The sequence below is a fragment of the Actinomadura sp. NPDC047616 genome (assembly GCF_040642915.1).
Taxonomy (GTDB): Bacteria; Actinomycetota; Actinomycetes; order Streptosporangiales; family Streptosporangiaceae; genus Spirillospora; species Spirillospora miaoliensis.
On the sequence record NZ_JBEYTB010000005.1, the window covers coordinates 1 to 114,066 of the forward strand.

At 74.2% G+C, this 114,066-nt stretch carries 97 protein-coding genes, 3 tRNA genes and 2 rRNA genes (1 of these 102 only partly in view); 68 read left to right on the top strand and 34 right to left on the bottom strand.

Features of this window, described 5'->3' with window-relative positions; genetic code table 11:
• Both ABZ801_RS13565 and rrf read left to right on the top strand, forming a co-directional pair.
• Positions 1-93: ribosomal RNA gene (locus ABZ801_RS13565) — 23S ribosomal RNA — on the top strand; the annotation flags it as partial.
• 133 nt (positions 94-226) lie between these two features.
• Positions 227-343 (top strand): 5S ribosomal RNA (gene rrf / locus ABZ801_RS13570).
• 60 nt (positions 344-403) lie between these two features.
• On the opposite strand, the gene ABZ801_RS13575 is transcribed toward rrf, so the two are convergent.
• Both ABZ801_RS13575 and ABZ801_RS13580 read right to left on the bottom strand, forming a co-directional pair.
• Entirely contained in the window at positions 404-919 is a 516-nt protein-coding gene (locus tag ABZ801_RS13575; RefSeq protein WP_344954255.1) for a GNAT family protein, read from the bottom strand.
• Positions 920-1,035: 116 nt separating this feature from the next.
• Positions 1,036-1,653 carry a TetR/AcrR family transcriptional regulator gene (locus ABZ801_RS13580; RefSeq protein ID WP_344954253.1) on the bottom strand — a complete coding sequence of 206 codons (618 nt, stop codon included), beginning with the start codon at positions 1,651-1,653 and terminating at the stop codon, positions 1,036-1,038.
• Between the two features lie 553 nt (positions 1,654-2,206).
• Between ABZ801_RS13580 and ABZ801_RS13585 the strand changes: the two genes are divergently transcribed.
• From ABZ801_RS13585 to ABZ801_RS13595, 3 genes are read left to right on the top strand one after another with little or no spacing between them, the layout of a single operon-like run.
• Complete coding sequence (locus tag ABZ801_RS13585; protein ID WP_360698164.1) at positions 2,207-3,739, top strand: carboxyl transferase domain-containing protein; 1,533 nt, start codon at positions 2,207-2,209, stop codon at positions 3,737-3,739.
• A 4-nt stretch (positions 3,740-3,743) separates the two neighbouring features.
• On the top strand, positions 3,744-5,831 hold the full coding sequence (locus tag ABZ801_RS13590; protein ID WP_360697157.1) for a biotin carboxylase N-terminal domain-containing protein: 2,088 nt from the start codon (positions 3,744-3,746) through the stop codon (positions 5,829-5,831).
• Positions 5,828-6,982, top strand: coding sequence for an acyl-CoA dehydrogenase (locus ABZ801_RS13595; RefSeq protein WP_360697160.1), 1,155 nt, complete (start codon positions 5,828-5,830; stop codon positions 6,980-6,982). The genes ABZ801_RS13590 and ABZ801_RS13595 overlap by 4 nt, the downstream gene beginning before the upstream one ends.
• A 23-nt stretch (positions 6,983-7,005) precedes the next feature.
• On the opposite strand, the gene ABZ801_RS13600 is transcribed toward ABZ801_RS13595, so the two are convergent.
• The 5 genes from ABZ801_RS13600 to ABZ801_RS13620 form a co-directional block, all read right to left on the bottom strand.
• Positions 7,006-7,590 carry an AAA family ATPase gene (locus ABZ801_RS13600; RefSeq protein ID WP_360697163.1) on the bottom strand — a complete coding sequence of 195 codons (585 nt, stop codon included), beginning with the start codon at positions 7,588-7,590 and terminating at the stop codon, positions 7,006-7,008.
• Positions 7,587-8,651, bottom strand: coding sequence for an enolase C-terminal domain-like protein (locus ABZ801_RS13605; protein ID WP_360697166.1), 1,065 nt, complete (start codon positions 8,649-8,651; stop codon positions 7,587-7,589). Before ABZ801_RS13605 ends, ABZ801_RS13600 begins: the two co-directional genes overlap by 4 nt.
• 97 nt (positions 8,652-8,748) lie before the next feature.
• Positions 8,749-10,257, bottom strand: coding sequence for an LCP family protein (locus ABZ801_RS13610; protein ID WP_360697169.1), 1,509 nt, complete (start codon positions 10,255-10,257; stop codon positions 8,749-8,751).
• A gap of 108 nt (positions 10,258-10,365) precedes the next feature.
• Complete coding sequence (locus ABZ801_RS13615; protein WP_360697172.1) at positions 10,366-11,751, bottom strand: LCP family protein; 1,386 nt, start codon at positions 11,749-11,751, stop codon at positions 10,366-10,368.
• Positions 11,752-11,852: 101 nt separating this feature from the next.
• Positions 11,853-13,289, bottom strand: a complete 1,437-nt coding sequence (locus tag ABZ801_RS13620) for a GuaB1 family IMP dehydrogenase-related protein (protein ID WP_360697175.1) — start codon at positions 13,287-13,289, stop codon at positions 11,853-11,855.
• A 682-nt stretch (positions 13,290-13,971) separates the two neighbouring features.
• On the opposite strand from ABZ801_RS13620, the gene ABZ801_RS13625 reads away from it, so the two are divergent.
• The gene (locus tag ABZ801_RS13625; protein ID WP_360697178.1) at positions 13,972-14,901 is read left to right on the top strand and encodes an Lrp/AsnC family transcriptional regulator; all 930 of its coding nucleotides are present in this window, start codon (positions 13,972-13,974) and stop codon (positions 14,899-14,901) included.
• Positions 14,902-15,048: 147 nt separating this feature from the next.
• On the opposite strand, the gene ABZ801_RS13630 is transcribed toward ABZ801_RS13625, so the two are convergent.
• The 3 genes from ABZ801_RS13630 to ABZ801_RS13640 form a co-directional block, all read right to left on the bottom strand.
• Positions 15,049-15,921, bottom strand: coding sequence for a LysR family transcriptional regulator (locus tag ABZ801_RS13630; RefSeq protein WP_344954237.1), 873 nt, complete (start codon positions 15,919-15,921; stop codon positions 15,049-15,051).
• 93 nt (positions 15,922-16,014) lie between these two features.
• Positions 16,015-17,601: an MFS transporter gene (locus ABZ801_RS13635; RefSeq protein WP_360697182.1), complete on the bottom strand. Its 1,587-nt coding sequence runs from the start codon at positions 17,599-17,601 to the stop codon at positions 16,015-16,017.
• 77 nt (positions 17,602-17,678) lie between these two features.
• Positions 17,679-18,713, bottom strand: coding sequence for a GDP-mannose 4,6-dehydratase (locus tag ABZ801_RS13640; RefSeq protein ID WP_344954263.1), 1,035 nt, complete (start codon positions 18,711-18,713; stop codon positions 17,679-17,681).
• Positions 18,714-19,043: 330 nt separating this feature from the next.
• Here ABZ801_RS13640 and folP point away from each other — a divergent pair, with 330 nt between their 5' ends.
• A complete protein-coding gene (gene folP / locus ABZ801_RS13645; RefSeq protein ID WP_360698168.1) occupies positions 19,044-19,820 on the top strand; it encodes a dihydropteroate synthase in 777 nt (258 codons plus the stop codon).
• A gap of 64 nt (positions 19,821-19,884) precedes the next feature.
• On the opposite strand, the gene ABZ801_RS13650 is transcribed toward folP, so the two are convergent.
• Positions 19,885-20,445: a CGNR zinc finger domain-containing protein gene (locus ABZ801_RS13650; protein ID WP_360697185.1), complete on the bottom strand. Its 561-nt coding sequence runs from the start codon at positions 20,443-20,445 to the stop codon at positions 19,885-19,887.
• A gap of 254 nt (positions 20,446-20,699) precedes the next feature.
• On the opposite strand from ABZ801_RS13650, the gene ABZ801_RS13655 reads away from it, so the two are divergent.
• Positions 20,700-22,283 carry a Na+/H+ antiporter gene (locus tag ABZ801_RS13655; RefSeq protein WP_360697188.1) on the top strand — a complete coding sequence of 528 codons (1,584 nt, stop codon included), beginning with the start codon at positions 20,700-20,702 and terminating at the stop codon, positions 22,281-22,283.
• Positions 22,284-22,338: 55 nt separating this feature from the next.
• Here the strand turns inward: ABZ801_RS13655 and ABZ801_RS13660 are convergent, their stop codons facing one another.
• Positions 22,339-22,911: a hypothetical protein gene (locus ABZ801_RS13660; protein WP_344954230.1), complete on the bottom strand. Its 573-nt coding sequence runs from the start codon at positions 22,909-22,911 to the stop codon at positions 22,339-22,341.
• A 205-nt stretch (positions 22,912-23,116) separates the two neighbouring features.
• Between ABZ801_RS13660 and ABZ801_RS13665 the strand changes: the two genes are divergently transcribed.
• The 4 genes from ABZ801_RS13665 to ABZ801_RS13680 all read left to right on the top strand — a co-directional run bounded on the left by ABZ801_RS13665 (position 23,117) and on the right by ABZ801_RS13680 (position 24,073).
• Positions 23,117-23,632 (top strand): PaaI family thioesterase, encoded by a 516-nt coding sequence (locus tag ABZ801_RS13665; RefSeq protein WP_360697192.1) that lies wholly within the window; start codon positions 23,117-23,119, stop codon positions 23,630-23,632.
• Positions 23,633-23,727: 95 nt separating this feature from the next.
• Positions 23,728-23,802 (top strand) — tRNA-Trp (locus tag ABZ801_RS13670).
• 25 nt (positions 23,803-23,827) lie between these two features.
• A tRNA-Ala gene (locus tag ABZ801_RS13675) sits at positions 23,828-23,898 on the top strand.
• 103 nt (positions 23,899-24,001) lie between these two features.
• Positions 24,002-24,073, top strand: a tRNA-Gly gene (locus ABZ801_RS13680).
• A 15-nt stretch (positions 24,074-24,088) separates the two neighbouring features.
• Here the strand turns inward: ABZ801_RS13680 and ABZ801_RS13685 are convergent.
• Positions 24,089-24,481 carry a nuclear transport factor 2 family protein gene (locus tag ABZ801_RS13685; protein ID WP_360697196.1) on the bottom strand — a complete coding sequence of 131 codons (393 nt, stop codon included), beginning with the start codon at positions 24,479-24,481 and terminating at the stop codon, positions 24,089-24,091.
• 85 nt (positions 24,482-24,566) lie between these two features.
• Positions 24,567-25,508, bottom strand: coding sequence for a LysR family transcriptional regulator (locus ABZ801_RS13690; RefSeq protein WP_360697199.1), 942 nt, complete (start codon positions 25,506-25,508; stop codon positions 24,567-24,569).
• Positions 25,509-25,586: 78 nt separating this feature from the next.
• Here ABZ801_RS13690 and ABZ801_RS13695 point away from each other — a divergent pair, with 78 nt between their 5' ends.
• Positions 25,587-26,291 (top strand): type 1 glutamine amidotransferase domain-containing protein, encoded by a 705-nt coding sequence (locus tag ABZ801_RS13695; protein WP_360697202.1) that lies wholly within the window; start codon positions 25,587-25,589, stop codon positions 26,289-26,291.
• A gap of 46 nt (positions 26,292-26,337) precedes the next feature.
• Here the strand turns inward: ABZ801_RS13695 and ABZ801_RS13700 are convergent, their stop codons facing one another.
• Both ABZ801_RS13700 and ABZ801_RS13705 read right to left on the bottom strand, forming a co-directional pair.
• The gene (locus tag ABZ801_RS13700) at positions 26,338-26,772 is read right to left on the bottom strand and encodes a DoxX family protein (RefSeq protein ID WP_360697205.1); all 435 of its coding nucleotides are present in this window, start codon (positions 26,770-26,772) and stop codon (positions 26,338-26,340) included.
• 188 nt (positions 26,773-26,960) lie between these two features.
• The gene (locus tag ABZ801_RS13705) at positions 26,961-28,205 is read right to left on the bottom strand and encodes a pyridoxal phosphate-dependent aminotransferase (protein WP_344954257.1); all 1,245 of its coding nucleotides are present in this window, start codon (positions 28,203-28,205) and stop codon (positions 26,961-26,963) included.
• A 245-nt stretch (positions 28,206-28,450) separates the two neighbouring features.
• On the opposite strand from ABZ801_RS13705, the gene ABZ801_RS13710 reads away from it, so the two are divergent.
• From ABZ801_RS13710 to ABZ801_RS13730, 5 genes are all read left to right on the top strand, one after another.
• Positions 28,451-29,395 (top strand): LysR family transcriptional regulator, encoded by a 945-nt coding sequence (locus ABZ801_RS13710; protein WP_360697208.1) that lies wholly within the window; start codon positions 28,451-28,453, stop codon positions 29,393-29,395.
• Between the two features lie 238 nt (positions 29,396-29,633).
• The gene (locus ABZ801_RS13715; protein ID WP_360697211.1) at positions 29,634-30,326 is read left to right on the top strand and encodes a VC0807 family protein; all 693 of its coding nucleotides are present in this window, start codon (positions 29,634-29,636) and stop codon (positions 30,324-30,326) included.
• Between the two features lie 208 nt (positions 30,327-30,534).
• Positions 30,535-31,656 carry an Ig-like domain-containing protein gene (locus ABZ801_RS13720; RefSeq protein WP_360697214.1) on the top strand — a complete coding sequence of 374 codons (1,122 nt, stop codon included), beginning with the start codon at positions 30,535-30,537 and terminating at the stop codon, positions 31,654-31,656.
• Between the two features lie 191 nt (positions 31,657-31,847).
• Positions 31,848-33,080, top strand: a complete 1,233-nt coding sequence (locus ABZ801_RS13725; protein ID WP_360697217.1) for an Ig-like domain-containing protein — start codon at positions 31,848-31,850, stop codon at positions 33,078-33,080.
• A gap of 296 nt (positions 33,081-33,376) precedes the next feature.
• Positions 33,377-34,717 (top strand): glycosyltransferase family 4 protein, encoded by a 1,341-nt coding sequence (locus tag ABZ801_RS13730; protein ID WP_360697220.1) that lies wholly within the window; start codon positions 33,377-33,379, stop codon positions 34,715-34,717.
• Positions 34,718-34,739: 22 nt separating this feature from the next.
• Here ABZ801_RS13730 and ABZ801_RS13735 read toward each other — a convergent pair whose 3' ends face one another.
• Positions 34,740-35,576: an SAM-dependent methyltransferase gene (locus ABZ801_RS13735; protein ID WP_360697223.1), complete on the bottom strand. Its 837-nt coding sequence runs from the start codon at positions 35,574-35,576 to the stop codon at positions 34,740-34,742.
• Positions 35,577-36,020: 444 nt separating this feature from the next.
• On the opposite strand from ABZ801_RS13735, the gene ABZ801_RS13740 reads away from it, so the two are divergent.
• Positions 36,021-37,304 (top strand): erythromycin esterase family protein, encoded by a 1,284-nt coding sequence (locus ABZ801_RS13740; protein ID WP_360697226.1) that lies wholly within the window; start codon positions 36,021-36,023, stop codon positions 37,302-37,304.
• Positions 37,305-37,419: 115 nt separating this feature from the next.
• On the top strand, positions 37,420-39,942 hold the full coding sequence (locus ABZ801_RS13745) for an ATP-dependent Clp protease ATP-binding subunit (RefSeq protein ID WP_360697228.1): 2,523 nt from the start codon (positions 37,420-37,422) through the stop codon (positions 39,940-39,942).
• A 42-nt stretch (positions 39,943-39,984) separates the two neighbouring features.
• Here ABZ801_RS13745 and ABZ801_RS13750 read toward each other — a convergent pair whose 3' ends face one another.
• Positions 39,985-41,421 (bottom strand): aldehyde dehydrogenase family protein, encoded by a 1,437-nt coding sequence (locus ABZ801_RS13750; RefSeq protein WP_360697231.1) that lies wholly within the window; start codon positions 41,419-41,421, stop codon positions 39,985-39,987.
• 74 nt (positions 41,422-41,495) lie between these two features.
• Entirely contained in the window at positions 41,496-42,263 is a 768-nt protein-coding gene (locus tag ABZ801_RS13755; RefSeq protein ID WP_360697234.1) for a peptidoglycan recognition family protein, read from the bottom strand.
• Positions 42,264-42,564: 301 nt separating this feature from the next.
• On the opposite strand from ABZ801_RS13755, the gene ABZ801_RS13760 reads away from it, so the two are divergent.
• The 5 genes from ABZ801_RS13760 (at position 42,565) to ABZ801_RS13780 (ending at position 50,498) form a co-directional block, all read left to right on the top strand.
• Positions 42,565-43,416: an SAM-dependent methyltransferase gene (locus ABZ801_RS13760; protein ID WP_360697237.1), complete on the top strand. Its 852-nt coding sequence runs from the start codon at positions 42,565-42,567 to the stop codon at positions 43,414-43,416.
• Positions 43,407-45,065: a thiamine pyrophosphate-binding protein gene (locus tag ABZ801_RS13765; RefSeq protein ID WP_360697240.1), complete on the top strand. Its 1,659-nt coding sequence runs from the start codon at positions 43,407-43,409 to the stop codon at positions 45,063-45,065. The genes ABZ801_RS13760 and ABZ801_RS13765 overlap by 10 nt, the downstream gene beginning before the upstream one ends.
• Positions 45,066-45,276: 211 nt before the next feature.
• Positions 45,277-48,591 (top strand): BTAD domain-containing putative transcriptional regulator, encoded by a 3,315-nt coding sequence (locus tag ABZ801_RS13770; protein WP_360697243.1) that lies wholly within the window; start codon positions 45,277-45,279, stop codon positions 48,589-48,591.
• Between the two features lie 75 nt (positions 48,592-48,666).
• On the top strand, positions 48,667-49,056 hold the full coding sequence (locus ABZ801_RS13775; RefSeq protein WP_360697246.1) for a hypothetical protein: 390 nt from the start codon (positions 48,667-48,669) through the stop codon (positions 49,054-49,056).
• Positions 49,053-50,498: a GMC family oxidoreductase gene (locus ABZ801_RS13780; protein WP_360697249.1), complete on the top strand. Its 1,446-nt coding sequence runs from the start codon at positions 49,053-49,055 to the stop codon at positions 50,496-50,498. Before ABZ801_RS13775 ends, ABZ801_RS13780 begins: the two co-directional genes overlap by 4 nt.
• A gap of 67 nt (positions 50,499-50,565) precedes the next feature.
• Here the strand turns inward: ABZ801_RS13780 and ABZ801_RS13785 are convergent, their stop codons facing one another.
• The gene (locus ABZ801_RS13785) at positions 50,566-54,003 is read right to left on the bottom strand and encodes a phosphodiester glycosidase family protein (protein WP_360697252.1); all 3,438 of its coding nucleotides are present in this window, start codon (positions 54,001-54,003) and stop codon (positions 50,566-50,568) included.
• 252 nt (positions 54,004-54,255) lie between these two features.
• Here ABZ801_RS13785 and ABZ801_RS13790 point away from each other — a divergent pair, with 252 nt between their 5' ends.
• Positions 54,256-55,140, top strand: a complete 885-nt coding sequence (locus ABZ801_RS13790; RefSeq protein ID WP_360697255.1) for a hypothetical protein — start codon at positions 54,256-54,258, stop codon at positions 55,138-55,140.
• Here ABZ801_RS13790 and ABZ801_RS13795 read toward each other — a convergent pair.
• Together ABZ801_RS13795 and ABZ801_RS13800 are read right to left on the bottom strand one after the other, a co-directional pair.
• Positions 55,097-56,533 (bottom strand): gluconate:H+ symporter, encoded by a 1,437-nt coding sequence (locus ABZ801_RS13795; protein WP_360697258.1) that lies wholly within the window; start codon positions 56,531-56,533, stop codon positions 55,097-55,099. The genes ABZ801_RS13790 and ABZ801_RS13795 overlap by 44 nt on opposite strands.
• Positions 56,534-56,599: 66 nt before the next feature.
• A complete protein-coding gene (locus ABZ801_RS13800; RefSeq protein ID WP_344958191.1) occupies positions 56,600-57,142 on the bottom strand; it encodes a gluconokinase in 543 nt (180 codons plus the stop codon).
• A gap of 135 nt (positions 57,143-57,277) precedes the next feature.
• Between ABZ801_RS13800 and ABZ801_RS13805 the strand changes: the two genes are divergently transcribed.
• The 8 genes from ABZ801_RS13805 (at position 57,278) to ABZ801_RS13840 (ending at position 67,144) form a co-directional block, all read left to right on the top strand.
• Complete coding sequence (locus ABZ801_RS13805; RefSeq protein WP_344958190.1) at positions 57,278-58,003, top strand: FadR/GntR family transcriptional regulator; 726 nt, start codon at positions 57,278-57,280, stop codon at positions 58,001-58,003.
• A 291-nt stretch (positions 58,004-58,294) separates the two neighbouring features.
• Entirely contained in the window at positions 58,295-58,510 is a 216-nt protein-coding gene (locus ABZ801_RS13810) for a hypothetical protein (protein ID WP_360697262.1), read from the top strand.
• Between the two features lie 167 nt (positions 58,511-58,677).
• Positions 58,678-59,904, top strand: coding sequence for a carbohydrate kinase family protein (locus ABZ801_RS13815; RefSeq protein ID WP_344958187.1), 1,227 nt, complete (start codon positions 58,678-58,680; stop codon positions 59,902-59,904).
• A complete protein-coding gene (locus ABZ801_RS13820) occupies positions 59,901-61,193 on the top strand; it encodes a glycoside hydrolase family 4 (RefSeq protein WP_344958185.1) in 1,293 nt (430 codons plus the stop codon). The genes ABZ801_RS13815 and ABZ801_RS13820 overlap by 4 nt, the downstream gene beginning before the upstream one ends.
• Before the next feature lie 3 nt (positions 61,194-61,196).
• Entirely contained in the window at positions 61,197-62,582 is a 1,386-nt protein-coding gene (locus ABZ801_RS13825; RefSeq protein ID WP_360697265.1) for an extracellular solute-binding protein, read from the top strand.
• A gap of 54 nt (positions 62,583-62,636) precedes the next feature.
• Complete coding sequence (locus tag ABZ801_RS13830) at positions 62,637-63,620, top strand: sugar ABC transporter permease (protein ID WP_360697268.1); 984 nt, start codon at positions 62,637-62,639, stop codon at positions 63,618-63,620.
• Positions 63,617-64,408, top strand: coding sequence for a carbohydrate ABC transporter permease (locus tag ABZ801_RS13835; protein ID WP_360697271.1), 792 nt, complete (start codon positions 63,617-63,619; stop codon positions 64,406-64,408). The genes ABZ801_RS13830 and ABZ801_RS13835 overlap by 4 nt, the downstream gene beginning before the upstream one ends.
• A 45-nt stretch (positions 64,409-64,453) precedes the next feature.
• Positions 64,454-67,144, top strand: coding sequence for a sugar-binding protein (locus tag ABZ801_RS13840; RefSeq protein WP_360697274.1), 2,691 nt, complete (start codon positions 64,454-64,456; stop codon positions 67,142-67,144).
• A gap of 170 nt (positions 67,145-67,314) precedes the next feature.
• Here ABZ801_RS13840 and ABZ801_RS13845 read toward each other — a convergent pair whose 3' ends face one another.
• Positions 67,315-68,067 carry a GntR family transcriptional regulator gene (locus ABZ801_RS13845; RefSeq protein WP_344958175.1) on the bottom strand — a complete coding sequence of 251 codons (753 nt, stop codon included), beginning with the start codon at positions 68,065-68,067 and terminating at the stop codon, positions 67,315-67,317.
• 218 nt (positions 68,068-68,285) lie between these two features.
• Here ABZ801_RS13845 and ABZ801_RS13850 point away from each other — a divergent pair, with 218 nt between their 5' ends.
• The 6 genes from ABZ801_RS13850 to iolD are packed head-to-tail and all read left to right on the top strand — an operon-like array spanning position 68,286 to position 74,706.
• Positions 68,286-69,284 (top strand): Gfo/Idh/MocA family oxidoreductase, encoded by a 999-nt coding sequence (locus ABZ801_RS13850; protein WP_344958173.1) that lies wholly within the window; start codon positions 68,286-68,288, stop codon positions 69,282-69,284.
• A complete protein-coding gene (locus ABZ801_RS13855; RefSeq protein WP_360697278.1) occupies positions 69,281-70,153 on the top strand; it encodes a TIM barrel protein in 873 nt (290 codons plus the stop codon). The genes ABZ801_RS13850 and ABZ801_RS13855 overlap by 4 nt, the downstream gene beginning before the upstream one ends.
• On the top strand, positions 70,150-71,118 hold the full coding sequence (gene iolC / locus ABZ801_RS13860; RefSeq protein WP_360697281.1) for a 5-dehydro-2-deoxygluconokinase: 969 nt from the start codon (positions 70,150-70,152) through the stop codon (positions 71,116-71,118). Before ABZ801_RS13855 ends, iolC begins: the two co-directional genes overlap by 4 nt.
• Positions 71,115-72,005: an aldolase gene (locus tag ABZ801_RS13865; RefSeq protein WP_344958168.1), complete on the top strand. Its 891-nt coding sequence runs from the start codon at positions 71,115-71,117 to the stop codon at positions 72,003-72,005. The genes iolC and ABZ801_RS13865 overlap by 4 nt, the downstream gene beginning before the upstream one ends.
• Entirely contained in the window at positions 72,002-72,841 is an 840-nt protein-coding gene (iolB, locus tag ABZ801_RS13870) for a 5-deoxy-glucuronate isomerase (protein ID WP_360697285.1), read from the top strand. Before ABZ801_RS13865 ends, iolB begins: the two co-directional genes overlap by 4 nt.
• On the top strand, positions 72,838-74,706 hold the full coding sequence (gene iolD, locus ABZ801_RS13875; protein WP_360697288.1) for a 3D-(3,5/4)-trihydroxycyclohexane-1,2-dione acylhydrolase (decyclizing): 1,869 nt from the start codon (positions 72,838-72,840) through the stop codon (positions 74,704-74,706). Before iolB ends, iolD begins: the two co-directional genes overlap by 4 nt.
• 3 nt (positions 74,707-74,709) lie before the next feature.
• On the opposite strand, the gene ABZ801_RS13880 is transcribed toward iolD, so the two are convergent.
• A complete protein-coding gene (locus ABZ801_RS13880) occupies positions 74,710-75,993 on the bottom strand; it encodes a YibE/F family protein (RefSeq protein WP_360697291.1) in 1,284 nt (427 codons plus the stop codon).
• A 243-nt stretch (positions 75,994-76,236) separates the two neighbouring features.
• Here ABZ801_RS13880 and ABZ801_RS13885 point away from each other — a divergent pair, with 243 nt between their 5' ends.
• Both ABZ801_RS13885 and ABZ801_RS13890 read left to right on the top strand, forming a co-directional pair.
• Positions 76,237-76,557: a hypothetical protein gene (locus ABZ801_RS13885; RefSeq protein WP_344958160.1), complete on the top strand. Its 321-nt coding sequence runs from the start codon at positions 76,237-76,239 to the stop codon at positions 76,555-76,557.
• 70 nt (positions 76,558-76,627) lie between these two features.
• Complete coding sequence (locus ABZ801_RS13890; RefSeq protein ID WP_344958159.1) at positions 76,628-77,116, top strand: hypothetical protein; 489 nt, start codon at positions 76,628-76,630, stop codon at positions 77,114-77,116.
• A gap of 45 nt (positions 77,117-77,161) precedes the next feature.
• On the opposite strand, the gene ABZ801_RS13895 is transcribed toward ABZ801_RS13890, so the two are convergent.
• From ABZ801_RS13895 to ABZ801_RS13905, 3 genes are read right to left on the bottom strand one after another with little or no spacing between them, the layout of a single operon-like run.
• Positions 77,162-77,821: a hypothetical protein gene (locus tag ABZ801_RS13895; protein WP_360697295.1), complete on the bottom strand. Its 660-nt coding sequence runs from the start codon at positions 77,819-77,821 to the stop codon at positions 77,162-77,164.
• The gene (locus ABZ801_RS13900; protein ID WP_360697298.1) at positions 77,818-78,570 is read right to left on the bottom strand and encodes a MerR family transcriptional regulator; all 753 of its coding nucleotides are present in this window, start codon (positions 78,568-78,570) and stop codon (positions 77,818-77,820) included. The genes ABZ801_RS13895 and ABZ801_RS13900 overlap by 4 nt, the downstream gene beginning before the upstream one ends.
• 59 nt (positions 78,571-78,629) lie before the next feature.
• The gene (locus ABZ801_RS13905) at positions 78,630-80,105 is read right to left on the bottom strand and encodes an FGGY family carbohydrate kinase (RefSeq protein WP_360697301.1); all 1,476 of its coding nucleotides are present in this window, start codon (positions 80,103-80,105) and stop codon (positions 78,630-78,632) included.
• A gap of 258 nt (positions 80,106-80,363) precedes the next feature.
• On the opposite strand from ABZ801_RS13905, the gene ABZ801_RS13910 reads away from it, so the two are divergent.
• The 15 genes from ABZ801_RS13910 to ABZ801_RS13980 all read left to right on the top strand — a co-directional run bounded on the left by ABZ801_RS13910 (position 80,364) and on the right by ABZ801_RS13980 (position 96,184).
• Positions 80,364-81,860 carry a sugar ABC transporter substrate-binding protein gene (locus ABZ801_RS13910; RefSeq protein WP_360697304.1) on the top strand — a complete coding sequence of 499 codons (1,497 nt, stop codon included), beginning with the start codon at positions 80,364-80,366 and terminating at the stop codon, positions 81,858-81,860.
• 12 nt (positions 81,861-81,872) lie between these two features.
• On the top strand, positions 81,873-82,850 hold the full coding sequence (locus ABZ801_RS13915; RefSeq protein WP_360697307.1) for a sugar ABC transporter permease: 978 nt from the start codon (positions 81,873-81,875) through the stop codon (positions 82,848-82,850).
• On the top strand, positions 82,847-83,680 hold the full coding sequence (locus ABZ801_RS13920) for a carbohydrate ABC transporter permease (protein ID WP_344958147.1): 834 nt from the start codon (positions 82,847-82,849) through the stop codon (positions 83,678-83,680). The genes ABZ801_RS13915 and ABZ801_RS13920 overlap by 4 nt, the downstream gene beginning before the upstream one ends.
• On the top strand, positions 83,680-84,783 hold the full coding sequence (locus ABZ801_RS13925; protein ID WP_360697311.1) for an ABC transporter ATP-binding protein: 1,104 nt from the start codon (positions 83,680-83,682) through the stop codon (positions 84,781-84,783). Before ABZ801_RS13920 ends, ABZ801_RS13925 begins: the two co-directional genes overlap by 1 nt.
• On the top strand, positions 84,780-85,604 hold the full coding sequence (locus ABZ801_RS13930; RefSeq protein ID WP_360697314.1) for a DeoR/GlpR family DNA-binding transcription regulator: 825 nt from the start codon (positions 84,780-84,782) through the stop codon (positions 85,602-85,604). The genes ABZ801_RS13925 and ABZ801_RS13930 overlap by 4 nt, the downstream gene beginning before the upstream one ends.
• On the top strand, positions 85,601-86,329 hold the full coding sequence (locus ABZ801_RS13935; protein ID WP_344958141.1) for an HAD family phosphatase: 729 nt from the start codon (positions 85,601-85,603) through the stop codon (positions 86,327-86,329). The genes ABZ801_RS13930 and ABZ801_RS13935 overlap by 4 nt, the downstream gene beginning before the upstream one ends.
• The gene (locus ABZ801_RS13940; RefSeq protein ID WP_360697317.1) at positions 86,326-88,092 is read left to right on the top strand and encodes a dihydroxyacetone kinase family protein; all 1,767 of its coding nucleotides are present in this window, start codon (positions 86,326-86,328) and stop codon (positions 88,090-88,092) included. Before ABZ801_RS13935 ends, ABZ801_RS13940 begins: the two co-directional genes overlap by 4 nt.
• Entirely contained in the window at positions 88,085-88,579 is a 495-nt protein-coding gene (locus tag ABZ801_RS13945) for a ribose-5-phosphate isomerase (RefSeq protein ID WP_344944651.1), read from the top strand. The genes ABZ801_RS13940 and ABZ801_RS13945 overlap by 8 nt, the downstream gene beginning before the upstream one ends.
• On the top strand, positions 88,572-89,657 hold the full coding sequence (locus ABZ801_RS13950) for an ABC transporter ATP-binding protein (RefSeq protein ID WP_344944654.1): 1,086 nt from the start codon (positions 88,572-88,574) through the stop codon (positions 89,655-89,657). The genes ABZ801_RS13945 and ABZ801_RS13950 overlap by 8 nt, the downstream gene beginning before the upstream one ends.
• Positions 89,654-90,667: a 2-hydroxyacid dehydrogenase gene (locus ABZ801_RS13955; RefSeq protein ID WP_360697322.1), complete on the top strand. Its 1,014-nt coding sequence runs from the start codon at positions 89,654-89,656 to the stop codon at positions 90,665-90,667. Before ABZ801_RS13950 ends, ABZ801_RS13955 begins: the two co-directional genes overlap by 4 nt.
• 9 nt (positions 90,668-90,676) lie before the next feature.
• The gene (locus ABZ801_RS13960) at positions 90,677-92,095 is read left to right on the top strand and encodes an FGGY-family carbohydrate kinase (protein ID WP_360697326.1); all 1,419 of its coding nucleotides are present in this window, start codon (positions 90,677-90,679) and stop codon (positions 92,093-92,095) included.
• Positions 92,092-93,540, top strand: coding sequence for an FGGY family carbohydrate kinase (locus ABZ801_RS13965; protein WP_360697329.1), 1,449 nt, complete (start codon positions 92,092-92,094; stop codon positions 93,538-93,540). Before ABZ801_RS13960 ends, ABZ801_RS13965 begins: the two co-directional genes overlap by 4 nt.
• Entirely contained in the window at positions 93,537-94,286 is a 750-nt protein-coding gene (locus ABZ801_RS13970) for a class II aldolase/adducin family protein (protein WP_360697332.1), read from the top strand. The genes ABZ801_RS13965 and ABZ801_RS13970 overlap by 4 nt, the downstream gene beginning before the upstream one ends.
• Before the next feature lie 72 nt (positions 94,287-94,358).
• Positions 94,359-95,426, top strand: coding sequence for a glycosyltransferase family 4 protein (locus ABZ801_RS13975; RefSeq protein WP_360697335.1), 1,068 nt, complete (start codon positions 94,359-94,361; stop codon positions 95,424-95,426).
• Positions 95,423-96,184: a histidine phosphatase family protein gene (locus ABZ801_RS13980; RefSeq protein WP_360697338.1), complete on the top strand. Its 762-nt coding sequence runs from the start codon at positions 95,423-95,425 to the stop codon at positions 96,182-96,184. Before ABZ801_RS13975 ends, ABZ801_RS13980 begins: the two co-directional genes overlap by 4 nt.
• A gap of 5 nt (positions 96,185-96,189) precedes the next feature.
• Here ABZ801_RS13980 and ABZ801_RS13985 read toward each other — a convergent pair whose 3' ends face one another.
• Positions 96,190-96,582 (bottom strand): cytochrome P450, encoded by a 393-nt coding sequence (locus ABZ801_RS13985; protein ID WP_360697341.1) that lies wholly within the window; start codon positions 96,580-96,582, stop codon positions 96,190-96,192.
• Between the two features lie 39 nt (positions 96,583-96,621).
• Between ABZ801_RS13985 and ABZ801_RS13990 the strand changes: the two genes are divergently transcribed.
• Both ABZ801_RS13990 and ABZ801_RS13995 read left to right on the top strand, forming a co-directional pair.
• Complete coding sequence (locus ABZ801_RS13990; protein ID WP_360697344.1) at positions 96,622-97,281, top strand: hypothetical protein; 660 nt, start codon at positions 96,622-96,624, stop codon at positions 97,279-97,281.
• Positions 97,282-97,629: 348 nt separating this feature from the next.
• Positions 97,630-98,460, top strand: a complete 831-nt coding sequence (locus ABZ801_RS13995) for a nitroreductase/quinone reductase family protein (RefSeq protein WP_360697347.1) — start codon at positions 97,630-97,632, stop codon at positions 98,458-98,460.
• Between the two features lie 42 nt (positions 98,461-98,502).
• On the opposite strand, the gene ABZ801_RS14000 is transcribed toward ABZ801_RS13995, so the two are convergent.
• Together ABZ801_RS14000 and ABZ801_RS14005 are read right to left on the bottom strand one after the other, a co-directional pair.
• Positions 98,503-99,258 carry an aminotransferase class IV gene (locus ABZ801_RS14000; protein ID WP_360697350.1) on the bottom strand — a complete coding sequence of 252 codons (756 nt, stop codon included), beginning with the start codon at positions 99,256-99,258 and terminating at the stop codon, positions 98,503-98,505.
• Positions 99,259-99,309: 51 nt separating this feature from the next.
• Positions 99,310-101,022, bottom strand: a complete 1,713-nt coding sequence (locus ABZ801_RS14005; RefSeq protein ID WP_360697353.1) for an APC family permease — start codon at positions 101,020-101,022, stop codon at positions 99,310-99,312.
• 105 nt (positions 101,023-101,127) lie between these two features.
• Between ABZ801_RS14005 and ABZ801_RS14010 the strand changes: the two genes are divergently transcribed.
• Together ABZ801_RS14010 and ABZ801_RS14015 are read left to right on the top strand one after the other, a co-directional pair.
• Positions 101,128-101,835 (top strand): carbon-nitrogen hydrolase family protein, encoded by a 708-nt coding sequence (locus ABZ801_RS14010; RefSeq protein ID WP_360697356.1) that lies wholly within the window; start codon positions 101,128-101,130, stop codon positions 101,833-101,835.
• An 11-nt stretch (positions 101,836-101,846) separates the two neighbouring features.
• Positions 101,847-102,485: a 50S ribosomal protein L11 methyltransferase gene (locus ABZ801_RS14015; RefSeq protein WP_360697359.1), complete on the top strand. Its 639-nt coding sequence runs from the start codon at positions 101,847-101,849 to the stop codon at positions 102,483-102,485.
• A 30-nt stretch (positions 102,486-102,515) separates the two neighbouring features.
• Here the strand turns inward: ABZ801_RS14015 and ABZ801_RS14020 are convergent, their stop codons facing one another.
• The 3 genes from ABZ801_RS14020 to ABZ801_RS14030 are packed head-to-tail and all read right to left on the bottom strand — an operon-like array spanning position 102,516 to position 105,606.
• The gene (locus ABZ801_RS14020; protein WP_360697362.1) at positions 102,516-103,370 is read right to left on the bottom strand and encodes a DeoR/GlpR family DNA-binding transcription regulator; all 855 of its coding nucleotides are present in this window, start codon (positions 103,368-103,370) and stop codon (positions 102,516-102,518) included.
• An 8-nt stretch (positions 103,371-103,378) separates the two neighbouring features.
• Positions 103,379-104,365 carry a 4-hydroxythreonine-4-phosphate dehydrogenase PdxA gene (gene pdxA, locus ABZ801_RS14025; protein WP_360697365.1) on the bottom strand — a complete coding sequence of 329 codons (987 nt, stop codon included), beginning with the start codon at positions 104,363-104,365 and terminating at the stop codon, positions 103,379-103,381.
• A complete protein-coding gene (locus ABZ801_RS14030) occupies positions 104,362-105,606 on the bottom strand; it encodes a four-carbon acid sugar kinase family protein (protein ID WP_360697368.1) in 1,245 nt (414 codons plus the stop codon). The genes pdxA and ABZ801_RS14030 overlap by 4 nt, the downstream gene beginning before the upstream one ends.
• A 242-nt stretch (positions 105,607-105,848) precedes the next feature.
• Here ABZ801_RS14030 and ABZ801_RS14035 point away from each other — a divergent pair, with 242 nt between their 5' ends.
• The 4 genes from ABZ801_RS14035 to ABZ801_RS14050 are packed head-to-tail and all read left to right on the top strand — an operon-like array spanning position 105,849 to position 110,049.
• Complete coding sequence (locus ABZ801_RS14035; RefSeq protein WP_360697371.1) at positions 105,849-107,285, top strand: Nramp family divalent metal transporter; 1,437 nt, start codon at positions 105,849-105,851, stop codon at positions 107,283-107,285.
• On the top strand, positions 107,282-108,253 hold the full coding sequence (locus ABZ801_RS14040; RefSeq protein ID WP_360697374.1) for a phosphoglycerate dehydrogenase: 972 nt from the start codon (positions 107,282-107,284) through the stop codon (positions 108,251-108,253). Before ABZ801_RS14035 ends, ABZ801_RS14040 begins: the two co-directional genes overlap by 4 nt.
• A 5-nt stretch (positions 108,254-108,258) precedes the next feature.
• Positions 108,259-109,251, top strand: coding sequence for an aldo/keto reductase (locus ABZ801_RS14045; protein ID WP_360697377.1), 993 nt, complete (start codon positions 108,259-108,261; stop codon positions 109,249-109,251).
• 24 nt (positions 109,252-109,275) lie between these two features.
• The gene (locus tag ABZ801_RS14050; RefSeq protein WP_360697380.1) at positions 109,276-110,049 is read left to right on the top strand and encodes an aldolase/citrate lyase family protein; all 774 of its coding nucleotides are present in this window, start codon (positions 109,276-109,278) and stop codon (positions 110,047-110,049) included.
• A gap of 42 nt (positions 110,050-110,091) precedes the next feature.
• Here ABZ801_RS14050 and ABZ801_RS14055 read toward each other — a convergent pair whose 3' ends face one another.
• Positions 110,092-110,988 carry a sigma-70 family RNA polymerase sigma factor gene (locus ABZ801_RS14055; protein ID WP_360697383.1) on the bottom strand — a complete coding sequence of 299 codons (897 nt, stop codon included), beginning with the start codon at positions 110,986-110,988 and terminating at the stop codon, positions 110,092-110,094.
• A 94-nt stretch (positions 110,989-111,082) separates the two neighbouring features.
• Here ABZ801_RS14055 and ABZ801_RS14060 point away from each other — a divergent pair, with 94 nt between their 5' ends.
• The 3 genes from ABZ801_RS14060 to ABZ801_RS14070 form a co-directional block, all read left to right on the top strand.
• A complete protein-coding gene (locus ABZ801_RS14060) occupies positions 111,083-111,799 on the top strand; it encodes an NAD(P)H-dependent oxidoreductase (RefSeq protein ID WP_360697386.1) in 717 nt (238 codons plus the stop codon).
• A gap of 431 nt (positions 111,800-112,230) precedes the next feature.
• On the top strand, positions 112,231-113,625 hold the full coding sequence (locus tag ABZ801_RS14065) for a DUF1996 domain-containing protein (RefSeq protein ID WP_360697390.1): 1,395 nt from the start codon (positions 112,231-112,233) through the stop codon (positions 113,623-113,625).
• A gap of 194 nt (positions 113,626-113,819) precedes the next feature.
• Positions 113,820-114,066, top strand: the start of a protein-coding gene (locus tag ABZ801_RS14070) for a TIGR03084 family metal-binding protein (RefSeq protein ID WP_360697393.1). 542 nt of this gene lie beyond the right edge of the window; 247 of the gene's 789 nt are visible here — the first part of the coding sequence; its start codon is at positions 113,820-113,822; its stop codon lies off the right edge, out of view.

A 114,066-nucleotide genomic window follows, 5' to 3' on the forward strand; every position in this document is an offset into this window, starting at 1 on the left:
GCCTCCAGTAGACGACTGGGTTGATAGGCCAGGCATGGAAGCATCGTGAGGTGTGGAGTGGACTGGTACTAATAGGCCGAGTGGCTTGACACACATATTCTGGCGAATGTGTCTGCTGTTGTGTGGTGTTCGCGTCCCTGTGCGGTTCCCAGGAAACAAACGGGAACCCGTTGTTGATAACTGGATTTTAGGCTTGCCGGCCCGCTCGTCGGGTTGGTGTTGGTTGTTCGGTGGTTTTGGCGAAGGGGAAACACCCGGTCCCATTCCGAACCCGGTAGTTAAGCTCTTCAGCGCCGATGGTACTGCATGGGAGACTGTGTGGGAGAGTAGGACGCCGCCGGACATTCTCTTCTGGAAGGCCCCCGCCGTGACGGCGGGGGCCTTCCGCATTTCCGGAGCAGATTCAGATCTCGTTGCGGAGGATGCTGTAGACGACGGCGTCGCGCCACTCGCCGTCGCGGAACGCGTAGCTTCGCAAGACGCCCTCGCGCGTGAACCCGGCCTTCTCCAAGGAGCGTTGCTCGGCCACGTTGGAGACCTCCGTGTCGGCCTCGACGCGCATCGCCTGGGTGTGGGCGAACAGATAACGGGCCAGCAGGCGTTGGGCCTGCGCGCCGTAGCCGTGGCCGCGTGCGTCCGGCAGCAGGATGATGCCGATGTTCCAGCAGTACGAGCCAGTGCCGGTCACGATCTTGCGCCAGGCCATGAAGCCGAGGCGTTCGGCGCCGCGCACCACCATGAGACGGCCGCCGTCGTCCCCCAGCAGTCCGTTGTCCGCCCATTGGCGCCGCAGCCGGCCGGGATCGCTCCAGCCGAACCACTGAAACGGGCTGGTGAATTCGGGGTCCAATGCGAATCGGTCGAGCAGCGGCAGATCCATTTCGAAGACCGGACGCAACGCGACTTGATCAACTGTCATGATCAGCAACGGTAGGGCGTCTCCGGTCAGACCGCCAGGAAACAGGTCAAGACTTAAACATCCTGGCAACTCGTACGAGGGGCACCGCGGCGTCAGGCTGACGCTCAACGAGATCTTCAGGCGGTGTGATCCCGCAGAACCAGGTCGAGGGTCGAAGCCCACTGCCGCAGCAGGCGGGAGCGGCGGGCGGAGTCGTCGGTGAGGAGGTCGGCCAGGCCGAGGCCGCGGACCAGGTCGAGCGTGGCCTGAACGGCCTCGCGCACGCCGGGGACGGACTCGTCCGCGCCGAGGGCCTCCACGGTGAGGCGGTGCGCCGCCCGTCCCACACGCGCCTCCAGCGGAACGACCTGGGCGCGCAACTGTTCGTCCGAGCTGGCGGCGACCCACAGTTGCAGGGCCGCGCGGAACAGCGGGCTGGTGTACATCTCCGCGAGCATCGTGAGGACGTCCAGGGTCGGCAGGCGCCGCCCCGCCAAGGCGTTGAGATGCTCGCGCACCCGCTGCAGGCGCACCTCGGTGCCGTACTCGACGGCGGCCGTCACCAGTTCCTCGCGGGTGCGGAAGTGGTGCTGCGCGGCGCCCCGGGACACCCCGGCGCGTTCGGCGACCACGGCGACGGTCGTGCGGCCCCAGCCGAGGGATGACAGGCAGTCGACGGCGGCCTCCAGCAGCCGCTGCCGGGTGGCGCGGCTGCGGTCCTGCCGCGGCTCGCGCACCGCCTGCGCGTTCGACACCCTCGGTTCCATGGCGTTCCAGTCAACCAGACCGTCCGGGCCAAAAACAATCAAGCACGATTGATTTCTTCGCGGCGGAGTGGCAGGGTTCACCCATGACCGAACCGCGGCGATCGCCCGCCGTCGAGTCGTGACGGCGTCCCGGCCCGGGCGTGCTCATGACGCCGTGCTGCCGCGGGCGTCCCGCCGCGAGCTGGGGCGCGGGCGGCCGCCCACCCCACGGCGGCTTCCGTCGTGTCTCACGGAGGCAGGGCGGGAGGAGCGGGGCCATGCTGCACGCGAGGCTGGGCGTCGATGGGATGTCACCTTGGCCTGGGGGCGTGCCGGGGCGGCTCGGGTCGGTCGCCGGCCGCCTCCCGTCGCCGAGCCGCGGTGGGCATCGCGGCGCTGGGCGGGTTGGAATCTACGACGTAAAGGTGGCCGGCTTGCTGATCTCGTGGAGGGGTGAGCGGTGATGGGCACTCGGAGCATGACGGCCGGCCGCGGCACCGCCCGGCCGTTGCGCAGTTCGCTCGACGTGGGCAGTCCCGTCTACCGGGAACGGCGCGCGGCGATGCTCGCGAAGCTGGCCGAGCTGGAGGCCGAGCATGCCAAGGCGCTGGCCGGGGGCGGGGAGAAGTACGTGGCCCGGCATCGTAAACGCGGCAAGCTGCTGGCGCGCGAGCGGATCGAGTTGCTGCTCGACCCGGACTCGCCGTTCCTGGAGCTGAGTCCGCTGGCCGCGTGGGGCACCGACTTTCCCGTCGGCGCGAGTGTGGTCACCGGTATCGGGGTCGTCGAGGGCGTCGAATGCATGATCGTCGCCAATGATCCGACGGTCCGGGGCGGGTCCAGCAATCCGTGGACGGTGCGCAAGAGCTTCCGCGCGTCCGACATCGCGCTGGAGAACCGGCTGCCGGTGATCAACCTGGTGGAGTCGGGCGGCGCCGATCTGCCCTCGCAGAAGGAGATCTTCATTCCGGGCGGGCGGATGTTCCGCGACCTGACCCGGCTGTCGGCGGCGGGGATCCCCACGATCGCGCTGGTGTTCGGCAACTCCACGGCGGGCGGGGCGTACATCCCGGGGATGTGCGACCACGTGGTCATGGTCCGGGAGCGGGCGAAGGTGTTCCTGGGCGGGCCGCCGCTGGTGAAGATGGCCACCGGTGAGGAGGCCGACGACGAGGAGCTGGGCGGCGCCGAGATGCACGCGCGGATGTCCGGGCTGGCCGACTACATGGCCGTGGACGAGCCGGACGCGTTGCGCCTGGGCCGGCAGATCGTGGCGCGGCTCAACCACCGCAGGCTGGGGCCGGCGCCGGGGCCGGTCCGCGAGCCGCTGTACGACGCCGAGGAGCTGGCGGGCATCGTCCCCGAGGATCTGCGGACGCCGTTCGACCCGCGCGAGGTGATCGCGCGGATCGTGGACGGCTCGGAGTTCGACGAGTTCAAGCCGCTCTACGGGGCCAGCCTGGTGACGGGCTGGGCGCGCCTGCACGGGTATCCGGTGGGGATCCTGGCCAACGCGCAGGGCGTGCTGTTCAGCCAGGAGGCGCAGAAGGCCGCGCAGTTCATCCAGCTGGCCAACCAGACGGACACGCCGCTGCTGTTCCTGCACAACACCACCGGCTACATGGTCGGCAAGGAGTACGAGCAGGCGGGCATCATCAAGCACGGCGCGCTGATGATCAACGCGGTGGCCAACAGCCGGGTGCCGCACGTCTCGATCGTCATGGGCGCCTCGTACGGGGCGGGGAACTACGGCATGTGCGGCCGGGCGTACGATCCGCGCTTCCTGTTCACGTGGCCGAGCGCGAAGTCGGCGGTGATGGGGCCGCAGCAGCTGGCCGGGGTGCTGTCGATCGTGGCGCGGCAGGCCGCCGAGGCGCGCGGGCAGGTCTACGACGAGGCGCAGGACCGGGCCATGCGGGAGATGGTCGAGTCGCAGATCGAGGCCGAGTCGCTGCCGTTCTTCCTGTCCGGGCGGCTCTACGACGACGGGGTGATCGACCCGCGCGACACCCGCACCGTTCTCGGCATCTGCCTGTCGGTGATCCACAACGCGCCCGTGGCCGGGGCCGAGGGCTTCGGCGTCTTCCGGATGTGAGGCCATGATCGAGTCTGTGCTGGCGGCCAATCGCGGCGAGATCGCCCGCCGTGTGTTCCGTACCTGCCGCGATCTGGGGATCGGCACGGTGGCGGTGTTCTCCGACGCCGATCACGGTGCCCCGCACGTGGCCGAGGCGGACGCGGCGGTGCGGCTGCCGGGCGTGACGCCCGCCGACACCTACCTGCGCGGCGACCTGATCGTGGCGGCGGCGCGGGCGGCGGGGGCGGACGCGGTGCATCCCGGCTACGGGTTCCTGTCGGAGAACGCCGAGTTCGCCCGTGCGGTGGTGGCGGCGGGGCTGACGTGGATCGGCCCGCCGCCCGAGGCGATCGCGGCGATGGGGTCGAAGATCGAGGCCAAGAAGCTGATGGCCGCGGCGGGCGTGCCGGTGCTGCCGGAGCTGGACCCGGACGCGGTGACGGCCGGCGACCTGCCGATCCTGGTGAAGGCGTCGGCGGGCGGCGGTGGACGCGGCATGCGGGTCGTGCGGGCGCTGGGCGACCTCGCCGACGCCGTCGCGGCGGCCCGGCGGGAGGCGCAGTCGGCGTTCGGCGACCCGGCGGTGTTCTGCGAGCCGCTGCTGGAGCGGGCCCGGCACATCGAGGTGCAGGTGCTGGCCGACCGGCACGGCACGGTGTGGGCGCTGGGCGAGCGGGAGTGCTCGATCCAGCGCCGCCACCAGAAGATCGTGGAGGAGGCGCCGTCGCCGGCAGTCACGCCGGAGCTGCGCGCGCGGCTGTGCGCGGCGGCGGTCGACGCGGCCCGCGCGATCGGCTACGTCGGCGCGGGCACGGTGGAGTTCCTGCTGGCCGGGGACGGGCGGTTCTTCTTCCTGGAGATGAACACGCGGCTGCAGGTGGAGCATCCGGTCACCGAGTGCCTGTACGGGGTGGACCTGGTGCGGCTGCAGATCGAGGTGGCCGAGGGCCGGGTGCTGCCCGCCGAGCCTCCGGCGCCCCGTGCCGGGCACGCGATCGAGGTGCGCCTGTACGCGGAGGATCCCGCCGCGGGGTGGCGGCCGGGCAGCGGGGTCCTGCACACGTTCGACGTTCCGGGGGTGGACGCCGCGTTCGGCGATCCGGGGCGTGGCGGCGCGTACGGGCTGCGGCTGGACGCGGGGGTGCGGGACGGCAGCGAGGTCGGCGTCCACTACGACCCGATGCTCGCCAAGGTCATCGCGTGGGAGGCGACCCGGGGCGGTGCGGCGCGCAGGCTCCGCGCCGCTCTCACGGGGGCGCGCCTGCACGGCGTCACCACCAACCGTGATCTGCTGGCCCGGGTGCTGGCCGAGCCGGCGTTCCTGGCCGGGGACACCGACACCGGGTATCTCGACCGGGTGGGCCTGGACGTGCTGGCCGCGCCGCTGGCCGGCGAGCGCGCCGTGCGGCTGTCGGCGCTGGCGGCGGCGCTGGCCGACGCCGAGCTGAACCGGGCCGCCGCGCCGGTGCAGCGGGGCCTGCCGTCCGGGTGGCGCAACCTGCCTTCGCAGCCGCAGCGCAAGACGTTCGAAGGGCCGGACGGCGCGGTGCTGGAGGTCGCCTACCGGCTGGGACGCGGCGGCCTGTTCGCCGAGGGGCACGATGACGTGGGCCTGGCCGGCGCCGTCGTCACCGGCGAGGCGAGGGGCGAGGTGGCGGTGACGCTGGACGTGGCCGGGGTGCGGCGGGTGTTCCGCGTGCGGGCCGTCGGCGACCGGCTGTTCGTCGACTCGCCGCTGGGGCCGGTGGCGCTGCGGGCGCTGCCGCGCTTCGCCGATCCGGGGGACCTGGTGGCGCCCGGGTCGCTGCTGGCGCCGATGCCCGGCACGGTCGTGCGGGTTGACGCCGAGCCCGGCGCCGCCGTGGCCGAGGGGCGGACGCTGGTCGTGCTGGAGGCGATGAAGATGGAGCACGCCATCGCCGCCCCGGCCGCCGGGATCGTGGCCGAGGTGAACGTGACCGCCGGGCAGCAGGTGGAGGCGGGTGCCGTCCTCGCCGTGATCGCCGAGCCGTCGCCGTCCGATGAGCCGTCGCCGCCCGGCGAGCCGTCGCCGCCCGGCGAGCCGTCGCCGTCCGGTGAGCCGTCATCGTCCGAAGGGAATCCCGAGTGAGTTTCGTGGAGAGTGAGGAGCGGCGGGCCCTGCGCGAGGCCGTGGCCGCCCTGGGTGCTGAGTACGGGCCCGCGTACTACGTCGAGAAGGCGCGCAGCGGGGAGAAGACCAGCGAGCTGTGGGCCGAGGCGGGGCGGCTGGGGTACCTGGGCGTCAACGTGCCCGAGGAGTACGGCGGCGGGGGCGGCGGCATCGGCGACCTGGCGGCGGTGTGCGAGGAGCTGGCCGCGGCGGGCTGCCCGCTGCTGCTCATGGTGGTGTCCCCGGCGATCTGCGCGACGATCATCGCGCGGTCCGGCACGGCCGAGCAGAAGAAGCAGTGGCTGCCGCGGTTCGCCGACGGGTCGGTGACGATGGCGTTCGCGATCACCGAGCCGGACGCGGGGTCCAACTCCCACCGCATCACCACCACCGCGCGCCGCGACGGCGACGGGTGGGTGCTCACCGGGCAGAAGACGTTCATCTCCGGGGTGGACGAGGCCGACGCGGTGATGGTCGTCGGCCGTACCGAGGACCAGAAGGGCACGCTGCGGCCGTCGCTGTTCATCGTGCCGACCGACGCGCCCGGGTTCACCCGGACACCGATCGAGATGGAGATCGTCTCCCCGGAGAAGCAGTTCGTCCTGCACCTGGACGAGGTGCGGCTGCCGTACGAGGCGCTGGTCGGCGACGAGGACGGCGGGCTGCTGCAGTTGTTCGCCGGGCTCAACCCCGAGCGGATCATGGCGGCTGCGATGGGCGCGGGCATCGGCCGGCTGGCGCTCGGGAAGGCCGTCGCCTACGCCAAGGACCGGCAGGTGTTCCGCGCGCCCATCGGGACGCACCAGGGCATCGCGCATCCGCTCGCCCAGGCCAAGATCGAGCTGGAGCTGGCGCGGCTGATGGGGCAGAAGGCGGCCTGGCTGTACGACGAGGGCGACGACGCGGGCGCGGGCGAGGCCGCCAACATGGCCAAGTACGCCGCCGCCGAGGCCGCGGTGCGCTGCGTGGACCAGGCGATCCAGACCCACGGCGGCAACGGGCTGACCACCGAGTACGGCGTCGGCATGCTCGCCGGGGTGGTGCGGCTGATGCGGATCGCGCCGGTCAGCCGCGAGATGATCCTCAACTTCGTGGCCCAGCACTCCCTGGGCCTGCCCAAGTCGTACTAGCAGGTCGTACGTGGACCGGCCCGCTAGGACGCCCCAGCCAGGCGGGCGACCTGCTCGTCCAGGTCCACAGGCGCCGACAGCCGGTTGTCGATCTCGGTGTGAGGGACGGGCGGCGGCTCGTCCGGCCGCATCCGCGCGACGAACGCGTCGAACGCGGCGAGCTTGCCGCGGTCGCGTTCCAGGCCGCGGGCGGTCAGGCGGTGCCGCAGCGTGGCGGCGTCGGTGCGGATCCACACCAGCCGCACCGGCGCCCCGCCGAGCGCGTCCACCCACCCGGCCCACCGCTCGGGGCAGCGGATCTGGCCGGTGAACGGGCCGTTCAGCAGCACCGGGCAGCCGTGGGAGCGGATCTCACGGGCGGTGGCGGTCATCCCGTCGTACTCGTGCCGTTTGACGTGCTCGTCGTACCAGGGGCCCTCGCGTTCGCCCGGGTCGCGTCCGTGCGCCGCCAGGGTGGCGGCGACGAACGGCCCGTACATGGTGTCCTTGTCGAGCAGCGCGGGCACCGGACGCAGGCGTGCCAGCAGCAGCGCCGCCACGGTCGACTTGCCGCCGCCGGGAGCCCCCGCCACGACCCAGACCGTTCCGTGCCGCTCCTGCTCGCTCATGTGGTGGGGATCCGGGTGCGGCGGCGGGCGAGGCGGCCGATGCGCTCCTCGTCGATCTGGTGGCCGAGGCCCGGCTGGGTGAGGGGGACGCCGACCATGCCGCCGGACGAGCGCACCGGCGGCGACACGAACGCCGGGCCGCCCGCCGGGTCGGTGACGTCGCTGGGCAGCGTGCAGCCGGGCAGGGCGGCCAGCGCCACGGCGGCGGCCTGGCCGATGCCGAACGCGCCCGTCCCGGTGCACCACACGTCCCATCCGGCCGCGTAGGCCAGGTCGTGGGCGCTGCGCGCCGCGGTGAGGCCGCCGAGTTCGCAGACGCGCAGGTTGAGCACGCGGCCCGCCTCCATGGACAGGGCGGCCTCCAGGGTGTCGGGGTCGCCGACCTCGGGGGCGACGGCGGTGGCGATCTGGCGTTGCAGGCGGGCGTGCGCGCTCAGGTCGTCGGCGGGGAAGGGGCGTTCGACGGCGAGCAGCCCGTAGGCGTCCAGGGCCTCCAGCACCCGCAGGTGCTCGGGCGACTCGGTGTAGGCGTGGCCGGCGTCGGCGACCATCGCCAGCGCCGGGTAGGCGTGCCGGATGGCGCGCACGGGTTCGATGTCCCAGCCGGGGCGTACCTGGACCGTGACACGGGTGTGCCCGGCGCCGACCGCCTGGTTGACGCGGGTCACCACCGTCTCGAGCATCGGTTCGGGGGTGATGCGCACGCCGGTGACGATGGAGGTGCGGGTGCCGCCGAGGGCGTGCGCGAGCGGCAGGCCCCGCTCCCGGCACCACAGGTCCCAGCAGGCCATGTCGACGGCCGCGGCGGCGCGGTGGGAGCCGAGGTCGGCGACGGCGGACACGTCCTCGGGGCGGTCCCATTCCAGGCCGAGGACCGCCGGGCCCATCCGTTCCTCGATGTCGGCCCAGACGGGGTCGGGGCCGCGGGACCCGTCCGGGACGGCGACCTCGCCCCAGCCGACCGTGCCGCCGCTGTCGGTGAGCCGCACGAGGATGCTTTCGGGTCGCCGTCCGCGCGGCATGGCCACGCGGAAGACGTCACACCCATGGACCTGGGGCACCCGTGTCGTCCTTCCCGGAGGAGAAACTCTCACCCTCCATGATCCCCCCTTCGGGGACCTGTGCCGACACCCAGATGAGCCCGGACGGCGGGAGGCGTCAGGGGCAGGTGGCGTCCAGCGACACCGGCTTGGTCTGCCGGGTGGGCTGCTTGGACGAGGTGGCGCCCGGGGTCCGGCCGGCCTGGGGCGAGGTCGAACGCGACGCGGACGCCGACGGCGACGCCGACGCCGACGGCGACGCCGAGGGGGAGGCGCTCTCGGGCGAGGTGGCCACGGCCTGGGCCGCCAGGCGGCGGATCAGCGCGAAGTCGGGGTTGCCGGTGTAGATCAGCGGCGGCACGAACTGCAGGCTGGTGACCTGGCCGCCGTCGTTGAACCGGTTGGACAGGGTGATGAACGCCGGCAGCAGCTCCTGCGGGATGTCGGTGGCGATCGCGCGCTTGGTGGCGGCGGCCAGCCGGTCGAAGCTGGTCAGCACGGTCCGCGGGTCGGCCTGCCGGGCGATGGCGCGCAGCAGGCACTTCTGCCGTCCCATCCGGGTGTAGTCGTCGCTGTTGGTGCGGGACCGGCCGTACCACAGCGCCTCCTTGCCGGACAGCGTGCGGTCGCCGGGCTGCAGCACGCCGCCCTCCAGGCCGTAGGAGATCGGCTGGGTGATCTTGATCTTGACGCCGCCGATGGCGTCGATGATGTCGGCGAAGCCGAACATGTCGACCAGCACGTAGTAGTCGACGGGGATGCCGAGGATGCCGCTGATGGTGGCCTTGAGCAGCTCGGGGCCGCGCTCGTTCTTGCGGGCGCCGGGGACGACGTCGGGGTGGTCCTCGGCGTACTGGTAGACCTCGTTGAGCAGGCCCGGGGTGGCGGGGCCGTCGCCGGTGAAGCCGTAGGGGAAGCGGTCGCGGGCCGGGCCCTGCGGCATCGGCACCCGCTCCAGGTTGCGCGGCAGGCTGAGCAGGACGGTGTCGCCGGTCTTGGTGTCGATGCTGGCCACCGTCATGCTGTCGGTGCGCACGCCCTCGCGGTTGGCGGCCGCGTCGCCGCCCAGCAGCAGCACGTTGACGCGGCGCTGCCCGTTCCACGGGTCCTTGATGTTGATGGGGCGGCCGTGGCTGTCGCCGGTGCGGAAGATGCTGGTCAGCGCGTCCCGGTAGAGGTAGGTGCTGTATCCGGCCCAGGCGGTCGGCAGCGCGACCGCGAAGCACAGCAGGATGACCCCCGCCACGCCCGCGCTGCGCGCGCCCAGCGACATCGTCTCGGGCCGCACGATCTGGTACGAGCGGATCACCACGGTGATCCACAGCAGGCCCAGCGTGAGGATTCCGGCGGCCAGGCCCGTCAGCCAGTCCGGGCGCACGGCCAGCTGCAGCAGGTCGGAGCGGAAGAACAGCCCGGCGACCGTGCCGGCGGAGGCCAGCGCCAGGAACAGGGCCAGCAGCAGCGCCCCCGCCCAGCGGCGGCCCACCCGCAGGTGCGCCACGCCCCACACCAGAGTGGACGCCAGGGTCAGCCCGAGCGCGCGCAGGAGCCCGCGGGTTCTGGGGGCGGTGCCCTCTGCGTCCTCTTCCTCCTCAGAGGCGGGACGCGCCGCCGACCGACTCGCCATGTACGCTCCGATCCCCACGCACGCTGAAAACAGGCTCCCGCCTACATTATGGACGCGCGAAACCGTCTCAGGGTTGCGGAGCCGTGGGCCGTAGCCCTCCGCGACATGTTAGGCGCAGCTTTTACCGAGCATATGCAAGCCGGCGGCGTTGGCGCTTCCGTTCTGGGACGCCGCGACCGCCCTGGCGGTCATCCGCCGGATGGCGCGGTAGTCGGGGTCGCCGGTGCGGATCAGCGGCGGCACGAACTGCAGCCCGGCGACCTCGGCGCCGCGCACCCGCCCGGCCAGCCGCACCAGCTCGGGCAGCATGCCGCGCGGCAGGTCGGTGCTGACCGAGCGGGTGACGGTCCGCGACAGCCGCTGGAAGCCGCGCAGCACCGGCAGCGGGCGGGCCTGCCGGGCGATCGCCCACATCAGGCACTTCTGCCGGGCCATCCGGTCGTAGTCGTCGGAGCCGGTGCGCGACCGCCCGTACCAGAGGGCCTCGCGTCCGCTCAGCCGCTGGCAGCCGCGTTTCAGCCGTCCCCGGGGGATCTGCTCGCGCGGCACGGGCACGGGCCGGCCGACGCACACCCGCACGCCGCCCATCGCGTCGACGAGCTCCCGGAAGCTGCGCATGTCGACCATGGCGTAGTAGGGCACCGGACGGCCCAGGATGTGACCGGCGGTCCGCTTCAGCAGCTCGGCGCCGGGATCGCGGACGCGGCGGCCGTCGCCGCCCGCCAGGACGCCCGGACGGGCGTTGCCGAGCGCGTACACGGCGTTGAGCAGCTCCTCCGGGGGGAAGGGGACGTGCCCGCGGCCCGACCACACCGGCACGCGCTGCAGGTTGCGCGGCAGGCCCAGCAGCAGCGTGCGGCCGGTGCGGGTGTCGATGCTGGCGACGGTCATGCTGTCGGTGCGCAGCCCCGGACGGGTGACGTCGGCGTCGGCGCCGATCAGCAGCACGTCCAGGCGGGGCGGCAACGCCGGCGGCTCCTCGGCGGCGGGCGGCGCCGTGGGGGGCGGCGGGGCGGCGCCGGGGCTGGTGGACGGCAGCGCGGCCGGGGCGGGGGCGCGTCCGGGGAAGACGCGGTCGAGCAGGTCGCGTTGCAGCGTGCCGTAGTGCGCCACGGTCAGCGGCGGAAGAGCGGCCAGCGCGCAGATCACCGCGACGGCGGCGCCGCCGACGAACCGCAGCGACCACGCCAGCCCGCCGGGGCGCAGCACGACGTAGGAGTGGACGATCAGCAGCGTCCACAGCCCGGCCAGCGCCACGCAGCCGAGGACCAGCCCGGCCAGGCGATCCGGGCGGACGGCCGCGTCCACGAGCGCCGACCACAACCGGCCGGCGGCCAGCACCAGGCCGCTCAGCGCCAGCGTGTAGGACAGCAGCAGCGCCGTGCCCGTACGGACCCGTCCCGCGCGCAGGTGCGCCATGCCGGGAAGCACCGCCGACACCGCCGTGACCAGCAGCGTCTCCCCGAGCCCGCGCCACGGCGCGTCGCCGTCCATGTCGCCTCTCCCTCCGAACCGTCTCGGGGGGACAGGGTCGAACGGCCGTCACCGTCCATGCCATCGCGGACGCGGCCGGTTGTGGTTTTCGGACCCGCCGTCTACCAGCTCGTGGCCAGCGGCATTCCCTCGGCGTAGCCGGAGGCGCTCTGCACGCCGACGACCGCGCGCTCGTGGAACTCCTCCAGCGTGCGGGCGCCCGCGTAGGTGCAGGCGCTGCGCAGCCCGGCCACGATCGAGTCGAGCAGGTCCTCCACGCCGGGACGCTGGGGGTCCAGGTACATGCGGGAGGTGGAGATGCCCTCCTCGAACAGGGCCTTGCGGGCCCGGTCGAAGGGGGAGTCCTCGGAGGTGCGCAGCCGCACCGCGCGCGCCGAGGCCATGCCGAAGCTCTCCTTGTAGAGCCGTCCGTCGGCGGCGCGCTGCAGGTCGCCCGGCGACTCGTAGGTCCCGGCGAACCAGGAGCCGATCATCACGTTGGCGGCGCCGGCGGCCAGGGCCAGCGCCACGTCGCGCGGGTGCCGGACGCCGCCGTCGGCCCACACGTGCCGGCCCAGGCGGCGCGCCTCGGCGGCGCACTCCAGCACCGCGGAGAACTGCGGGCGGCCCACCCCGGTCATCATCCGCGTGGTGCACATCGCGCCCGGCCCGACGCCGACCTTGACGATGTCGGCGCCCGCCTCCACCAGGTCGCGCACGCCCTCGGCGGTGACCACGTTGCCCGCCACGACCGGCACGGACGGGTCCAGCCCGCGCACCGCCCGCAGGGCGCTGATCATCTTGTCCTGGTGGCCGTGCGCGGTGTCCACGACCAGCAGGTCCGCGCCCGCCTCCAGCAGCGCCTTGGCCTTGCCCGCCACGTCCCCGTTCACGCCGACGGCCGCGGCGACGCGCAGCCGCCCGGCGGCGTCCACGGCGGGCGTGTACAGGGTGGCGCGCAGCGCGCCGGTGCGGGTGAGGACGCCGGCCAGGCGGCCGTGCTCGTCGACGACCGGGGCGAGCCGGTGCCCGCGCCCGTGCAGCCGGTCGAACGCCTCGTGCGGGTCGACGCCGTCGGGCAGCGTCACCAGGTCGCGGGACATGATGTCGCGAAGCTGGGCGAAGCGGTCCACGCCCTGGCAGTCGGCCTCGGTGACCACCCCGACGGGACGGTCGTCCTCGACGACGATCACGGCGCCGTGGGCGCGCTTGTGCAGCAGCGCCAGCGCCTCGCCCGCGGTCGAGTGCGGGTCCAGGCGGATCGCGGTGTCGTACACCAGATGGCGGCGCTTGACCCACCCGATCACCTCGGAGACCACCTCGACGGGGATGTCCTGGGGGATCACCGCGACGCCGCCGCGGCGGGCGATCGTCTCGGCCATCCGCCGGCCGGACACGGCCGTCATGTTGGCGACCACGATCGGCACGGTGGTCCCGCTGGCGTCGGCGGTGGACAGGTCCACCTCCAGCCGTGACCCGACCGGGGAACGCCGGGGGACCATGAAAACGTCGTTATACGTGAGGTCGTGAGCGAGGTGCTCACCGTTCAGCAGGCGCACGGCTCTACTACACACCAATCGCGGTCAAACTGGCTGGATCACCGTACATTGTGATCCATACCCCCGGGTGCTTCCGCCAAGCCGGGCATCTCCGGCGCCGCCCGCGCATCCCGCGGGGTCGGTGTGCGTACTACCTGAGGGTGACGGCGAGGTGGCTTCGAGGCCCCTGCCAGCGCATTCTCGCGTGGCCGGTGTGTTGGGGCGGGCAAGAGTCGATATGTGGGCAACGTGAGGTTTCGCTCTCTGTAAAGTTACCTCTTGACGATCCTGTCGGCTCGTTGCAGTTTTCTTACATGTGCCTCACGCGGACGGCTGCTTCCCGTAGGAGGCGTCACAGCAGAACACCGGGAGAAGCGCATGCATGTCACGCTGGCGACCCCGGTGTGCCGCGTCCGCCCGCGCGGGGGTCCGTCCCGTCCGGCAGGTGATCGTCGCAATGTCGTCCGGTGCCGCGCCGTCGCCCAGCGTCACCGTCCGCGCACGATGATCCGACCGGCGTTGCGCTGTCGTACCGGTTTACGCGGCACCCGATCGTCGCCGCCGCGACCGGACGCCGACGCATCGACGGTCGCCGGGCAGGACGAACACGAGCAAGATCAATATTTGACGTCAGACCGTCCCCGAATGGAATGATCTTGCAGTCATTGGCAAATCGATTCATTGCGTGTCGAGGAGGAGAGCCGTGCTGGATGCGGTCGACGCCGTGCTCGTCCGCGAGCTCCAGCGGGATGGCAGGGCGACGTTCCAGGCGCTCGCCGACCGCGTCGGGCTGTCCCGCACGGCCGTGCGGGCGCGGGTGCAGCACCTTCTCGAGTCCGAGGTGGTGCGCGTCGTCGGCATCGTGCACGCCGCGGTGGTCGGCGCGGAGGCGATCGGGCACGTCTCGGTCACCGTCGACGGCTCGGCCCGGGAGGTCGCCGGGATCATCGCCGCCAGGCCCGCGGTCAGCTTCGCCGCGCTGACGGCCGGCCCGCACGACCTGGTCGCCCAGGTGCGCACCCGCGACGACGCGGCCCTGGCCGCCGAGGTGGACCACATCCGCTCGGTGCCGGGCGTGCGCGCCGCGGAGGTGTTCCGCTCGGTGACCACGGTCCGCGACACCCACTCGGTGGTGCGCGAGCTGGGCGAGGTCAGCCTCGACGACATCGACTGGCGGCTGCTGCAGGAGCTGCAGCGCGACGGCCGCGCCCCCTACACCCGGCTGGCCAACATCATCGGCCTGTCGCAGGCCGCCACCCGGGCCCGCGTGGTCCGCCTGATGCGCTCCGGCGTCATCCAGGTGACCGGGCTGGCCGACCCCCACGCCCTGGGCGCCCGCGAGCTGGGCGGCTTCGGGCTGGTGGTCACCGGCGGGCTGCGACGCGTCGCCGAGGCGGTCGCCGAGCAGGACGGCGTGCGCTACGTGGCGACCGGCTTCGGCCGGTACGACATCGTCGGGCAGGCCGAGGCGCCCTCCCGCGCCGAACTGGTGTCGGTGCTGGACGCCATCCGGGCGGTGCCCGGCGCCACCGTCCGCGAGTCCTGGCATCACCTGGACGTGGTGAAGGAGTCCTACGCCGTCGAGCTGCCGGACAAGCCGCTCAACGGAGCCGTCCGCCCCGGCGGTCACTGACCCCTCACCGGCGGCCCCGGTCGCCTCGCGCAACGGTCCGGCCGTCACGGGAGCGCTTCCACCCCGACGGCCGGGCCCGCGCGCGGCCCCCGCCCCGCATGGGGCAGTGGCGGGTCGGCGGCGGGCCAGTGGCGGGCCGGTGGCGGGTCAGCGGTGGTCGCGGGCGGTCTCCTTGGCGAACGCCAGGAAGTCGCGGGCCGCCGGGGACAGCCGGCGGTGCGCGTGCACCAGGGCGATCAGGCGGGTCAGCGGCGGGCCGAACGAGCGGACCACCAGCCCGCCGGTGTCCTCGACCTGGTTGCGGTACCACACCAGTGAGCCCAGGCCCGCGCGCACCCAGTCCAGCCAGGCGGAGCGCTCGTCGGACTCCACCGCGGGCACCGGCCTGACACCGAAGTGCGCCAGCATCGCGTCCAGCTCGGCGCGGCGGGCCCCGCCGCGGGCGGGCATGATCAGGCGCAGGCCGTCCAGCGCCGCCGGCGGCACCGGCTCGCGCAGCCCGAGGCCGGGCGGGGAGACCAGCACCACCTCCCGCTCCTCCAGCGGGTGGGCGACCAGGTCGCCGGGCACCGGCAGGTCGGTCACGGCCAGGTCGGCGCGCCCGGCGCGCAGCGCCGCGGCCACCACGTCGCGGCCCGCGCAGCGCACCACGCGCACCCGCACCGCGGGCTGCTCGCGGGCGAAGCGCGGCAGCAGCCCCCCGGTCAGCTCCGGCTCCAGGGACGGCTGGGTGGCCACGCGCAGCTCGGCCCCCCGCCCGTCGGCGCGCGTCACCGACAGCCCCTCGATCGCCTCGATCGCGCCCAGGGCGACGCGGGCCTGCCGCACCACCTGCTCGCCGACCGGGGTGAGCACGACACCGCGGCCGGAGCGGGCGAACAGCTCCACGCCGAGCTCGCGTTCCAGCTCGCGGACCGCCCGCGACAGCGCGGGCTGGGCGACGTAGAGCGCCTGTGCCGCCGACGTCATCGTCCCGTGGTCGGCGGTCGCCACGACATAGCGCAGCTGCCGCAGATTCATGCCCCGACGGTATGCCAACGAACCGATTCGGGCCTGGACATAGCCGGAACCGGACCGATGCTCGCCGGGCGGGACGAGCCGCACGTCCTCGTGCTATCGGGGCGTCGTGCCCGGCGCGGCGTCCGGCGGGGGAGCGGCCTGCCGGCCGGCCTCCTGGCCGGGCTCGTGGTCGGGCTCCAGCGGCGGCGCGCCCACCGCGCAGTGGCTCTTGCAGCGGGGCTCGCGTTCGTGGTCGGGGGCGGCGCGCAGGACGTCGTCGCGCACCGTCAGGACCGTCAGCACGGCCCCGGCCAGTAGCATCACCGCGCACACCCGCATCGACGCGGCGAACCCGCCGGAGAACACCGCCGGATCGTCGTAGGCGGCGCCGGTCAGCCCGGCCAGCGGCGGGATCGCCGCCACCGCCAGCAGCCCCGCCGTGCGCGCCACCGCGTTGTTGACGCCGCTGGCGACGCCCGCGTGCCGGCTGTCCACCGTGGCCAGCACGGTCGCGGTCAGCGGCGCCACCACCGCCGACAGCCCCAGCCCGAACACCGCCACGGCCGGCAGCACGTCCCGCACGTAGGAGGCGTGCGCGCCGACGCGGCCGACCAGCAGCATGCCGACAGCCGCGACCACCAGCCCGACCGTCATCGGCAGCCGCGGCCCGATCCGCTGCGCCAGCGCCCCCGCCCGCGACGACAGCAGCAGCATCAGCACCGTCACCGGCAGCAGCGCCGTGCCCGCCGCGATGGGCGAGAACCCCGACACCACCTGCAGGTTCACCACGAACAGGAAGAACATCACGCCCATCCCGCCGTACATGACGAAGGTGACGGCGTTGACGGCCGAGAACTGCCGCGACCCGAAAACCTCCAGCGGCAGCATCGGCTGCGGCACCTCCCGGCGGCCGCGCCGCCCGCCCCCGCCCCTCCGGGCCCGGCCGCGGGAGCGTTCGAGGAGCAGGAACCCCGCCGCCGCGAGCACGCCCACCACCGCCGCCGTGGCGACCACCGGGCCGACGGCGCCCTCGGGCGCCTCGGTGAGGGTGTAGGTGACCCCGGCCAGCGCCAGCGCGGCCAGCGCGGCCCCCAGGACGTCGAAGCGGCCGTGCGCGCCCGGGTCGGCGCTCTCGGGCACGTGCCGCACCGTCACCAGCACCACCACGGCGGCCAGCGGCAGGTTCAGCAGGAACACCCACCGCCACCCGGCGGCCTCCACCAGCCACCCCCCGACGAAGGGGCCGACCGCGCCCGCCACGCCGCCCAGCCCCGACCAGGCCCCCACGGCGCGGGGACGGTCGTCCGGGGCGAACGACGCCTGGATGATCGCCAGCGCGCCCGGCGTCAGCAGCGCCCCGCCCGCGCCCTGCAGCGCCCGGGCCGCCACGAGCATGACCACGTCCTGCGCCGCCGCGCACAGCGCCGAGGCGACCGCGAACCACACCACGCCGATCAGGAACACCCGGCGCCGCCCGTACCGGTCGCCCAGCGAGCCGCCCAGCAGGATGAACCCGGCCAGCGTGAGCGTGTAGGCGTTGACCGTCCACTGCAGGCCCGACATGGACGCGTCCAGCTCGCGGGCCAGGCGCGGCAGCGCCACGTTCACCACCGTGGAGTCCAGCAGGGCCACGCTGGAGCCGAGCACCGTGGCCAGCAGCAGCCAGCGGCCCTGGGCGGTGCCCAGCCGTATGTCCGACATCAGGGCCGGACCAGCTCGTACGACGCCATGCAAGCATCGTCGCACGCCGCCGGCCGTGGTTCAGCGGCGCGAGGGCGTCACCAGTGGTCGGGGCTGAACGGCTCGTCCTCGGGACGCGCCGACTGCGACAGCAGCCGCAGGTCGGACTCCACCATCATCGTCACCAGCTCCTCGAAGGTGACGTCGGGCTCCCAGCGCAGCTGCTCGCGGGCCTTCTTGGGGTCGGCGCACAGCAGGTCCACCTCGGCGGGGCGGGTGTAGCGCTCGTCCAGCACCACGTGGTCGCGCCAGTCCAGGCCCGCCGTGCGGAAGGCGAACTCCACCAGCTCGCGCACCGAGTGCGTCTCGCCCGTGCCGATCACGAAGTCCTCGGGGGCGTCCTGCGCCAGCATCAGCCGCATCGCCCGGGCGTAGTCGCCGGCGAAGCCCCAGTCGCGCCGCGCCTCCAGGTTGCCCAGCCGCAGCTCCGTGGCCAGGCCCAGCTTGATGCGCGCCACGCCCAGCGTCACCTTGCGGGTGACGAACTCCGCGCCCCGCCGCGGCGACTCGTGGTTGAACAGGATGCCGCTGACCGCGAACATCCCGTACGACTCGCGGTAGTTCTGCGTGATGTAGTGCCCGTAGGTCTTGGCGACCCCGTACGGGCTGCGCGGATGGAACGGGGTCTTCTCGTTCTGCGGGGTCTCCCGCACCATCCCGAACATCTCCGACGACGACGCCTGGTAGAAGCGGATCTGCCCGGCGCCGGGGGTGCGCGACGGGCTGATGCCCGACACCACCCGGATCGCCTCCAGCATCCGCAGCACGCCCATGCCGGTCACCTCGGCGGTGAGCTCGGCCTGCTGCCACGACATCGGGACGTAGGAGATCGCGCCCAGGTTGTACACCTCGTCGGGCCGCACCCGCTCCACCGCCGAGATCAGGCTGCCCTGGTCCAGCAGGTCCCCGGTGGTGATCTGGACGTCGCCGACGTGCTTGCGCAGCCGCGCCACGTGCGGGTTGGCCTGACCGCGGACCAGGCCCCAGACCTCATGTCCTTGCGCGAGCAGATGCTCGGCGAGGTACGAGCCGTCCTGCCCGGTGATGCCGGTGATGAGTGCTCGCCTGGACAGCGGATCCTCCTGGCCGTATCGGTCGCACACGGGCTCACCGCGAGGGGGTTCCCCGCCGTGAGAGTGAAATATGAGGTTAGCGACCCGGTTGCGACGCTGACGAGAGAGGGCGCCGTTTGAACCGAATTTGCTTCGAGTTCAACGGCGGCGTGGCGCGCCGGGAGCGGGATGTGCGAGCGTGGGCTCATATGAGGTGCTGCGTGAGGTGCTGTGATGACCGCCGGTGAGGTCCGTCCGGCCGCCGGGGGCGCGGGTGCGGCCGCCGGCGCGGCGCGTCCGGAACCGGCCCCGCTGCGGCCGAACGGGCGGCCGCTGGGCCGGTACGCGATCATGGCGGTGGTCAACCGGACCCCCGACTCGTTCTTCGACCGGGGCGCCACCTACGCCTTCGAGGCCGCGCTGGCGGCCGTGGACCGGGCCGTCGCAGAAGGCGCCGACATCGTCGACATCGGCGGCGTCAAGGCCGGGCCCGGCGAGGACGTCGACACGGCCGAGGAGATGCGGCGCGTGGTCGAGCTGGTCGCCGCCGTCCGCGACCGCCACCCCGGCGTCGTGATCAGCGTGGACACCTGGCGCGCCGAGGTGGGCGAGGCCGTGGCCGCCGCCGGCGCCGACCTGCTCAACGACACCTGGGGCGGCCCGGACCCGCGGCTGGCCGAGGTCGCCGCCGCGCACCGCATCGGCCTGGTCTGCGCGCACGCCGGCGGTGTGGCGCCCCGCACCCGGCCGCACCGGATCGGCTACGACGACGTGGTCGCCGACGTCGTGCGGCACGTGACCGCCGAGGCCGAACGCGCCGCCGCGCTGGGCGTGCCGCGCGACGCCATCCTCATCGACCCCGCGCACGACTTCGGCAAGAACACCCGCCACTCGCTGGAGATCACCCGCCGCCTGGGCGAGCTGACGGCCACCGGCTGGCCCGTCCTGGTCGCGGTGTCCAACAAGGACTTCATCGGCGAGACCCTCGGCCAGCCGGTCGAGAAACGCGGCGTCGGCACCATGGCCGTGCTGGGGGTGTCGGCGTGGCTGGGCGCGCGCGTGTTCCGCGTCCACGACGTCGCGGGCGCCCGCCGCGCCCTGGACGCCGTCGCCGCCCTCACCCCCTGACCGCACCCCGCCTCGGTGATCGCCGCGCCTGGGTGATCGCCGGCGGTTCGGCGGGCGGCGCGGTTCAGTGGGCTGCGGCCTCGCGTTGGCGGGCCCGATAGGCCGCCACGTGCATGCGGTTGCCGCAGGTGCGGCTGTCGCAGTAGCGGCGGCAGCGGTTGCGCGACAGGTCCACCAGGACGCGTGAGCAGTCGGGGGCCTCGCATGTGCGCAGCCGGTCCAGTTCGCCCGCGGCCACCACGTACGCCAGCGCCATGCCGCAGTCGGCGGCCAGATGCTCGTCCATGGGGGCGCCCGGGGCGAAGAAGTGCACGTGCCAGTCGTAGCCGTCGTGGTCGGTCAGGTGCGGCGTGGTGCGCACCTCGCCGACGATGTCGTTGATCAGCCGGACCGCCGCCGGGACGTCGGCCGCGGTGAACACCGCGTGGAAGCGGTCCCGCAGGTCGCGCACGCGCGCCAGGTCCCGCTCGGTGAGCCGGTCCACGTCGCTGAACCGGTTGCGGTCGACGAACGCGCGCAGCGCGGCCAGATCCGCGAGCCGTTCCTCCCCCGACGCCTCGGGCCCGGTGTTGATCAGGTCGACGACGGTGGCGAGCGCGTGCTCGGCGTCATGGGTGAAGATCACTGTGACTCCAGTCTCGGCGACCGGCGACGGACGTGGGGGCACGCGTCGGCACGGGGGCCGTCCCCCGAGAGCGCCGCACGTTATCACCATATGACGCCGGAGGCTGAACGGCGCCCCGTCCCGGAACGGCGCCCGCCTCCGGTGGGGGACGCGCCGGGGACGGCCCGTCGGCGTCCGTTGCGAGCGGGGCGCCCGACTACTGACGATCCACCGCGAACGCGCGTATACCGCGTCGTCGTGGACAGGTAACGGCCGTGGGCGAGGAACGGATCTTCGTCGTCTTCCTGGTCGTCGCGGTCGTCGTGCTGGCGGCCCGCGCGCTGGCCGGGCGGATGCGCGTGCCCGACGCGATCCTGATGGTCGTGCTGGGCATGGCGGCCGGGTTCGTGCCGGGGCTGCCGCCGGTGCGGGTGCCGCCGGAGGTCGTCCTCATGGGGTTCCTGCCGCCGCTGGTGTACCACGCCGCGTTCTTCACCGCGCCCCGCGAGGCCCGCGCCGACGCGGTGCCCATCTTCACGCTGGCGGTCGGGCTCACCGCCGTCACGACCGTGGCGGTGGCGGGGACCGCGTATGCGCTGCTGCCCGGTGTCGGCTGGGCCGCGGCGTTCGCCTTCGGCGCCGCGGTGGCGCCCACCGACGCCGTCGCCGCCACCTCCGTGATCCAGCGCCTGGGCGCGCCCCGCCGCATGGTGACGATCCTGGAGGGCGAGAGCCTGATCAACGACGGCGTGGCGCTGACCATCTTCGGGCTGGCGGTCGAGGCGCTGTCCACGCCGTTCACCGCCGGGCACGGTGCCGCGCGGCTGGCGCAGGTCGCGTTCGTCGGCGTGGCGTACGGGCTGGCGGTCGGCCTGGTCGTGCGCCGGCTGCGGCGCCGCATCCAGGATCCCAGCAGCCAGATCATCGTGTCGCTGATCACCCCCTACCTGGCCTTCATCCCGGCGGAGAACTTCGGCGCGTCCGGGGTGCTGGCGACCGTGACCGCCGGGTTCTACCTCGGCACCCGCTCGGAGGGCGTGCTGCAGCCCGCGTCCCGCCTGGTCGGGAACACGTTCTGGCGCATCCTGGTCTTCCTGCTGGAGTCGACGCTGTTCGTGCTGCTCGGACTGCAGATCCGCCAGGTGCTGCGCGAGCCGCACGGCCACACCTGGACAGAGGTCGGCTGGGCCGCGCTCGCGCTGGCGGCCGTGGTGGTGGCGGTACGGCTGGTGTGGGAGCTGGCGACCGGGCCGCTGGCGGTGCTGGTGCCCGGCGGCCGCCGCAGCCGCCGCGGGCTGGGCTGGCGGCAGCGCGTGGTGATCGGCATGGGCGGGATGCGCGGCGCGATCTCGTTCGCCATGGCGCTGTCGGTGCCCGTGGCGGCCGGACCCGACCGCGGCGTGCTGGTGCTGCTGGCGGCGCTCGTCGTGCTAATCACACTGGTCGGGCAGGCGCCGCTGCTGCCAGTGCTGCTGCGGCGGTTCGGGCTGATCGAGCCGGGCCGGCGGCGCGTGGAGTCGATGCGCGCCCGGCACGACGCCCTGCAGGCGGCCCTGGCCCGGCTGGACGAGATGGCCGCCGCCGACGAGGTCGACGACCGCACCGCCGACGCGTTCCGGCAGATGCTGGAACTGCGCCTGCAGCGCGTCCGCAACCGGCTCGACACCGACGGCGACACCGAAGGGGACGACACCGCGCTCACCAGCAGCCGCCGCGTCCGCCGGGAGCTCGTGCGGGCCCAGCGCGCCAAGCTGCAGGCCCTCTACCGCAAGGGCCGCATCGGCGCCGACACGCTCCGCGAGATCAGCAGCGAGCTGGACTTCGAGTACTCCGCCCTGACTCGCCGCCCCCGCCCCTGACCGGCCGGGCCCGCGCCTCGGCGGGGGAGTACGCGGGTCAGCGGGAGTACGCGGGTCAGCGGGAGTACAGGGGGTCGGCGACGACCGGGTAGTAGGCGCCCTCGTGCGCGACGCGCATCGTCACGACGTTGCCGTCCAGCACGTAGTCGGCCTTGACCGGCCGGAACATCGAGTCGCACGCCCACGGGCTGTAGAGGCGGCCCACGGTGGCGCCGTAACGCAGGTGGACGACGTCGTAGCCGCCCGACGGCATGGCCTCCAGCGCCAGCCCGTCGGCCAGCGCGAACGGGAAGCGGAACTCGGCGGGCGCGTCCGGCCCGTGGATCACCGTCAGCAGCCGGACGCCGCCAGAGGTGGTCTGCGCGAGCATGTCGGTGTCGACGTCCACGCCGACGAACACCCGCAGGCTCGGCCGGATCACCTGGGCGACGGTGTCGGCGGCGGTCGCGTCGATCCCGATGTGGACGCGCTGGCCGTCCTTGGTCGGCACCCACACGCCGTCGCGGGCGCGCTGGCCCCACCCGACGTCGGGGTTCTCCAGCTCCTGGGGCTCGTTCTTGCCCCGAGCGACCAGAATCCTGGAGGCGGCGCTCATCGCCGCGGCAGCCCCGTCACGTGCGTGCCTCATGGCGGGCCCCCTCGCATCGTCGATCCATCGCCCCATCACACTGATGTGGGTTTACCACTGTGACCCCCGGCACGGGGCTACCGGGTCGATACCGGGTGCTTTGCCGTGCTTCGCCCCCTGCGCCGTTGGACTTTACACCACGCTTATATGTGACGATCCAGCCCATAACCGGGATGACCACACCATGTCACAAGGGAGACCAGCCATGACCAGCACGCCGCCGCCCGGCACCGTCCGCGTCGCCGACCTGCCGCCCGAGCGGCAGCGCGAGCTGCACGCCATGATGCGCGACTCCACCCCGCTGCACCGGCTGCTGGCGCTGGAGATGGTCGAGATCGGCGAACGGCACGCGGTGCTGTCCATGCCGGTGCGCCCGGAGGCGTTCAACAGCACCGGCAACCTGCACGGCGGCGCCATCGCCACGCTCATCGACGTGGCCGCCGGCACCGCGGCCGCGCGCGGCAGCGGCTTCCAGCCGGGCGAGCAGAGCCTGGTCACCGCCGACCTGCACGTCCGCTACCTGGGCCGGCCGCACGGCGACACGGTGTTCGCCCGCGCCGAGGTGCTCAAGGCGGGCCGCCGGCTGGTGATCGTCGAATGCCGGGTCACCGACGTCGAGGACCGCGTGATCGCCGCCGCCGACTTCTCCATGATGATCGTCCCGCTGCGGAGGCCGCTGCGCCCGGTCGACGGCGCCACGCCCACCGACCCCGACCTGTGACCGCCCGCCCCGCGATTCCCCGTCCCGGAAAAACAATTGCGGGGAATCGCGGGCCCGCGCATCCTGGACGTGTCGAAAGGCAACGGGAACACCGAAGGGGTGAGCCACCGGTTAGGCGACTGGTCTCCAAAACCAGTGAAAAGCAGGTTCGACTCCTGCCGCCCCTGCCAGGCGAGCGACGGCGTTCGCCGCGACGGGCTTGTGGTGTAACGGGAACACATCTGTCTTGCACACAGACGATCAGGGTTCGACTCCCTGCGAGTCCACGAGGCGGCTTTCGGTGCTCGGCGAGCTGCTGCTCGCCTTCGCCGAGGCCCGCCGTGTCCTTCGAGGGGCGGCCCCCCGAATCCCCCGGGGTGCTGTATTCGTGCCGTAGAGGCCTTGTGGGTGAGGCGTCAGGTTTCCACCCTGAAGAACCGGGTTCGACTCCCGGCTACGGCTCTCATTCGGTGCTCGTTAGGGCGTCAGGGCCTCGCGTCGGATCGTCTCGAACTGGGCGGCCATCGCGTCGGCGAGGGTGCGGGCGGCCGACATCGGCCGGACCATGACGCACAGTTCCTCGATCAGCCCGGCGTCGTTCGTGCGCAGGAAATCGCACCCGTGGACTTCGCGGTCGCCGATCCGCGCCTTGAACATCAGCGCGTGGTCGCGGCCCGCCTGATCGGCGATCTCGCGCACGTACCGCAGGTCCTCGAAGACCCGCGCGACGCCGCGCAGGATCGCGCCGACCATGGCGCGGCCGGTGTACGGGGTGAAGGCCACCGGGCTGAGGAAGACGACGTCCTCGGCCAGCAGCCCCGGCAGGGCGCCGACGTCGCCCCGTTCGACCGCCTCGCGGAACGGGTGCATCCGCCACCTCCATAGTCAGATTTTTGAATAGGTATGAACGTTAGTGTGACCTCCGGGCGTTGTCCAGGTGTCGTCCGGGGCCGGCCTACCAGGCGCGTGCGGCCCGCAGCAGGTGGTCGCGGACGAGGGTGACGTGCGGGTTGTCGGCGGGGCCGGAGCGCTGGGCGAGGAACGCGGTGTTGATGGGCGGGTCCTCGGGCTCCAGCAGGAGCACCAGGGTGCCCGCGGCGAGCTCCTCCTGGCACAGGTAGCGCGGCAGCACGCTGATCCCGGCGCCCGCGACCACGGCGGCCAGCACGCCGCGCAGGTCGGGGACGACCACGGCCGACGGGCCCGACAGGCGCGTGCCGAACACGTGCCGCCAGTAGCGCCGCGCGATCGGCAGATCCTCGGCGTAGGTGACGAGCGGGACGCCGCGCAGCGCGGCCGGCCCGTCGGCGGCGACGCGTCCCGGGCCGACGCGCCGCGCCCAGCCGGGCGCGGCGACCAGCACGAACTCCTCGTCCATGAGCGGTTCGGCGGCCAGTACGCGGCCGCGCGGCCGCCGTGTGGCGATGACCAGGTCGAACAGGCCCCGCCCGAGGTCGGCGAGCAGGTCGTCGGTCAGGCCGGGGGTGACGCGCAGCCGCAGGCCGTCGTCCACCAGCGGCGCCAGGGACGGCAGCACCCGCACGGCCAGCAGCTCGGCGGGACCCGCCAGGTGCACGGGCCCCGGGGGCGCCTCCCGGCCGGATCCGCCCGCCACCACGGCCAGGGCGTCCAGCGGCGCGGCGACCTGGGCGGCCAGCTCGTCGGCCACGGGCGTCGGGGCCACGCCGCGGGGGAGCCGTTCGAACAGGCGGCGGCCCAGCCGCCGTTCCAGCGCCCGCACCTGGGCGGTGACGGTCGGCTGCGCCAGCCCGAGCAGCGCGGCCGCGGCCGTGAACGAGCCGGAGCGGTGCACGGTGAGGAAGGTCCGCAGCTGGTTGAGGTCCAGCGCGCCGCCACCGGCGACGCCGGAAGTGCCATCGGTTTTTCTATGGCTCACCCAGCGCAGCCTATTTGTTGGCGTCGCAGCGGGCGATCTAGCGTCGATGCCGTCCGGCAGACATGGAGAGGACGAACGATGGCCAGGATTCTTTTCGTGATGACCGGGGCGGCCCACTGGACGCTCGCCGACGGCACCCGCCACCCGACCGGTTTCTGGGCCGAGGAGGCGGCCGTGCCCTACCGGGCGTTCACCGAGGCCGGGCACGAGGTTGCGGTGGCCACGCCGGGCGGCGTGGAGCCGCCCGTGGACCGCGCGAGCCTGACGCCCGACGCGGCCGGAGGGCCCGAGGGCGCTCGGGAGATGGCGGCGGCGCTGGAGTCGTTCGGCGCGCTGCGCGAACCGGTGGCGCTGGAGGACGTCGACGTGGACGGCTACGACGCGGTGTTCGTCCCCGGCGGGCACGGCCCGATGGAGGACCTGTCGCGCGACCCGGCGTGCGGGCGCGTGCTGACGGCCGCGCTGGACGCGGGCAAGCCCCTGGGCGTGGTGTGCCACGGCCCGGCCGCGCTGCTGGCCGCCCGGCGGCCCGACGGCACCTGGCCGTTCGCCGGATACCGGCTGACGGCGTTCACCAACGCGGAGGAGACGCAGGCGGGCCACGCCGCCAGGGCCGCGTGGCTGCTGCAGGACCGCCTCACCGAGAACGGCGCCGACTTCCAGGCGGGTCCGGCCTGGCAGGCCAACGTGGTCGTCGACCGCAACCTGCTGACCGGGCAGAACCCGCAGTCGTCCGCGCCGCTGGCCGCCGAGTTCGTCAAGGCCCTCGGCGGCGCCGCATGACACGGCGGCCGTGGACACCGGTCCACGGCCGCCCTGTCCCCGGTCCTCAACGCCTGAGGACGCGGTCCAGCAGGGCCGCGGTCTCCCGCCGGTGGGCGTGGGAGATCACGCCGAACACCACGCCCAGCACGGCCGGGAACGTCGCCCACGCGGGCTCCAGCACGAACACCTGGGTGACGACGGCGCCCGCCATCACCCCGATCAGGCCCAGCGACGCCAGGCCCGCCAGCCGCGGGACCAGCAGCCCGACGCCCCCGGCCACCTCGACGACGCCGGTGAAGTACCGGAACCACTGGCCCCAGCCGATCTTGGTGAAGGTCTGCACCGCGTCCTGCTGCCCGGCGAACTTGGGCAGCCCCGACGCGACGATGAGGAAGACGGCCAGCAGGACCTGGACCGTCCAGAGGGCGACGACGGCGGGACGCCGCCGGACGGCGGTCCGCTCGGCGGTGCGGGATGCGAACGCTTCCTGGGTGGCCATGACGATCTGCCTTCCGGGTCGGGGAGGGGGAAGGACGCTGTCGTGCGTCTCGCAGATGTCGACCCGGGGCGCCCGCGAAACTCATCGCCGAAACAGGGGGCGGCGCGATGCCGGTTCCCTCGACATGGCGAGGCCACGGCGGCCGGACAGCCGCCGTGGCGTTCGGGTTCGACCCGCCGGACGCGGGGTCAGCAGGTGGCGGGGGCGGCCAGGGGCGTCGGGGCGGTCACCGCGGCCAGGACCTCGCTGAGACGGTCCAGGGAGTCGGCGATCCAGGGGAGCGTCAGCGGGTCGGGGGTGGCCAGGGCCGCCAGGCGCTGCTCCTCGGTCTCCCCGTACAGCAGGCTGGACGACACCCGCATGCGCAGCGCCTCCTCGGCGTCGCCGAAGGCCGCGCCCGGCAGGACGCCCACGCCGTGCCGCTCCAGCAGCAGCTCGGTCAGGTCGGCGCCGGTGCGCACGCCGTGGTCGGCGCGCAGGCGGTCGCGCAGCGGCTCGAAGTCGGGGTAGACGTAGAAGGCGCCCTCGGGGGACGGGACGCGCGCCCCGACCGCCTCGAAACGGGCGGTGACGGCGGCGGCGACCGTGGCGTGCAGCCGTCGGCTGCGGTCGACCCGCTCGACCAGCTCGGGCGGCTCGGAGAAGGCGAACGCGGCCGCGTGCTGCATGGGCGCCGGCGCGCTGGACCAGATCTCGCTGCCCACGCCCAGCAGGTCGGTGCGCAGCGTCTCGCCGATCGGGCCGTCCGGCAGGCGGGCCACCCCGATCCGCCAGCCGCCCGCCGCCAGGTGCTTGCTCAGCGCCGTCGTCACCACGGTGCGCTCGGGGGCGTACGCCGCCGGGCTCGGCACGTCGCGGGACGGGTCGTGCACGAGGTCGCGGTAGATCTCGTCGGAGACGATCACAAGGTCGAGCTCGCGGGCCACCTCGCACAGCCGCCGCACGGTCTGCTCGGACGCCAGCGTGCCGGTCGGGTTGTCCGGCAGCGTCACCACGACCCCGGCGACCGAGCGGCCCTGCGAGCGGGCGCGCACCACGGCGTCGGCCAGCAGCGCCGGGCTCGGCACCCCGCCCTCGCCCGGGGGCGTGGCGACCTGGATCGCCCCCTCGGCGGCCATCGTCGCCTGGGCGGCGTAGCTCACCCAGCTGGGCGCCGGTATGACGATCTCACCGCCCAGTGACATCACCAGGCCGAAGAGCAACGCCTTGCTGCCCGGCCCGCTCACCACCATCCCCGGCTCGGTGGGCAGGCCGCGGCGGCTCCAGTAGCCGGCCGCGGCGGCGCGCAGCGCCGCCGACCCGGCGACCGGGCCGTAGGCGCCGCGGTCGGAACCGGCGGCGAGCTCGCGGGCGAGCGCCGGGTGGATCGGCAGCCCGGCCTCGCCGAAGCCGAGCGGCAGCACCCGCACCCCCTCGCGACGCTTGCGCGCCATCGCCTCGTTGATGGCGAGGGTGGGCGACAACGGCACCCGGCGGGCGCCGGAGGGTCTGGACCCGGTGGAGGTCGCCTCGGTGGACTCGTTCTGGACTGGCATTCAAGTGCTCCAGGGCATGCTGGCGTACACGGAGAGTTACACAGGGATCCCCGTAAGTGACCCGGCCGGGCTCGACTCATTGTTTTCCCAGAAAAAGCGTCATCACAAGCGAGTCTCATCGATGCAGACCATAAGATGAGCTGATGCTCGAAGTGCGTAGGCTGCGGTTGCTGGCCGAGTTCGCCCGCCGGGGCAGCATCGCCGCCACCGCCTCGGCGCTCGGCTACACCCCCTCCGCGGTCTCCCAGCAGCTCGCCGCGCTGGAGCGGGAGGCGCGCGTGGCGCTGCTGGACCGCACCGCCCGCAGCGCCGAGCTGACCGACGCGGGGCGCCGCCTGGCCGAACGCGCCGAGGAGATCCTCACCCTGGTCGAGGCCGCCGAGGCCGAGCTGTCGGCCAACGCCGACGCCCCCATGGGACGGGTGGTCGTCACCGCCTTCCCGACCGCCGCCGTGGCGTTCGCCCCGGCGCTGGCCGGCAGCCTGGCCGACCATCCGGAACTGACGTTCGTGCTGCGGCAGACCCGGCCGGGCGACGGCATCCGCCAGGTGCGCAGCGGCGAGGTCGACATCGCGCTCGTCGACGACTGGACCGGCAAGCTGGCCTCGCACGCGCCCGCCGCGCTGAAGTTCTTCCACCTGTGCCGCGACCCGCTGGTGCTGGCGGTGCCGGCCGGGCATCCCATGGCCGACCCGGCCAAGCCGGTCGACCTGCAGGAGCTGCGCGAGGAGGCGTGGATGGCCGCGCCCACCGGCGAGCCGTCCCGCCAGGCGGTCGACCGGCTGCTGGACACCGTGGGCGGCCGGCGGCCCATCCCGTGGGAGTTCGAGGGCCTGCACACCATCCTCAGCCTGGTGGCGCGCGGCATCGGCATCGCCGCGATCCCGGCGCTGGCGCTGGCGGCCGGCGATCCGGACGTGGCGGTGCGCCGCCTTCCCGACTGCGACCTGGCCCGCGAGGTGTACGCGGTCACGCGGGCGGCCAGCGTGCGCCGTCCCTCGGTCGCCGTGACGCTGCGCGCCATCTACTCGGCCGCGCGGAAGGTCCCGCCCGTCCTGCCCGACGAACCGGACTACCTGCTCGGCTGAACCTCGCCGCCGCCCGGCCCGAACCTCCCCGCGACGGCACACCGCCGAGGGGAGGAGCCGGGATGGCGACAATTCGGGGCGAAACCGTCCAGTCCGGTACGCGGCATCCCGTACCGTGGGGCGGGTCGTGACCAGCTCCGCCCGCCCGGACCGAGCCGATTCGGGGACGCAGCGCTTCATGGACCCACGCTCCACGGACCCACCTCTCACGGACCCACGCCCCACGGACCCAGGCTTCATGGACCGACCCGACCACCACGCCTTCGAGATGCCCCGCCTGACGGCGCTGATCAGGCACGCCCTGCCGCGCTTCGTCGAGGGCGTCATCGCGCCGGTCGCGGTGTTCTACGCCGCGTTCGCGCTGCTCGGCCTGAACGGCGCGCTGGCCGCCGCCGTCGCCTGGGTCTATGGCGGAATCGCCTGGCGCTGGTGGCGCGGCCACGGCGTGTCGGCGATGCTGGTGCTGGCCGCGCTCGGCGTGACCGTCCGGGCGGTCCTCGCGGCGGCCACGCACAGCGCGGTGGTGTACTTCCTGCAGCCCACGCTCGGCACGCTGATGGTCAGCGTGGCCTTCCTGGCGTCGGTGCCGCTGCGCCGTCCCCTCGCCCAGAAACTGGCCACCGACATGGTGCCGCTGCCCGAGGCGTTTCTGCGGCACGAGCGCGTCCGGCAGTTCTTCCTGCGCATCTCGCTGCTGTGGTCGCTGGTCTTCTTCGCCAACGCGCTGATCAGCCTGTGGATGCTGTTCAATGAGTCGATCGGCATGTACCTGTGGGTGCGCACCAGCCTGGTGACCGCGCTGGGCGCGGCCGCCGTGGTGGTGTCGGTGTGGGGCTTCCGGCGGTGCCTGCGGCACGTCAACGGCGAGCACGCCGACGGCGAGCACGGCGCGGCCCCGGCCGCCGCCCCGCCCGCGCCGTCGGCCGCCTGACGGGCGCGTCCGGGGCGCGTCCGGCGGCCGCCCGGGAGCCGTCTGACGGCCGCGTCACATCTCTCGCGCGGGGGCCAACTTTTTCTCCGGACGGAGCGTCTTTCATTCTTGGATAGATTCCGGGTAAGGGATTATTCAAGAACAGTGGGGGTTGTTCGTGGGCGACAAGGGTCGTTTTGGGTTGGCGGTGGCCGGAGGTGCCGGTGCCGTGCTCGTCCTGGTCACGGGCTGCAGCGGCGGCGACGGCGGTTCGGGCGAGCTTGCCTCCGGCAAGACGGCCACGGCGACGATCACTCCCGCCAACGGCGCCGCCTCGGTGCGGCCGGACGGGCCCATCGAGGTCAAGGCGGCCCAGGGCACCCTGCAGAACGTCACCGTGCAGGGCAAGGGTTCGACCATCACCGGGAAGATGTCGGCCGACCGCAAGACGTGGCGGTCGGAGCGGACGCTGACGCCCGCCACGTCGTACACGGTGACCGCGCAGGTCAGCCATGACGGCAAGACCGAGACGGTGAGCAGCACCTTCACCACGCTGAAGCCGGCGAGGACACTGTCGATCATCGACGTCACGCCCAACCTGGAGGGCGAGAAGGTCGGCGTCGGCATGCCCATCTTCGTCCGGTTCAACCGGGCGGTCACCGACCGGGCCGCCGTGGAGCGGGCGCTGCAGGTGACGCCGGAGAAGCCGGTGGCCGGCGCCTGGCGGTGGGTGGCGCCCGACCAGGTCATCTACCGCACCCAGACGTACTGGCCCGCGCACCAGCGGGTCCGCTTCAGCGCCCGGCTGGCCGGACTGAACCTCGGCAACGGCACCTACGGCGCCAAGGACGTCCAGGAGACCATCCAGATCGGCGCCGCCCAGATCACCAAGGGCAACATCAACGGCCACCACATGACGGTCACGCGGGACGGCAAGAAGCTGCGCACCATCCCGTTCAGCGCGGGCAACGGCACGACCCGCGAGTACACCACCACCAGCGGCGTCCACCTGCTGATGGAGAAGGGCAACCCGGTCATCATGGAGGCGCCGGGCCGCAAGCCCGGCGACCCGGGCTACTACAAGCAGAAGGTGAACTACGCGGTCCGCTTCTCCAACAGCGGCGAGTACGTGCACTCGGCGCCCTGGTCGGTGGGCTCGCAGGGGTCGGCCAACGTCAGCCACGGCTGCCTCAACGTCAGCCCGTCCAACGCCAAGTGGTACTACGACATCATGCAGCGCGGCGACGTGATCGACCTCAAGGGCACGTCCCGCGACGTCGAGTGGGACAACGGCTGGAGTTTCTGGCAGCTGTCGTTCGCCGAGTGGAAGAAGGGCAGCGCGCTCTCCTGATCGCGCCGTTCCCGGTCCCGCCCTTCCGATCACGCCCTTCCGATCACGCTTGGTCGCCGGTCCGGCGGCCGCCGTGACCCGCTGCAACGCTTTGATCTCGGGGCCCCGCCGAATACCCCGGTTGTCGACATCAGGAACCTCATTTGTCGCTAATGTTCCGGTGGTAGACGGCGGGGTCCTGGAGGTTGACGGTGCAGCGGAGGGTTTCCGCAGGAGTGCGGGCGGGCGCGGGAGTGGCGGGGGCGCTGCTGCTCCTGACGGCGTGCTCCGGCGGTGAGGACGGTGACGGGGTCACCGTCGGCGGCAAGGGGGAGGCCGGCGCCCCGCAGGTGACGGTCACCCCCGGCAACGGCAGCGGCCAGGCCCACCCCGAGCAGGGGGTCACGGTCCGGGTGACGGGCGGCACGATCGAGCAGGTCACGCTGACCCGCAAGGGCAAGCCGGTGGAGGGGCGGCTGTCGCAGGACCGCACCAGCTGGCAGTCGCGCACCCTGCGGCCCGGCACCCAGTACCAGGTGTCGGCGGTGGCCAAGAGCCCGAAGGGCAAGAGCACCAGCGTGCAGAGCACCTTCACCACCATGAAGGCCCCGGTCGCGCTGAACATCACCGACGTGACGCCCATGCAGGGCGAGAAGGTCGGCGTCGGCATGCCGATCATCGTGACGTTCAACCGCCCGGTGGAGGACAAGCGCGCGGTCGAGCAGGCGCTGGAGGTCAAGTCCACCAAGCCCGCCACCGGCGCGTGGTACTGGACGGCCCCCAACCAGGTGATCTTCCGTACCAAGAACGGCGCCTACTGGCAGGCCAACCAGACGGTCACCCTCCGCGCCCGGCTGGCCGGGGTCAAGGCGGGCAAGCGCACCTACGGGGTGAACGACGTGGCCCGCCGGTTCACCATCGGCGACGCGCACGTGGCCAGGGTCAGCACCAGGACCAAGCGGCTGGTGGCCACCAGCAACGGGCAGCGGGTCAAGAGCTGGCCGATCAGCGCCGGGAAGGGCGGCCGCGTGGTCAACGGCGTCGACACCTTCCTGACCACCAGCGGCATCCACCTGACCATGGGCAAGGAAAACCCGGCGATCATGACGTCGGAGTGGATGGGCGTCGACCCCAAGGACAAGAAGAACGGCGGCTACCGGGAGGTCATCCCGTGGGCCGTGCGGATCTCCAACAGCGGCGAGTACGTCCACTCCATGGCCGCCACGATGTGGGCGCAGGGGCGCCAGAACGTCAGCCACGGCTGCGTCAACTCTCCGCCCGCCTACGCCAAGTGGTTCTACAACTGGTCCTACCGGGGCGACATCGTGATCATCACCGGCAGCGCGCGCCGCCTGGAGTGGAACAACGGGTGGAGCTACTACCAGATGAGCTGGAACCGCTGGGTGAAGGGCAGCGCCCTCGACCGCGAGGTCACCACCTCCTGAACCGCGCCTGCCGAACCACCTCCTGAACCACCCGCCGAACCACCGCCAGGCCGCAGCTTGACCGCGGCCTGACGGTCCGCGCGGCGACCGGCTCCGGCCGGTGCTCGTCGTTGATATGGCGAGATCTCGGGAAATATCCCCAATACGGATTCCCGGAGATCGGACGGCCCATGGTGCATGGAGAACGACGCGCACGGCGTCAGGCGCGGCGCGCGACACCGCGGAACGTGCGCGCAGCCGCACGCCGCAGGCTGCGACGCGGCCGGCGTCGGGTGCTGACGGTCACGCACCGGGGCGTGCGCAGGGTGGCCCTGTGGACGGTGCGGCCGCTGATGCCCGACCGGCCGCCGCCGTGGGACGCGCCCTGGGCCGCGCCGCCGGACGGGCGGCCGGATGGGAGGCCCGGGCCGGACGGCGCGCGGCGGCCGCGCGTGCGGATCCTGCTGCAGCACGCCCACGGGACCGGCGGCACCATCCGCACGGTCCTCAACCTGGCCGGCCACCTGGCCCGGCGGTACGACGTGGAGATCGTCAGCGTGGTCCGCCGCCGGGCCGAACCGTTCTTCCCGATCTCCCCGGACGTGACGGTGCGGTTCGCCGAGGACCGCCGCGTCCCGCCGTCCGGGCGGGTCGAGCGCCTGCTGACGCGGCTGCCGAGCGTGCTGGTGCCCGTCGACGACGCCTCGTTCCGCACCGTGAGCCTGTGGACCGACCTGTGCCTGCTGCGCGCGCTGCGCGGGCCCGCGCCCGACGTGCTGGTCGGCACCCGGCCGTCGCTCAACCTGCTCGCCGCCGAGCTGGGCGGACGCGGCGTGGTCACCGTCGGGCAGGACCACATGAACCTGCCCGCCTACCGGCCCCGCCTGCGCCGCGAGATCGCCCGCGCCTACCGGCGGCTCACCGCGGTGGCCGTGCTGACCGAGGCGTCGCGCGCCGACTACCGGGCCGCGCTGGCGGGCGCGCCGACCCGGGTGGTGCGCATCCCCAACGCGCTGCCGGAGCTGCCCGGCGGGCCGTCCCCCCGCACCGCCAAGGTGATCCTGGCCGCGGGGCGCCTGACCAGGCAGAAGGGGTTCGACCTGCTGCTGCGCGCGTACGCGCCGCTGGCCGCCGCGCACCCCGACTGGACGCTGCGGATCTTCGGCGCGGGCCCCAAGCGCGACGCCCTGCGCGCGACGATCGCCGAACACGGGATGAACGGCCGGGTGCAGCTGCGCGGCCGCACCCCGGACCTGGCCGGGGAGATGACGCGGGCCTCGGTGTACGTGCTGTCGTCGCGGTTCGAGGGCATGCCGATGGTGCTCCTGGAGGCGATGGGCAAGGGCTTGGCGGTGGTGGCGTTCGACTGCCCCACCGGCCCCGGCGAGATGATCACCGACGGCCGCGACGGCCTGGTGGTGCCCGCCGAGGACGTGCCCGCGCTCACCGCCGCGCTGCGCAGGGTGATCGAGGACGCCGACCTGCGCGACCGGCTGGGCGCTCGCGCCGCCGCCACCGCCCGCGGCTACGGCCTCGAGCTGGTCGGCCCCGAGTGGGAGCGGCTGCTGGACGGCCTGCTGGCGGCCCCGCGCGGGCCCGCGCCGGCCGTCCCGCTGGCGTCCGCCCACGCGCTGCTGGGCGTGCTCGGCCTCATGTGACCGAGGAGCGGGCCGGGGCGGCTCAGCCGCGCAGGCCGACGGCCGCGTACATCAGCGCCTGGTCCGGCGGGCGCACCGGGCCCACCGGACGCCACTCGGAGGTGAACACCACGCCCGGCCCCAGCAGCTCCAGGCCGTCGAGGAACGCCGCCACCTCCGCCCGCCCGCGCGGCACCAGCGGCGTGCCGCAGCCCGCCGCGTACAGCGACGCGGCCTCGGCCACCGCGGCGGGCGCCGGGTCGGCGGTGAGGTGGGAGACCGCCAGGGCGCTGCCCGGCGGCATGGCGCGGCGCAGCCCGGCGGCCAGCTCGTGCGGGCGGTCGGCGGCGGCGAGGTGGTGCAGCACGCTCGTCAGCAGCACGCCGACGGGGCGGGTCCAGTCCAGCGGCGCGGCGACCGTCACCGCCTCCAGCAGCCCGTCGTGGTCGCGCAGGTCGGCGCGGACCACGCTGACGTTGCCGTCGTCGGCCAGCAGCGCCCGGGCGTGCGACAGCACGATCGGGTCGTGGTCGACGTACACCACCCGCGCGCCGGGCACGTGGCGCTGGGCGATCTGGTGGACGTTCTCGCCGGTCGGCAGGCCGCAGCCGATGTCGACGAACTGGGCGACGCCGTGCTCGGCCAGCGCGCGCACGGCCCGTCCGACGAACGCGCGGTTCTCCCGGGCGGCCGTGCGGGCGTGCGGCTGGACCCGCAGCAGCAGGTCGGCCAGGTCGCGGTCGGCGGCGTAGTTGTCCTTGCCGCCCAGCAGCAGGTCGTAGAACCGCGCCGGGTTCGCCTCGCCCGCCGTCGCCCACGGCCTGGACCGTGCGGACGCGGGCGCCGGCGGCGCCGCGGTGGCGGTCTCCGGCTCGCTCATCGCCGTTCCGCCGGTCCGTCGTGGCACCTGGCCGGCCCGCGAGACGTCGCCCCGTGGTGGCCCCCGGCTCCGCCGTGGTACGTGGCCCCGTCATGGGACGTGGACCCGTCGTCGAACATGGTCACCTCACCCTCGGCTCGACAGCCGACCCCCGTCGGCGGCGGGCGGCCCACCGTGTCGCCGGCGGCGACCGGGTGGGACGGGTCCGGCGGGAACGTGGGGAGCGCTCCCCGTCCCAGGGCCGCATACCGATCATCCCCTGACTCACCCGAGAAAACCGACCTTCCACCCCTTATTGACAGGTGACCGCATCCGGCCGGACGGCCCCGACGATCCCGACGCCCCCCACGACCCCGCGCGCCGACTGGGGGCCCGTGAGGTGAATCGACGCCCGCGAACGGGGAACCGGAGGGGGACCCGGACCGTACGCCGAGAGGGGGCACCGTGCCCGACATCGACGACGTGACGCGGCTGGCCCTGCCGATCGAGGAGGAGGCGGACCTCGACCCGGTGCTGGACCGGATCGGGGACGCGCGCTGCGTGCTGCTCGGCGAGGCGAGCCACGGCACCCACGAGTACTACGCCTGGCGGGCGGCGCTCACCCGGCGGCTGATCGTCGAACGGGGGTTCTCGTTCGTCGCGGTCGAGGGCGACTGGCCCGACTGCTGGCGGGTCCACCGCAGCGTGACCGGGGCGCCCGGCGCGGACGGCGACCCGTACGCGGCGCTGGACGCCTACCGCCGCTGGCCCACCTGGATGTGGGCCAACCACGAGACGGTCGCGTTCTGCCGCTGGCTGCGCGGGCACAACGCCGCCCTGCCGCCCGAGCGGCGCGCCGGCTTCTACGGGCTCGACGTCTACAGCCTGTGGGACTCCCTGCGCGCCGTCATGCTGCACCTGGCCGAGCACCGGCCCGAGTACCTGGCGACCGCGCGCGAGGCGTACCGGTGCTTCGAGCCGTACGGCGACGACCCGCGCGCCTACGCCCGGCTGGTGCCCGAGGACTGCGCGGACGAGGTGCTCGCCCTGCTCACCCGGCTGCGGCGGCCGGCGGGCGGCGGGCGCGCCGTCGACCCGGCCGAGCAGCTGAACGCCCGGCAGAACGCCGAGGTCGCCGCGGGCGCCGAACGCTACTACCGCGCCATGATCGGCGGTGGGGAGCGGTCATGGAACGTGCGCGACACGCACATGGCCGACACCCTGGACCGGCTGCTGGAGTTCCACGGCCCGCGCTCGCGCGCCGTGGTGTGGGCGCACAACACCCATGTCGGCGACGCCCGCGGCACCGACATGGGCCGCGCGGGCCTGGTCAACATCGGCCGGCTCGCCCGGGACCGGCACGGCACCGCCGGCACGGTGCTGGCCGGGTTCGCGGGCGGGCACGGCGAGGTGGTCGCCGCGCCGCGCTGGGGCGCGCCGATGGAGGTCATGCGGGTGCCGCCGCCGCGTTCGGACTCGGTCGAGGCGCTGCTGTCCGGCACGGGCCTGCACCGCGCCCTGTTCGTGTTCTCCGACGAGCCCGACGCCCGGTGGCTGACCGCCACCCGCACCCAGCGCGCCATCGGCGTGGTGTACGACCCTGACCACGAGCTGGGCAACTACGTCCCAACCCGCCTCGGCGAACGCTACGACGTGCTGTGCTGGTTCGCCCATACCTCCGCGCTGGATCCGCTGCACCTGGAGGCGTCCCGGCGCGGTGAGCTGGAGACCCTGCCGACGGGCGTGTGACGCGGCGCCCGCCCTGCGATGCCGCCGTTTCGGCCTGCCGGAGACGGTCGTTTTGCCTGTCCGTCTCCGGGCAGGGGCGGGGAAGTGTCCGTTATGACCGACGAGGGGGAACGTCATGACCGGCGACATGTTCGGACACGGGGCGTTCGGCTCCGATCCGTTCGAGGACTTCTTCGCCCGCTTCTTCGGTCCCGGTTACACCCGCAGGCCGATGCACCGCATCGACATCGGGCGGCTGATGAACGAGGAGGCGCGGGAGGCGGTGCGGGACGCGGCGGCCAAGGCCGCCGAGTGGGGGAGCCGCGACCTGGACACCGATCACCTGCTGTGGGCGCTGACCCGGCAGGACGCCACGCGCCGGCTGCTGGAGCGCGCGGGGACCGAACCGGACACCATCGCCCGCGCGGTCGAGTCCGAGGTGTCGCGCGGCCAGCCCCGTGACACGCCGCCCGTGCTGACGCCCGCGGGCAAGCGCGCGCTGCTGGACGCCCACCAGATCTCCCGGGCCCTCGGCGCGTCCTACATCAGCCCCGAGCACCTGTTGTACGCGTTGCCGTTGAATCCCGAGTCGCCCGCGGGACGCATCCTGGCCAGGGTGCGGCTGACGCCCGAGACGCTCCAGGAGGCGGGCTCCGGGGGCGGTCCGGGCGGGCAGGGCGCACCGCCGCCCACCGGCACGCCGACGCTGGACGAGTTCGGCCGCGACCTGACCGCGATGGCGCGGGAGGGCGCCATCGACCCCGTGGTGGGCCGCGACGAGCAGATCGAGCAGACGATCGAGGTGCTGTCGCGCCGCACCAAGAACAACCCGGTGCTGATCGGCGACCCCGGCGTCGGCAAGACCGCGATCGTGGAGGGCATCGCCCAGCGCGTCGCCGACGGCGAGGTGCCCGAGACGCTGCGCGCCACCCGGGTCGTCCAGCTCGACATGGCAGGCGTGGTGGCCGGCACCCGCTACCGGGGCGACTTCGAGGAACGCCTCAAGAAGATCATCGACGAGATCCGCGAGCACTCGGGCGACCTGATCGTGTTCATCGACGAGATGCACACCGTGGTCGGCGCGGGCGGCGCCGAGGGCGCGATGAACGCCGGGAACATGCTCAAGCCCGCGCTGGCCCGCGGCGAGCTGCACATCATCGGCGCGACCACGATCGACGAGTACCGCAAGCAGGTGGAGAAGGACGCGGCGCTGGAGCGGCGGTTCCAGCCGATCCTGGTGCCCGAGCCGTCCGTCGAGGACACCATCGAGATCCTGCGCGGCCTGCGCGACCGCTACGAGGCCCACCACCAGGTGCGCTTCACCGACGAGGCGCTGGTGGCCGCCGCCCGGCTGGCCGACCGCTACATCACCGACCGGTTCCTGCCCGACAAGGCGATCGACCTGGTGGACCAGGCGGGCGCGCGGGTGCGGCTGCGGGTGCGCACCCCGGCCGCCGACGTGCGGCAGCTGGAGCAGGAGCTGGAGCGCCGCCGCCGGGAGAAGGACCACGCCGTCGCCGCCGAGCAGTACGAACGCGCCTCGGCGCTGCGCGACGAGATCCAGGACCTGGAGCGGCGGGTGGGCCAGGCGCAGCAGCGCGGCACCGACCCGCACGCCGTCCCCGAGGTCACCGAGGTCGACATCGCCGAGATCGTCTCGCGCACCACCGGCGTCCCGGTCTCCCAGCTCACCGAGGAGGAGCGCGAGCGGCTGCTGCGGCTGGAGGAGCACCTGCGCCGGCGCGTGATCGGGCAGGACGAGGCGGTCACGGCCGTCGCCGAGGCGGTGCGGCGCTCGCGGTCCGGCCTGGCCGACCCGAACCGGCCGATCGGCAGCTTCCTGTTCCTCGGCCCGACCGGGGTGGGCAAGACCGAGCTGGCCCGCGCGCTGGCCGAGGCGCTGTTCGGATCGTCCGACCGGATGATCCGCTTCGACATGAGCGAGTTCCAGGAGCGGCACACCGTCAGCCGCCTGATGGGCGCCCCGCCCGGCTACGTCGGCTACGAGGAGGCCGGGCAGCTCACCGACGCGGTGCGGCGCACCCCGTACGCGGTGGTCCTGCTCGACGAGATCGAGAAGGCCCACCAGGACGTGTTCAACGTGCTGCTGCAGGTGCTGGACGACGGGCGGCTGACCGACGCGCAGGGCCGCACCGTCGACTTCAAGAACACCATCGTGATCATGACGAGCAACCTCGGCTCGGAACTGATCACCGGGGGCGGCGGGGGCGTCGGCTTCACCACCGAGTCCGGGGCCGTGGACGCCGCGCTGCGCGAGCGGGTCATGCGGCGGCTGCGCGAGTCGCTGCGGCCGGAGTTCCTCAACCGCATCGACGAGATCATCGTGTTCCGCCGGCTCGGCGCCGAGCAGCTGCGGCAGATCACCGACCTGCTGCTGGAGGAGACCCGGCGCCGCCTGCACGCCCAGGACGTCACCGTCGAGTTCACCACCGAGGCGGTGGACTGGCTGGCCGAGCGCGGTTTCCAGCCCGAGTTCGGCGCCCGCCCGCTGCGCCGCACCATCCAGCGCGAGGTCGACAACCCGCTGTCGACGATGCTGCTGGACGGGCGGCTGCACTCCGGGCAGCACGTGCGGGTCCGGGTGGCCGACGGCCGCCTGTCCTTCGACACCGAAGTCCCGCAGACCGCGGGCGTCTGAGCCGCGGTCTGCGGGACCTCGGGCGTCCGGGCCGCGGCCGCCTCACCCGCCGGTGACGCTCTGGAGGTGCACGACCTTGACGGCGGTCATCTCGTCCAGCAGGTCGGGCCCGTAGCCGAACCCCCGGCCGCTGGCCCGGCGCGGCGTGGCCGACCCGCCGGGCGCCCCGCCGAACACCGCGTTGATCTTCACGGTGCCGACCGGCAGCGCCCGCCAGGCGCGCTGCGCGTGCGCCATGTCCGTGGTCAGCACCGTGGCGGCCAGCCCGTACCGGGAGCGGCACGCCTCGTCCAGGGCCTCGTCGAACGACCCCACCGTGCGCACCGGCGCGACCGGGCCGAACGTCTCCTCGGCCATGACCGCCATGTCGTCGGTGCAGCCGGCCAGCACGGTCGCCGGGTAGAAGCAGCCGGGCCCGTCGGGGATCCGCCCGCCCGCCAGCAGCCGGGCGCCCTCGGCGACGGCCTTCTCGACGTGCTCGTGCACCTGCGCGCGGTGCCGCGCGTCGACCAGCGGCCCCAGTCCGGTGGCCGGGTCCGCGCCCGGCCCGGTGCGCAGCCCGCGCGCCCGCTCGGCCAGCGCCGCGAGGAACTCCTCGGCGACGTCCCGGTGCGCGTACACCCGTTCGACCGACGTGCAGATCTGCCCGGCGTTGGCGAAGCAGCCGGTGGCCGCCTGCTCGGCCGCCCACCGCGGGTCCACGCCCGCGTCGACGATCAGCGGGTCGCAGCCGCCGTTCTCCAGCAGCGCCCTGGCCCCGTTGCGGGCGGCCAGCCCGGCGATGCGGCGGCCGGTCGCCGACGACCCGACGTGCGCGACGACGTCGACGCCCGGATGCCCGGCCAGCGCCGCGCCCGTGCTCGCGTCGCCGCTGACGACGTTGAGCACGCCGTCCGGCAGGCACCCGGCCAGCAGCTCGGCCAGCAGCGCGCCGGTGTGCGGGGTGCGCTCGGACGGCTTGTGCACGACGGTGTTGCCGGTCGCCAGCGCCGCGCCGAGCAGCCCGCACGCGATCGCCACCGGGTCGTTCCACGGGGTGATCACCGCGACCGTCCCGTACGGCTCGCGCACCATGAAGTCGGCCGCGTCCCGGCCGCCCTGCAGGCTGCGGGCGCCGTGCAGCGGACCCAGCTCGGCGTACTGCCGCAGCGTTCCCGCGCCCGCCTCGACGCCGCCGCGCGCGTCGCCGGCCGGCTTGCCCATCTCGGCCGTGGTGAGCCGGGCCAGCTCGTCGGCGTGCTCGTCCACCGCCCGCGCGGCCGCGTGCAGCGCCGCCCCGCGTTCGGCGGCGGGTGCGGCGGCCCACCCGGGCGCCGCCGCGACCGCCGCGGCGACCGCCTCGTCCACGTCCGCCGCGGTCCCCACCGGAACCGTGCCCAGCGCGTCCCCGGTCGCCGGATCGCGGACCTCGAACGCCTCCCGCGCACGGCCCCGGCTCCACCGCCCGTCCACGAGCATCCACCTGTCGTGCGGTCGCAACGCTGTTCCTCCCCATCACGGTCGTCGGCCGACCGCAGGTGCCTACCCGGCCGAACGTCCGTGATTCGCGGAGATCAGCCGCGGTTGGGATCCCCGGGGCCCAGGGCCGGGCCGTGGTCGAAGCGGAAACGGGGGCCGGGCAGCCCGCTGCGCCTGCGCTCGGTGAACACCTGGCGCCGGCGCTCCGCGCCCAGGAAGCCGGCCACCTCGTCGCGGAGGCGGGGCAGCATCGCGTACAGCACGTCGCCGGGGCAGGCGGTGGCGTTGTAGTCGCGGTGCCCGACGATCGCGGTGTAGGGGTTCAGGCCGTACACGTCGCACAGCCACGCGCACGTCTCGACCAACCGGACCCAGAGGGCGGCCGTGGGCTGCACGGTCATGTAGAGGCCCTCGTTCTCGATCCCGATCGTGTGGTCGTTGTGGCTGGCGGTGTGCGCGCCGACGACGTGGTCGCCCGCCTGGACGGCCGCGAGGCTGCGGTTGCGTCCCTCCATCAGATGACCGCCGCGGCTGATGGTGAGCTGCTGCCCGGTGTCGTCCCAGCCGTTGGAGTCCATGTGGAAGTTCTGGATCGACCGTGACAGCGCGAACGCCGCGGCCAGCGAGTAGTCGGTGGAGTTGGCCGTGGCGGTGTGGTGGACGACGATGTGGTCGGGGGCGCGGTCCAGCACGGTCGCGGCGCGGCGCGGAGCGCGGGCGCTCCACTCGGCGCGGGTGTAGACGCGGGGGGCCGCGAGGGCGGCCGACGGCAGCACGGGCGCGGCGCCGAGCAGGGCCCCGCCGGCCACCGTGGCGGCTCCCTTGAGCATGGTGCGACGGTCCAGGCGGATGACTTCGGACATGAGCGGGGGCTCCTCGCGAGTCGATCGGCCGGTCGAAGATGACCTTGCGGGGACGGTAACCCAGAAACCCGTCGGTCAGAAGGGGCCCGAGGGGCCCCTGTTAAATGAACCGTTTGTGACCAGGGTGAGCATTCGAAGAAAAGCGGGTTTGCCCATACGCCGCGCGGGACGCGGCCGTCGCGCTTTCTACCGGGGCGTGACTCTACCGGCGCTATACCGCCGCTCGCCTGACCTCAGTAAAGCTTGCGGTCATCGTCGTCCGGACGACGATGCCAGGAGCCGAGGAGAAGCGACGAGGGGAATGTCTTCATTCAGCACGGCGGCGGCCGGGCTCGTGGACCGTCCACCCACGGACATGTGCCGGCCGAATCCGGCGCGCGTCCACGCCTACTGGCTGGGCGGCAAGGACCACTACGCCGCCGACCGCGAGGAGGCCGAGCGGATCCTGGCGGTGGCGCCGCGGTTGCGCGACGTCGCCCTGGCCAACCGCGGGTTCATGGAACGGTCGGTGCGGTGCCTGGCCGGCCGCGGCGTCGCCCAGTTCCTCGACCTCGGCGCCGGCCTGCCCGCCTGCCCCAGCGTCTACGAGGTCGCCAGGTCGGTGAACCCGGACGCGCGCGTCGCCTACGTCGACAACGACCCGGTGGTGGCCTGCCACGGCCGGGCGCTGCTGGCCGTGGACGGCGCCGCCGCGATGGTCGAGGCCGACCTGCGCGACCCCGCCGCGCTGCTGGAACGCGACGAGCTGCGGCGGCTGATCGACCTGGACCGGCCGGTCGCGGTCCTGCTGCTGTTCGTGCTGGACTACATCGCCGACGCCGACGACCCCGCCGGGATCGTCGCCGAGCTGGCCGCCCGGCTCGCCCCCGGCAGCCACCTGGTCCTCTCCCACTTCTCCGACGACCTCGGCGGTCCCGGCGGCCGCCGCACGCTGGCGGCGTCGATGCGGCGCCACGACATCGCGATGTTCCCGCGCGGCCGCGAGGAGATCCGCGGCCTGTTCGCCGGTCTGGACCTGCTGGAGCCCGGCCTGACCCGGCTGCCGGTGGGACGGCGCCGCCGGGGCGCGGCCGCCCCGGCGACCGCGGGCGGCACGCGGGTGTGCGGCTACGGCGGTATGGCGTGCACGAGGACGGGAACGCGATGGACATGACGATCGCGACCGCCGTGGGACGGGTGCTGGCCGGGCTCGGCGCGCGCCGCTGCTTCGGCGTGGTCGGGTCCGGCAACTTCCACGTGACCAACGCGCTGGCCGAGGCGGGGGTGCGGTTCGTCGCGGCCCGCCACGAGACCAACGCGGTGACCATGGCCGACGCCTACGCCCGGCTGACCGGGGAGCTGACGCTGGTCAGCGTGCACCCCGGGCCGGGCCTGGCCAACGCGGTCAACGGCGTGGCCGAGGCCGCCAAGAGCCGCACCCCGCTGCTGGTGCTGGCCGGGGACACCGCCAACGGCGCGCTGCGCTCCAACTTCCACATCGACCAGGCCGGCCTGGTCACCGCCGTCGGCGCGGTGGCCGAACGGCTGTTCTCGCCCGCGACCGCCCCGGCCGACGCCGAGCGCGCCGCGCGGCGGGCCCTCGCCGAGCGCCGCACCGTCGTGCTCAACATGCCGCTGGACGTCCAGGCCGCCGCCGCGTCCGCGCCCGCCGCGCCGCCCGCCCGCCTCGAGCCGGCCGGGGTGCCCCACCCGTCCCCCGACCGGATCGAGGCGCTGGCCGACGCGGTGGCGCGGGCCCGCCGCCCGCTGGTGATCGCCGGACGCGGCGCGCTGGTGTCCGGCGCCCGCGACGCGCTCGTCGACCTGGCCGACGCGACCGGCGCGCTGCTGGCCACCTCGGCGTGCGCGCACGGCATGTTCGCCGGTCACCCCTGGGCGCTGGGGATCGCGGGCGGGTTCTCCTCGCCCGCCGCGGCCGACCTGATCCGCCGCAGCGACCTGCTGCTCGGCTTCGGGGTGTCGTTCACGCAGTGGACGACCCGGCACGGCGCGCTGATCGGCGAGGACGCCACCGTCGCGCAGGTCGACGTGGAGCGCGACCGGCTGGGCCGGCAGCGTCCGGTCGACCTGCCCGTGCTCGGGGACGCCCGCGCCACGGCCACCGCGCTGGCCGGGGAACTGCGCGCCCGCGGGCACCGTCCCGCCGGGGTCCGCGGCGACGCCACCGCGCGGACGATCGCCGAGGGCTCCAACGACGCCGCCCCGTACACCGACACCTCCACCGGCCGGCACATCGACCCGCGCACCCTCACCAAGGCCGTCGACGAGATCCTGCCCGCCGAACGCGTCGTCGCCCTGGACTCCGGCCACTTCATGGGCTGGCCGGCCCGGCACCTGGGCGTGCCCGACGAACGCGGATGGGTGTTCACCCAGGCCTTCCAGTCGATCGGGCTCGGCCTGGCCTCCGCGATCGGCGCGGCCGTGGCGCGGCCCGACCGGCTGGCGGTGGCGGCGCTCGGCGACGGCGGCTTCTGGATGGGCCTGGCCGACCTGGAGACCGCGGTCCGGCTCGGCCTGCGCCTGTTCGTGCTGGTGTACGACGACGCGGCGTACTCGGCGGAGGTGCACCACTTCGGGCCCATGGGGCATCCGACGGCGCTGGTGGAGTTCCCCGACCGCGACATCGCCGCCGTCGCCCGCGGGCACGGCGCGCGCGGCGCGGTGGTCCGCACGCTCGACGACCTGGCGCCGGTCCGCCGGTGGGTGGCCGAGGGCGCGCCCGGCGTGTTCGTCGCCGACGCCAAGATCACCCCGGACCTGGTCGCGGACTGGCTGGAGGAGGCGTTCCGCGGCGAACACTGAATCCGGCGGAACCCGTCCGCGGAACGGGTTGACCTGTTTCGGTCGGACGAGCGGAACGCCTGGTAAATGGCCGCCATTCCGGCCGGGAAATTCCTTGGCACGTTCCCATCAACGCGGTTTCCGGCGTCCCGCCGCACCGGCCGCCGAAGATCTGGAAGGCTCGTTCCCACCATGGGATCTGCGGCTCAGGACCGGTGCGGAGCGTGATGGCATGCGATACCGCGTGCTCGGTGCGCTCGAACTGCGCGAAGGCGACCGGTGGAATGCGCTCGGCCCGGCCAAGTGGCGAATGCTGCTGGCGGTTCTGCTGTGCCATGCCGGCCAGGTCGTCCCCACCGAACGGCTCGTCGGGGAACTGTGGGGCGAGAAGCCGCCGCGCAGCGCGGGCAAGGTGCTGCAGGGGTACGTGTCCCGGCTGCGGCGCGCGCTCGGCGACGAGTCCGGGCGCACGCTCGTCACGCACATGCGCGGCTACCAGGCGTACGGCTACCGGCTCGTCGTGGGCGCCGCCGAGTTCGACGCGCAGGTCTTCGAGCGGCTGATCGAGGAGGGCCGCGGGCACCTGGCCGCCGGGGACGCCGACGCCGCCGCCGTCCGGCTGGGCGAGGCGCTCGACCTGTGGCGCGGCACCCCGTTCGCCGACGTCCCGCCCACACCGGCCGTGGAGACCGAGGCGGCGCGGCTGGAGGCCTGCCACCTGCAGGCGCTGGAGGCGCAGGCCGAGGCCGAGCTGCGGCGCGGCCGCCACGACGCCGTCGTCAGCAGGCTGGAGACCCTGGTCGCCGCCCACCCGCTGCGCGAGGGGCTGCGCGGGCGGCTCATGCTGGCGCTGTACCGGGCGGGACGCCGGGTCGACGCGCTGGAGACCTACCAGGACCTGCGCCGCGTCCTGGTCGAGGAGCTGGGCGTGGAACCGGGGCCGGCGCTGCGGGGGCTGCACCAGCAGATCCTCGCGGCCGATCCCGCGCTCACGCAGCCGCCCACGGCCGGCCGTCCGGGGCCGCGCGACGCCGGCGCCGCGACGGGCGTGCGGCCGCAGCCGTGGGCGCCGGTCACCTCGTTCGTCGGCCGTGAGAGCGAACTCGGCCGCCTGCGCGGGCTGCTGGCGCGCGGCCGCATGGTGACGCTGGTCGGCCCGGGCGGCGCGGGCAAGACGCGGCTGGCCCTGGAAACCCTGCGGGCGCTGGACGCCGACGCCGACCCGATCCGCGCCGACGGCGCGTTCGTCGTCGACCTGTCCGCCCGCCGGGCCGGAGACGACCTGGCGCACGCCCTGCTGGCGGCGCTGCAGCTGGCCACGGGCGCCTCCTACGGGCCGCCGGGGCGCGGCCCGTCGGACGCGGCGCTGGTGGCCGCGCTCACCGGGCGGCGGGTGCTGTTCGTCCTGGACAACTGCGACCACCTGCTCGACGACGCCGCCGAGCTGGCGTACACGCTGCTGACCCGCACCGAGGGCACCGTCCTGCTGGCCACCGGCCGCGAGGCGCTCGGCGTGTCCGGCGAGACCGCCATGCCCGTCGGCCCGCTGGCCGTTCCGCCCGCGGACGACCCCGACGCCGCCGACCCCGAGGCGGTGCTGCGGTACGCGGCGGTGCGGCTGTTCGTCGACCGCGCCCGCGCCGCCGACTCCGGCTTCGCCCTCACCCCGGACATGTGCCCCGACGTCGCCTCGATCTGCCGCCGCCTGGACGGCCTGCCGCTGGCGATCGAGCTGGCCGCCGCGCGGGTGCGGGCCCTCACCCCGCGCCAGATCGCCGAGCTGCTGGCCGACCGGTTCCGGCTGCTGGCGGGCGGTGCCCGCACCACCGCGCGGCACCGCACCCTGGAGGCCGCCGTCGACTGGAGCCACGAACTGCTGGACGAGCAGGCCCGCGAGGTGTTCGCCTACCTGTCGGCGTTCCGCGGCGGGTTCCGGCTCGACGCCGCCCAGCGGCTGGGCGTGGGCCTGGGCGTGTGCCCGCCCACCATGACCGACCTGGTGCTGCGCCTGGTCGACAAGTCGCTGCTGCAGGCGCTGCCCGGCGACGACGGCGCGATGCGCTACCGCATGCTGGAGACGCTGCGCGAGTACGCCGCCGCCCGGCTGGCCGAGCGCGGCCGCGCCGACGACACCGCCCACCACCACGCCGAGCTGTACGTCCGGCTCGCCGAGCAGCAGGCCCCCGCGCTGCGGTCGGCGGGACAGGCCCGCGCCTTCCGCCTGCTGGAACGCGAGGACGACAACCTGCGCGCCGCCTTCGACTTCTGCTGCCGCACCGGACGCCACGAGCTCGCGCTGCGGCTGGTCGCCGCCCTCGGCTGGTACCTGTGGATACGCGGCGAACGCGTCTTCGGCTGGGCGGGCGTGCTGCGCGCCCTGCGGGTCCGCCCGGCCGAGCAGGACCCGCTGCACCGCGCCCGCGCCCTGATCTGGTCGTGCCACCTCGGCGCCACCGGCACCGTGCGGAACGACGAGGACGCCCGCGCGGCCGCCGAGCACGGCCGCGAGGCCCGCGCCATCCTGCGGGAACTGGGGATGACCGGCGAACCGGAGTACGCGCTGTGCGCCCTGGTGACGGCCTACGCCTGCTACCGCATCGAGGCGCCCGCGGAGGGTGACGCCTGGATCGGCGAGTCGCTCCGGCTGTCGGACGAGCTGGGCGACCCGTGGCTGCTGGGCTGCTCGACCACGGTCGCCGGCATCGGGCACGTGCTGCGCGGCGAGTTCCGCGAGGCCGAGCCGCGGCTGCGCGCCGGCGTCCGGCACTACCGCGCCGCCGGGGACGCCTGGGGCGAGCACCGCTCGCTGATCTGGCTGAGCCGCATGTACGACGCGACCGGCGACCTGGGCCGCGCCGAGGAGGCGGCCGAGTCCGCGCTGGCCCTGGTGCGCGGGCTGGACCTCGGCGAGGCCGCCGCGCCGCTGCTGGGCTGGCTGGCGCGGCTGCGGCTGCTGCGCGGCGACCAGCCCGCCGCGGAGGCGCACCTGGCGGCGGTGGCGCGGATGCGGTGGTGGCACGCCGGCGCGGAGGCCGCCGCCTGGGTGACGCAGGGCAGGGCGATGATCGCCGACCTTGCGGGCACGGGAGGCGGCGCGACGGCGGAGGCGGCCGGGACGTACCGGGAGGCGGCGCGGCTGCTGCGCGTCGCGGGCTTGACCGTGTACGCCGTCGAGAGCCTGTGCCGCCGCGCCGTGCTGCTGTCGCGCTCCGCCGAGGACGCGGCGCGCGGTCCCGTCCCGGAGCGGGTGCTGGAGGCGCTCGCCGAGGCCGCGCGGCTGGCCGCCCCCTGCGGCGACCGCCGCGCCGCTGCGCTCGTCCTGGACTCGATGGCCCTGATGGACCCGGACGGGCCCGACGCGTCCCGGCGGCTCATGCTCGCCGACGAGCTGTGGGAGCGCTGCGGCGGCCGGCGCTGCCCGCCGGCCGAGGCCGACATCGCACGCATCCGCACCCTGCTGCCCGCTCCCGGGCCGCTGCAGGCGGGCGCCGCCCCCGAGGCCGTGGCGCGCGGCGTGGTGGCCGCCGTCGCCGAACGCTGCCCTTGAACGCCGCGCCTGAAAGCTCGCGAACGCCCCTGAACGTCCGCCCCGCTGACGAACCCCGATGAAGAGGTCGCGCCTATGAGATTGTTCAGCCTGACGGAGAAGCAGTTCACCGCGCTCGCGGACCTGTGCGAGGCGGTCGTGCCGGGGTCGCGGGCGACCGGCCCGGCCGTCTACGTCGACTCGCTGGTCGCCGACGCGCCCGAGCCGCGCCGCGCCGCCGTGGTGGCGGCGATCGAGGAGGTCGCCGCCGCGCGCGCCGGGGGAGCCCCCTACGAGGAGCTGGCGTCCCGCCCGGCCTTCCAGATGCTGCGGGCGCTGGCGATCGAGGCGTACTACGGCGACTTCCGGCGCCCCGGCTACGACGGCCCGTCCGGATGGGACGCGACCGGGTTCGGCGCGGCGCCGATCGTCGCGATGTCCAAGCAGGACTGGTCGTTCCTCGCCTGCCACCGGGAGGCCGGATGAGCCGCGAGCACGCCGAGATCGTCGTCGTCGGGTCGGGTGCCGGGGGCGGCGTCGTCGCGTCCCGGCTGGCCGAGGAGGGACGCCGCGTGGTGCTGTTGGAGTCGGGCGGCTACCACCCGGCGAGCACGCACGACCGGTTCGAGCTGCGCGCCGCGCGGCTGCTGTGGAACCCGCCGCGGTTCGGCATGACCGCGCCGGACGGGTCGCGTCCCGTCGTCATGGTGTCCGGCCGCGGCGTGGGCGGCTCCACCCTCATCAACACCAAGATCGGCATGCGTGCCGTCGCGCAGGACCACGCCAAGTGGCACGCGGCCAGTGGCCTGGTCAACGAGCGCGGCGAGCCGTTCTCCGCCGCCGACCTGGACCCCTGGTACGAGCTGGTCGAGCAGCGGATGGGCGTGCGGCCCCGCACCGACTGGACGCACAGCGTGCGCACCGTCGAACGCGGCTTCAGGGCCGTGGGCGCCTCCCTGGAGCCGGTCACCTCGTACACCAACGCCGACTGCGAGAGCATCGGCTCGTGCACGGCGGGCTGCCCCACCAACGCGGGCGGCTCGGCCCTCAACCGCTACATCCACCCGGCGATGCTCACCGGCAGGCTGGACGTGCGGCCCGGCACGCTCGTCGGCCGCGTCCGCGTCACCGGCGAGGGGACGGACCGCCGCGTCGCGGGCGTCGACTACGTGGACGCCGACGGCGCCCACGAGCTGGACGCGGACGTGGTGGTGCTCGCCGCCGGCTCCCTGGTCACCCCGCAGCTGCTGCAGCGCTCCGGCCTGGCCGCGCTGGACACCCCGAGCGCCCGGCTGATCGGCCGCAACCTCGGCACCCACACCGCCCGCATGGTGCACGGCGTGTTCGACGACGTCATGGACACCCACGTGGTGTACCCGCTGACCGCGCACTGCCGCGACTTCGCCCGCGACGAGGACGGCGGGTTCATCGTGGAGGCCACCACCATCCTGGACCCGGTCGGGCTGGCGTCCAACCTGGTGGACGAGCACGGCCGTCCGCTGTGGGGCGAGCGGCTGGCGTCGGTCATGCGCCGGTTCCGCCACATGACCGCGCTGATGATGATGACCAACGACTCCAACACCGGCGTGGTGGAGGAGACCGGCGACCTCACCGGGCGGATCAGCGTGCCGATCCCCGAGGAGGACCAGGCGCGCCTGGACCGCGCCCACGAGTTCTGCGAGCGGGTGCTGCGCGAGGCGGGCGCCCGCGAGGTGGTCTCGACCGGCTACATCACCTCGCATGTGCAGGGAAGCTGCCGCATGGGCTCGGACCCGCGGCGGTCGGTGTGCGACGCGAACCAGAGGATGTGGGACGTCGACGGCCTCTACCTCGGTGACGCGTCGGTGATCCCGCGCACGCTCACCTACAACCCGTCGCTGACCATCATGGCCCTGGCCGAACGCCTGGCCGCCCACCTGGCCCGCTGACCCCCCGGTGAAACGTGCGGCGCCGTGGCGGGTCGCCCCCGCCACGGCGCCGCGAACTCCTCGGGTGCTACCCGGTCACGGTGACGGTGGCCTGGCGGCGGACGCCGTTGACCGTCACCGACAGCGTCGCCTTCCCGGGACGCAGGGCCGTGAGCCGCCCGGTGGCCGGGTCGAACGTCACGGTGTGCAGCCAGGGCAGGGCGCGCCGGGCGTCACCGATGTGGACGTTCGGCGACCCGCTCCAGTCGGCGCTCATCGGGTAGGCCAGCGGCATGTCCTCGCCGTCCTGGCGCAGCGTGGCGGTCACGTGCGCGGTCGTCCCGGCCTTCACCCGCTCCGGGACGGTCAGGCTGAGCTCGTCGACGTGGGGCCGCACCTCGGCGCGCAGCCACCCGTCGCCGCCGCTGCCGCGCGTGTTCACGCGCGGGTCCACGCCGAACATCGTCCAGCCGGTGAAGCCGCCGTCGGCGGGGGAGCCGGACGGGTTCTTGCCCGAGTTGCCGTTGACGAACGTGGGCACCCCGTCGACCCGGGACGCGTGGAAGACGCCGACGTGCGCGTTGACCACGGCCGCGCCCTTGCCGGTCCGGGCGCGGAAGTCGGCCGTCCACTTCTCCAGCAGCGCCGCCTCCTTGCGGTCGGCGAGCTGGCTGTTCTTGCTCGGCAGCGGATCGCGCGCCGGATGGTGGCCGAACACCATGACCGACCGGACCGACCTGTCGCGGGCCGCCTCGTCCAGGGCGTCGCGCAGCATCGTCAGCTGGGCGTAGGAGCTGGTCCGGTAGGTGCCGGTGGACGAGTCCAGCAGCACGAACCGGGTGCCCTTGTGGTCGAACGTCCGCGACGGCTCCCCGAACACCTTGCGGAAGTTGTCGATGTCGCCCGGCCCGTAGATCTCGTGGTTGCCCGGCACGTAGTAGTAGGGCAGCCGTCCGCCCAGCTCCTCGTCGAGGATCTTCTTGGCCAGCGAGAAGTCGGCCTCGTACCCGGTGTCGACGAAGTCGCCGTTGATGACCAGGAAGTCGGGTTTGGTGGCCAGTACCTCCCGCAGCGTGCGCCGGGCCTGCCGGACGAATTCGCTGTCGGGGTCGGCGGCGACGAACTGCGCGTCCGACAGCACCGCGAACCGCCACGGGCTGCCGTCGGCCGTGCCGTCCTGGATGACCAGCGGGTCGGGGACGCGCTCGGGCGCGGGCGGGGTCTGCACCGGCGGCGGCACCTTGGCGGTGAAGTCGTCGATCAGCACCTCGCCGGTGTACTGCCGGTTGGCGCTGGTCTCGATCGTGTAGAAGCGGGTGACCTTGATCGGGTACGCCACGGACGCGGGCACCTGCATCTCGATCTGCCGCCAGCCCTTCCAGGTGATGTACGGGCCGTACAGCGAGTAGGACTGGCCGTTGGCGTCGGTGATGGTGAACGCCGTCCACTCGCCCTTCTCGTCGCCGTGCACCCAGGCGCCCAGCGCCAGCGGCTGGCCGGGGATCTCGATCGGCGCGGGCGGGTAGGCGTAGGCGGTGCGGGTCGCGGTCGACTGGGTGAAGTCGTACGACAGCCGTAGCCCCCGACCGGTGTGGCCCTCGGCGACCGGCTCGACCTTCCCGGATCCGCGCGCGGTCCCGAACCGCCACCGGTCGGCGTCGTCGAAGTCGGCGATGGTCTTCTCCTCCAGCCCGACGCTGACGGGGAACACCGTCGTGTGACCCTTGACCTCGACGGTCACCAGGGTGGAGCCGGTGGGGCCGCGCGGCGTGGCGGTGAACAGGCCGTCCTCGCCCGGCTTGATGTCCAGCAGCGCGGTGTCGTAGGTGAGTTCGGCGTCGGACGGCTCGATGGGAGCGGTGAACCCGTCCTCGTCGAACCCGACGACGCCGAACGCGCCGCCGCCCTTCTGGTCGGGGATGGTGACGCGGTCGACGGTGGCGCCGATGCGGGCGAGCGGGCCGAGCACCGTCAGTTCCGTCTGGCCGCGTGCCCTGCCGCGCGACGCGGTGACCGTGGCCTGCCCGGGCCTGCGGGCGTGGAAGGTGCCGTCGCGGCCGACCGTGCCGGCGCCGCCGCCGGCCGTCCAGCGCGGGGTGCCCGCGGCGGGGCCCTGCGCCTCGTCGTGACCGCGCGCGACCAGCCTGCGGGTCAGGCCGGGGAAGACGCGGTCGGGACGTCCGCCACGGGTGGGGCCGACGCCCGGGGCGCGCGTGGGGTCGGCGGCCGGTTCCACCCAGAAGCCGGTCAGCCTGCCGCTGCCGTCGGCGAACAGGCCGATGCCGTTGGGCGTGGGACGCTCGGCGCCGTCCGACGGCTGGTTCTCCACCTGCCCGCGCGTCTGGCCGGGCTCGCGGGCCAGCAGCGTCGACGAGCCGCCCCCGTCGAGGTTGAGGGCGTCGTGCGCGCCCGCCTCCTTCATCAGCGCGGCCAGTTCCGCCAGCGTGACGCCGCGGCTGTCGACCTGGCGGCCGTCCACGGTCATCAGGAACATGCGGCGGTGGTCGGCGGAGAACCCGACCGCCGTGCGCGGGTGCTCGGCCGGGTCGGTCAGCGCCGGGATCGCGCCGTCCTTGATCAGCGTCTGGTTGCCGCCGACGGCGAAGGCGGGCGCGCCGTCTGCCGACGCGCGCGGCCGGTAGCCCAGCCCGACCGCGTCGCCCGGCTTGAGGGTGCGCAGCAGGTCCCCGCCCTTCTCCCGGCCGACCAGCACGAACGCGTTGGAGGGGATCTCCCCGGAGCCCGGCGTGCCGCGGATCTCGGTGACCTTGCCGTCCACCACCAGCACCTCGGCGACCCGCTGCGCGCCCTGCGCCAGCGACCTGCCGCGGGTGGCCGACCCCCACAGGGAGGTGAAGGCGCCGATGCCGTCCTGCTTGACGAAGTGGGCGTTGAGCTGGTCCAGGGGGACGGTGCGGCCGCCGGGCAGGGTGAGCTCGCCGTCCAGCAGCGTCTGCGCGATGCGGCCCAGACCGTCGGCGCCCACCCCCGCCGTCTGGGTGGACCAGCCGGGGACCGCTGACTTGACCAGCTTCCCGTCGTCCACGGCGGCGCCGTTGGCCGCGCCGGTGTTGTTGATGTCGAAGAAGTCGCCGTTCACGCCCGCGATCGCCCCGGCGCGGTCGGCCTGCCGCGACAGCGGCGACACCTCGGAGACCTTGCCGGGCGACAGGTACCCGGCGCGCACCTTGGCGCCCAGGTCCACGGTGAGCAGGTCGGCGCGCAGCCACCCCTTGGCGTCGAGCCGGTCGAACGAGGTCAGCGTGGTGCCCGGCGCGACCGGCCGGGCCGTGCGGTCGGTCTCCAGGTGGCCGCCGGCCGCGGCGCGGGGCGCGCCGAGCAGCAGCCGGTCGGCCTCGCGGGCGACGGGCGAGGCGGGATCGGGCGCCGCCCCGGTGCGCGGCGGCGGCGGTGGCGGCGCGGCCAGCACCGGCGGCGCGGCGCCGATGACGAGAGCCGCCGCCAGGCCGGCGGCGGCCGCGGGGAGCGCGGCGCGCCGGCGTGGCGGTGTACGGAGGATGACCATGGGAGACGCCTCCTCGGACGACCCGGCGGGGCACCCCCCGCCCTTGATCATTTGCGGGGCAATGCAAGCAGACGGCGGTGTCCGCCCGGCCAACTCGGCACGAATGATCGGAAGCGTCCCGCGCACCGGGCCCGCCGTCCAGGCCGGGCGCCGGGCCGCCCGGCGCAAGGCGGACGGGACCGGAACGAGACGTCCGCGCGACCTGCGGCACCGATCCTGTGGAGCGACGGCCACCGGAGATCGGAGGCGGCAGTGTCCGTGCGACGTGTGGGACGCCTCCTGGCGCTGGGCGTCCTCGTCCTGCTCGCCCTGTCGGCGTGCGGCGGGGACGGCGAACGCGCGCTGCCCGGGGCGTGGGTCGACATCGCGGTCATGCCGGACGGCGGCGCGCAGGTCGATCTGCGCGCCGCCGGGAGGCTGCGGTCGGACGCCGAGGTGCGGGACCTGGCCGGGGCGGTCGCGCGGGAGGTGTTCCCCGGCGCCACCGGCGTCCAGGTGCGCACCGTGACCAGCCGCGGATACCCGTTCGCCAGGGCGGACGTGACCGGCGCCTACCGGCCGGGCCGCACGGTGCCGCTGGAACTGGACACCGCGCGGGCATGGCGGCGGCTGGCCGCCCGGGGCTTCGACGAGGGCGGGGTGCGGTTGTGGCTGCCGTCCGTCCCGGCGACGGTGCGGCCGCGGCCGCCGGGAGGAACCGCGGACGTGCCGGAATGGACGGTGGGGCGGGGACGGCCCGCCCCGGTGGTGCGGGTCGTGATGCGGCCGCGGCCGGCGCTGTGGTTCGGCGCGGCCGCGCTGCTGGTGCTGGTCGTGGCGGGGGTCGTGGTGTCGGCGGCGGCACGGCGCTGGTACGTCGCCGTGTCCGCCGCCGCGGTCGCGATCGTCTGCGCGGTCGTCACGGTCTCCGCGGCGGCGGGCCGGCAGGGCGACAACCTGGGCGTCGCCGGGGTGCTCGGCGGGCGCGCCCTCGCCGTGGCCGCGGGCGCGCCCCTGGCGGGGCTGCCGCTCGGGCTGGTGGCGGTGGTGCTGTTCGTGCGGGCGCTGCGGCGGCTGCTGGACGACCCCGCCGCGGCCGGCTCCCCGTACGCCGCTAGACGACCAGGTCGAGGAGGAGCACGAACACCAGGCCGGTGACCGACAGCACCGTCTCCATCAGCGACCAGGTCTTGACGTTCTGCCCGACGCTCAGCCCGAAGTACTCCTTGACCAGCCAGAACCCGGCGTCGTTGACGTGCGAGAAGAACACCGACCCGGCGCCGATCGCCAGCACCAGCAGCGAGGTCTCACCGCTGCTCAGGCTGGTGACCAGCGGGGCCATGATGCCCGCGGCGGTGACGGTGGCGACGGTGGCCGAACCGGTGGCCAGGCGGATCAGCACCGCGACCACCCAGGCCAGCAGCAGCACCGACAGGCCGCTGTCGGCCACCCAGTCGGCGACCAGCTTGCCGATCCCGGTGTCGACGAGGGTCTGCTTGAAGCCGCCGCCGGCGGCCACGATCAGCAGGATGCCCGCGATCGGCGGCAGCGACTTCTCCAGCACCCCGGAGACCTCGCGCAGGCTCATGCCCGCGCCGCGGCCGAAGGTGAACATCGCCACGATCACCGCGATCAGCAGCGCCACCAGGGGGGTGCCGAGGTTGTCCAGGACGGTGCGCAGGTGGTCGCCCTCGTCGAGGAAGATGTCGGCCAGCGCCTTGCCCATCATCAGCACGACCGGCAGCAGCACCGTGACCAGGGTGACGCCGAACGACGGGCGGCGGCGGGCGGCCCCGGCGTCGCCCTTCGTCACGTCCACGGCGGCGTCCGTCCCCGCGCCCGCCGCGGCGCCCGTCTCGTAGAGGGTGGGGGCCGGGACGTCCACCCAGCGGGCCGCGTACCGGGCGAACAGCGGCCCGGACACCGCGATCGTCGGCAGGGCGACGAGCACGCCCAGGGCCAGCGTGACGCCCAGGTCCGCCTTGAGCGCGTCGATGGCCACCAGCGGGCCGGGGTGCGGGGGCACCAGGCCGTGCATGGCCGACAGACCGGCCAGCGCCGGGATGCCCACCCGCACCAGCGACAGCCCGGACCGGCGCGCCACCAGGAAGATCACCGGCATCAGCAGCACGAGCCCGATCTCGAAGAACATCGGCAGCCCGATCAGCGCCCCGACCAGCGCCATCGCCCACGGCAGCGCGCGCGGACCGGCGCGGCCGACGATGGTGTCGACGATCTGGTCGGCGCCGCCGCTGTCGGCCAGCAGCTTGCCGAACATGGCGCCGAGCGCGATCAGCGCGCCGACGCCCGCCGCCGTGCTGCCGAACCCCTCGCCGAACCCGCTGACCGCGTCGGCCATCGGCAGCCCGGCGATCCCGCCGACCAGCAGCGAGCCGAGGGTGAGGCTGAGGAACGGGTGCACCTTCAGCCAGGTGATCAGGGTGACGATCAGCAGGATCCCGGCGAGCGCGGCCAGCACGAGCCGGCCGCCGCCGGCGATGGGCTCCTCGGGCGGCGCGAGGGCGAGTGCGGTGAGGGCGGGGGCTGTCATCAGGAACCTCCGGGGAGACTCCCGCCTTCCGGGCGGGGGGAGGGATTGGGGGTGAGGGGGCCTTGGTCAGGCCCCGCGCGGCGGGGAGGCCGAGGCGCCGGGCGCCGCGTCCAGGTAGGCGTCGACGAGCGCCTCGACGGAGGCGTCGAGATCGAGGACGATCCCGCGCTCGTCCGGGCCGAGCGGCTCCAGCGTGTCGAACTGGGAGTCGACCAGCGAGGCGGGCATGAAGTGGCCGGGACGGGCGGCGACCCGCCGCCGCACCACCTCGCGGTCGCCGTGCAGGTGCACGAACGTCACCTGGGGCGCCTTCTCACGCAGCAGGTCGCGGTACGCGCGCCGCAGCGCCGAGCAGGTCACCACGCCGCCGCCCGGCGCGTGCCCGGCCAGCCACACGCCGATCGCGCGCAGCCAGGGCAGCCGGTCGGCGTCGTCCAGCGGGAGGCCGGCCGACATCTTGGCGATGTTGCCGGGCGGATGGAAGTCGTCGGCGTCGGCGAACGGCACGCCCAGCCGCTGGGCGAGCGCGGCGCCGAAGGTCGTCTTGCCGGACCCCGCGACGCCCATGACGACGAGCAGCGGGGCGGCGGGGCCGCGGGCTGTGTCCATGACATCGACCTCTCGGATGACGTTTGCCAGAGTGTGACATGATTAATCAGCTCTTAACAACACCTGACCTGCATAAGTCTGACTTTTTACCCTCGTCCGCTCCGTGCGGAGCCATACGTGTGATGATTGGTGGCCATGGGGGGCAATGACCACGCCGGACTGCACGGCAGTGTCCTGGACCAGCTCGGCCTGCTGATCACCTCGGAGGAGCTGGCGCCCGGCCGGGTGCTGCGGATCGAGGAGCTGGAGGCCCGGTTCGGGGTGTCCCGGTCGGTGATCCGCGAGGCGATCCGGGTGCTGGAGTCCATGGGCATGGTCAGCAGCCGCCGCCGGGTCGGCGTCACCGTCGCCCCGCGCTCGGCCTGGAACCTGTTCGACCCGCGCATCATCGGCTGGCGGCTGGACGGCGGGGGCCGCGACGAGCAGCTGCGGTCGCTGAGCGAGCTGCGCCGCGGCGTCGAGCCGGTGGCCGCCGCGCTGGCCGCCCGCCGCGCCACCCCCGCCCAGTGCGGCACGCTGACCGGCGCGGTCATGCAGATGGCGGTGCACGGCAGGTCCGGCGACCTGGACGCCTACCTGGAGGCCGACGTCCTGTTCCACCGCACGCTGCTGGAGGCGTCCGGCAACGAGATGCTGGGCGCGCTCGGCGACGTGGTGGCCTCCGTGCTCGCGGGCCGGCACCACCACCATCTGTTCCCCGCCCGGCCCGAGCCGGCGGCGATCCGCTGGCACGCCGAGGTGGCGCAGGCGGTGCAGGCGGGGGAGCCCGAGGCCGCCGAGCGCGCCATGCGCGACATCGTCGAGGAGGCGACCCGCGCCATGCTCGGCGAGCCCGTCCCCGAGGCCCCCGACGCCTCCTAGGCCGGAATCGGCGCGTCTCCCGGCGACCGGCGAGGCTCCCCGGTAGGCGAAGCTCCCGGTCAGAGCGGGGCCGACGCGAGCACCGCACCGGCGACCGGGAGGGCGCCCGGGAAACCTCCGGGGGCGTACCTGGGGGGCAGGTGGTGGAGCAGATGCCATGGAGGCGCGCCGTGGGCGGGTACACCTGGCCCAGGGAGCCGCAAACGGTCATCGGACGAGGGCGCGGACGGGGAAGGATCTGGCGCGACGGTGTCCGCGGACCGGCGGCGGCCCGACCTCCGGAGGTGCGACGTGAACGACGTGACCGGCGGCAAGTCCTTCATGCCGACCCGCAAGTGGTGGGCGGCACTGATCACGGCCCTCACCGTGGTCATGATCAACTGGGTCCAGGCGGGGTCGCTCAGCAAGGAGATCCTCATCGCCCTGATCGGGGTGATGTCGCAGGCCGTGGTGTCGTACCTGGTGCCGAACGACAGCACGCCCGGCGGCGTACCGCTCAAGCGCTGACCTGCGCTCTCGCGGCGAGCGGCGGCCGGGTTCCTCCTCATGTCCTGACATTCAGTCAAAAGCATGTTTGGACAAGATCTGATCACAAAGGGCATTGGAACGTGCCATTCTGCCGGTGCCCCTGGCTACGATCACCTGCGACGCCGACGCCTCGCCGTGGAGGCACCATGACACAGACCCTCAGCGGGACCCGGTTCGACGACACCCGGCAGGACATCCGGCCGGAAGGGGAGGAGGCCGCCGCACCGGGCCGTGCGCCCGCGCCGACCCTGCACGATCCGTGCGCCGAGCGCGAACGGGCGGGCCGGCGGCTGCCGCGCGGGGACGACGCTCCGGAACTGGACGTCTTCCTCACCGGCCAGGTCTTCATGGACATGATCTTCACGGGCCTGCCGGGCCTGCCGCCGCCCGGCACCGAGCTGGTCACCGACGGCCTCGGCTCGGCCCCCGGCGGCGTGGCCAACATCGCCGTCGCCATGAGCCGCCTCGGCCTGCGCGTCGGGCTGGCCGCGCCGTTCGGCGACGACATGTTCGGGTCGTACCTGTGGCGCACGCTGTCCGAGCAGGAGGGCGTCGACCTGCGCCGCTCCCGGATGATCCCCGGCTGGCCGTCCCCGGTGACGGTGTCGCTGGCCTACGACTCCGACCGCAGCATGGTGACGTACGCCAAGCCCATGCCCCTGCCGCCGGACGACCTGGTCACGGTGCCGCCGCAGGCCAAGACGTGCTTCGTCGACATCGACCGGCCGGTGCCCGAGTGGGTGAAGGCGATGCGCCGCGACGGCGCCCGCGTGTTCGCCGACCTGGGCTGGGACTCCACCGAGACGTGGTCCACCGAGGTGCTCGACCGGCTCCGGCACGTCGACGTGTTCCTGCCCAACGCCGTGGAGGCCATGGCCTACACCCGCACCGGCTCCCCGGAGGAGGCCGCGCGGGCGCTGTCGGAGCGGGTGCCGGTGGTGGTCGTCAAACGCGGCGGCGACGGCGCCCTGGCGATCGACTCGATCACGGGGGAGCGCGCCGAGACCCGGGCGCTGCCGGTGGAGGCGCTGGACGCCACCGGCGCGGGCGACGTGTTCGCCGCCGGGTTCGTGTTCGGCACGCTGGCGGGCCTGCCGCTGGACGAGCGGCTGCGGTTCGCCAACCTGTGCGCCGGGCTGTCGGTGCGGCACCGCAGCGGGTCGCTCGGGTCGCCGTGCTGGGGCGAGATCGCCGCGTTCGGCGAGTCCGGCGAGGTCCCCGAGGAGGTACTGGAGGACTACGCCTTCGTCGTACCCTTCATCCCCGACTCGGCCGACGACACCGTCGTCCGCGCCGAGCCCACCCTGCGTTCCCACTCGGGGGGACGACCCCCCGAGGTCCCCCCGGCGACTACGAGAGCGGAGACACGATGACGACGCGCATCGCGGTGATCGGCGCCGGCAGCGGCTACATGCCCGGCGTCATCCGGGGGCTGCTGCACCGCGCCGCCGACCTGGCCGGGGCGCAGCTGCGCTTCCACGACGTGGACGCCGACCACCTTGACGTCATGACCCGGCTGGCCCGCAACATGTTCGCCGCCCGCGGGGCCGACTTCACCGTCAGCGCCCACACCGACCTCAAGGCCGCGCTGGACGGGGTGGACTTCGTGTTCACCACCTTCCGGCCGGGCGGGCTGCGCGGCCGGCACCTGGACGAGTCGATCCCGCTGAAGTACGGCGTCGTCGGGCAGGAGACGGTCGGCCCGGGCGGGTTCTTCATGGCCTGCCGGTCCGTCCCGGTGCTGCTGGAGATCGCCGCCACGCTCGCCGAGGTCGCTCCGGACGCGTGGATCATCAACTACACCAACCCCACCAACGTGGTCACCGACGCGGTCTCGCGCCACACCGGTGCGAAGATCCTCGGGCTGTGCGACCAGTGGGTGGGCGACACCGAGACCTGGGCCGACCTGCTCGGCCTGCCCGTCGAGGGCCTGGAGATCGACTGGATCGGCACCAACCACGGCACCTGGGCCGAGCGGGTCCGGCTGAACGGCGAGCCCGTCGACATCGCCCCGCTGCTGGAGGCCATGGAGCCGCACGGCGACGCCACCCCGCACCGCGACCCCGTCCGCATGGCCGAACTCGGCAAGGCCCTCGGCCTGCTGGTCAACTCCTACTCCAAGTACTACTTCTTCCACGACGAGGTCGTCGCGCAGCTGCGGGAGAAGGGCACCACCCGCGCCGAGGACATCCTGGCGATGCTGCCCGACTACTACGCGCAGGTGGCGGGGGAGGCCGACAAGCCCGACCCGGACCCGAGCCGCGAGCGCGGCGGCGGCGAGCACGGCGAGTTCGCGGTGGACGTGATCTGCGCGATCGTCCGCGACGAGCAGCGCCGGTTCATCGTCAACACCCGCAACCGGGGCGCGATCGCCACGCTGGAACCCGACGCGATCGTCGAGGTCCCGGCGGTGGTGGGCCGCCAGGGCGCGGTGCCGCTGGTGATGGGGGACCTGCCGCGCCAGGTCCGCGGCCTCACCCAGGCCGTCCACGAGTACGAGCGCCTGGCCGCCGACGCCGCCGTCACCGGCGACCGGCGCACGGCCCTGCGCGCGCTGCTGGCCCACCCGTTCGTCACCAGCCTGCGGGTCGCGGAGCGGATCCTCGACGAGGGCCTGGCCGCGCACCGCGCCGACCTCCCCCAGTTCACGAAGGAGCGGTAGCAGATGCCGACGACACCCAGCGCGAGGAGAGGCGGCCCGAGGAGACTCGGCAGGCGGGCGGTGCTGGCCGCGGTGGCGGTCGCGGCCCTCGGCACCGCCTGCGCCCCCGGCTCGGACACCGAGCAGCCGCAGGGCAAGGCGCCCGCCGCGGTCAGCACCGACGTCGCCAAGGCCGGCAACGTGACGCTGACCGTCTGGGACCAGGAGGTCCAGGGCGGCCAGCGCAAGCAGATCGAGAAGCTGAACGAGCAGTTCCAGGCCAAGTACCCGAACGTCAAGATCAACCGGGTGTCGCGGTCGTTCAGCGACCTGCAGAAGACGCTGCGCCTGGCGCTGTCGGGCGACAACCCGCCCGACGTGGTCGAGGCCAACCAGGGCTACGCGGCGATGGCGCAGTTCGTCAAGGCCGGCATGCTGCTGCCGCTGGACTCCTACGACCAGGCCTACGGGTGGCGCAAGCGCTACCCCAAGGGCCTGATGGACCTCAACAGCGTCACCACCGACGGCAAGCTCATCGGCTCGGGCAGCCTGTACGGCGTCTCCCTCAACGGCGAGATCGTCGGCCTGTACTACAACAAGGACAAGCTGTCCAAGCTGGGCATCCGGGCGCCGCAGACCTGGGGCGAGTTCGAGCAGGCGCTGGCCACCGCCAAGAGCAAGGGCGAGATCCCGATCGCGTTCGGCAACCAGGAGAAGCTGCCCGCGATGCAGCTGTACGGCATCGTCCAGGACCAGCACGCCGACAAGCAGACCGTGCGCGACCTGGTGTTCGGCAAGAGCGGCTCGTGGAGCGACGGCCCGAACGTGCAGGCGGCGCAGAAGCTCGCCGACTGGGCGAAGCAGGGCTACTTCACCAAGGACGCCAACGCCATCAAGTGGGACGACACCCCGGCCAACTTCGCCAAGGGCGACGGGGTGTTCATGTTCGGCGGCACCTGGTGGGCGTCCGACCTGATGGACAAGATGGGGGACAAGGTCGGCTTCATGCTGCCGCCCCCGGCGCAGGCGGGCGGGGCCTCGGCGACCATGGGCGGCGAGAGCCTGCCCTGGTCGATCACCGCCAAGTCCAAGCACCCCGACGTGGCCGCCGCCTACATCAACTTCATCACCTCGCCCGAGGCGATGGACGTGTCGGTCGAGACCGGCAACCTGCCCGCGCTGGCGCCGCCGTCCAAGAAGCCCGAGGGCGCGCTGATGAAGGACATCCTGTCCGCCTGGGAGACCCTCAGCAGGAACGACGGCATCACCCCGTACATCGACTACGCCACGCCGACGTTCGCCGACGCCTTCGGCGGTCCGCTGCAGGAGCTCATCACCGGCAAGACGACCGCGCAGCAGGCGATGCAGAAGGCCCAGGACGACTACGCCGCCTTCCAGAAGAAGAAGTGAGCGGGCCGAGCGTCCTCCGACACGTCCTTCGAACCTGACCCGAGGGAGCCGTACATGACGATCGTCGCCCGGCCCGAGACCGGACGCGGCCGGCGCGCGGCCCGGCCCGCCGCCCGGCGGGCCGGTGCGTCCGCGCCCGGCGGCTCGCCGGGCGAGCCCCGCCGGATCGGCTGGCTGTACGTCCTTCCCGCACTGCTGGTCTACGGCGCCTTCCTGCTGTGGCCGCTGGTGCGGGGGGCGCAGTTCTCGCTGTACGAGTGGGACGGCCTCGGCCCGGCGACGTGGGCGGGCCTGTCCAACTACGGCGAGATGCTGTCGGACCCGGTGCTGCGCGGCTCGTTCGGGCATCTGGCCGTGCTGATCGTCTTCTACGCGGTGCTGCCGTGCTGCGTGGCGTTCGTGCTGGTCGGGGCGATGTCGCGGGCCCGGATCCGGGGCCTGGCGTTCTTCCGCACCGTGCTGTTCCTGCCGCAGGTGGTGGCGATGGTGGCGGTCGCGGTGGCCTGGCAGTGGATGTACTCGGCCGACGGCCCGGTCAACGACCTGCTGCGCGGCCTGCACTCCCTCGGGCTGCCCGACTGGTCGCGCGGCTGGCTCGGCGACTTCACCTTCGCGCTGCCCGCGGTCGGCCTGGTCGGCACGTGGGTGAACATCGGGCTGGCGATGGTGCTGCTGCTGGCCGGGGTGCAGAAGATCCCGCGCGAGCTGTACGAGGCGGCGCGCATCGACGGCGCCGGGCCGGTGCGCGAGTTCTGGACGGTGACGCTGCCGGGCCTGCGCCGTGAGCTGGCGGTGGCGCTGACGCTGACCACCATCCTGGCGGTGCGCAACTTCGACCTGATCTACATGGCGACCAGCGGCGGCCCCGGCGACGCGACGAAGGTCCCCGCCTACGAGGTCTACAACCGCACCTTCAACACCGGCGAGGTGGGGCTGGGCTGCGCGGTCGGCCTCACCATCGCCGTGCTGGCGTTCGTGATCACGGCCGGGATCCGCCGGGTGGTCGAGGGGCGCCCGGACGCGAAGGGCAGGGCATGATCGCGCGCAGGGAACAGGTGTTCAACTACGCGGTGCTGACGCTGTTCGCGGTGCTGGCGATCTTCCCCATGGCCGGGGTGGTGGCGCAGGCGCTGCAGCTGCCCGGCCTGGACCTGTCCGCCTTCGGCACCGCCTGGCGGGACGGCGACTTCGCCGTCTACCTGCGCAACAGCGTGATCGTCACCGCCGTGACGGTGGTCGTCGCCACGGTGCTGTCGATCATGGCGGGGTTCGCGCTCGGCACGATGCGCTTTCGCGGCGCGGGCGCGCTGGCGCTGCTGTTCGTGGCCGGGCTGACGATCCCGACCGAGGCGATCGTGGTGCCGCTGTACTTCGACCTGCGCTCGCTGGACCTCGACAACACCTACGCCGGGGTGATCCTGCCGCAGGTCGCCATGTCGGTGGCGTTCGGCACGTTCTGGATGCGCGCCTACTTCCGCAGCGTCCCGCCGTCGCTGCTGGAGGCGGCCCGGATGGACGGCGCGGGCAGCTGGACCACCCTGTGGCGGGTCCTGGTGCCGATGGGACGTCCCGCCATCCTCACCATGATCGTGCTGATCTCCATGTGGACGTGGAACGAGTTCCTGCTGCCGCTGGTGATCCTCAACTCCGAGGAGGGCCTGCGCACCGCGCCGCTGGGCCTGTCCGTCTTCCAGGGGAACCACAAGACCGACTACGCCGCGCTGATGTCCGGCGCACTGATCATCGCGGCGCCCGTCGTGCTGCTGTACGTCTTCCTGCAGCGCCACTTCATCGCCGGAATGCTCTCGGGGGCCATCAAGGAGTAGGGGCCGCGGCCTTTGTCGCCCGGCACAACCGAACAGGAGACTTCCATGCGAAGACTCGCCCTACCCGCTTTGCCCGTCGCGGTTTCCGCCGCGCTGGCGGCGTCCCTGCTGGGGCCGCCCGCGCAGGCGGCGGCGCCGAGCAGGCCGGCCGAGAAGGGCAGGCTGGACGTGCTGTTCGTCGGGGCGCATCCCGACGACGAGGCGGGCGGCCTGTCCACCTACGGGCAGTGGAACGAGTACGACGGCGCCCGCGTGGGCGTCCTCACCGTGACCCGGGGCGAGGGCGGCGGCAACGCGGCCGGCACCGAGGAGGGGCCGCCGCTGGGGCTGCTGCGCGAGGACGAGGAGCGCCGCGCCGTCGGCAAGGCCGGGGTGGCGAACATCCACTACCTCGACGACGTGGACTTCTACTACACCGTCAGCGCCCCGCTCACCGCCGACGTGTGGGACCACCGGGAGGCGCTGGGACGGGTCGTGCGGCTGGTCCGCCAGACCCGGCCGAAGGTGATCGTCACCATGGAGCCCGCGCCCGTGCCGGGCCAGCACGGCAACCATCAGGAGGCCGGGCGGCTGGCCACCGAGGCGTACTTCCTGGCCGCCGACCCCAAGGCCTACCCCGAGCAGATCACCCGCGAGGGGCTCCGGCCGTGGGCGCCGGGACGGCTGTTCAACACCGGCGGCGCGTCCGGGCCGTCCGGTCCGTCGTGCGCGTCCGGCTTCACCCCGTCGGCGCAGGCGGCGACCGTCTACGGCGTGTGGGGCGGCCGGGCCTCGGCCCGCAACGGCGGCAGGACGTGGGCGCAGGTGGAGCGAGACGCGCAGCGCGTGTACGTCAGCCAGGGCTGGGGCGGCTTCCCCGACGTGCCGGCCGACCCGAACCTGAACGGCTGCGACTACTTCACCCAGATCCACAGCCGCGTGCCGTACAAGCTGGACAACCGTGACGCCACCGCCATGCTGGAGGGCGCTGTCACCCCCGGCACGGGCGGCCTGCCGCAGGACACCCGGTTCTACCTGACCACCGACACGTTCGGCGTCACGCCCGGCGGGGAGGTGAAGGTCACCGCGCACGCCAGCTCGCCCAAGACGCTGCGCAAGGCGAAGGCGAAGCTCGACGTGCCCGCCGGCTGGACCGTCACGGGCTCCGGCGACCTCGGCACGGTCGGCTCGTCGGAACGCACCGCCACGTTCACGGTGAAGCCCCCGGCGCAGGCGTCCTACGGGCGCGTGCGGCTGGCGGCGACGCTGTCCACCGCGAACGGCACCGGCCAGAACGTGGCGCCCGTCGAGGTGCGCGCCCCCGTCAGGGGGGTCCAGCAGCCGCTGCCGCGCGTGGAGGACTTCGACGCCTGGGCGGCGCGCAACGGCGTGCCGCAGCTCACCGGGCGCGTCAAGCGCGTCCTGACGCTCGGGACCGGGCAGTCGCGCGAGGTGCGGGTCGACCTGTCCAACGCGTCCGCGTCGGCGCAGTCCGGCACCGTGAAGCTGGACCTGCCCGACGGGTTCGTCGCCGACGCCGCGTCCAAGCCGTACCGGCTGGAGGCCGGCAAGAACGGATCGGTCGCCTTCACCGTCCGCAACACCGACGCCTCGCTGCCCACCTCCAACCAGGGCGGCGCGAACGGCGACTACGACTACACCATCACCACCACCGGCTCCTCGGGCGCGCCCGACGTGCAGAAGGCCGCGCTCGAACTGGTGCCGGTCGCCGAACTGCCCAAGGCCGCCGCGGCGCCCACGCTCGACGGCAAGGAGGGCGCGGGCGAGTACACCGGCTCCGAGCTGAACCTGTCGCGCCTGTGGGAGGGCACGGCGTGCGAGTCGGCCGCCGACTGCTCGGCCACCGGCAAGGTCACCTGGACCGACGACGCGCTGTACGTCCTGGTCAAGGTGCGCGACGACAAGCAGGGCACCGTCCTCGGCGCCGACGACTGCAAGCGGCACTGGCGCAGCGACTCGGTCGAGATCGCCATCGACCCGCGCGGCGACTCGGAGAACACCTCCACCACGTTCAAGACCGGCGTCTTCCCGGTGATGAGCGACGGCGCGCCGTGCTTCCAGCGCGACGCCGACCAGCACCAGGGCCCCGGCGTCGAGACCGCGCCCGGGATGGCGGTCGCGGCCACGGTGGCGCAGCCCTACGACGGCTACACGGTCGAGGCGAAGATCCCGTTCACGGCGCTGCCCGCCGCGGTCGACCCGGCGCGCATGGGGCTGAACATCTTCGTCTACGACTCCGACACCCAGGACAAGACCGGTCAGACCCGGATCGGCTGGTCCACCTGGGGCGGCGTGCAGGGCGACCCGTACCGGTGGGGCCTGACCACGCTGCCCGGGCACACGCCGCCGGCCGGCATGCCCACCACGCCCAGGCCGCCGGTGATGCCGACCGACGCCGCCGCGTCGGTGAACTCGCCGCAGTCGATCAGGCAGGCCGCCGAGACGGGGATCCCGCTGGCCGGCGGACCGGCCGCCCCGCGCGACGCCACCGGCCGCATCGACGGCAGGCCGGTCGTCTCCGGCGGCTCCACCACCTTCCGGCTGCGCGCCACCGGCCCCGGCACCGCGTACGCGCACGTCTGGGACGGCAAGGTGCTCGGCACCAAGAAGGTCACCGTGACGCGGGCGGGCACCACCACGGTGACCGTCCCCGGCGCGACGGGCTACCTGGCCGTGGCCTTCCAGGCCGAGGCGGGCGGCACCGCGAGCAGCGTCGCCCAGCTCGGCACCCGCTGACCGCACGACGGCGCACCGGCGCCCGGACCCCGCGGACCACCGTCCGCGGCGGTCCGGGCGCCCTGCCGCCCACCGTTCGTGCCACGCACGGGGGGCCATGCCGCGCGCATGACCGGATGCGGCCGGGTGCCGGGCACGGGAACGCTTCCGGCGCCCACCCTCCGCGGCGGCTACTTGCCGATGAGGGTGTGGGAGAAGGAGTAGCGCGTGGCCCGGTACACGTGGCTGCCGTACTCGACGGCGCGGCCCTTGTCGTCGTAGGCGACGCGGGTCATGGTCAGCAGCGGGGCTCCGCGCCGTTCGTCGAGCAGGCGGGCCTCGGCGGCGGTGGCGGCGCGGGCGCCGATCGTCTGGTGGGCGATGCGCAGGTTGACCCCGGCGCCGCGCAGCGTCTCGTAGAGGCCGTGCCGCTCCAGGCGGTCGGCGGTGACGTCGAGCACGTCGAGCGGCAGGTGGTTGGTCATCAGGGCGAGGGGGTCGTCGCCGGTCAGGCGCAGCCGGCGCAGCAGCAGGACCTTGCTCTCGGCCGGGACGCCGAGCTCCTTGGCGACCTCCGGCGGGGCGGCCACGGGGCCGAACTCCAGCACCCGCGTGGACGGCCGCTCGCCCGCCGCCGACAGGTCGTCGTGCAGGCTGGACAGCTCGATGGGGCGCCGCACCTGCGGCTGGACGACCTGGGTGCCGACGCCGCGCCGGCGCACCAGCAGCCCCTTGTCGACCAGGTGCTGGATCGCCTGGCGCACCGTGGGCCGCGACAGGCGGCAGCGCGCCGCCAGCTCCATCTCGTTCTCCAGGCGGGTGCCCGGGGGGAGCGCGCCGCTGCGGATCGCCTCCTCCAGCTGCTGCGCGAGCTGGAAGTACAGCGGGACGGGGCTGGTGCGGTCCACGGAGACCGGATGGCGGTGCGCGGCGGCTTCGGGCACGGGCGGGGCTCCCTCGGTGAGAACGGCACGAGGATAGTCGAGCCGTGTTACGAATAAGTCAGGGAGTCCTAATGTCAGGACATTCTCTTGACAGTATATGGACCGTTCCATGAAGCTTGATCATGCCCAGCTGGCGGTGTGCCGTCCCGCGCGGCGCGCGGCCCGGGGGCGCCTCGGCGGGTCCGCGCGGCCGCGCGGCCGGACATCGGGAGGTCGGGATGAGGGTCGGGCTGGCCGGAGCGGGGCGCATCGGCGCCGGGCACGCCGAGACGCTGCGCGCCCTGGCGTCCGTCGACGCGGTCGTGGTGGCCGACGCCGACGCGGCGCGGGCGCGGGCGGTCGCCGCCAAGATCGGGGCCGAGGCGGCACCCTCGGTGGACGCGCTGTTCGCCTCCGGACTGGACGCGCTCGTCGTGGCCGCGGTGACCAGCGCGCACGCCGAACTGGTCGTCCGCGCGGTCAAGGCGGGGCTGCCGGTGTTCTGCGAGAAACCGCTCGCCCCCGACATCGAGGGCACGCTGCGGCTGATGGACGCCGTCGGCGGCTCGGGCGTCCCGGTGCAGGTCGGGTTCCAGCGGCGCTTCGACGCCGGGCACGTGGCGGCGCGCGAGGCGGTGCGGTCCGGGCGGCTCGGCTGGGTGCACACCATCCGCTCGTGCACCCTGGACCCGGTGCCGCCGCCCGCCGCCTACGTCCGCGGCTCGGGCGGCCTGTTCCGCGACTGCTCGGTGCACGACTTCGACGCCGTCCGCTTCGTAACCGGACGCGAGGTGACGCGCGTCTGCGCCGTCGGCGCCAACCGGGGCGCGGACTTCTTCGCCGAGGCCGGGGACGTCGACACCGCCGCCGCGCTGCTCACCCTCGACGACGGCACCCTGGCCCAGGTGTCGGCCACCCGCTACAACGCGGCGGGCTACGACGTGCGGCTGGAGGTGCTCGGATCGGCCGACAGCGTCGTCGCCGGGCTGGACGACCGCACGCCGCTGACCCCCGTCGGCGGCGGCCTTCGCCCGGCCGGGCCGCCGCACACCCACTTCCTCGACCGGTTCGCCGACGCGTACGCGGCCGAGCTCGGCGCGTTCGTCGAACTGGCGGCCGGGCGCATCGACAACCCCTGTCCCCCCGAGGAGAGTCTGGAGGCGCTCTACGTGGCCGAGGCGTGCGAGCTGGCGCGGCGCGAGGACCGTGTCGTGACGATCGAGGAGGTCCGCCGGTGATCGCCGCGGAGCGGGTCGCGGGAGCCCCGATCTCCTGGGGGGTGTGCGAGGTGCCGGGCTGGGGCCACCAGATGGCGCCCGAGCGGGTCCTGGCCGAGATGCGCGACCTCGGGCTGGCCGCCACCGAGTTCGGCCCCGACGGCTTCCTGCCCGCCGACCCCGCCGGACGCGCCCGCCTGCTGGAGTCCTACGGGCTCCGGCCGGTCGGCGGGTTCGTCCCGCTCGTCCTGCACGACCCCGCGCGCGACCCGCTGCCCGAACTGTCCCGCGTCCTGGACGGCTTCGGCGGGCCCGGCGCCACCGTCGTGCTCGCCGCGGCCACGGGACTGGACGGCTACGACCGGCGTCCCGTCCTCGACGCCGCCGCCTGGCGCACCCTGCTCGGCAACCTCGGCCGCGCCGCCGCGCACGCCGCCGGCCGCGGCCACCGGGCCGTCCTGCACCCGCACGTCGGCACCGTCGTCGAACGCGGCGACGAGGTCGACCGCGTGCTCGACGGCACCGACGTGCCGCTCTGCCTGGACACCGGGCACCTGCTCATCGGCGGCGTCGATCCCCTCGCCCTGGCCCGCGCCGCCGCCGGCCGTATCGCCCACGTGCACCTGAAGGACGTCGACGCGGAACTGGCCGGGCGCGTGCGGGACGGACGGATCGCCTACACCGACGCCGTGCGCGAGGGCATCTACCGGCCGCTGGGGCGGGGCGACATCGACGTGCCCGGCATCGTCGGCGCGCTGGAGTCGGCCGGCTACCGGGGCTGGTACGTCATGGAACAGGACACCGTCCTCACCGCCGAGCCGCCGCCCGGCGCCGGGCCGTGTGACGATGTCGCCGCGAGCATCACCTTTCTGCGAGGCGGCGCGACATGACCCACGACCTGATCACCATGGGCCGCGTCAGCGTGGACGTCTACCCGCAGCAGGTCGGCGTCCCGCTGGAGGACGTCGAGACGTTCGGCAAGTACCTGGGCGGCAGCCCCACCAACGTCGCCGTCGCCGCGGCCCGGCACGGCCACCGCACCGCGGTCATCACCCGCACCGGCGACGACCCGTTCGGCCGCTACGTCCACCGGGCGCTGCGCGGGTACGGCGTGGACGACCGCTTCGTGACGGCCGTGCCGCACCTGCCCACCCCGCTGGCGTTCTGCGAGATCTTCCCACCGGACGACTTCCCGCTGTACTTCTACCGCTGGCCCAAGGCCCCCGACATGCAGATCGAGCCCGGTGAACTGGACCTGGACGCGATCCGCGCCGCCACCGTCTTCTGGGCCACCGTCACCGGGCTGTCCGACGAGCCCAGCCGCACGGCGACCGTCACCGCGCTCGCCGCGCACACCGGCACCACCGTGCTGGACCTGGACTACCGGCCCATGTTCTGGGACTCGCCCGACCGGGCCCGCCGCGAGATCGGCCGGGCGCTGCCGCACGCCACCGTCGCCGTCGGCAACCTGGAGGAATGCCGGGTCGCCGTGGGGGAGGCCGAGCCGCTCGCCGCCGCCCGCGCCCTGCTGGACCGCGGCGTCCGGCTCGCCGTCGTCAAACAGGGACCGCGCGGCGTGCTGGCGGCCACGGCCGACGAGACGGTGCGCGTGCCACCGGTCGAGGTGAAGGTCGTCAACGGGCTCGGCGCCGGCGACGCCTTCGGCGGGGCGCTGTGCCACGGGCTGCTGTCCGGCTGGGACCTGGAACGCACGATCCGGTTCGCCTCGGCCGCGGGGGCGCTGGTCGCGTCCCGCATCGCCTGCGCCGACGCCATGCCCGCCACCGACGAGGTGGAACGGCTGCTGAGAGAGGACGGCATGACACCGACGACGCCCGGGGAGGGCACGGCGTGAGCACCGGCACGTTCGCCGAGCGGTACGCCGCCCTGGCCGAGATCCGCGCCGTCCGGCCGGAGGCGATCGCGCTGGCCGCCGCGCGGCGGGTGCGGCGCGCGTCCCCGCCCGGCCCGGCCGGCCGGCTGATGATCGTCGCCGCCGACCATCCGGCGCGCGGCGCGCTGGCCGCCGGGGGCGACCCGCTCGCCATGGCCGACCGGCGCGACCTGCTCGAACGCATCTGCGTCGCGCTGTCGCGGCCCGGCGTGGACGGCGTGCTCGGCACCCCCGACGTCATCGAGGACCTGCTGCTGCTCGGCGCCCTGGACGGCAAGGTCGTCCTCGGGTCGATGAACCGGGGCGGGCTGGCGGGCGCCGCGTTCGAGATCGACGACCGGTTCACCGCCTACGACGCCGACGCCGTCGCCGCCGCCGGGCTCGACGGCGGCAAGATGCTGCTGCGCGTCGACTACGACGACCCGGCCACCGCCCGCGCCCTGGAGGGCTGCGCCCGCGCGGTGTCGGGACTGGCCGGGCACCGGCTCATGGCCATGGTCGAACCGTTCGTGTCCCGGCGCGGCGCGGACGGCAAGGTCGTCAACGTCCTGACGCCCGAGGCCATGACCAGGGCGGTCGCGATCGCCTCCGGCCTGGGCACCACGTCGGCGTACACCTGGCTGAAGGTGCCGGTGGTGGACCGGATGGAACAGGTCATGGCGGCCTCCTCGCTGCCCGCCGTGCTGCTGGGCGGCGAGGTGCCCGCCGACCCCGACGGCGCCCTGGCCGCCTGGCAGAAGGCCCTGGCGCTGCCGACCGTGCGCGGCCTGGTCGTCGGCCGCGCCCTGCTGTACCCCTCCGACGACGACGTCGCCGGAGCCGTCGACGCCGCGGTGAGGCTGCTGTGAGTCCCTACCTGACCGAGATCACGCCGGAGACGGCGGGCTGGACGTACTCGGGCCTGCGCGTCGTCGCCCTGCCCCCGGGCGGCGGGCACGCGCTGGACACCGGCGAGGAGGAGATGCTCGTCCTGCCGCTCGCCGGGTCCTGCACGGTGACCGTCGACTCGGCCGTCTTCGAGCTGCGGGGCCGCCGGGACGTGTTCTCCCGCGTCACCGACTTCGCCTACGCGCCCCGCGACGCCCGGGTGACGATCACCTCCGCCGCCGGCGGCCGGTTCGCGCTGCCGTCGGCCCGCTGCGCGAACCGGCTGGCGCCCCGCTACGGCCCCGCCGAGGACGTCCCCGTCGAGCTGCGCGGCGCCGGGCAGGCCAGCCGCCAGGTCAACAACTTCTGCACGCCCGAGGCGTTCGAGGCCGACCGGCTCATCGCCTGCGAGGTGCTGACGCCCGGCGGCAACTGGTCGTCCTACCCGCCGCACAAGCACGACGAGGACCGTCCCGGCGAGAGCGTCCTGGAGGAGATCTACTACTTCGAGGTCGCCGGCGGACCCGCCGGACCGGGCATGGGCTACCAGCGCGTGTACGGCACCCCCGAGCGGCCCATCGACGTGCTGGAGGAGGTCCGCACCGGCGACGCGGTGCTGATCCCGCACGGCTGGCACGGTCCGTCGATGGCGGTTCCCGGGTACGACCTGTACTACCTGAACGTCATGGCCGGACCCGGCCCCGAGCGCGCGTGGCGGATCTGCGACGACCCCGCGCACGCCTGGGTCCGCGACACCTGGCCCGGGCAGCCGCTCGACCCGCGGCTCCCGCTGACCTCGACGGAGGAGCGATCATGAGGCTGACGGTCGGCCAGGCGGTGGTGCGGTTCCTGGCGGCGCAGCACGGCGAGCGGGACGGCGTGCGGCGGCGCCTGTTCGGCGGGTGCTTCGGCATCTTCGGGCACGGCAACGTCGCCGGGATCGGGCAGGCCCTCGCCGAGTACGCCGACGAGTACCCGGAGTTCCGCTACTTCCAGGCGCGCAACGAGCAGGCGATGGTGCACACCGCCGTCGGGTACGCGCGCATGCACGACCGGCTGCGGATGCTGGCCTGCACCACCTCGATCGGCCCCGGCGCCACCAACATGGTGACCGGCGCGGCCCTGGCCACCATCAACCGCCTGCCCGTCCTGCTGCTGCCCGGCGACGTCTTCGCCACCCGCCGCGCCAACCCCGTGCTGCAGGAGCTGGAGGACCCGCGGTCCTACGACGTGTCGGTCAACGACTGCCTGAAGCCGGTGTCGGCGTTCTGGGACCGGATCAACCGGCCCGAGCAGCTTCCGTCGGCGCTGCTGGCGGCGATGCGGGTGCTGACCGATCCCGCGGCCACCGGGGCGGTGACGCTGGCGCTGCCGCAGGACGTGCAGGCCGAGGCCCACGACTGGCCCGAGGAGCTGTTCGCCGAACGCACCTGGCACATCCCGCGTCCGGTGCCCGAACCGGACGCGCTGCGGCGGGCGGTGGACGTGCTGCGCGGCGCGCGGCGCCCGCTGATCGTCGCGGGCGGCGGGGTGATCTACTCCGACGCCTGCGCCGAGCTGGCCGCCTTCGCCGAGGCGACGGGGATCCCGGTGGCCGAGACGCAGGCGGGCAAGGGCGCGCTGCCCTGGCGGCACCCGTGCGCGGTGGGCGCGGTCGGCGCGACCGGCACGACGGCCGCGAACGCGCTGGCGCGCCGCGCCGACGTGGTGCTCGGAGTCGGCACGCGCTACAGCGACTTCACGACCGCCTCGCACAGCCTGTTCGCCGATCCGGGGGTGCGGTTCGTCAACGTGAACGTCACCGGGTTCGACGCGGCCAAGCTGGGCGGGGAGATGCTGGTCGCCGACGCCCGCGAGGGGTTGAAGGCCCTGCGCGGCGAGCTCGCCGGCCACCGGGTCTCCGACGCCTACCAGGCCGAGGTCGCGGAGCTGGTCGCGGCGTGGAACGCGACGGTGGACCGCGCCTACGCCCTGGGGCACGGGCCCGTTCCGGCGCAGTCGGAGGTGATCGGGGCGGTCAACGCCGCCGCCGGGCCGCGCGACGTGGTGGTGTGCGCGGCCGGGTCCATGCCCGGCGACCTGCACAAGCTGTGGCGGCCCGCAAGTCCGCGGACCTACCACGTCGAGTACGGGTACTCCTGCATGGGCTACGAGGTGGCCGGCGGGCTGGGGGTGAAGCTGGCCGCGCCGGACCGCGAGGTGTTCGTGCTGGTGGGCGACGGGTCGTACCTGATGATGGCCCAGGAGCTGGTCACCGCCGTGGCCGAGGGCGTCAAGCTCGTCGTCGTGCTCGTGCAGAACCACGGGTTCGCCTCCATCGGCGGGCTGTCGGAGCAGGTGGGGGCGCAGCGGTTCGGCACCCGCTACCGCTACCGCGACGACAGCGGACGTCTGGAGGGCGATGTCCTCCCGGTGGACCTGGCCGCCAACGCCGCCAGCCTGGGCGCGCACGTCGTCCGCGTGACCACCGTCGAGGAGCTGCGGGACGCGCTGGAGCAGGCAAAGGCCGCCTCGCACACGACGGTGGTGCACATCGAGACCGATCCGCTGGTGTCCGCGCCCGACAGCGAGGCGTGGTGGGACGTGCCGGTGGCGGAGGTGTCGGAGCTGGAGGCGACCCGCCAGGCCCGTGCCCGCTACGAGAAGGAGCAGCAGGCCCAGCGGCGCTACCTCGGGACGTAGACCTCAGAAGGGGCTGTGCGTGGCGGCAGGGGAGGGCGCGCCGGCCGGGACGCCGGGGTCCTCGTCGCCGTCCGGGCGCCACGTCGCGACCAGCGCGGCCAGCGCGGTGGTGAACGGCACGGCGGCGATCAGCCCGAGCGTGCCCGCCACGCTGCGGACGATCTCCTGCGCGATGACGGGGGTGGTGACCACCTCGCCCAGCGACTGGCCGCCCACGCTGAACAGCAGCATGAGAGGCAGCGACGCCCCGGCGTAGGCGAGCACGATCGTGTTGATGACCGAGGCGATGTGCGCGCGGCCGACCCGGGCGGCGGCCCGGTACAGCCGCCCGAACGAGCGGGACGCGTCGGCCCGGGCGAGTTCGCGCACGGTGGCCGCCTGGGTGACGGTGACGTCGTCCAGCACGCCCAGCGACCCGATGATGACGCTGGCCAGCAGCAGCCCCTGGGTGTTGATGCTGTAGGACAGGTCCAGCGACAGCGAGCTGTCGTCGGTGATGCCGGTCAGCCGGGTCAGGTCGATCGCCAGCATCGCCAGCAGACCGGTCAGGGCGAGGCTGCCGAGCGTGCCGAGCACCGCGACCGACGTCGTCAGCGAGAAGCCGTGCGTCAGGTACAGCACCGCCAGCATGATGGCCGCCGCGCAGACGATGGCGGCGCCCAGCGGCGAGCGGCCGTCCAGGATCGCCGGGATGAGGAACAGCACCAGCAGCGCGAACGTGACGCCCAGCCCGATCAGCGCGGTCAGCCCGCGCCACCGGCCGAAGGCGATCACGGCGAGCACGAACGCGCCGGCGACCAGCCACAGCGGCCGCGAGCGGTCGTGGTCGGACAGCTGGTAGGACGGCGTTCCCGAGTCGCCGGGCGCCTCCACCAGCACCACGTCGTCGTCCGGCTCGAACACGCGGCTGCCGGGCCCGCTGGGCAGTTCCACGGACACGAACCGTCCCGTCAGGGGACCGGAGGTCAGCTCGACCGTCGCGGTGCCGCAGCGGCGCGGGTCGGTGCGGGGACGGGCGCCCTCCGTGCCGGCCGTGCCGGGCGGCTGGGCGTCCGGCGCCGCGGCCGGGCACGGCTTGAGCGACACCCGCGCCACCGTGCCGGTGACCTTCGGCATCTGCGCGGAGCCCGGGTCGACCGGCTGCCGGTCCGACGGCCACATCCAGATCAGCCCCGCCAGCGTGGCCACCGCCAGCGGGACGATGACCGCCAGCACGGCGCGAACGACCGGGCGGGGCGCCCGCCCGTCATCGCGCGCGTCGTGGTCGTGGACGTGGCGAGCACCCATGCTGAACGGCCTCTCGTGGTCGGTGTGGGGGGCGGGGATCGGCCGGCGGACCGGATCAGGTGGTACGCAGCATAGGAGGCCGGACGGGTGCCGTGGCCCCGGTCGCCCCACCGCACTCCCGGACGTTTCCGGCAATGCCGTTTTCTGGGGAAGAGCGACATCAACCTTGGCGTACGCATGGCCATAGTGCCGGATGCCCGGGAAAGGTGCAGGACGGCACCACATCTCACGCCAGGAGGGCACATGGTTGGCATGCTGTGCAAGATGGGTCTGTCGTCCAACGTCATGTACACGATGGGGTTCGCGTCCATCGGTGCGTCGATCGCGTCGTGGATGTTGTCGCGCAACCTCGAACCCGCGGGACTCGACCGGGCCGACCGGTGGGGCATTTTCGTCGGGCAGTGGGCGCCGACCTTCTTCGCCTTGGGCTGCGCGATGCGGATGGAGGAGCAGTGGGGACGGCCCCGTCCGTACGAGGCGATGGAGCGGGAGAGGGAGCGGGAGAGGGAGCGGGAGCGCGCCCGGGAGGCGGCGCCCATGGGCGGGGGGCCGCTGGGCGGCTGATGCGGAACGGGGCGCGCGGGATCGGCGGATCCCGTCGTCTACCGGCCGGTAAAGGGGCAGGATCGGGGGCATGACAGCCCCCCACGGTGAGGCTCCGGGCGCGCACCGGGTCCGGCTGGTCGTCGGCCGCGTCGACCCGCCGTCCGGCGGGTCGTCCAGCGCCCCCGGGGTGCGCGACGTCGAACCGGGCGACCTGCGCGACCCCGACGCCGAGATCTTCGGCTGGACCTGCACCTGCGGCAACGGCTCGGCGTTCCTGCACCCGCTGTGGCGGGCCCGGCAGATGGCGGCCGACCACCAGGAGACGATGGAGCGGCTGGCGCTGCGCGGCGAACTGGTGGCGGGGGCGGTGCCGAGCGTGCTGCCCGAGTCGGCCGCCGAGATCGCCGCGTTGATCACCAGGCTGGCCCAGCGGCTGGGCGCGCTGGCGCTGAGCGTGGAGTTCGAGGACGACCGCGAGATCGTCCTCAAGCACCTGGGCACCGCGTCGGCCGCCATCGACATGGCGCTGCGCGACGCCCGCGCCGCCGACGACGCCGGCCGCGGCGACGAGCCCTGACCGGGCCGCCCGGCCGCCGCGGCCGGTCAGTTCCTGAACGGGTCGCTAGCGGGACCCGACGCGGGTGCCGCCGGGCTGGTCCTCGCTCGGGGCGCCGCGCAGGGCGCGGACGGCGGCGTCGGGGTCGTCGGCGAAGAACCGGATCGTGCGGGCCCGCCCGAGGCCGCCCAGCGGCCGCACCACGGTGACCGGCCCGTTCAGCTCCACGACGACGCTGGTCTGCGACGACACCGCGACGGTCAGCACCTCGTCCTCCAGCCGGAACAGGCGGGACTCGTTGAAGTCGCGCACCCGGCGCACCGAGGCGATCCGCTCCCGCGGCACGCGCAGGTCGAAGAACGCGCCGTAGCGCACGCGCAGCTCCCCGTCCGACACCACGTGCGGCCGGGTGACGCACGCCGCGATGACCGCCAGCACGATGAGGAGCGAGTAGGCGTCGACGACCAGGAACGCGACGCGCAGCGGGCCGGGCGCGCCGACCGCCCGCAGGATGACCTCCAGGCCGACCAGCTCCACGGCCATCGCGAACAGCCACATCAGCATGGGCGTCGTCTGCGCGGCCGAGTAGGGGACGGCGGTGGCGCCGGGCGGCACGCCGTCGCGGCGCCGCGTCACCCACAGGACGAGGCTGGCCGTCCCCTTGGCGTCGAAGCTCATGAGCCGCCGGGCGACCCGGGCGGCGTCGGCGGGACGGGGGCGCGTCATGTCCGCTCCTTGAGGATCGCGACGAGCCGGCGGAACGTCTCGGCCTGGGCGGGCGACAGCTCCAGCGCCATCGACTCCAGCCAGCCGCCGAACTCCACGTGTTCCAGGCTGGTGACCATCAGCGACGCCATGTCGGCGGGGATGTACGCGGCCAGGTCGGCGGCGAGCGCGGCGACGCGCGGGTCGTCCGCGTCGGCGTCCTCCAGCTCGTCCAGCCGCTCGTACAGGACGTTCCCGCGGGCGACCGCCTCCGGTTCGGTGAGCGGACGCAGCAGCGCGGCGAACGCGGCCTGGTCGGCGGGGCCGGCACCGGTGTCGACGAGCGTCATCAGCTCGCGGTCGAACGCGGCGAACCGGGACTCCCCGGCGGGCAGGCGGCGCAGCATCTCGGCCATGTCCGGCGACACCGTCGAGTCGGGGTCCAGGTCGGTCTCGGCCAGCAGGGCGGCCAGCCGGGACCGCCGCTCGGCGATCGCCTCCTGCTGGCGGGCCAGGTCGGCGTCCAGGTCCAGCAGCACCTCGCGCAGCTCGCGGCCCCGGTCGTCGGCGAGCACGTCGCGGATCTCGTCCAGCGACAGCCCCAGCTCGGCCAGGCGGCGGACGCGCGCCAGCACCACCGCGTCGCGCAGCCGGTAGTCGCGGTAGCCGTTGGCCCGCCGTTCCGGCTCGGGCAGCAGCCCCAGATGGTGGTAGTGGCGCACGGTACGGGTCGACACCCCGACCAGCGCGGCTATCTCGCCGATCCGCATGCCCTCATTAGAGACGTTGACGTTGCGTCAAGGTCAAACGCCTCGTCGGGGGAGCGGGGTCAGCCCTCCTCGCGGGCGTGGGAGGCGACGTCGGCGGGCAGCCAGCCGCGGCGTTCCAGCTCGTCCAGCAGCCGGTGGTACGGCGCGGTGAACCGGTCGCGGACGCCCGGCCGCGGCTCGACGACGGTGCGGATGCGCACCATCGGCTCGGCGACGTCGGCCAGGGAGGCGGCGCCCGTCGTGCCGTAGGCGGCCAGGATCGCCATGCCCAGCGCGGCGTCGGCGTGCTCGGGCACGCGCGCGGGCCGGCCCAGCACGTCGGCGCGAAGCTGCGTCCAGTACGCGCTGCGGACGGCGCCGCCGGTGAACGTCAGCGGCCCGTCGACGGGTGCGCCGAGACGCCGCACGTATGCCAGCGCCAGGCGCTCGATGAACGCCACGCCCTGCAGCAGCGCGGCGTGACGGTCGGCGTCGTCGGCGGGCGTGCCGAGTATGAACGGCACGGCGTCCGGCGCCAGGAACGGGAAGCGTTCCCCCGACGAGACCAGCGGGTAGGCCACGGCGCTGGACGGTTCCCACCGCGTGGCGCGCTCGTCCAGGTCGGCGAGGTCGCCGTCGGTGGTCAGCGCGCCCGCGCCCACGCTGGACGCCCCGCCCGGCAGCCATGTGCCGTCGGGGGAGCGGTGGCTGTAGAGCACCCCGAGCGGATCGCGCACCAGCGTGGAGGTGACGCCCTTGAGCACCAGCGTTGTGCCGAGCACCGAGTTCCAGTGGCCGACGCGCAGCGCTCCCGAGCCGATCTGGGACGCGCAGCCGTCGGTCATGCCCGCGACGACGGGCGTCCCGGCCGGGATGCCGGTCTCCTCGGCCGCCGACGGCGACACCTTGCCCAGCACGGTGCCGGGCCGCACCACCTCGGGCAGCAGCGTGGCGTCCAGGCCCAGAGCGTCGAACACCTCGCCCGGCCAGCGTTCGCCGAGCAGGTCGTAGCCGGTCTTCAGGGCGTGGCTGGAGTCGGTGGCGACCCGCTCGCCGACCAGCCGTTCGTTGACGAAGTCGGCCTGGTGCAGCAGGCGGGCGCCGGGACGCGCGCGTGTCAGCCACAGCGCCTTGGGCAGCGCCCAGGACGGCTGGATGCGGCGGCCGAGCCGCTCCCACAGCTCGGCACCGGCCTCCTGCGCCTCGGCGGCCTCGGCGCGGGCCCGGCCGTCGTCGTACATCAGGCCCGGGGTGAGGGGCCGGCCGTCGTCGTCGGCCAGCAGAACGGTGCCGGACGTGCTGCACACCGCGACGCCCTGGACCAGTCCGGGCGGAACGTCGCGCAGCGCCTCGCGCGCGGCGTCGCGGACGGCCGCCCACCACGCGGCGGGGTCCTGCTCGTGCCGTTCGGCCTCGCGCCGGCCGGTCAGCGGCGCCGACGCGCGCCGCACCACCCGTCCGGAGGCGTCGGCGGCGAGCACGCGCACGCTCTGGGTGCCGAGGTCCACCCCCAGCCAGACCGGCCGTCCCGCGGGGTCTCGCCGAGGGTTCTCCACAGCACGCCCTCCTCAACTTATCGATCTGTGTTGTGAACTTATAACAGCCTCATGTTGGGTTCGGCAAGGCCGTCGGATGGACCCGCCACTACCAGGGCCGTCCTCCGTTCAAACGTTGTTAAGCAATCTGTGGCCAGGGCTTGACGTTGGCAATCGCTGTGTTACAAGCTCTGTGAGCCAACGCACATGGAGTGTTAAGAACACAGGCAACGGTGTTACATGTGCGTGATCTGGCTCGGATCTCCCCTGGAGGGACGGATGGACACACGCCGCCCGGACGGCAGCATCGACCGCGCAGCCGACCGGTACGCGATGGGCGGCCCCGCCGCCCGGCTCGACCGCCGGCGCTTCCTCGGCCTGGCCGGCCTGTCGGCCGCCGCGCTGGCCGCGGCCCCAGCGCTGAGCGCCTGCGGAGCCGGATTCGGCGGCTCCTCGAGCGGTGGCGGCGGCTCGGCCGCGAACGAGGTCACCGGCGCGTTCGACTGGAAGCGCGCCAAGGGCAAGACGATCAAGGCGCTGCTGAACAAGCACCCCTACTCCGACGCCCTGATCGCCGACCTCAAGGCGTTCTCGGACCTGACCGGCATCCAGGTCAAGTACGACGTGTTCCCCGAGGACAACTACTTCGACAAGCTCACCGTCGACCTGTCCAGCGGCCGCGCGTCCTACGACGTGTTCATGCTCGGCGCCTACATGGTCTGGCAGTACGGCCCGCCCGGCTGGCTGGAGGACCTCGGCCCCTGGATGCGCAACGCCTCGGCCACCAACGCCGAGTGGGACCCCGACGACTTCTACCCCAACCTGCTGCAGGCCGACCAGTGGAGCCTGAAGAACGGCGCCCCGCTCGGCCAGGGCGGCCAGTACGCGCTGCCGTGGGGCTGGGAGAGCAACGTCGTCGCCTACAACACCGAGGTGTTCTCCAAGCTCGGCCTCAAGCCCGCCGAGACGTTCGACGAGCTGCGCGAGCTGGCCGCGACCATCAAGCAGAAGGCGCCCGGCGCCGGCTTCGACGGCATGTACGGCATCGCGGTGCGCGGCTCGCGCAGCTGGGCCACCATCCACCCCGGCTTCATGACCATGTACTCGCGGTACGGCCTCAAGGACTTCGTGTCCGAGGGCGGCAAGCTGCGCCCGGCCATGAACGACCCCAAGGCCGTGGAGTTCGCCGCCAACTGGGCCAAGATGATCCGCGACGGCGGCCCGCCCTCGTGGACGTCCTACACCTGGTACCAGTGCTCCAGCGACCTGGGCGCGCGCAAGGCCGCGATGATGTTCGACGCCGACACCGCCGCCTACTTCCAGGCGGTCGAGGGCGCCAGCCCCGCGTCCGGCAAGATCGCCTTCCACCCGGGGCCGAAGGGCCCGGACGGCTCGCTGGCCACCAACATGTGGGTGTGGTCGCTCGGCATGAACGCCAAGAGCGACAACAAGACCGCGGCGTGGCTGTTCCTGCAGTGGGCGACCGGCAAGGAGCACCTGCGCAAGGCCGCCGTCGAGCACAACCAGGTCGACCCGGTGCGCAAGTCCATCAGCGAGGACGCCGCCTACAAGGACAAGATGAAGAAGATCCCCGGGTTCCTGGACACCTTCGAGCAGGTGGTGAACCAGACCAAGATCCAGTTCACCCCGCAGACGCAGTTCTTCGACGCCACCACCAGCTGGGCGGCCTCGCTGCAGGAGATCTACAGCGGCAAGGACGCCAAGGGCGTGCTGGACGGGCTGGCCAAGGACCTGGCGCCGAAGGTCGCGGGGTAGGCGGAGCAGCCGATGGCCTCCCTCACCAAGAGCGAGACGGCCGCCGCCGGGCCGGACACCGGCGGCGCGGACCGCCGCCCGGCCGGCGGTCCGCGCCGCGTCCCGCGGTGGCGGCGCTCCGCCCGTCCCTACCTGCTGATCATCCCGGCGCTGCTGCTGACCGGCGGCATCCTGTACCCGTTCGGGCTCGGCCTGTACTACACGCTGTTCGACTACTCGGCCGGCAAGCCGCAGCCCGACGTGGTCGGCCTCGAGAACTACCTGACGATCTTCGGTCAGGACGCGTTCTGGCGGTCGGCGCTGGTCACCGCGCTGTACGCGGTGGGCGCCACGGCCGTCGAGCTGGTGCTCGGCGTCGCTGTGGCGCTGCTGCTCAACCGCAGCACCCGGCTCGGCCGGATGCTGGAGAAGGTGCTGATCCTGCCGCTGATGATCGCCCCGGTGATCGCGGCGATCATGTGGAAGCTGATGCTGCAGCCCAGCGTGGGCGTGGTCAACTACCTGCTGCGCCCGTTCGGGCTCGGCGACGTGCAGTGGACCGACACCCCGACCGGCGCGCTGCTGTCGTCCATCACCGTCGACGTGTGGGTCTACACCCCGTTCGTGGCGATCCTGGCGCTGGCCGGGCTGCGCTCGCTGCCCCGCTCGCCGTTCGAGGCGGCCGCCGTGGACGGCGCCGGCTGGTGGTTCACCTTCCGCAAGCTGACGCTGCCGATGCTGTGGCCGTACGTGCTGGTCGCGGTGATCTTCCGGTTCATGGACTCGCTGAAGGTGTTCGACATCATCTACGCCCTCACCGAGGGCGGACCGGGCGACTCCACCGTGGTCCTGCAGATCCGCGCCTACCTGGAGGCGATCCGCTTCCAGCGGTACTCGTTCGGGATCAGCTACATGATCATTCTCTGGGCGGTGGTCTACCTGATGTCCATGGTGCTCGTCCGCTACCTCGGCCGGGTGCAGAGCCGGGCGGCGGGGGTGAGCACCAAGTGAGCAAGGAACGGCTCACCGGGATCGCCGTCAACGCCGGGCTCGTCGTGTACTTCGTGTTCGCGCTGTTCCCCGTGGCGTGGATGCTGATCCTGTCGCTCAAGCCGGACAACCAGCTGTTCAACACCTACTTCTCGTTCAGCCCGACGCTGGACTCCTACCGGACGGTGCTGGGCGGCGGCGAGGTCGAGGGCGTGCCGTTCGTGCGCTTCTTCGTCAACAGCCTGGTGGTGTCGATCGGCGCGGTGGCGCTGTCGCTGCTGATCGGGCTGCCCGCGGCGTACGCGGCGGCGCGCTGGAAGTTCCGCGGCTCGGAGAACCTGATGTTCACCCTGCTGTCGTTCCGGTTCGCCCCCGAGCTGACGGTGATCATCCCGCTGTTCGTGCTGTACCAGCAGCTCGGTCTCTTCGACACCTACGTCGGTGTCATCTGGGTCCTGCAGCTGGTGACGATGCCGCTCATCGTGTGGATCATGCGGTCGTACTTCACCGACCTGTCACCGGAACTGGAGCAGGCCGCGCTGCTGGACGGCTACTCCCGCACCCGGGCGTTCGTGAAGATCGCGTTGCCGCTGGTCAAGCCGGGCATCGCCGCGGTCAGCCTGCTGGCGTTCATCTTCGCCTGGAACAACTTCGTGTTCCCGCTGATCCTCACGTCCTCCAACGCCCAGACCGTCACGGTCGGCGCGCTGTCGTTCCTCGGCGGCGACCGGCCCAAGTACAACCTGACCGCCGCGGCCGCGCTGGTGTCGGCGGTGCCGCCGCTGGTGCTGGCGCTGACCATCCAGCGCTACCTGGTGCGCGGCCTGTCGTTCGGGGCGGTGAAGAGCTGATGGCGACGATCGTCCTCAAGGGACTGCGCAAGACCTACGGCAAGGTCACCGCGCTGGACGGGGTGGACCTGGAACTGCGCGACGGCGAGTTCTTCTGCCTGCTCGGCCCGTCCGGCGCCGGCAAGACCACCACCCTCAAGGCCGTCGCCGGGCTGGAGCAGCCCGACGAGGGCCGCGTGGAGATCGGCGGCGTCGACATGGACGGCGTCGAGCCCTACGACCGGCGCGTGGCGATGTGCTTCGAGAGCTACGCCCTCTACCCGCACTACAGCGCCTACGACAACATGGCCTCGCCGCTGCGCTCGCCCCGCTACAAGGTGCCCGCCGACGAGGCCAAGCGGCGCGTGGGCCGCATCGCCGAGCTGCTCGGCATCGCCCACCTGCTGGACCGCAACGTGGGCGAGCTGTCCAACGGGCAGCGGCAGCGGGTCGCGCTCGGCCGCGTGCTGGTGCGCCCGGCCGACGCGTTCCTGCTGGACGAGCCGCTGTCGCACCTGGACGCCAAGCTGCGCCAGTCGATGCGCGCCGAACTGAAGACGATCGGCGCGGTGGAACGCACCACCACGCTGTACGTCACCCACGACTACGTGGAGGCCCTCGGCCTCGGCGACCGCATCGGCGTGCTGCGCGAGGGCCGGATCGTCCAGGTCGGCACCCGCGAGGAGATCTGGGACCGGCCGGCCGACACGTTCGTGGCGCAGTCGTTCGGCAAGCCGCGCGTCAACCTCGTGGAGGGCGCCGCCGCCGAGGGCGGCCGGTTCCGCAGTCCCGACGGCGAGGTCGACATCCCGCTGCCCGGCGGCGTCGAGATCCGGCCGGGCCGCGACCTGGTGCTGGGCGTGCGGCCCCGCGACGTGGCGCTCGTCCGCGACGGGCGCCCCGCCGACGGGACCGTGGAGCTGCGCGGCCGCGTCTACGTCACCGAGATCCTCGGCCGGCAGAGCGAGGTCACCGTCAGCGTCGGCGAGTCGCGCGTCTCGCTGGTCGTGCCGCGCGAGCAGGCGGCCGGCCTCGGCCGCGAGGACCCGGTGCGGCTGGCGGTGCCGACGGCGCGGCTGCTGCTGTTCGACCCCGCCGACGGCGGGCGGAGGATCGCGCCGTGACCGCCGCCGGGGAACAGGTCCAGCGCCGGGCGGCCGCCGAGGCCCCGCTGCGGGGCCCGGCGGCGCGGCAGGCGGCGATCGCCGAGCACGTCCTGGCGGAGGGCTCGCTGTCGGCCGCGGAGCTGGCCGAGCGCTTCCAGGTCAGCCAGATGACCATCCACCGGGACCTGGACGAGCTGGAACGGCAGGGCATCGTCCGCAAGTTCCGCGGCGGCGTCACCGCCCAGCCGTCGGGGGTGTTCGAGAGCAACGTCGTCTACCGCATGAAGTCGATGCAGGCGGAGAAGGACGCCGTCGCCGCCCGCGCGCTGGAGCTGATCGAGCCCGGCATGGCGGTGATGCTGGACGACTCCACCACCGCGCTCGCGCTGGCCCGGCGGCTGGCCGAGGGCGTCATCACCCCGCTGACCGTCGTCACCAACTACATGGCCGGGCTGAACCTGCTGTCCAAGGCGCGCGGGATCCGGCTCATGGCGGTCGGCGGCGACTACGACCTGTCGCACGACTCCTTCCTGGGGGTGTCGTGCGTGGAGGCGGTGACCTCGCTGAGCGTGGACCTGTGCTTCGTGTCCACGGCGGCGGTCTCCGGCGGCTTCGCCTACCACCAGGAACAGCACATCGTCGCGGTGAAGCGGGCCATGCTCGACGCCGCCGCGCGCAACGTGCTGCTGCTCGACCACACCAAGCTCGGCAAGGTCGCGCTGCACCGGCTGGCGGCGCTGAGCGTCTTCGAGCGCGTGCTCGTCGACGCCGGCGCCTCCCCCGACCACCTGCGCGACCTGGAGGAACACAAAGTCAACTACGAGGTGGCCGGTTCGTGACCTTTTCATCCACCGCATCCGACTCGGCGGCGCGCGGCACGCGTTCGGTCGCCGGGGTGGTGTTCGACATGGACGGCGTGCTCGTCGACAGCGAGCACCTGTGGGAGGAGAGCTGGCAGGACTACTGCGGCCGCCACGGCCGCACGTGGCGTCCCGAGGACACCGCCGCCGTGCAGGGCATGAGCGCTCCCGAGTGGGCCGCGCACATCGCCGGCCTGTTCGGCGACCCGTCCCGCGCCGAGGCCGTGCGCGAGGAGTGCGTGGCGTTCATGGTGGACGCGCTGCACCAGGGCCGCATCGAACCGCTCGACGGCGCCCTCGACCTGATCGTGGACGTGTCCGAGCGGGTGCCGGTGGCGCTGGCGTCCTCGGCCGCCCGGCAGCTGATCGACGCGGTGCTGCCGCACTTCGGGGTGGCCGACCGGTTCTCCGCCACGGTGTCCAGCGAGGAGGTGCCGCGCGGCAAGCCGTCCCCGGACGTGTACGCCGAGGCGGTGCGGCGGCTGGGCATCGACCCCCGGCACGGCCTCGCCGTGGAGGACTCCAGCAACGGCATCCGCGCGGCGCACGCCGCCGGGCTCACCGTCATCAGCATCCCCAACCCCGTCTACCCGCCCAAGCCGGACGCGCTCGGCCTGGCCGCGCAGATCGTGGCCTCGCCCGACGACGCCCGGCGGCGGATCCTCGCGCTGATCGAGACCGGCATCCCCGGGGAGGCGCCGTGACGCACGTGTTCAACGCCCCCGCCGACTTCAAGGAGCAGTTCGTCACCGGGCTGACCGCCGCCTACGGCCGCTACCTGGAGCGGGTGCCGGGCGCGTCGGCGGTGATGCGGCGCGGCGGGCCGCGCCCCGGCCGGGTGTCGCTGGTGATCGGCGGCGGCTCCGGCCACTACCCGGCGTTCGCCGGCCTGGTCGGCGCGGGCCTGGCCACCGCCGCGGTCGTCGGCGACATCTTCACCAGCCCGTCGGCCGAGCAGGCGTACCGGACGCTGCGCGCGGTCGACTCCGGCGCGGGCGCACTGATCTCCTACGGCAACTACGGCGGCGACGTCATGCACTTCGGGCTGGCCGAGCTGCGCGCCCGCTCCGAGGGCATGGACGTGCGGACGGTGCTGGTCACCGACGACATCGCCTCGGCCCCGCCCGAACGCGCCGCCGACCGGCGCGGCATCGCGGGCGACTTCACGGTGTTCAAGGCCGCCGGCGCCGCCGCCGAACGCGGCGACTCCCTCGACGAGGTCGAGCGGATCGCCCGCAAGGCCAACGACCGGACCCGCACCCTCGGCGTCGCGTTCGCCGGGTGCACCTTCCCCGGCCGCGACGAGCCGCTGTTCACCGTCGACCCGGCGCGGATGGAGATCGGCCTGGGCATCCACGGCGAGCCCGGCGTGCGGACGGTGGACCGGCTCACCGCCCGCGAGCTGGCCGCCGCCCTGGTGGAGGGGCTGCTGGCCGAGCGCCCCGACGGCGCCGGCGACGAGGTCGCGCTGATCCTCAACGGGCTCGGCTCGACCAAGTACGAGGAGCTGTTCGTCCTCTACGCCGACGTGGTGCGGCTGCTGGCGGCCGAGGGGCTGCGGCTGCGCGGCCCCGAGGTCGGGGAGCTGGTCACCTCGCTGGACATGGCGGGCTGCTCGCTCACCCTCACCTGGCTGGACGGCGAGCTGGCCGAGCTGTGGGACGCCCCCGCCGACACCCCCGCCTTCCGCCGCGGCGCCCCGCTGCCCGACGTCGCCCCGGTCGTGACCGAGCAGGCGGCCGTGCCGGAGCAGGCCGCGGCGGTGGACGACGAGGACACCGGCGCCCGGCTCGTCCGCGCGGCCCTGACCCGCGCCCGCGACCGCGTGGAGCGGGACGAGCCGGAGCTGGCCCGGCTGGACGCGGTGGCCGGTGACGGCGACCACGGCGCCGGCATGGTGCGCGGCCTGCGCGCCGCCGCCGACGCCGCCGCCCGCACCTCCGGCGGTGCGGGCCCGGTGCTGATCGCGGCCGGCGCCGCGTTCGCCGACCGGGCGGGCGGCGCGTCCGGCGCGCTGTGGGGCGTGCTGCTGGACCGGCTCGGCACCGAGCTGGCCGCCCGCTCCGGGGCGGAGGCCGTGGCGGCGGGGCTGCGGTCGGCCGTCGCGGAGATGATGCGGCTCGGCCGCTCCGCCCCCGGCGACAAGACCCTGCTGGACGCGCTGGTGCCGTTCGTGGACGCGCTGGAGGAACGCGTCGCGGCGGGCGACCGGCTCGCGGCCGCCTGGGCCGCGGCGCTGCCCGCCGCCCGCGACGGCGCGGACGGCACCGCCCAGATGATCACGCGGCGCGGCCGGGCCGCCGCCCTCGGCGAGAAGGGCCGCGGCGTCCCCGACCCCGGCGCCGTCTCCCTGACCTGGTGCCTGGAGGAAACGGCCGCCGTCCTGGCCGGCGCCGACACCGAGACCGACGCGGCGGACGCGGGACGGGTGCCCCTGGTGGAAGCGAAAGGTGTGCACGGTGAGTGACGTGAAGGCGGGCGGCGAGGACCGGTTCGTCATCGGGGTGGGAGCCGACGACGCCGGGTTCGCGCTCAAGGAGCGGCTGCGGGAACTGCTGGCCGGCGACCCGCGGGTGGCCGAGGTCCGCGACTTCGGGGTGCGGGAGGCCACCGACACCGAGCCGTACCCGAACGTGGGCCTCAAGGTCGCCGAGGAGGTCGCCGCCGGGCGGCTGGACCGGGCGGTGCTGGTGTGCGGCACCGGCATCGGCATGGCGATCACCGCCAACAAGGTGCCCGGGGTGCGCGCCACCACCGCGCACGACACCTACTCCGCCGAACGCTCGGTGCTGTCCAACAACTGCCAGGTGCTGACGATGGGCGCGCGGGTCGTCGGCCCCGAGCTGGCCGCCCGGATCCTGGACGAGTGGCTCGGCCACCGGTTCGACCCCGAGTCTGCCAGCGCCCGCAAGATCGCCGTGATCGCCGAGTACGAGGACGCCCACCATGGCTGACATGGCGCTGCGCGAGCTGCGCAAGACCTACCACCGCAAGGGCCGCCCGGACGTCACGGCGGTGCGCGGCATCGACCTGGAGGTGCCGTCCGGGGAGCTGCTCGGGCTGCTCGGCCCGTCCGGCTGCGGCAAGTCCACCACGCTCCGCATGATCGCCGGGCTGGAGGAGGTGACCGGCGGCGACATCGTGGTCGGCGGCAAGTCGATGGTGGGGCTGCCGCCGCAGCGCCGCAACATCGGCGTGGCGTTCGAGAACTACGCGCTGTACCCGCCGCTGACCGTCCGGGAGAACCTGGCGTTCGGGCTGTCGGCGCGCGGCGCCGACAAGCGGGAGGTGGCCCGGCGCGTCGAGGACATGGCCCGCCGGATCGAGCTGACCGACCTGCTGGACGCCAAGCCCGGCGGGCTGTCCAGCGGCCAGAAGCAGCGCGTCGCGCTGGCCCGGGCGCTGGTGCGCCGGCCCGACGTGCTGCTGCTGGACGAGCCGCTGTCGCACCTGGACGCCGCGCAGCGCGACACCACCCGCCGCGAGCTCAAGCGGCTGCAGCGCGACCTCGGCTACACCACCATCCTGGTCACCCACGACCAGGAGGAGGCGATCTCGCTGGCCGACCGGATCGCCGTCATGAAGGACGGGGTCATCCAGCAGATCGGCACCCCCGACGAGATCTACGACAGGCCGGCCAACCTGTTCGTCGCCGACTTCGTCGGCGAACCGGTCATCAACCTGCTGCCCGGGCGGGTGGACGGCGGCGCCGTCCGGCTGTCCGAGGCCGCCCGCGTCCCGCTGCCCGAGGGCGTGCGGGTGCCGGACGGCCGGGAGGTCGTCGTCGGCGTCCGCCCCGAGGACGTGCTGCTGGCCGCCGAGACCGAGGCCGACCTGCGCGGCGCCGTCGTGGTCTACGAGCCGCTGCTGGAGCTGGGCCTGGCCACCCTGCGGCTGGAGGGCGTGGACAAGACCATCGTCGCGCAGACCGCCCCCGAGGTCCGGCTGGACGCCGACGAGGCCGTGACCCTGCGCTTCGACCCGCACCGCACCCATGTGTTCGACGCCGAGACAGGAGAGGCGATCCGATGAGGATTCTTGCCGCCGGTGACCATTTCGTGCTGACGTCGCTGCTGGTCAAGGCCCTGCGCGACGAGCTGGGCGACGCCCCGGACATCGCGGAGGCCACCCTGCCGTGGCCGGTGGAGCCGTTCGGCCGGGTCGCCGAGGTCGACGAGGCGTCCGGCACCGAGGACGCCATGATCGAGGCGCTGGACGGGGTGGAGGTGTGCGTCACCCAGATGGCGCCGTTCACCCGCCGCGTCCTGGCGGCCGCGCCCGACCTGAAGCTGATCGTCGTCAGCCGGGGCGGCCCGGTCAACGTCAACGTCGAGGCGGCCACCGAGCGGGGCGTGCGGGTCTGCTACGCGCCCGGCCGCAACGCCACCGCCACCGCCGAGTTCACCGTCGGGATCATGCTGGCGACGCTGCGCCGCATCCCGCAGACGCACCAGTCGCTGGCCGTGGAGCACGAGTGGCGCGGCGACTTCTACTCCTACGACAACTGCGGCCTGGAGCTGGAGGACACCACCGTCGGCCTGGTCGGGTACGGCGCGATCGGCAGCCGCGTCGCCCGCGTCATGGCGGCGTTCGGCGCGAAGGTGCTCGTCCACGACCCCTACGCCAAGGGCGAGATCATCGGCGAGCGCGTCGACACCCTGGACGAGCTGCTCAGCCGGTCTCGGGTGGTGACGCTGCACGCCCGCGTCACGCCCGAGACCCGGGGCCTGATCGGCGCGCGGGAGATCGGCCTGATGCCGTCCGGCTCGGTGCTGGTCAACGTGGCGCGCGGGCCGCTGCTCGACTACGACGCGCTGTGCGACGCCCTGGACTCCGGCCACCTGATGGCCGCCGGGCTGGACACCTTCTACGAGGAGCCCGTCCCGGCCGGGTCGCGGCTGTTCACCACCCCGAACCTCGTCATGACCCCGCACCTGGGCGGCGCCAGCCGCGCGGTGGCGCACAAGGCCGCCCGCATCGTCGCCGCCGAGGTCGGCCGGTACTCGCGCGGCGAGGCCCTGGCCCACTGCATGAACCCCTGAGGACGGCACATGTACGTCGGGATCGACGTGGGAACCTCGCTGGTCAAGGCGGCGGCCTTCGACGAGCGGGGACGCGTCCTCGGGGTGGAGTCGCGGCGCACGCGGCTGGCGGTGCGCGACGGCCGGGTCGAGCAGGACATCGACGAGGTGTGCCGGGCCGTCGACGAGGTGGTCGCCGCGCTCGGCGTGACGCCGCGGCTGGCCGGGCTGACCGGCCAGGGCGACGGCGTGTGGCTGGTCGACGGGGACGCCCGGCCGGTGCACCCGGCGGTGTCGTGGATGGACGGCCGGGCCGCCGGCGTCCTGGCCGGGTGGATGGCGGACGGCGTGGCCGAGCGGGTCTTCCGCCGCACCGGCTCGGGCATGTTCCCCGGCAGCGCCGGGCCGGTGCTGGCGTGGTTCGACCGGCACCGCCCCGAGGTGCTCGACGCCGCCGCCACCGCCGGATACTGCAAGGACGTGGTGTTCCAGCGGTGGACGGGCGTGCGAGCCACCGACGTGTCCGACGCGTCCGTGCCGTTCCTCGATCCGCGTACGCGCGCGTACGACACCGGGGCGATCGAGGCGTGCGGGCTGACGCACCGGGCCGATCTGCTGGCGCCCGTCCACGACCCCATGCCGCTGGGGGAGACCCGCGGGGAGATCGCCGGGCTGCCCGCCGGGACGCCCGTCGCCGGCGGGCCGTTCGACCTGCCCGCCTGCGCGCGCGGCGCGGGGATCACCGAGCCGGGCGACGGGCTGCTCACCGTCGGCACCACGCTGGCCTGCCAGGTCGTCACCGACGACCTGGACCTGGGCCGCGAGCCCGCCGGGCTGACGCTGGCGACCGAACGGCCCGGCCGGTGGCTGTGCGCGATGCCCGCGATGGTCGGCACGGCCGCCCTGGACTGGGTGCTGGCGTCCACCGGCCTGTCGCACGAGCAGGTCGAGGACATGCTGGCCGAGTCCCCGCCCGGCGCGAACGGGGTGCGGATCCTGCCGTACTTCGCGCCGTCGGGGGAGCGGGCGCCGTTCGTCGAGCCGGGCGCCCGCGCCGAGATCAGCGGCGTCAGCCTGGAGACCTCCAAGGCCGACCTGGTGCGCGCGACCTGCGAGGGCATCGCCTACGCGGCCCGGCACTGCCTGGACGCCGCCGGACTGTCGGGCCGCCTGGCGGTGTGCGGCGGCGGAACGCGCAGCGAGCAGTGGCTGCGGCTGTTCGCCGACGTGATCGGACGGCCGGTGCGGGTCGCCGCCCCGGAGGCGGGGGCGCGCGGCGCCGTGCTGGCCGCGGCCGCCCGCCTCGGCGTCGACCTGGACGTCGAGGAGTGGACCGAGCCGGTGGCCGGATGCGACCCCGACCCCGAGCGCGCCGGCTTCTACGCCGCCGGTTACGCCGACTACCTGGACCGGGTGGCGCACGCCCGCGACCGATGGAGGAACAGTTGACCGCGCGTGTCACCGTCGGCGTCGACATCGGCACCACCGGGCTCAAGGCCGTCGCCCTGGACGACCGGGCCCGCGTGCTGCGCGAACGCACCGTCCGCTACCCGACGCGGCTGGCCGGGATGGGCGCCGAGCAGGACGCCGAGGCGTGGTGGCGCGCGGCGTGCGAGGCGCTGCCCGAGGTGGTCGGCGGCGCCGAGGTGACGGCGGTGGCGGTCACCTGCCAGGCGCCCACGATGGTCGCGGTGGACGCGCACGGCGACCCCGTCGGCCCCGCGCTGACCTGGATCGACCGGCGCGCCATGGCCGAGGCCCACGAGATCGGGGAGCTGCTCGGCACGTCCCGCAACGGCCCCGACCCCTACCACGGCACCGCCAAGCTGCTGTGGTGGGCGCGGCAGCGCCCCGCCGAGCTGGCCAAGGCCGAGGTGGTGCTGCACGCCAACGGGTTCCTGGTCCGGCGGCTGACCGGCGAGTCGTCGCTGGACGACTCCGGCGCCTGCCTCATGCAGGGCTGGGACGGCGGCTGGCCCGCCGCGCTGGCGGACGCGGGCGTCCCGGTCGGCATGCTCCCCGGCGCCGTGCCGTGCCGCACGATCGTCGGCCGGGTCACGCCCGAGGCGGCGGCGCTCACCGGGCTGCCCGCCGGCACCCCGGTCGCCGCCGGCGGCATCGACGCGGTCGGGTCGGCGCTGGAGGCCGGGGTGCTGCGGCCCGGCGACCCGCTGACCGAGATGACCGGGTTCTCCACCGTCACCGTGCTGGCCGTGCCGCGCGGCACCGCCGTGCCCGGGCTGATCCACTCCCGGCACTGCGTGGACGGCGTCGACCTCGTGCTGACCGCGCAGGTCTCCACCGGCGCCGTCGTGGACTGGGTGCGCGCGCTCACCGGCGAGCCGCCCGGCCTGCTCGACTCCGGGCCGCTGCTGGAGCGTCCCCGCCCCACCCGGCTGCTGGCGGCGCCGTCGTTCGCGGGCGAGCGCACGCCCAGCTGGGACGCCCGCGTCCGCGGCGCCGTCGTCGGCCTCGACCTCGGCGTGGACGCCCGCGACCTGCTGCTCGCGGTGTTCGAGGGCACCGCGTTCGCGCTGCGCGCCGACCTGGACGCGCTGGAGGCCGCCGGGCATCCCGTACCGTCGGTGCTGTGCACGGGCGGCGGTGCCAAGAGCGAGGCGTGGCTGCAGGTCAAGGCGGACGTGCTGGGCCGCGAGATCCAGGTGCCGGTCACCGGCCACGGCGCCGCCGTGGGCGCGGCCATGCTCGCGGGCCTGGCCGTCGGCGTGTGGTCGTCGCCGGAGGACGTCCGGGACCTGGCGGTCGTGCCGTCCCGCGTCCACCGGCCCGACCCCGAGCGGGCCGCCCGCTACACCGAACGCTACGAACTTTTCCGGCGGCTGCGCGAGACGCTGCCGCCCCTGACCCACCCGATGGTGCAAGGAGAATCGTGACCGACGGCCTGGCAGAACTCATCGAGCTGACCCGCGAGCTGGGGCGTCCCGACCGCGACCTGGTGGTGCTGGCCGAGGGCAACACCGCCGCCCGCACCGGCGCGAACCGCATGCTCGTCAAGGCCAGCGGATCGCGGATGGCGGGCGCGTCGTCCAAGGACTTCGTCGAGGTCGACACCGCCCGCCTGCTTGGCCTGCTGGAGGAGGACGACCTCGACCAGGCGGGCCTGTCGGAGGCCATGCTGAAGGCGCGCGTCGGCGGCGACGGGCGGCCGTCCATCGAGGCGCTGCTGCACGCCATGTGCATCGAGTACGCGGGCGCGCAGGTCGTCGGCCACACCCACCCGGTCGCGGCCAACGCGGTGCTGTGCTCCGACCAGGCGCACCTGCTGGTGGAGGGCACGCTGTTCCCCGACCAGGTGGTGGTGCTCGGGCCGCACGCGCTGCTGGTCCCGTACGCCGACCCGGGCCTGGCCATCGCCCGCGAGGTGCACGCCGGGCTGCGCCGCCACATCGCCGAGCACGGCGAGCCGCCCAAGCTGGTCTACCTGGCCAACCACGGCATCTTCGCGCTCGGCCGGTCCGCCGCCGAGGTCAACGCGATCACCGAGATGGCGGTCAAGGTGGCCCGGGTGATGTCGGGCGTGCTGGCCGTGGGCAGGCCCGCGTTCCTGCCGCCGGAGAACGTCCAGGCCCTGCACACCCGGCCCGACGAGATCGCCCGCCGCAAGCTTCTGTCGCACTGACCCAAGGGCCCCCGCCCTGCGTTACGGTCGCCTTTGCAAACCGTTGTCGCAGAGCGGGGGTAGGTCGGGTTGGTGGCGAAGCAGAGCGTGTCGGTGTCCCTCATCACGCTGGGCGATCCGAACACGCTGACCGGCGGCTATCGCTACCACCGCCGGATGGCCGAACTCGCGCCGCGCAACGGCGCCCGGCTCCGGTTCGCCTCCTTCCCCGAACGGCGCTTCCCGCTCGCCGCCCGCGACGCCGACGAGGTCTGGCGGACGGTGCGCGAGCAGGCGCCCGACGTGGTGGTGCTCGACAGCATCGCCGCCGGGTTCCTGGCGACCTCCCGGACGTGGCCGGACGTCCCCGTCGCCGCCGTGCTGCACCAGCCGCCCGGCGGCATCGACCACGGCCCGCTGCGCACGAGGGTGCAGGCCGCGCTCGACCGGTCCGTCTACCGTCGGGTGTCCCGGCTCATGGTCGCCAGCGAGCATCTCGCCGAGGAGCTGGCCCGGCAGGGCTTCCCCGACACCGTCGTCGTACCGCCCGGACGCGACGTGGCCGGCTTCCCGGACCCCGTCGTCGTGCCGCCCACCGACGTGCGCGGCGACAACCGCGCCGCGCTGCTGTGCGTCGCCAACTGGCTGCCCCGCAAAGGCATCCTGGAGCTGCTCGACGCGGTCGCCCTGCTGCCCGAGGGCGCCGCCCGCCTCCACCTGGTGGGGGACGAGCACGCCGACGCCGCGTACCGCACCGCGATCCTGCGCCGCCTGAACCGTGACGAGCTGGCCGGACGCGTCGTCCGCCACGGCCGCCTGCCCGGCGACGAGGTCGCCCGGCTCTACCGGGATTGCGACGTCTTTGTGCTTCCCAGCACCCGCGAGCCGTACGGAACGGTGTATGGAGAAGCGATGGCAGCCGGGCTGCCCGTCGTCGGCTGGCGGGCGGGCAACCTTCCCCACCTGGCGAGGCATGACCGCGAGGGCCGGTACGCCGAGGTCGGCGACGTGCCCGCGCTCGCCGCCGAGCTGTGCGCGCTCATCGACGACGCGGGACTGCGCGCCCGGCTCGGCGCCGCCGCCCGCGAACGCGCCCTCACCTTCCCCACCTGGGAGGACAGCGCGCGCACCTTCTTCGCCACCCTGCGGGAGATCTCATGACCGACACGTCCTCACCCCATGATCCCGGTGGCCCCGACCGCGGCACCGGCTGGAACTCCGTCACCGTCCCGCCCGTCACCACCCTGCTGCTGCGCCACGGCGACACCCCGCTGTCGCCGCAGAAGCGGTTCAGCGGCGTGTCCGAGGTGGGGCTCAGCGCGGACGGCGTGGCGCAGGCGCGGGCGGCGGCCCGCCGCCTGGCCGAACGCGGCGGCATCTCGGCCGTGCTGTCCTCGCCGCTGCGCCGCGCCCGGCAGACCGCCGAGATCGTCGCCGACGGGCTCGGGCGGCGCCCGGTGGTGGTGGACGACGACCTGCGCGAGACCGACTTCGGCGCGTGGGAGGGCCTGACCTTCGAGGAGGTCCGGGCCGCCTGGCCCGACGAGGCCGCCGCCTGGAGCAGCGACCCCGCCGTCGCGCCGCCCGGCGGGGAGAGCTTCACCGACACCCTGGCCCGGCTGCAGCGCGTCCGCGCGCGCGTCGTGGAACGCCTCCCCGCGGGCACGGTGCTGCTGGTCAGCCATGTCGGCGCGATCAAGACGCTCGTGGTGATGGCGCTGCAGGCGCCGCTGGCCAGCATGCACCGGATGTTCCTCGACTCGGCCTGCCTGTCGGAGATCGACTGGTTCCGCGACGGCACGGCCGTCGTGCGCGCCTTCAACGACACCGCCCACCTGCGCGCCGCCGCCTGCGGCTGCGCGTCGTCCGCCGCCCCCGTCCCGGCGGGCGGCGTCGCGGCCGAGGACGCCGGGGCCTGACGGCGTCAGAGCCGCACGGGTAGCGAGGTCAGACGCCACGTGCCCGGGTCGGGGGCGCGCAGGCCGTCGGGGTCGTCGGCGGCCAGTGCCAGGTCGCGGCGCAGCAGGGCGGTGAGCGCTACGTCGGTCTGGACGCGGCCCAGGGACGCGCCCAGGCAGAAGTGCGGCCCGTGGCCGAAGCCGAGCTGCCCGGCCGCCCCCGCCTCACGGGTGACGTCGAGGCGGTCGGGGTCCTCGAACGCGCGCGGGTCGCGGTTGGCGGCGGCCACGGAGACGGTGACCGGCTCGCCCTTGCGCACGGCGACCCCGCACAGGTAGACGTCCTCGCGCGCGTAACGCGGGATCGTCAGCAGGGTCGGGCCGCACCAGCGGATCAGCTCCTCGACGGCGCGCGGCATCAACGCGGGGTCCTCGCGCAGCGCCGCGAGCTGCCCGGGATGGCACAGCAGGGCGTGCAGCGCGTTGGTGACCAGTTGCGGCCGCGCGCGCCCCGGCTGGTCCGCGTCGCCGAGTCCGTGCTGACGACCCTGCAGGGCGCCGGCCAGATGTCGGCCGCCGCCCCCGGGTTCGTCGAGGTCTTCGACATGGTCGGCGTGTGCGAGCGGCTGGCCGGCCTCGACCTCGACGACCGCTGGGCCCCGCCGCACCTGCCGTACGCGCCGCGTGCGCGCCCGGCCGACGAGCCGTGGACCCCGCCGCCGGCGGTGGACGCGGTGCGCGGTGAACCCGCCCGGCTGTACGACGACGGTGTGGTGGCGGTCCTGGGCCTGCACCGGCTGGAGGCCGCCGAGGAGGCGGTGCGGGCCGCGCCGCGCCGGGCCCAGGTGACGGCCGTGCTGGTCACCGGCGACCCGGGCGAGCTGGCGCCGCTGGCCGGGCTGGTCGTCGGCGACCTGTGCGGCTGCCTGCGCCAGGCGTTCCCGCGGCGGGCCTGGCCGCGCCTGCGGGTGGTGCACGACCCGTCGGGCGCCGTCGCCGTGGCGGCGGGCGTGCCCGCGGTCAGCGACGCCACCGAGGTCGCCGTCCGCGTCCGCGACGGCCGGATCGTCGCCCGCGCCGACGGGTACGGCGCCTGTCACGCCGCCGCCACGGCATAGCGCGCCGCCACGGCATAGCGCGCCGCCACGGCATGGCGCGCCGCCGGAAATTCGGAATTCCGGCGAGAAGTTGCCCCGGGATATTCGCCCGGGTTAGGGTCGGGGACGTGACTGCCGGGTCGGCCATGGGCCATTCACGAGTGAGGCGCCCGGCCACGGCGTGATCGGAACGCGGGCCAGAGGCCCGCCGTTCACCGCCTTCGGCTCGCTTCCCCACCTTCTCAGCGTTTTCCCGCTGTTCTTCGCGTGCGCGCGTCATCGCGCACGAATCGCTGCGCCGCCGCGGCTTTTTCGTCATGCCGAAAAGCGGCCTGCCGAAAACTTCGCACTCCGCCGAGAAAAGAGAGCATGCCCAACGACTTCAATCAGCGGATCATCGACGAGTTCCGCGCCAACGGCGGACGTGTCGGCGGCCCCTTCGAAGGGGGCCGGCTGGTGCTGCTGACCACCACCGGGGCCCGTTCCGGCGCCCCGCACACCACGCCCGTGGCCTACCTGCCCGACACGGACCGCCTGCTGGTGATCGCCTCCGCCGGGGGAGCCCCGAGGCATCCGGACTGGTTCCACAACCTGGTGGCCAATCCGCGCGTCACCGTCGAGGACGGCGTCTTCGTCTATGAGGCGAAGGCCACCGTCCTGGAGGGCGACGAACGCGATCGCCTGTTCGCCCGCGCGGCCGAGGCCGACCCGGGGTGGGCCGAGTACCAGGCCAAGACGACGCGCGTCATCCCCGTGGTCGCGCTGGAGCCCGTCCCCGGCCCGCCGGGGTCGAACGCCGCGTCGCCGGGTGCGGCGCTCAAGCTGGTGCACGACGCGTTCCGCCGCGAACTGGCGCTCATCCGCAAGGAGATCGCCGGATCCGGGCCGCGGCTCGGCGCGCAGCTTCGCGTCAACTGCCTGACCGTCTGCCAGGGCCTGGGGTTCCACCACGCCGCCGAGGACGGGGGGATCTTCCCCGCCCTCGCCGCCCGGCATCCCGGGCACGCCGCGACCTTCGACCGGCTGCGTCGCGAGCACGAGCGGGTCGCGGCGCTGCTGGACGACCTGCGGCGGGCCGTCGCCGCCGAGGACACCGAGCCCGGCGCGGTGCTCGCCGAGGTCGAACGGCTCACCGGCGAGCTCGAAGCCCACCTCGACTACGAGGAGGAACAGCTGATACCGCTGCTCGACGCGCCGTGACGGGCCGGGCGCCCGCGCCGCGCGGACCGCGCGGCGCGGGCGTCACAGCGGATCCCAGGGGATCGATGCGTACAGGCCGGTCACCCGCTCGAAGATCTCGGTGTCGTGCGGGACGGTCCGGTCGTCGACCCGGCCGACCGGGGAGACGCCGCGCGAGTTGGTGACGAAGACGGCGGCGAACGACGGCAGGTCGGCCAGCCGGACGGTGCGGCGCCGGGCGCCGAGCCCGGCGCGGTCGAGCAGCCGCATCGTGATGCCGGGCAGGGCGGGGGCGTCCGGCCACACGAACGCGTCGCCGTCGTGGCACAGGACGTTGGCGATCCCCGCCTCGGACACGACGCCCTCGTGGTCGACCAGCAGCGCGTCGTCGAACCCCTCGCGCTCGGCCAGCCGCCCGTAGTGGATCTGCGCGAACGTCCCGGTGTGCTTGATGTGGGGCACCGGCCGCCGGTAGACGACCGACCGCAGCCCCTGCGGCGTCGTGGCGGCCTCCTCCGGGGGCCGCACCGTCACCATGACCGAGACGCCGCCGTCGCCGCGGAACACCGTGACGCGCACCGTCGCGTCGGCCGTGTCGGCGAGGGCGTGCCGGACGTGGTCGCGGACGCGCCCGCCGTCCAGGCCGACGCCGAACAGCTCGCGGTTGGCCGCATCCAGCCGGGCCAGGTGCAGGTCCAGGCCGCGGACGGCCCGGTCGCGCACCTGCATGACCGTCACGTGGCCGTAGTTGACCAGGGCCGCCGGCAGCACCTCCGCCGCGCTCGGTGCGTGCCCGTCGATCTCGGTTCGCGGAAGCACACTCGTCACCGTAGCGGAGCGGGCCGCCCGGAACGCCAGGGGCCGAGGGGGTCAGCGGGGAGGCTCCACCGGGCCGGTCGCGGCGGCGAGCAGGTCGGGGGCCTCGGACTCGCTGGCGGCGACGTAGCGGCGGGTCATGTGGCCCGGCAGCGGCCGGGCCACCGCCACCGTGAACATCAGCAGGGCGAACACCGCGACGGCGGTCATGTCCCAGCCGAACGACAGCACGCCGCGCCCCTCGAAGGAGCCCAGGTACGACAGCACGCCCATGCCCGCGAAGTACGGCCACAGCCACAGCGACCACCGCCAGTCCAGCGGCGGCCGTCCGCCCTCCGCCTGTTCGCCCTGCGCCCGCTCGTCCTCCGCCGGTTCTGCGGTCGGGCGCCCGGTGCCGGAGCGCAGCGCGTGCCAGCCGCCGAGCAGGACCACGCCGATGGCCACGGCGGCCAGCAGCCGCCACACCGTCGGCCAGCCCGCCCAGAAGATCAGCAGGCTGGCCATGACGAACGCCAGCGGCGCCAGCACGCTCGCGGCCGGCAGCCGGAACGGCCGCGGCCGGTCCGGGTCGCCGCGCCGCAGCACCGCCAGCGCGACCGGGGCGGGCGCGTACATCAGCACCGCCGCCGAGGTGACGAAGCCGACCAGCTGCTTCCACCCGGGGAACGGCAGGAAGATGACCATTCCGACGACGAAGCCGACGATGATGCCGAGCAGCGGCACGCCCCGCGGGCTGAGCTCGGCCAGCCGCCGGGGCAGGTAGCGGTCGCGGCCCATCGCGTACAGCAGCCGGGACTGGATCCCGGCGTAGACCAGGCCGGTCCCCGCGGGGGAGATCACCGCGTCGATGTAGAGGATCACCGCCAGCCAGCCGAGGCCCAGCCCCGTCGCCAGCCCCGCGAACGGGCCGAACTCGCCGCTGAACGACAGCGCGTTCCAGCCGTGCCGCACGTCCTGCGGGGCGAGGGCGCCGAGGAACGCGATCTGCAGCAGCAGGTACACCACGACACCGACGATCATCGAGCCGACCACGGCGATCGGGACGTGGCGGTGCGGGTCGCGGCTCTCGCCCGCCATCTGGATCGCCGACTCGAAGCCCAGCAGCGCGAACACCACGCCGCTGGAGGCCGTCACCGACAGCACGCCCTTCAGCCCCTCGGGCGCGAAGCCGCCCCCGGCGGTGAAGTTGCCCGCGTGGAACGACGTGGCCAGCAGCACCAGGATCGTCAGGATCGGCACGGCGGTCTTCCACCACACCGCCCAGGCGTTGGTCTCGGCGAACAGCCGCACGCCGAGGGCGTTGACGAACGAGAACAGCAGCATCAGCACCGCCGCCAGCGCGTACCCGCCCGCGCTCAGCACGGCGGTGCCGTCCGAGGTGTGCATCACCCACGGCAGGTAGTTGTCGGCGTACTGCAGCGCCGCCTCGGTCTCGATGGGCGCCAGGGTGACCGAGTAGATCCAGCTCAGCCAGCCGACCGTGAAGCCGCCCAGCCCGCCGAACGCGAAGTGGGCGAACCGCGCGGTGCCGCCCGCGCGCGGGTACATGCCGCCGAGCTCGGCGTGCACCAGCGCCAGCAGGACGATGCCCGCCCCGGCGATCACCCAGGACACCAAGGCGGCCGGTCCCGCGCCGCGCGCCGCGTACAGCGACCCGAACAGCCAGCCGGAGCCGATGATCGAGCCGAGGGAGAAGAACATCAGCGGGATCAGCCCGACCTCCCGCCTGAGCCCCCCGCCGTTCGCCGACGCCGGCCGCCGTGCCATCTTCCCTCCCGGTGACCTGCGTGGACGTACCCTTTCCAGGATCGTCCTCACGGTGCGCGGCGGGCGATGAGAAGATCACGAGGAACCCGGTACAGGAGGCGTCCGATGCGTTACCCGCTCACGATCGCCGCCGCCCAGCCGGTGTGCGCGCCCCGGGACGTCGCGGCGAACGCGGCGGCCCACGCGGCGGCCGTCCGTGCCGCGCGGGCGCGCGTGGTGGTCTTCCCCGAGATGTCCCTGACGGGATACGAGCTGGACGCCCCCGCCGTCACGGCGGACGATCCGCGCCTGCGTCCCTTGGTCGAGGCCTGCGCCGACACGGGGGCGCTGGCCCTGGCGGGGGCTCCCGTCCCGGCCGGGAAGGGGGAGGGGAAGCACATCGCGATGCTGGCCGTGGACGGTTCCGGAGCACGCGTGGCCTACCGCAAGATGTGGCTCGGCGGGGACGAGCCCGCCCGGTTCACGCCCGGGGACGAACCGGGCGTCCTGGACGTCGACGGCTGGCGGCTCGGCCTGGCCATCTGCAAGGACACCGGCATCCCGCGGCACGCCGCCGACACCGCCGCCCTGGGCGTCGACGTCTACGTCGCGGGCGTCCTGGAACACGACTCCGACGCCCGCGTCATCGAGGAGCGCGCGAGCCGCATCACCGCCGACCACGACGTGTTCGTCGTCGTGGCGAGCTTCGCCGGGGCGGGCGGCGGCGGGTACGCGCGGGCCGCCGGAGGCTCCCGGATCTGCGCGCCGGACGGCGTCGTCATCGCCCGGGCCGGCACCGAGCCCGGCGACCTCGTCCGCGCGACCCTCCGATGACGGCGCCCGGCATGGACGAGCACGAGGCGGTGGTGCGGTCGCTGACCCGGATCGGCGCGCCGCCGCTGCTGCCCGAGCTGCGGCTGCACCTGGCCGACGAGCCGTTCGCCGCGTGGGAGGCCGTCGCCGGCGAACGGACCGAGGACGTTCCGCCGCCGTTCTGGGCGTTCCCGTGGGCGGGCGGCCAGGCGCTGGGCCGCCACGTCCTCGATCATCCCGGGCTGGTGGCGGGGCGCCGCGTCCTCGACCTGGCCAGCGGGTCCGGCATGGTCGCGGTCTGCGCCGCCCTGGCCGGGGCCGGGCACGTCACCGCCTGCGACGTCGACCCGCTCGCCGCCACCGCCGTCCGCCTCAACGCCGCCCTGAACGGCGCGCGCGTCGACGTGCTGTGCGCGGACGTGCTGGCCTCCCGCGCCCCCGTGCAGGCCGACGTGATCCTCGCCGGCGACGTCTGCTACGACCCCGACCTCGCCGAGGTCATGACCGCGTTCCTGCGCGCGCAGCGGCGGCACGGCGTGGACGTCCTGGTCGGCGACCCGCACCGCCCCTACCTGCCCGGGGGCCTGACCGTCCTGGCCCGCTACGACGTGCCCGGCACCGGCCACCTGGAGGAACGCGCCGTCACCCCGGCGTCCGTGCTGCGCCTCTGACGAAGCCGCGCGCCGCCGGGCGGGCGGCGGTCAGGCGCGGACGACGCGCACCTGCGGCAGCGCGCGGAACGGGGCGAGCCGCTCCTCGTCGGCGGTGTGGTCGGTGACCAGCGTCCACGGACCGGGCAGGGTGGCCCAGGCGCCGAACGGGGCGCGGCCCAGCTTGCTGGCGTCGGCCAGCACGTACACCTCGCGGGCGCGCTCGGCCATCTGCTCCTTGAGCCGGGTCTGCACCAGGCTCGCCTCGCAGATGCCGAGGGCGGCGTCCAGGCCGTCGGCGCCGAGGAAGGCGCGGTCGGCGGTCAGCCGCGACAGCGCCAGCTCGGCCAGCGGCCCCACCAGGCCCTGGCTGATGTGCCGCAGCGACCCGCCGAGCACCACCAGGTCGATCTCGGGCGCGTCGGCCAGCTCGGTGACCGCGGTCAGCCCGCTGGTGATCACCGTCAGGTCGGTGCGGGCGCGCAGGTGGTGGGCCAGCCGCCCGGTGGTGGTGCCCGCGTCCAGCAGGACGGTCTCGCCGTCGGCGATCTGCGCGGCGGCCCACCGGCCGATGCGGTCCTTCTCGGCGACGTGCTCGTGCGAGCGCTGCCCCACCGACGACTCGGCCGGGGCGGCGGTGACCGGCATGGCGCCGCCGTAGGTGCGGGCCAGCCGGCCCCGCTCGGTGAGCAGGGCCAGGTCGCGCCGGATCGTGGACTGGGTGACGCCCAGCGAGGCGGCCAGCTCCTCCACGGCCACGCTGCCGCGCGCCGCGACCAGCTCCTCGATCAGGCGGCGGCGCTCGGCGGCCCGCAGCCGCTCGCCCGCGCCCGCCGCCGCGACGGCCTCGGCTCCGGCGCCCGCGCCGGAGCCGCTGTCGCTGTCGGTGCCGGTGTCGGTGCTCATGTCCGGGATCATGTCCGCCTGGCCAGGCGGGCGGCCTGGCGCATCGCCTCCACCATGCTGCCCGCGTCCGCCTTTCCGGTGCCCGCGATGTCGAAGGCCGTGCCGTGGTCGACCGAGGTCCTGATCACCGGCAGGCCCACGGTGATGTTCACACCCGCCTCCAAGCCCAGGATCTTCACCGGCCCGTGGCCCTGGTCGTGGTACATCGCCACCACCAGGTCGAAGTCGCCCCGGCCGGCCCGGAAGAACACTGTATCGGCGGGCAGCGGCCCGCGCGCGTCCACGCCGTCGGCGCGCAGCCGCTCCAGCGCCGGGACGATCTTCTCCTCCTCCTCGCCCCGCCCGAACAGCCCGTTCTCCCCGGCGTGCGGGTTGATCCCGCACACCGCGATGCGCGGCCGCTCGATCCCGGCGGCGACCAGGGTGTCGTGGCCGCGGCGCACGGTGCGCTCGACCAGGCCGTCGTCGATGCGCTCGATCGCGTCGATCAGCCCGATGTGGGTGGTGACGTGGATGACGCGGACCGTGTCGGTGGCCAGCATCATCGACACCTCCGGCACACCGGTCAGTTCGGCCAGCAGCTCGGTGTGGCCGGGGTAGCGGTGCCCCGCGGCGTGCAGCGCCTCCTTGTTCAGCGGCGCGGTGCAGATCGCCTGCGCCTTGCCGGCCATCGCCAGCTCGGACGCGACGCGCACGTACTGGTAGGCGGCCTCCCCGGCGACGGGGGACAGCTCGCCGAACGGCAGGCCCCGCGGGATCAGGCCGAGGTCGATCACGTCGACGGTGCCGGGGGCGAAGCGCGCATGCTCCGGCTCGTCGACGACGTGCGGGGTCAGCGGCACGCCGCAGATCGCCGCGGCCTCGGCCAGCCGCGCCGCGTCGCCGATCACGACGGGCCGGCTGAACTCCGCCACCCGCGGGATCGCGCGGACGATCACCTCGGGGCCGATGCCCGCCGCGTCGCCCATGGTGACGGCGATGAGGGGTGTGCTCATTGGGGGTTCCTTCCAGCGGGGAGGGCGCGGGCCGCGGCGACCGCGTGGACCAGGGTCTCCGGTCCGCCGAAGCCGCCCGCCTTGGTGATGACGTACGGGGAGCGCGGCGCCGCGTCGGCGCCGGGGGTCTCGGGGGCGGCCGCACCGGGGGAGACGGCGGCCCGGGACAGGACGGTGCCGGTGGCGACCTCGGCGAGCAGGGTCAGCGCGGACAGCCCGCACCGGGTGAGGACGGCGCGGGCGGTCTCGCCGCCGGTCAGCACCAGCAGCCCGGCCTCGGCCGCGGCGGGTGCGGACACGACGGCCAGCGCCTCGGTCAGCCGCCGCGACACCGCCGGGTCGGGCGGCCCGTCGGGGCGCGGCGCGATGACGACGTCGCCGTCCGGGACGGCGGCGGCGAGCCGGGCCAGCCCGGCGGGTCCGGCGTCGAGCAGGTCGGGCACGTCGATGAACATCGACCGCCCGAACTCCTCGGCGAGGCGCCGCGCCTGGGCCCGCGCCACCGTGCCGGCGCTGCCGATCACGGCCACGGCCCGTCCCGGGACGTCCGGCCGGGCGGCGGGGATCGCGGCGGGCGGCGCCTGGGCGGCGGCGAGGGCCGAGGCGAGCCCGGCGGAGCCCGCCCATGCGGCGCCGAGCCCGGCGCCCGCGCGGACGATGGCGCGCAGGTCGTCGTCGGTGACGGCGTCGCAGACCGCGATGCGGCCCCGCTCGCCCGCGCGGGCGAGCAGTCCGCGCAGACCGTCGTGCCCGCCGCGCACGTCCGCCAGGCCGATGGCGGCGGTGGGCAGCGGCGCGAGCGCGTCGGCGACGCGGGCGGGGGCGGGCCGGGCCTCGGCCGCCCACGCGGAGGTCTCGTTCAGCGGCAGGCCGTCGAGGTAGGGGACGCCGTCGCGGACGGTGCGCCGCGTCGCGGGGAAGGCCGGGGCGAACACCACCGGCCCGGCCACCGCGCCGGCCAGCGCGCCGATCTCGGCGGCCAGGTTGCCGCGCAGCGTCGAGTCGACCTTCTTCAGCACCGCCGCGCCCGGCGGGCGCCCGCGCAGCGCGCCGGCGACGCGCGCGGCGGCCGTGGCGGGGTCGGCGTGCCGGGAGTCGGTGTCGACGACCGTCACCGCCGCGCCGGGCGGCACGGTGCCCAGCGCGACGACCGTGCGCAGACCGCGCGCCGCGAAGGGCATTCCCGCGTCGGCGGCTCCGGTCAGGTCGTCGGCGACGACCAGCGTGCCCGGTGCGTCCACACCCGCGCCCCCCCGTCCGTCCGGCCCTCTGGAGCGCGGCGTGCGGGCCGCGCTCGTCTCTCACCGCGCACCTTACCCGACGTTGCGCGAAACGCGCACTCTCTCGCGCGACCTTGGGAAACTCTTGCGCGATTCGCGCATAAGTGGTTACCTGCTCTGCGTAACGCGCAGGTAACCTGCGGGTTGCCGCCCGCAGGGCGCGCACCGCGCCCACGGGCGCGAACGGGAAGGACGAACCCCCTATGGCGGTGGACAGCAAGGCCCCGCGGGCGCCCGAGCCCGCCGGACCGCCGGACGACCCCTACGCGCTGCGCGCGGCGGACGTGAAGGAACCCCCGACCGACTGGCGCGGCACGCTCCGGCACCTCGGGCCGGGCATGATCCTGTCCGCGGCGGTCGTCGGCTCCGGCGAGCTGATCACCACGACCTCGCTCGGCGCCAAGGCGGGCTTCGTCCTGCTGTGGCTGGTGATCGTCAGCACGCTGGTGAAGGTCTGGGTGCAGATCGAGCTGGCCAAGTGGACGATCCTCAGCGGCTCCCCGGCGCTGGAGGGCTACGCCCGCGTCCCGCCGCGGTTCGGCCGGGTCGGCTGGATCAACGTGCTGTGGATCGGCATGGACTTCGCCAAGATGATGCAGCGCGGCGGCATCATCGGCGGCGCGGCGGCCGCGCTGAGCGTGCTGCTCCCGGTGGTGGGCGAGCCGCTGTCCATGCCGTCGCTGACCTTCTGGACGGTGGCGGTCGTGCTCAGCATCGTCCTGCTGCTGTACCGCAACCGGTACGGCACCATCGAGCGGGCGGCGTTCCTGACCGTCGTGGTGTTCACGATCGCGACCGTGCTGCTGGCCCTCGGGCTGCCGCTGACCGACTTCGGGTACGGCCCGTCCGACCTGGGCTCCGGGCTGGAGTTCGCCGTCCCCGCCGGGACGCTCGGCTTCGCCGTGGCGATGTTCGGCATCACCGGCGTCGGCGCCGACGAGATGACCACCTACACCTACTGGTGCATCGAGAAGGGCTACGCCCGCTGGACCGGCCCCGACGACGGCACCGAGGAGCGCGCCCGCCGGGCGAGGGGCTGGATCCGCGTCATGCGCGTGGACGCCCTGGCCGCCTGGGCCGTGTGCACCCTGTGCACGCTGTCGTTCTACCTCATCGGCGCGGCCGTGCTGCACCCGCAGAACCTCGTGCCCGAGGGCAACGAGATGATCACCACGCTGTCGCGGATCTACACCGACACCCTCGGGCCGTGGGCGGAGTACCTGTTCCTGGCGGGCGCGTTCGCCGTGCTCTACTCCACCGCCATCGCGTCGTCGGCCAGCGTGCCGCGGCTGTGGACCAACACCCTGGGCCTGCTGGGCGTGTTCGACTGGACGGACGTGCGCAAGCGGCAGCGCGTCATCCGCATCCTGACGCTGACACTGCCGCCGCTGTGGGCGCTGTTCTTCCTCTACCTGCAGTCGCCGGTGCTCATGGTGCAGATCGGCGGTATCGGCGGCGGGATCTTCCTGGTGGCGGTCGTCATCGCGGTGTGGTGGCTGCGGCGCACCGAGGTGGACCGCGAGTTCCGGGACGGCCGGCTGCTCAACACCGCGCTCGTCCTCAGCACCATCGCGATCAGCGTCCTGGGGGTCTACACGGTGCTGGAGGTCTTCGGAATCGAGATCGGATCAGGGGGATGACGGACATGTCCGGCTCCACGGGCGAGGTGGTGGTGACCACCCAGAGCTTCGCCCGGTACACCGACGGCCCGTGGCGGGTGTTCGAGGAGGCGCGCGTCCCCGCGCGGCGCTCCCGCTTCGCGCACCCGCTCGCGGAGGACGAGCTGGTCCGGGAGGCGGCCGGGGCGGCGGCGCTGGTCGTCGGCCTGGACCCGGTGACCGCGAAGGTGATCGGGTCGGCACCGTCGCTGCGCGTGATCGCCAAGCACGGCGTCGGCGTCGACAACATCGACGTGGCGGCGGCCCGCGCCGCCGGGATCCGCGTCGTCAACGCCCCCGGCGCCAACACCACGGCCGTCGCGGACATGACCATGGCGCTGCTGCTGGCGGCGGTGCGGCGGATCGTCCCGGCGCACACGTCGGTCGTCCAGGGCCGCTGGGAGCGGTTCTTCGGCCCCGAGCTGGCGGGCCGCACCCTCGCCGTGATCGGCTTCGGGCGCATCGGCCAGGCCGTGGCGCGCCGCGCCCGCGGCTTCGACATGACCGTCGTCGCCTACGACCCGCACCTGCCCGCCGAGGTCTTCGCCGAGCAGGGCGTCCGCGCCGCCGGACTGGACGAATGCCTGGCCGCCGCCGACGTCGTCACCCTGCACCTGCCGCTGGCGCCCGGCGCCCCGCCGCTGCTGGGCCGCGCCGAGCTGGCCCGGCTGCGGCCCGGCGCCTACCTGGTCAACACCGCGCGCGGCGGGCTCGTCGACGAGGCGGCGCTCGCCGAGGCGCTGCGCGACGGCCACCTGGCGGGCGCGGCGGTCGACGTGTTCGCCTCCGAACCGCCGGACGGCAGCCCGCTGCTGGACGCGCCCAACGTGGTGCTCACCCCGCACTGCGGGGCGTTCAGCCACGAGGCCAACGCCGCCATGGGCACCACGGTCGCCACCGACGTGGTGCGCGTCCTGCGCGGCCTTCCTCCCGTGAACCCGGTGGTGTGACGACCATGACGGAGAAGAACATGGAGACCGTCCCGGTACCGGGCACCGACCTGGAGCCGTCCCGGCTGGTGCTGGGCACGATGACGTTCGGCGACACCGTCGGCCGCGACACCGCCGCGCGCATGCTCGACGTCGCCGCCGACGCGGGCGTCACGATGCTCGACACCGCCAACGGCTACGCGGGCGGAGCCTGCGAGGAGATTCTCGGCGAGCTGCTGGCGACGCGCCGCGACCGCTTCCTGCTGGCCGGCAAGGTCGGCATCCCGCACGCTGACGCCGGGGACGCCGCGCCGCTGTCGGCCGAGGCGATCCGCCGCTGCCTGGAGGGCAGCCTGCGCCGCCTGCGCACCGACCGGCTCGACGTCTACTACCTGCACCAGCCGGACCGGCGCACCCCGATCGAGGAGACCCTGGACGCGCTGGCCGAGCACGTCGCCGCCGGCAGGATCCGGTACGTCGGGGTGTCGAACTTCGCCGCCTGGCAGATCGCCGAGCTGCGCGCCGCCGCGGCCGGCCGCGGCGCGCCCGTCCCGGTGCTGTCGCAGCCGCTCTACAACCTGGTCAGCCGCCGCATCGAGGAGGAGTACACCGAGTTCGCCGAGCGCGCCGGGCTGGTCAACATCGTCTACAACCCGCTGGGCGGCGGGCTGCTGACCGGACGGCACCGGTTCGACGAGTCGCCCGCCGCCGGCCGGTTCGGCGACTCGGGCCTGGCCGCCATGTACCGGCGGCGGTACTGGGACCGGCGCCTGTTCGAGGCCGTCGAGGCGCTCGCCGGGGGCGCCGCCGAGGCGGGCCTGACCCTGCCGGAGCTGGCGTTCCGCTGGCTGCTGTCGCGTCCCGCCGTGGGCGCGGTGCTCGTCGGCTCGTCCAGGGTCGAGCACCTGGAGGCCAACATCGCCGCCGCCCAGGGACCCCCGCCCGGCGCGGACCTGGCCGAGCTCTGCGACGCTGTCTGGGAGCGCCTGCGCGGTCCCGCGCCCGCCTACAACCGCTGATCACGCCCGCAAAGGATCACTGATATGAGCGACAACGGACCGTCCTCCTTCGCCGCCCGGCTGCGCGCCCGCGAGCGCCTGCTCGGGTACTGGGTGGTGTGCGACAACCCGGTGGGCACCGAACGCATCGCCGGCCTCGGCTACGACTACGTGTGCGCCGACGGCCAGCACGGGCTGATGGCCTACCCGGGGTGGCTGTCGGCCATGACGGCGATCGACGCCCGGGGCGTGTCGGCGGGCATGGTGCGCGTCCCGGCCAACGACGGGTACTGGATCGGCAGCGCCCTGGACGCCGGGGCCCGCGGCGTGATCGTCCCGCTGGTGAACGACGCCGAGGAGGCCGCGGCCGCCGTCGCGTACTGCCGCTACCCGCCGCACGGCGTGCGCAGCTACGGGCCGATGCGGTCGGCGCTGCGCGTCGGCCCGCGTCCCGCCGAGGCCGACGAGGCGGTCGCCTGCGTCGTGATGATCGAGACGGCCGGGGCGCTGGACAACCTCGCCGAGATCTGCGCCGTGCCCGGCCTGGACGGGGTGTACGTCGGCCCGTCCGACCTGACCCTGGCGCTCGGCGGCCGGTTCCCCGGCGACCCGGACGTGGCCGACGCGTTCGCCGACGCGACGGCGCGCATCGCCAAGACCGCCGCCGACGCGGGCATCGCGGCGGGCTTCCACTGCCCGGACGGCGCCACCGCCGCCGCCCGGCTCGCCGAGGGCTACACGTTCGCGACCGTCTCCTCCGACCTGGTGCACCTGGAGCAGGCCGCCGCCGCCCACCTGAAGGCGGCCCGCTCGTCCTGACACCCCGCCCACGCCCGGCACACGTCCCGGGGCAGGCCGCTGTCAGGCGGCCCGGACGGGCGACGGCGCGCCGAGCAGGGCGACGCGCGTCGCGCGCAGACGGGCCGGGTCGCCGATGACGTCGATCGCCGCGACCCGGTCGCCGTCGATCGTCAGCTTCAGCACCAGCCACAGCCGCCCGCGCGGCGCGACGACCAGCCCGATCCGGCCGTCCACCAGCGCGGGCCGGGCGAACCGGGCGCGGGCGGTGTTGGCGGCGGTCTCCTCGGCGATGCGGCGCGCACCGCGCACCTCGGCCTCGGGCGGCGCGGCGCGGTCGCTGCGCCGCACGGCGTCCGGTGCCAGCACCGCGAGCAGGGCGTCCAGGTCGCCGGCACGGGACGCGGCGAGGAAGGCGTCCACCACCCGCCGCTGACGGCCCAGGTCGGCGGCCGGGACGTCCGGCCGGCCGTGGACGCGGTGCCGGGCGCGGCTGGCCAGCTTCTTGGCCGCGGCCGGTGACCGTTCCACGATGCGGGCGATCTCCTCGAACGGCACGGCGAACAGGTCGTGCAGCACGTAGGCGACCCGTTCGGCGGGGCCGAGCGCGTCCAGCACCACCAGCAGGGCGAGCCCGACGGAGTCGGCCAGCACCGCCTCGTCCTCCGGGCCGGCCGCGCCGTCCCCGGCGGGCAGCGCCTCGAGGCCGGCCGTGTCGACCAGATGCTCGCCGCGGCGGCGGCGCGAGCGCAGCATGTCCAGGCACACCCGGCCGACGATCGTGGTGAGCCACGCCGCCACGTTGGCCACGTCGCCCGAACCGGCGCGGCTGGCCCGCAGCCACGCCTCCTGCACGGCGTCGTCCGCCTCGTCCGCCGAACCGAGCATGCGGAACGCCACGCCCCGCAGCTGCCCCCGGGAGCGGTCGAAATGCTCGGCCAGTGCGGCCTGATCGTCCATCGGTCACCTTTCCTCGGCGCGCGTCGTCGTAAGGGCGGTGAACGGAAGAAGACGCGACCCTGCCGGTCAGGGTGGCCGAGTGGACGGTGGAAGCATGATATCCCTGCTGCATCTCGACTCCGGTGTCGACCATGCGGACGGTTCCGTCAGCAGGCGGCTGACCTCGATGTTCGCCGAGGCCTGGCGGCGCGGGCACGGCGCGGCGGCCGGATACCGGTACCGCGACCTGGTGGCCGATCCGGTGCCGCCGCTGGGGGCGCCGTACGTCGACCTCGGGCGGCGCGTGGAGAAGCGCGGCATCGTCCCCCTCGACGAGGTGGCGGCGCTGGCCGCGGACGAGGCCGAACAACGCGACTGGGCGCTGACCCTGCCCTTGGTCGAAGAGCTGCGGGCCGCCGACACCGTGCTGATCGGCGCCCCCATGTACAACTTCTCGGTGCCCGCGGCGCTCAAGGCGTGGATCGACCGGATCACCTTCCCCGGCGCCTACGTCGACCCGGATACCGAGACCAGCGTGCTACGGGACACGGAGGTCGTGGTGGTCACCGCGCGCGGCGGCGCCTACGGGCCGGGCACCCCGCGCCACGGATGCGACTTCCAGGAGCCGTATCTGCGGGCGTACTTCCGCGAGCACCTCGGCGTGCCCGAGGACAACCTGCGTTTCGTCCACGCGGAGATGACCATGGCGGGGCATCTGCCGCAGCTCGCGCGCTTCCAGGACTTCGCGGCGCGTTCGCTGGCGGACGCGCGGGCGGAGGTCGCCGCGCTGGCCTCCCGGGACGGCCGCCCCGTCGGCGCGCCGAACCGGTGATCGTCAAGGTCACGCGGTAGGGGGTTGAACACAGCGGGGGCTCCGCGCGTACCCAACGGTGTCGTACGCCGCGCGTACGGAGCCCTCCGTCCGCCTCCTTCCGGGGGAGGGGGCGGACGGCCCGCGCGGCTGGAAGCCGGGTGCGTCGATGGGACGCCGCGCGGGCCGCCCGCCCCAGGTCGAAGATCGGTGACGTCGCCGAGGCTAGACCCGGCGGGGCCGCCGCGCGGGCTCTTAAGGTTCGCTTGACCCGGTGCTGAGCGCCGCCTAAGCGCCCGTCGCCGACCGGATGCGGCACGGTCACGCCGCGTGACCCGCGCGGACGGCCGCGGAAATTCTCCTGCGCGCGTTGAACCCCCGACGGACAGGGGCGCGTACTCGCTGAAGAAGCCGGGTGCCTTCCTCACACCCTGAACAAGGAGGAGCGCCGCATGCGATTCGCACGGCGACCGCGAACCTTTCTGCGCACCGTCGGACTCGCGGCCGGCGGGGGACTGGTGCTGGCCGGGCTGTCCGGCGTCGGCACGGCGACGGCCGGGGTGAACGCCGCGGCCGCCGTCCGCGCGCAGACCGTCCAGTGCCCGGACGTGGCGTCCCGGCTGCCCGCGGTCCCCGCCCAGGCCAAGGCCGAGGTCGACCGCAACCTGGCGCTGCTGAACACCCAGATCCAGGAGGCCGACCGGCGGCTGGCCGCCACGGTGGGGCAGGGCGGCCCCGACTTCGCCCGCAACGCGGTGCTCGGGCCGCTGCGCGACAAGCGCCTCGCCACGATCAACCGGATCGCCACCGCCATCGGCCGGGTAGCCGAGCGGCCCGCCGGGCTGGACGCGCTGGCCGCCTGCACCCTCAACGGCACCCCCGGCGCCGGTACGGGCCAGGGCAACGGCGCGGGCAACGGGGCCGGGCAGGGCAACGGCGCGGGGCAGGGCAACGGCGCGGGTCAGCCCCAGAAGGGGCCGGTCCGCAGCGACTTCGTCGACATCCGCAAGGTCCGCCCGAACGTCAAGGCGCCGCGTCCCGGACGCAACGCCTCGAGGGGCACCTTCACCTCCAAGTGCGGCCGCAACGAGAACCGTCACTTCAACTCCGACAACGTGATCGTCGCTCCGGGCGTGAGCAACGGCGCCCACCACCTGCACGACTACGTGGGCAACAAGGCCACCAGCGGGTTCTCCACCGACGAGGACCTGGCCCGGGCGGGCACCACCTGCACCAACGGCGACAAGTCCACGCACTACTGGCCGGTGGTGCGGCTGCCCGGCGCCAACGACTTCGACGCCGACAAGCCCGGGGGCGGCCTGGACGGCAACGTCGGCAAGATCCTCACCCCCGCCAGGGTCGACCTGACCTTCTCCGGCAACCCCAGGAGCAAGGTCACCGCCATGCCGCGGTTCCTGCGGATCATCACCGGGGACGCCAAGTCGTTCACCAACGGCACCGCCAACGCCCGTGCGTCGTGGACCTGCACCGGGTTCGAGAACCGGCGGCTGAGCGACAAGTACCCGCTGTGCCCGCGCGGCAGCCAGGTGATGCGGATCCTGGAGTTCCAGAGCTGCTGGGACGGCCAGAACACCGACAGCGCCAACCACCGTACGCACGTCGCCTATCCCGACGCCAACGGCAACTGCCCGGCGGGCATGCGCGCCATCCCGCGGCTGGAGCAGCGCATCAGCTACAACATCCCGCAGGGCAGGCTGTACGCGCTGGACAGCTTCCCCGAGCAGCTGCACAAGCCCGTCACCGACCACGGCGACTTCATCAACGTGATGTCCCCGAAGCTGGCCGCCCGCGCGGCCGCCTGCATCAACCGAGGCCGGCGCTGCTGAGCGAACCGACCTGACCCCGCGACGACCCATGCGTCCGGCCCGTCCCGCCTCCGGCACGGGCCGGACGCGCGTCTGGAGGTCGACGAGGGCGCGAGGCCGCCGGGCCGGCGACCAACGAAACAATCATGCGTGCTTGATTCTTTGGATCACCGGTGACACCCTCCTTCCAGAACTCAGGGAGGAGGCGAGCGGCAGTGGCCGATGCCGGACCCATCCTGGCCGACCTGGACGCCGAGAGCCGGGAGCTGGACGAGCTGGTCGCGCGCGCGGACGTGGACTGGTCGACCCCCACCCCGGCGGAGGGCTGGACGATCGCGCACCAGATCGCCCACCTGGCCTGGACGGACGCCAGGGCGCTCATCGCGGCGCGCACCCCGGACGACTTCCCCGCCGAGCTGCGGCGCGCCGCCGAGGGCGGTCCCGGGTACATCGACGACGCGG

Excerpts from the sequence above, each read along its gene's own strand:
- ABZ801_RS13575 (WP_344954255.1), bottom strand. The coding sequence starts at position 919 with ATGACAGTTGATCAAGTCGCGTTGCGTCCGGTCTTCGAAATGGATCTG.
- ABZ801_RS13585 (WP_360698164.1), top strand. The coding sequence starts at position 2,207 with ATGCTCGCGAAGCTGGCCGAGCTGGAGGCCGAGCATGCCAAGGCGCTG.
- ABZ801_RS13590 (WP_360697157.1), top strand. The coding sequence starts at position 3,744 with ATGATCGAGTCTGTGCTGGCGGCCAATCGCGGCGAGATCGCCCGCCGT.
- ABZ801_RS13600 (WP_360697163.1), bottom strand. The coding sequence starts at position 7,590 with ATGAGCGAGCAGGAGCGGCACGGAACGGTCTGGGTCGTGGCGGGGGCT.
- ABZ801_RS13610 (WP_360697169.1), bottom strand. The coding sequence starts at position 10,257 with ATGGCGAGTCGGTCGGCGGCGCGTCCCGCCTCTGAGGAGGAAGAGGAC.
- ABZ801_RS13615 (WP_360697172.1), bottom strand. The coding sequence starts at position 11,751 with ATGGACGGCGACGCGCCGTGGCGCGGGCTCGGGGAGACGCTGCTGGTC.
- ABZ801_RS13630 (WP_344954237.1), bottom strand. The coding sequence starts at position 15,921 with ATGAATCTGCGGCAGCTGCGCTATGTCGTGGCGACCGCCGACCACGGG.
- ABZ801_RS13635 (WP_360697182.1), bottom strand. The coding sequence starts at position 17,601 with ATGTCGGACATACGGCTGGGCACCGCCCAGGGCCGCTGGCTGCTGCTG.
- folP (WP_360698168.1), top strand. The coding sequence starts at position 19,044 with ATGGCGGTGGTCAACCGGACCCCCGACTCGTTCTTCGACCGGGGCGCC.
- ABZ801_RS13660 (WP_344954230.1), bottom strand. The coding sequence starts at position 22,911 with ATGAGGCACGCACGTGACGGGGCTGCCGCGGCGATGAGCGCCGCCTCC.
- ABZ801_RS13665 (WP_360697192.1), top strand. The coding sequence starts at position 23,117 with ATGACCAGCACGCCGCCGCCCGGCACCGTCCGCGTCGCCGACCTGCCG.
- ABZ801_RS13685 (WP_360697196.1), bottom strand. The coding sequence starts at position 24,481 with ATGCACCCGTTCCGCGAGGCGGTCGAACGGGGCGACGTCGGCGCCCTG.
- ABZ801_RS13695 (WP_360697202.1), top strand. The coding sequence starts at position 25,587 with ATGGCCAGGATTCTTTTCGTGATGACCGGGGCGGCCCACTGGACGCTC.
- ABZ801_RS13700 (WP_360697205.1), bottom strand. The coding sequence starts at position 26,772 with ATGGCCACCCAGGAAGCGTTCGCATCCCGCACCGCCGAGCGGACCGCC.
- ABZ801_RS13705 (WP_344954257.1), bottom strand. The coding sequence starts at position 28,205 with ATGGCGCGCAAGCGTCGCGAGGGGGTGCGGGTGCTGCCGCTCGGCTTC.
- ABZ801_RS13710 (WP_360697208.1), top strand. The coding sequence starts at position 28,451 with ATGCTCGAAGTGCGTAGGCTGCGGTTGCTGGCCGAGTTCGCCCGCCGG.
- ABZ801_RS13715 (WP_360697211.1), top strand. The coding sequence starts at position 29,634 with ATGGACCGACCCGACCACCACGCCTTCGAGATGCCCCGCCTGACGGCG.
- ABZ801_RS13735 (WP_360697223.1), bottom strand. The coding sequence starts at position 35,576 with ATGAGCGAGCCGGAGACCGCCACCGCGGCGCCGCCGGCGCCCGCGTCC.
- ABZ801_RS13745 (WP_360697228.1), top strand. The coding sequence starts at position 37,420 with ATGACCGGCGACATGTTCGGACACGGGGCGTTCGGCTCCGATCCGTTC.
- ABZ801_RS13755 (WP_360697234.1), bottom strand. The coding sequence starts at position 42,263 with ATGTCCGAAGTCATCCGCCTGGACCGTCGCACCATGCTCAAGGGAGCC.
- ABZ801_RS13760 (WP_360697237.1), top strand. The coding sequence starts at position 42,565 with ATGTCTTCATTCAGCACGGCGGCGGCCGGGCTCGTGGACCGTCCACCC.
- ABZ801_RS13765 (WP_360697240.1), top strand. The coding sequence starts at position 43,407 with ATGGACATGACGATCGCGACCGCCGTGGGACGGGTGCTGGCCGGGCTC.
- ABZ801_RS13770 (WP_360697243.1), top strand. The coding sequence starts at position 45,277 with ATGCGATACCGCGTGCTCGGTGCGCTCGAACTGCGCGAAGGCGACCGG.
- ABZ801_RS13775 (WP_360697246.1), top strand. The coding sequence starts at position 48,667 with ATGAGATTGTTCAGCCTGACGGAGAAGCAGTTCACCGCGCTCGCGGAC.
- ABZ801_RS13780 (WP_360697249.1), top strand. The coding sequence starts at position 49,053 with ATGAGCCGCGAGCACGCCGAGATCGTCGTCGTCGGGTCGGGTGCCGGG.
- ABZ801_RS13785 (WP_360697252.1), bottom strand. The coding sequence starts at position 54,003 with ATGGTCATCCTCCGTACACCGCCACGCCGGCGCGCCGCGCTCCCCGCG.
- ABZ801_RS13795 (WP_360697258.1), bottom strand. The coding sequence starts at position 56,533 with ATGACAGCCCCCGCCCTCACCGCACTCGCCCTCGCGCCGCCCGAGGAG.
- ABZ801_RS13800 (WP_344958191.1), bottom strand. The coding sequence starts at position 57,142 with ATGGACACAGCCCGCGGCCCCGCCGCCCCGCTGCTCGTCGTCATGGGC.
- ABZ801_RS13805 (WP_344958190.1), top strand. The coding sequence starts at position 57,278 with ATGGGGGGCAATGACCACGCCGGACTGCACGGCAGTGTCCTGGACCAG.
- ABZ801_RS13815 (WP_344958187.1), top strand. The coding sequence starts at position 58,678 with ATGACACAGACCCTCAGCGGGACCCGGTTCGACGACACCCGGCAGGAC.
- ABZ801_RS13820 (WP_344958185.1), top strand. The coding sequence starts at position 59,901 with ATGACGACGCGCATCGCGGTGATCGGCGCCGGCAGCGGCTACATGCCC.
- ABZ801_RS13825 (WP_360697265.1), top strand. The coding sequence starts at position 61,197 with ATGCCGACGACACCCAGCGCGAGGAGAGGCGGCCCGAGGAGACTCGGC.
- ABZ801_RS13830 (WP_360697268.1), top strand. The coding sequence starts at position 62,637 with ATGACGATCGTCGCCCGGCCCGAGACCGGACGCGGCCGGCGCGCGGCC.
- ABZ801_RS13835 (WP_360697271.1), top strand. The coding sequence starts at position 63,617 with ATGATCGCGCGCAGGGAACAGGTGTTCAACTACGCGGTGCTGACGCTG.
- ABZ801_RS13840 (WP_360697274.1), top strand. The coding sequence starts at position 64,454 with ATGCGAAGACTCGCCCTACCCGCTTTGCCCGTCGCGGTTTCCGCCGCG.
- ABZ801_RS13850 (WP_344958173.1), top strand. The coding sequence starts at position 68,286 with ATGAGGGTCGGGCTGGCCGGAGCGGGGCGCATCGGCGCCGGGCACGCC.
- iolC (WP_360697281.1), top strand. The coding sequence starts at position 70,150 with ATGACCCACGACCTGATCACCATGGGCCGCGTCAGCGTGGACGTCTAC.
- iolD (WP_360697288.1), top strand. The coding sequence starts at position 72,838 with ATGAGGCTGACGGTCGGCCAGGCGGTGGTGCGGTTCCTGGCGGCGCAG.
- ABZ801_RS13880 (WP_360697291.1), bottom strand. The coding sequence starts at position 75,993 with ATGGGTGCTCGCCACGTCCACGACCACGACGCGCGCGATGACGGGCGG.
- ABZ801_RS13885 (WP_344958160.1), top strand. The coding sequence starts at position 76,237 with ATGGTTGGCATGCTGTGCAAGATGGGTCTGTCGTCCAACGTCATGTAC.
- ABZ801_RS13890 (WP_344958159.1), top strand. The coding sequence starts at position 76,628 with ATGACAGCCCCCCACGGTGAGGCTCCGGGCGCGCACCGGGTCCGGCTG.
- ABZ801_RS13895 (WP_360697295.1), bottom strand. The coding sequence starts at position 77,821 with ATGACGCGCCCCCGTCCCGCCGACGCCGCCCGGGTCGCCCGGCGGCTC.
- ABZ801_RS13900 (WP_360697298.1), bottom strand. The coding sequence starts at position 78,570 with ATGCGGATCGGCGAGATAGCCGCGCTGGTCGGGGTGTCGACCCGTACC.
- ABZ801_RS13910 (WP_360697304.1), top strand. The coding sequence starts at position 80,364 with ATGGACACACGCCGCCCGGACGGCAGCATCGACCGCGCAGCCGACCGG.
- ABZ801_RS13915 (WP_360697307.1), top strand. The coding sequence starts at position 81,873 with ATGGCCTCCCTCACCAAGAGCGAGACGGCCGCCGCCGGGCCGGACACC.
- ABZ801_RS13925 (WP_360697311.1), top strand. The coding sequence starts at position 83,680 with ATGGCGACGATCGTCCTCAAGGGACTGCGCAAGACCTACGGCAAGGTC.
- ABZ801_RS13950 (WP_344944654.1), top strand. The coding sequence starts at position 88,572 with ATGGCTGACATGGCGCTGCGCGAGCTGCGCAAGACCTACCACCGCAAG.
- ABZ801_RS13955 (WP_360697322.1), top strand. The coding sequence starts at position 89,654 with ATGAGGATTCTTGCCGCCGGTGACCATTTCGTGCTGACGTCGCTGCTG.
- ABZ801_RS13960 (WP_360697326.1), top strand. The coding sequence starts at position 90,677 with ATGTACGTCGGGATCGACGTGGGAACCTCGCTGGTCAAGGCGGCGGCC.
- ABZ801_RS13980 (WP_360697338.1), top strand. The coding sequence starts at position 95,423 with ATGACCGACACGTCCTCACCCCATGATCCCGGTGGCCCCGACCGCGGC.
- ABZ801_RS13985 (WP_360697341.1), bottom strand. The coding sequence starts at position 96,582 with ATGCCGCGCGCCGTCGAGGAGCTGATCCGCTGGTGCGGCCCGACCCTG.
- ABZ801_RS13990 (WP_360697344.1), top strand. The coding sequence starts at position 96,622 with ATGGCACAGCAGGGCGTGCAGCGCGTTGGTGACCAGTTGCGGCCGCGC.
- ABZ801_RS13995 (WP_360697347.1), top strand. The coding sequence starts at position 97,630 with ATGCCCAACGACTTCAATCAGCGGATCATCGACGAGTTCCGCGCCAAC.
- ABZ801_RS14005 (WP_360697353.1), bottom strand. The coding sequence starts at position 101,022 with ATGGCACGGCGGCCGGCGTCGGCGAACGGCGGGGGGCTCAGGCGGGAG.
- ABZ801_RS14010 (WP_360697356.1), top strand. The coding sequence starts at position 101,128 with ATGCGTTACCCGCTCACGATCGCCGCCGCCCAGCCGGTGTGCGCGCCC.
- ABZ801_RS14015 (WP_360697359.1), top strand. The coding sequence starts at position 101,847 with ATGGACGAGCACGAGGCGGTGGTGCGGTCGCTGACCCGGATCGGCGCG.
- ABZ801_RS14020 (WP_360697362.1), bottom strand. The coding sequence starts at position 103,370 with ATGAGCACCGACACCGGCACCGACAGCGACAGCGGCTCCGGCGCGGGC.
- pdxA (WP_360697365.1), bottom strand. The coding sequence starts at position 104,365 with ATGAGCACACCCCTCATCGCCGTCACCATGGGCGACGCGGCGGGCATC.
- ABZ801_RS14035 (WP_360697371.1), top strand. The coding sequence starts at position 105,849 with ATGGCGGTGGACAGCAAGGCCCCGCGGGCGCCCGAGCCCGCCGGACCG.
- ABZ801_RS14040 (WP_360697374.1), top strand. The coding sequence starts at position 107,282 with ATGACGGACATGTCCGGCTCCACGGGCGAGGTGGTGGTGACCACCCAG.
- ABZ801_RS14045 (WP_360697377.1), top strand. The coding sequence starts at position 108,259 with ATGACGGAGAAGAACATGGAGACCGTCCCGGTACCGGGCACCGACCTG.
- ABZ801_RS14050 (WP_360697380.1), top strand. The coding sequence starts at position 109,276 with ATGAGCGACAACGGACCGTCCTCCTTCGCCGCCCGGCTGCGCGCCCGC.
- ABZ801_RS14055 (WP_360697383.1), bottom strand. The coding sequence starts at position 110,988 with ATGGACGATCAGGCCGCACTGGCCGAGCATTTCGACCGCTCCCGGGGG.
- ABZ801_RS14060 (WP_360697386.1), top strand. The coding sequence starts at position 111,083 with ATGATATCCCTGCTGCATCTCGACTCCGGTGTCGACCATGCGGACGGT.
- ABZ801_RS14065 (WP_360697390.1), top strand. The coding sequence starts at position 112,231 with ATGCGATTCGCACGGCGACCGCGAACCTTTCTGCGCACCGTCGGACTC.